The 112,488-nt window shown below is 69.3% G+C and carries 97 protein-coding genes and 3 tRNA genes (1 of these 100 only partly in view); 31 read left to right on the top strand and 69 right to left on the bottom strand.

The window, feature by feature from the left end:
- From BM345_RS16400 to BM345_RS16425, 6 genes are all read right to left on the bottom strand, one after another.
- On the bottom strand, window positions 1-164 hold a 164-nt coding region (locus BM345_RS16400), incomplete at its 3' end, for a GTP-binding protein (RefSeq protein WP_254789784.1).
- 80 nt (window positions 165-244) lie between these two features.
- Window positions 245-319: transfer RNA gene (locus tag BM345_RS16405), tRNA-Thr, on the bottom strand.
- Window positions 320-370: 51 nt separating this feature from the next.
- Window positions 371-444: transfer RNA gene (locus tag BM345_RS16410), tRNA-Gly, on the bottom strand.
- Window positions 445-551: 107 nt separating this feature from the next.
- Window positions 552-637: transfer RNA gene (locus BM345_RS16415), tRNA-Tyr, on the bottom strand.
- 112 nt (window positions 638-749) lie between these two features.
- Window positions 750-1,742 (bottom strand): Bug family tripartite tricarboxylate transporter substrate binding protein, encoded by a 993-nt coding sequence (locus BM345_RS16420; RefSeq protein WP_254789770.1) that lies wholly within the window; start codon window positions 1,740-1,742, stop codon window positions 750-752.
- A 36-nt stretch (window positions 1,743-1,778) separates the two neighbouring features.
- Window positions 1,779-3,191 (bottom strand): SDR family oxidoreductase, encoded by a 1,413-nt coding sequence (locus BM345_RS16425; RefSeq protein WP_254789771.1) that lies wholly within the window; start codon window positions 3,189-3,191, stop codon window positions 1,779-1,781.
- A gap of 118 nt (window positions 3,192-3,309) precedes the next feature.
- Between BM345_RS16425 and BM345_RS16430 the strand changes: the two genes are divergently transcribed.
- Window positions 3,310-4,326, top strand: coding sequence for a LacI family DNA-binding transcriptional regulator (locus BM345_RS16430; RefSeq protein ID WP_093381188.1), 1,017 nt, complete (start codon window positions 3,310-3,312; stop codon window positions 4,324-4,326).
- 13 nt (window positions 4,327-4,339) lie between these two features.
- Here BM345_RS16430 and BM345_RS16435 read toward each other — a convergent pair whose 3' ends face one another.
- From BM345_RS16435 to trpE, 8 genes are read right to left on the bottom strand one after another with little or no spacing between them, the layout of a single operon-like run.
- Window positions 4,340-5,053, bottom strand: a complete 714-nt coding sequence (locus tag BM345_RS16435) for a uracil-DNA glycosylase (protein ID WP_093381190.1) — start codon at window positions 5,051-5,053, stop codon at window positions 4,340-4,342.
- A complete protein-coding gene (gene trpC, locus BM345_RS16440; RefSeq protein ID WP_093381191.1) occupies window positions 5,050-5,850 on the bottom strand; it encodes an indole-3-glycerol phosphate synthase TrpC in 801 nt (266 codons plus the stop codon). The genes BM345_RS16435 and trpC overlap by 4 nt, the downstream gene beginning before the upstream one ends.
- A 2-nt stretch (window positions 5,851-5,852) precedes the next feature.
- Window positions 5,853-6,893, bottom strand: coding sequence for an anthranilate phosphoribosyltransferase (trpD, locus tag BM345_RS16445; RefSeq protein ID WP_093381193.1), 1,041 nt, complete (start codon window positions 6,891-6,893; stop codon window positions 5,853-5,855).
- A gap of 23 nt (window positions 6,894-6,916) precedes the next feature.
- Complete coding sequence (locus tag BM345_RS16450) at window positions 6,917-7,564, bottom strand: LysE family translocator (protein WP_093381194.1); 648 nt, start codon at window positions 7,562-7,564, stop codon at window positions 6,917-6,919.
- Window positions 7,565-7,575: 11 nt separating this feature from the next.
- Window positions 7,576-8,628, bottom strand: coding sequence for a low-specificity L-threonine aldolase (ltaE, locus tag BM345_RS16455; RefSeq protein WP_093381196.1), 1,053 nt, complete (start codon window positions 8,626-8,628; stop codon window positions 7,576-7,578).
- Between the two features lie 11 nt (window positions 8,629-8,639).
- Window positions 8,640-9,224 (bottom strand): aminodeoxychorismate/anthranilate synthase component II, encoded by a 585-nt coding sequence (locus BM345_RS16460; protein ID WP_093381197.1) that lies wholly within the window; start codon window positions 9,222-9,224, stop codon window positions 8,640-8,642.
- Window positions 9,221-9,613 (bottom strand): GxxExxY protein, encoded by a 393-nt coding sequence (locus BM345_RS16465; protein WP_093381199.1) that lies wholly within the window; start codon window positions 9,611-9,613, stop codon window positions 9,221-9,223. The genes BM345_RS16460 and BM345_RS16465 overlap by 4 nt, the downstream gene beginning before the upstream one ends.
- Window positions 9,610-11,112 (bottom strand): anthranilate synthase component I, encoded by a 1,503-nt coding sequence (trpE, locus tag BM345_RS16470; protein ID WP_093381200.1) that lies wholly within the window; start codon window positions 11,110-11,112, stop codon window positions 9,610-9,612. Before trpE ends, BM345_RS16465 begins: the two co-directional genes overlap by 4 nt.
- 270 nt (window positions 11,113-11,382) lie before the next feature.
- Here trpE and BM345_RS16475 point away from each other — a divergent pair, with 270 nt between their 5' ends.
- Entirely contained in the window at window positions 11,383-11,970 is a 588-nt protein-coding gene (locus BM345_RS16475; protein WP_093381202.1) for a chalcone isomerase family protein, read from the top strand.
- Here the strand turns inward: BM345_RS16475 and BM345_RS16480 are convergent.
- Complete coding sequence (locus BM345_RS16480; protein ID WP_254789785.1) at window positions 11,967-12,614, bottom strand: phosphoglycolate phosphatase; 648 nt, start codon at window positions 12,612-12,614, stop codon at window positions 11,967-11,969. The genes BM345_RS16475 and BM345_RS16480 overlap by 4 nt on opposite strands.
- 307 nt (window positions 12,615-12,921) lie before the next feature.
- On the opposite strand from BM345_RS16480, the gene BM345_RS16485 reads away from it, so the two are divergent.
- Window positions 12,922-14,394 (top strand): hypothetical protein, encoded by a 1,473-nt coding sequence (locus tag BM345_RS16485; RefSeq protein ID WP_139237537.1) that lies wholly within the window; start codon window positions 12,922-12,924, stop codon window positions 14,392-14,394.
- Window positions 14,395-14,566: 172 nt separating this feature from the next.
- Window positions 14,567-15,175, top strand: a complete 609-nt coding sequence (locus BM345_RS16490; RefSeq protein ID WP_093381206.1) for a hypothetical protein — start codon at window positions 14,567-14,569, stop codon at window positions 15,173-15,175.
- A 115-nt stretch (window positions 15,176-15,290) separates the two neighbouring features.
- Here the strand turns inward: BM345_RS16490 and BM345_RS16495 are convergent, their stop codons facing one another.
- On the bottom strand, window positions 15,291-15,983 hold the full coding sequence (locus BM345_RS16495) for a response regulator transcription factor (protein WP_093381208.1): 693 nt from the start codon (window positions 15,981-15,983) through the stop codon (window positions 15,291-15,293).
- Window positions 15,984-16,229: 246 nt separating this feature from the next.
- On the opposite strand from BM345_RS16495, the gene BM345_RS16500 reads away from it, so the two are divergent.
- Both BM345_RS16500 and BM345_RS16505 read left to right on the top strand, forming a co-directional pair.
- On the top strand, window positions 16,230-17,540 hold the full coding sequence (locus BM345_RS16500) for a DotU family type IV/VI secretion system protein (RefSeq protein WP_093381209.1): 1,311 nt from the start codon (window positions 16,230-16,232) through the stop codon (window positions 17,538-17,540).
- Between the two features lie 4 nt (window positions 17,541-17,544).
- Complete coding sequence (locus BM345_RS16505) at window positions 17,545-18,615, top strand: type VI secretion system protein (RefSeq protein WP_093381211.1); 1,071 nt, start codon at window positions 17,545-17,547, stop codon at window positions 18,613-18,615.
- Between the two features lie 9 nt (window positions 18,616-18,624).
- On the opposite strand, the gene tssJ is transcribed toward BM345_RS16505, so the two are convergent.
- Entirely contained in the window at window positions 18,625-19,140 is a 516-nt protein-coding gene (gene tssJ / locus BM345_RS16510) for a type VI secretion system lipoprotein TssJ (RefSeq protein WP_093381212.1), read from the bottom strand.
- A gap of 71 nt (window positions 19,141-19,211) precedes the next feature.
- Here tssJ and tssA point away from each other — a divergent pair, with 71 nt between their 5' ends.
- The 6 genes from tssA (at window position 19,212) to yiaA (ending at window position 24,153) form a co-directional block, all read left to right on the top strand.
- Window positions 19,212-20,252, top strand: a complete 1,041-nt coding sequence (gene tssA, locus BM345_RS16515) for a type VI secretion system protein TssA (RefSeq protein ID WP_093381214.1) — start codon at window positions 19,212-19,214, stop codon at window positions 20,250-20,252.
- Between the two features lie 39 nt (window positions 20,253-20,291).
- On the top strand, window positions 20,292-20,801 hold the full coding sequence (tssB, locus tag BM345_RS16520; protein WP_093381215.1) for a type VI secretion system contractile sheath small subunit: 510 nt from the start codon (window positions 20,292-20,294) through the stop codon (window positions 20,799-20,801).
- Window positions 20,802-20,841: 40 nt separating this feature from the next.
- Window positions 20,842-22,341: a type VI secretion system contractile sheath large subunit gene (gene tssC, locus BM345_RS16525; RefSeq protein ID WP_093381217.1), complete on the top strand. Its 1,500-nt coding sequence runs from the start codon at window positions 20,842-20,844 to the stop codon at window positions 22,339-22,341.
- Between the two features lie 139 nt (window positions 22,342-22,480).
- Window positions 22,481-22,963 (top strand): Hcp family type VI secretion system effector, encoded by a 483-nt coding sequence (locus tag BM345_RS16530; RefSeq protein WP_093381441.1) that lies wholly within the window; start codon window positions 22,481-22,483, stop codon window positions 22,961-22,963.
- Between the two features lie 36 nt (window positions 22,964-22,999).
- Window positions 23,000-23,563: a hypothetical protein gene (locus BM345_RS16535; protein ID WP_093381218.1), complete on the top strand. Its 564-nt coding sequence runs from the start codon at window positions 23,000-23,002 to the stop codon at window positions 23,561-23,563.
- Window positions 23,564-23,715: 152 nt separating this feature from the next.
- On the top strand, window positions 23,716-24,153 hold the full coding sequence (yiaA, locus tag BM345_RS16540) for an inner membrane protein YiaA (RefSeq protein ID WP_093381220.1): 438 nt from the start codon (window positions 23,716-23,718) through the stop codon (window positions 24,151-24,153).
- Here yiaA and BM345_RS16545 read toward each other — a convergent pair.
- The 29 genes from BM345_RS16545 to BM345_RS16675 form a co-directional block, all read right to left on the bottom strand.
- Window positions 24,150-26,582, bottom strand: coding sequence for a CHAT domain-containing protein (locus tag BM345_RS16545; RefSeq protein ID WP_093381221.1), 2,433 nt, complete (start codon window positions 26,580-26,582; stop codon window positions 24,150-24,152). The genes yiaA and BM345_RS16545 overlap by 4 nt on opposite strands.
- A gap of 30 nt (window positions 26,583-26,612) precedes the next feature.
- Window positions 26,613-27,383, bottom strand: coding sequence for a PP2C family protein-serine/threonine phosphatase (locus BM345_RS16550; RefSeq protein WP_093381223.1), 771 nt, complete (start codon window positions 27,381-27,383; stop codon window positions 26,613-26,615).
- Between the two features lie 43 nt (window positions 27,384-27,426).
- Window positions 27,427-29,193 (bottom strand): type VI secretion system-associated FHA domain protein TagH, encoded by a 1,767-nt coding sequence (gene tagH / locus BM345_RS16555; protein WP_093381224.1) that lies wholly within the window; start codon window positions 29,191-29,193, stop codon window positions 27,427-27,429.
- A gap of 19 nt (window positions 29,194-29,212) precedes the next feature.
- The gene (locus BM345_RS30160; RefSeq protein WP_175545036.1) at window positions 29,213-29,389 is read right to left on the bottom strand and encodes a hypothetical protein; all 177 of its coding nucleotides are present in this window, start codon (window positions 29,387-29,389) and stop codon (window positions 29,213-29,215) included.
- Window position 29,390: 1 nt separating this feature from the next.
- Window positions 29,391-30,671 (bottom strand): TIGR02270 family protein, encoded by a 1,281-nt coding sequence (locus BM345_RS16560; protein ID WP_254789786.1) that lies wholly within the window; start codon window positions 30,669-30,671, stop codon window positions 29,391-29,393.
- A 5-nt stretch (window positions 30,672-30,676) separates the two neighbouring features.
- A complete protein-coding gene (locus tag BM345_RS29730; RefSeq protein WP_139237538.1) occupies window positions 30,677-31,444 on the bottom strand; it encodes a hypothetical protein in 768 nt (255 codons plus the stop codon).
- A gap of 13 nt (window positions 31,445-31,457) precedes the next feature.
- Window positions 31,458-32,378, bottom strand: coding sequence for a type VI immunity family protein (locus tag BM345_RS16565; protein WP_093381227.1), 921 nt, complete (start codon window positions 32,376-32,378; stop codon window positions 31,458-31,460).
- 13 nt (window positions 32,379-32,391) lie between these two features.
- Entirely contained in the window at window positions 32,392-33,261 is an 870-nt protein-coding gene (locus BM345_RS16570) for a DUF4150 domain-containing protein (RefSeq protein ID WP_093381229.1), read from the bottom strand.
- A gap of 2 nt (window positions 33,262-33,263) precedes the next feature.
- Window positions 33,264-34,322: a beta-ketoacyl synthase N-terminal-like domain-containing protein gene (locus BM345_RS16575; protein ID WP_093381230.1), complete on the bottom strand. Its 1,059-nt coding sequence runs from the start codon at window positions 34,320-34,322 to the stop codon at window positions 33,264-33,266.
- Window positions 34,322-35,374 carry a DUF2169 family type VI secretion system accessory protein gene (locus BM345_RS16580; RefSeq protein WP_093381231.1) on the bottom strand — a complete coding sequence of 351 codons (1,053 nt, stop codon included), beginning with the start codon at window positions 35,372-35,374 and terminating at the stop codon, window positions 34,322-34,324. Before BM345_RS16580 ends, BM345_RS16575 begins: the two co-directional genes overlap by 1 nt.
- An 8-nt stretch (window positions 35,375-35,382) precedes the next feature.
- Window positions 35,383-35,940: a DUF6484 domain-containing protein gene (locus BM345_RS16585; protein ID WP_093381233.1), complete on the bottom strand. Its 558-nt coding sequence runs from the start codon at window positions 35,938-35,940 to the stop codon at window positions 35,383-35,385.
- Between the two features lie 11 nt (window positions 35,941-35,951).
- A complete protein-coding gene (locus BM345_RS16590; protein ID WP_093381234.1) occupies window positions 35,952-38,363 on the bottom strand; it encodes a type VI secretion system Vgr family protein in 2,412 nt (803 codons plus the stop codon).
- A 32-nt stretch (window positions 38,364-38,395) separates the two neighbouring features.
- Window positions 38,396-39,733 carry a tetratricopeptide repeat protein gene (locus BM345_RS16595; RefSeq protein ID WP_093381236.1) on the bottom strand — a complete coding sequence of 446 codons (1,338 nt, stop codon included), beginning with the start codon at window positions 39,731-39,733 and terminating at the stop codon, window positions 38,396-38,398.
- A complete protein-coding gene (locus tag BM345_RS16600; protein ID WP_093381237.1) occupies window positions 39,730-40,905 on the bottom strand; it encodes a PI-PLC domain-containing protein in 1,176 nt (391 codons plus the stop codon). The genes BM345_RS16595 and BM345_RS16600 overlap by 4 nt, the downstream gene beginning before the upstream one ends.
- Window positions 40,906-40,922: 17 nt before the next feature.
- Complete coding sequence (gene tssH / locus BM345_RS16605; RefSeq protein ID WP_093381238.1) at window positions 40,923-43,649, bottom strand: type VI secretion system ATPase TssH; 2,727 nt, start codon at window positions 43,647-43,649, stop codon at window positions 40,923-40,925.
- A complete protein-coding gene (gene tssG, locus BM345_RS16610) occupies window positions 43,646-44,743 on the bottom strand; it encodes a type VI secretion system baseplate subunit TssG (RefSeq protein ID WP_093381443.1) in 1,098 nt (365 codons plus the stop codon). Before tssG ends, tssH begins: the two co-directional genes overlap by 4 nt.
- A gap of 14 nt (window positions 44,744-44,757) precedes the next feature.
- The gene (gene tssF, locus BM345_RS16615) at window positions 44,758-46,659 is read right to left on the bottom strand and encodes a type VI secretion system baseplate subunit TssF (RefSeq protein WP_093381240.1); all 1,902 of its coding nucleotides are present in this window, start codon (window positions 46,657-46,659) and stop codon (window positions 44,758-44,760) included.
- A 13-nt stretch (window positions 46,660-46,672) separates the two neighbouring features.
- Entirely contained in the window at window positions 46,673-47,179 is a 507-nt protein-coding gene (gene tssE / locus BM345_RS16620) for a type VI secretion system baseplate subunit TssE (RefSeq protein ID WP_093381241.1), read from the bottom strand.
- Window positions 47,172-48,026: a type VI secretion system accessory protein TagJ gene (locus tag BM345_RS16625; RefSeq protein WP_093381242.1), complete on the bottom strand. Its 855-nt coding sequence runs from the start codon at window positions 48,024-48,026 to the stop codon at window positions 47,172-47,174. Before BM345_RS16625 ends, tssE begins: the two co-directional genes overlap by 8 nt.
- A 127-nt stretch (window positions 48,027-48,153) precedes the next feature.
- Window positions 48,154-48,738, bottom strand: a complete 585-nt coding sequence (locus BM345_RS16630; protein ID WP_093381244.1) for a flavin reductase family protein — start codon at window positions 48,736-48,738, stop codon at window positions 48,154-48,156.
- Window positions 48,739-48,887: 149 nt separating this feature from the next.
- A complete protein-coding gene (locus BM345_RS16635; RefSeq protein ID WP_093381245.1) occupies window positions 48,888-49,445 on the bottom strand; it encodes a type VI secretion system tube protein Hcp in 558 nt (185 codons plus the stop codon).
- Between the two features lie 36 nt (window positions 49,446-49,481).
- Window positions 49,482-51,461, bottom strand: a complete 1,980-nt coding sequence (locus BM345_RS16640; RefSeq protein WP_093381247.1) for a caspase family protein — start codon at window positions 51,459-51,461, stop codon at window positions 49,482-49,484.
- Between the two features lie 16 nt (window positions 51,462-51,477).
- Window positions 51,478-52,635: a hypothetical protein gene (locus BM345_RS16645; RefSeq protein WP_093381248.1), complete on the bottom strand. Its 1,158-nt coding sequence runs from the start codon at window positions 52,633-52,635 to the stop codon at window positions 51,478-51,480.
- A gap of 17 nt (window positions 52,636-52,652) precedes the next feature.
- On the bottom strand, window positions 52,653-53,420 hold the full coding sequence (locus tag BM345_RS16650; RefSeq protein WP_093381250.1) for a hypothetical protein: 768 nt from the start codon (window positions 53,418-53,420) through the stop codon (window positions 52,653-52,655).
- 24 nt (window positions 53,421-53,444) lie between these two features.
- Window positions 53,445-55,115, bottom strand: coding sequence for a murein transglycosylase A (locus tag BM345_RS16655; RefSeq protein WP_093381251.1), 1,671 nt, complete (start codon window positions 55,113-55,115; stop codon window positions 53,445-53,447).
- Window positions 55,116-55,182: 67 nt separating this feature from the next.
- Window positions 55,183-57,075: a serine/threonine protein kinase gene (locus BM345_RS16660; RefSeq protein WP_093381445.1), complete on the bottom strand. Its 1,893-nt coding sequence runs from the start codon at window positions 57,073-57,075 to the stop codon at window positions 55,183-55,185.
- A 61-nt stretch (window positions 57,076-57,136) separates the two neighbouring features.
- A complete protein-coding gene (tagF, locus tag BM345_RS16665; RefSeq protein WP_254789772.1) occupies window positions 57,137-57,817 on the bottom strand; it encodes a type VI secretion system-associated protein TagF in 681 nt (226 codons plus the stop codon).
- Window positions 57,814-61,416, bottom strand: coding sequence for a type VI secretion system membrane subunit TssM (gene tssM / locus BM345_RS16670; RefSeq protein WP_093381253.1), 3,603 nt, complete (start codon window positions 61,414-61,416; stop codon window positions 57,814-57,816). The genes tagF and tssM overlap by 4 nt, the downstream gene beginning before the upstream one ends.
- Complete coding sequence (locus BM345_RS16675; protein WP_093381254.1) at window positions 61,413-62,744, bottom strand: DotU family type VI secretion system protein; 1,332 nt, start codon at window positions 62,742-62,744, stop codon at window positions 61,413-61,415. Before BM345_RS16675 ends, tssM begins: the two co-directional genes overlap by 4 nt.
- Window positions 62,745-63,176: 432 nt before the next feature.
- Between BM345_RS16675 and BM345_RS16680 the strand changes: the two genes are divergently transcribed.
- A complete protein-coding gene (locus tag BM345_RS16680) occupies window positions 63,177-63,488 on the top strand; it encodes a hypothetical protein (protein ID WP_093381256.1) in 312 nt (103 codons plus the stop codon).
- 25 nt (window positions 63,489-63,513) lie between these two features.
- On the opposite strand, the gene tssK is transcribed toward BM345_RS16680, so the two are convergent.
- The 3 genes from tssK to phnD form a co-directional block, all read right to left on the bottom strand.
- Window positions 63,514-64,848, bottom strand: coding sequence for a type VI secretion system baseplate subunit TssK (gene tssK / locus BM345_RS16685; protein WP_093381257.1), 1,335 nt, complete (start codon window positions 64,846-64,848; stop codon window positions 63,514-63,516).
- Window positions 64,849-64,976: 128 nt separating this feature from the next.
- A complete protein-coding gene (locus BM345_RS16690) occupies window positions 64,977-65,216 on the bottom strand; it encodes a hypothetical protein (RefSeq protein WP_254789773.1) in 240 nt (79 codons plus the stop codon).
- A gap of 201 nt (window positions 65,217-65,417) precedes the next feature.
- Entirely contained in the window at window positions 65,418-66,488 is a 1,071-nt protein-coding gene (gene phnD / locus BM345_RS16695) for a phosphate/phosphite/phosphonate ABC transporter substrate-binding protein (RefSeq protein ID WP_175545038.1), read from the bottom strand.
- A gap of 116 nt (window positions 66,489-66,604) precedes the next feature.
- Here phnD and BM345_RS16700 point away from each other — a divergent pair, with 116 nt between their 5' ends.
- From BM345_RS16700 to BM345_RS16715, 4 genes are all read left to right on the top strand, one after another.
- Window positions 66,605-68,506, top strand: a complete 1,902-nt coding sequence (locus BM345_RS16700) for an ATP-binding response regulator (RefSeq protein ID WP_093381259.1) — start codon at window positions 66,605-66,607, stop codon at window positions 68,504-68,506.
- Window positions 68,507-68,720: 214 nt separating this feature from the next.
- Entirely contained in the window at window positions 68,721-69,686 is a 966-nt protein-coding gene (locus BM345_RS16705; RefSeq protein ID WP_254789774.1) for an ABC transporter substrate binding protein, read from the top strand.
- Window positions 69,683-71,689 carry an ATP-binding response regulator gene (locus BM345_RS16710; protein WP_093381260.1) on the top strand — a complete coding sequence of 669 codons (2,007 nt, stop codon included), beginning with the start codon at window positions 69,683-69,685 and terminating at the stop codon, window positions 71,687-71,689. Before BM345_RS16705 ends, BM345_RS16710 begins: the two co-directional genes overlap by 4 nt.
- Window positions 71,682-72,476, top strand: coding sequence for a hypothetical protein (locus BM345_RS16715; protein WP_093381262.1), 795 nt, complete (start codon window positions 71,682-71,684; stop codon window positions 72,474-72,476). The genes BM345_RS16710 and BM345_RS16715 overlap by 8 nt, the downstream gene beginning before the upstream one ends.
- Here BM345_RS16715 and BM345_RS16720 read toward each other — a convergent pair.
- The 7 genes from BM345_RS16720 to BM345_RS16750 all read right to left on the bottom strand — a co-directional run bounded on the left by BM345_RS16720 (window position 72,431) and on the right by BM345_RS16750 (window position 87,561).
- Window positions 72,431-72,814, bottom strand: a complete 384-nt coding sequence (locus tag BM345_RS16720; RefSeq protein WP_093381263.1) for a hypothetical protein — start codon at window positions 72,812-72,814, stop codon at window positions 72,431-72,433. The genes BM345_RS16715 and BM345_RS16720 overlap by 46 nt on opposite strands.
- 232 nt (window positions 72,815-73,046) lie before the next feature.
- A complete protein-coding gene (locus BM345_RS16725) occupies window positions 73,047-78,314 on the bottom strand; it encodes a two-partner secretion domain-containing protein (protein WP_093381265.1) in 5,268 nt (1,755 codons plus the stop codon).
- Window positions 78,315-78,323: 9 nt separating this feature from the next.
- Window positions 78,324-80,114, bottom strand: a complete 1,791-nt coding sequence (locus BM345_RS16730) for a ShlB/FhaC/HecB family hemolysin secretion/activation protein (protein ID WP_254789775.1) — start codon at window positions 80,112-80,114, stop codon at window positions 78,324-78,326.
- On the bottom strand, window positions 80,111-82,330 hold the full coding sequence (locus BM345_RS16735; RefSeq protein ID WP_093381266.1) for a CHAT domain-containing protein: 2,220 nt from the start codon (window positions 82,328-82,330) through the stop codon (window positions 80,111-80,113). Before BM345_RS16735 ends, BM345_RS16730 begins: the two co-directional genes overlap by 4 nt.
- A 376-nt stretch (window positions 82,331-82,706) precedes the next feature.
- Window positions 82,707-85,295, bottom strand: a complete 2,589-nt coding sequence (gene ligD, locus BM345_RS16740; RefSeq protein WP_093381267.1) for a DNA ligase D — start codon at window positions 85,293-85,295, stop codon at window positions 82,707-82,709.
- 48 nt (window positions 85,296-85,343) lie between these two features.
- On the bottom strand, window positions 85,344-86,333 hold the full coding sequence (locus BM345_RS16745) for a non-homologous end joining protein Ku (RefSeq protein WP_093381456.1): 990 nt from the start codon (window positions 86,331-86,333) through the stop codon (window positions 85,344-85,346).
- A 217-nt stretch (window positions 86,334-86,550) separates the two neighbouring features.
- A complete protein-coding gene (locus BM345_RS16750) occupies window positions 86,551-87,561 on the bottom strand; it encodes a M14 family metallopeptidase (protein WP_093381269.1) in 1,011 nt (336 codons plus the stop codon).
- Between the two features lie 99 nt (window positions 87,562-87,660).
- Between BM345_RS16750 and BM345_RS16755 the strand changes: the two genes are divergently transcribed.
- Entirely contained in the window at window positions 87,661-87,912 is a 252-nt protein-coding gene (locus BM345_RS16755) for a hypothetical protein (RefSeq protein WP_093381270.1), read from the top strand.
- Between the two features lie 8 nt (window positions 87,913-87,920).
- Here BM345_RS16755 and rpe read toward each other — a convergent pair whose 3' ends face one another.
- Window positions 87,921-88,607, bottom strand: a complete 687-nt coding sequence (rpe, locus tag BM345_RS16760) for a ribulose-phosphate 3-epimerase (protein WP_093381272.1) — start codon at window positions 88,605-88,607, stop codon at window positions 87,921-87,923.
- Between the two features lie 52 nt (window positions 88,608-88,659).
- Here rpe and apaG point away from each other — a divergent pair, with 52 nt between their 5' ends.
- The 3 genes from apaG to BM345_RS16775 all read left to right on the top strand — a co-directional run bounded on the left by apaG (window position 88,660) and on the right by BM345_RS16775 (window position 91,571).
- The gene (gene apaG / locus BM345_RS16765) at window positions 88,660-89,073 is read left to right on the top strand and encodes a Co2+/Mg2+ efflux protein ApaG (protein WP_093381273.1); all 414 of its coding nucleotides are present in this window, start codon (window positions 88,660-88,662) and stop codon (window positions 89,071-89,073) included.
- An 81-nt stretch (window positions 89,074-89,154) separates the two neighbouring features.
- Window positions 89,155-90,420 (top strand): cation:proton antiporter, encoded by a 1,266-nt coding sequence (locus tag BM345_RS16770; protein WP_093381275.1) that lies wholly within the window; start codon window positions 89,155-89,157, stop codon window positions 90,418-90,420.
- Window positions 90,417-91,571 (top strand): YbdK family carboxylate-amine ligase, encoded by a 1,155-nt coding sequence (locus BM345_RS16775; RefSeq protein WP_093381276.1) that lies wholly within the window; start codon window positions 90,417-90,419, stop codon window positions 91,569-91,571. The genes BM345_RS16770 and BM345_RS16775 overlap by 4 nt, the downstream gene beginning before the upstream one ends.
- 28 nt (window positions 91,572-91,599) lie before the next feature.
- On the opposite strand, the gene BM345_RS16780 is transcribed toward BM345_RS16775, so the two are convergent.
- Both BM345_RS16780 and BM345_RS16785 read right to left on the bottom strand, forming a co-directional pair.
- Window positions 91,600-92,640: a T6SS immunity protein Tli4 family protein gene (locus tag BM345_RS16780; protein ID WP_139237539.1), complete on the bottom strand. Its 1,041-nt coding sequence runs from the start codon at window positions 92,638-92,640 to the stop codon at window positions 91,600-91,602.
- 149 nt (window positions 92,641-92,789) lie between these two features.
- Window positions 92,790-94,514 (bottom strand): esterase/lipase family protein, encoded by a 1,725-nt coding sequence (locus BM345_RS16785; protein WP_175545039.1) that lies wholly within the window; start codon window positions 94,512-94,514, stop codon window positions 92,790-92,792.
- Between the two features lie 477 nt (window positions 94,515-94,991).
- On the opposite strand from BM345_RS16785, the gene thiL reads away from it, so the two are divergent.
- The 5 genes from thiL (at window position 94,992) to BM345_RS16810 (ending at window position 98,036) form a co-directional block, all read left to right on the top strand.
- Entirely contained in the window at window positions 94,992-95,969 is a 978-nt protein-coding gene (gene thiL / locus BM345_RS16790) for a thiamine-phosphate kinase (protein ID WP_093381280.1), read from the top strand.
- A gap of 124 nt (window positions 95,970-96,093) precedes the next feature.
- A complete protein-coding gene (locus BM345_RS16795; RefSeq protein ID WP_093381282.1) occupies window positions 96,094-96,516 on the top strand; it encodes a YciI family protein in 423 nt (140 codons plus the stop codon).
- 104 nt (window positions 96,517-96,620) lie between these two features.
- Window positions 96,621-97,181, top strand: a complete 561-nt coding sequence (locus BM345_RS16800) for a phosphatidylglycerophosphatase A family protein (protein WP_093381283.1) — start codon at window positions 96,621-96,623, stop codon at window positions 97,179-97,181.
- Between the two features lie 26 nt (window positions 97,182-97,207).
- Complete coding sequence (locus tag BM345_RS16805; protein WP_093381457.1) at window positions 97,208-97,708, top strand: CinA family protein; 501 nt, start codon at window positions 97,208-97,210, stop codon at window positions 97,706-97,708.
- Window positions 97,698-98,036 carry a GNAT family N-acetyltransferase gene (locus tag BM345_RS16810; RefSeq protein ID WP_093381285.1) on the top strand — a complete coding sequence of 113 codons (339 nt, stop codon included), beginning with the start codon at window positions 97,698-97,700 and terminating at the stop codon, window positions 98,034-98,036. The genes BM345_RS16805 and BM345_RS16810 overlap by 11 nt, the downstream gene beginning before the upstream one ends.
- A 13-nt stretch (window positions 98,037-98,049) precedes the next feature.
- Here the strand turns inward: BM345_RS16810 and BM345_RS16815 are convergent, their stop codons facing one another.
- Window positions 98,050-98,445, bottom strand: a complete 396-nt coding sequence (locus BM345_RS16815; protein WP_093381286.1) for a YciI family protein — start codon at window positions 98,443-98,445, stop codon at window positions 98,050-98,052.
- Window positions 98,446-98,567: 122 nt separating this feature from the next.
- Window positions 98,568-99,362: a UPF0149 family protein gene (locus tag BM345_RS16820; RefSeq protein ID WP_093381288.1), complete on the bottom strand. Its 795-nt coding sequence runs from the start codon at window positions 99,360-99,362 to the stop codon at window positions 98,568-98,570.
- A gap of 122 nt (window positions 99,363-99,484) precedes the next feature.
- Between BM345_RS16820 and BM345_RS16825 the strand changes: the two genes are divergently transcribed.
- Both BM345_RS16825 and BM345_RS16830 read left to right on the top strand, forming a co-directional pair.
- The gene (locus BM345_RS16825) at window positions 99,485-100,411 is read left to right on the top strand and encodes a BUD32 family EKC/KEOPS complex subunit (RefSeq protein ID WP_093381289.1); all 927 of its coding nucleotides are present in this window, start codon (window positions 99,485-99,487) and stop codon (window positions 100,409-100,411) included.
- 108 nt (window positions 100,412-100,519) lie between these two features.
- The gene (locus BM345_RS16830) at window positions 100,520-100,945 is read left to right on the top strand and encodes an FHA domain-containing protein (protein WP_093381291.1); all 426 of its coding nucleotides are present in this window, start codon (window positions 100,520-100,522) and stop codon (window positions 100,943-100,945) included.
- A 14-nt stretch (window positions 100,946-100,959) separates the two neighbouring features.
- Here BM345_RS16830 and BM345_RS16835 read toward each other — a convergent pair whose 3' ends face one another.
- Entirely contained in the window at window positions 100,960-101,415 is a 456-nt protein-coding gene (locus BM345_RS16835) for a PIN domain-containing protein (protein ID WP_093381293.1), read from the bottom strand.
- Window positions 101,416-101,517: 102 nt separating this feature from the next.
- Here BM345_RS16835 and BM345_RS16840 point away from each other — a divergent pair, with 102 nt between their 5' ends.
- On the top strand, window positions 101,518-102,531 hold the full coding sequence (locus BM345_RS16840) for a glycosyltransferase (RefSeq protein ID WP_093381295.1): 1,014 nt from the start codon (window positions 101,518-101,520) through the stop codon (window positions 102,529-102,531).
- 11 nt (window positions 102,532-102,542) lie between these two features.
- Here BM345_RS16840 and BM345_RS16845 read toward each other — a convergent pair whose 3' ends face one another.
- A complete protein-coding gene (locus BM345_RS16845; RefSeq protein ID WP_093381296.1) occupies window positions 102,543-103,814 on the bottom strand; it encodes a THUMP domain-containing class I SAM-dependent RNA methyltransferase in 1,272 nt (423 codons plus the stop codon).
- 39 nt (window positions 103,815-103,853) lie between these two features.
- Between BM345_RS16845 and BM345_RS16850 the strand changes: the two genes are divergently transcribed.
- A complete protein-coding gene (locus BM345_RS16850; protein ID WP_093381298.1) occupies window positions 103,854-105,710 on the top strand; it encodes a hybrid sensor histidine kinase/response regulator in 1,857 nt (618 codons plus the stop codon).
- 76 nt (window positions 105,711-105,786) lie between these two features.
- Window positions 105,787-106,929, top strand: coding sequence for a protein adenylyltransferase Fic (fic, locus tag BM345_RS16855; RefSeq protein WP_093381299.1), 1,143 nt, complete (start codon window positions 105,787-105,789; stop codon window positions 106,927-106,929).
- A 9-nt stretch (window positions 106,930-106,938) separates the two neighbouring features.
- Here the strand turns inward: fic and BM345_RS16860 are convergent, their stop codons facing one another.
- From BM345_RS16860 to argS, 6 genes are all read right to left on the bottom strand, one after another.
- Window positions 106,939-108,525, bottom strand: a complete 1,587-nt coding sequence (locus BM345_RS16860; RefSeq protein ID WP_093381300.1) for an RNA polymerase factor sigma-54 — start codon at window positions 108,523-108,525, stop codon at window positions 106,939-106,941.
- Between the two features lie 19 nt (window positions 108,526-108,544).
- On the bottom strand, window positions 108,545-109,354 hold the full coding sequence (lptB, locus tag BM345_RS16865; RefSeq protein ID WP_093381302.1) for an LPS export ABC transporter ATP-binding protein: 810 nt from the start codon (window positions 109,352-109,354) through the stop codon (window positions 108,545-108,547).
- Window positions 109,351-110,016 carry a lipopolysaccharide transport periplasmic protein LptA gene (gene lptA, locus BM345_RS16870; RefSeq protein WP_254789776.1) on the bottom strand — a complete coding sequence of 222 codons (666 nt, stop codon included), beginning with the start codon at window positions 110,014-110,016 and terminating at the stop codon, window positions 109,351-109,353. The genes lptB and lptA overlap by 4 nt, the downstream gene beginning before the upstream one ends.
- A 143-nt stretch (window positions 110,017-110,159) precedes the next feature.
- Window positions 110,160-110,813 carry a thiol:disulfide interchange protein DsbA/DsbL gene (locus BM345_RS16875; protein WP_093381305.1) on the bottom strand — a complete coding sequence of 218 codons (654 nt, stop codon included), beginning with the start codon at window positions 110,811-110,813 and terminating at the stop codon, window positions 110,160-110,162.
- 76 nt (window positions 110,814-110,889) lie between these two features.
- Window positions 110,890-111,609: an SPOR domain-containing protein gene (locus BM345_RS16880; RefSeq protein ID WP_093381306.1), complete on the bottom strand. Its 720-nt coding sequence runs from the start codon at window positions 111,607-111,609 to the stop codon at window positions 110,890-110,892.
- A gap of 11 nt (window positions 111,610-111,620) precedes the next feature.
- On the bottom strand, window positions 111,621-112,488 hold the 3' portion of the coding sequence (gene argS / locus BM345_RS16885) for an arginine--tRNA ligase (RefSeq protein ID WP_093381308.1). 815 nt of this gene lie beyond the right edge of the window; the window shows 868 of its 1,683 coding nt (coding positions 816-1,683); its start codon lies beyond the right edge, outside the window — the gene reads right to left on this strand; it ends in the stop codon at window positions 111,621-111,623.

Raw genomic sequence — 112,488 nt, forward strand, 5'->3', positions numbered from 1 at the left:
TCGGGAGCCGCGTCGATCTGGTCGTAGGCCTTGGCTTCGCCGCCGAACTTGGCCGACAGCACCGTGGCGATGGCCGCCGTCAGCGTGGTCTTGCCGTGGTCGACGTGACCGATCGTGCCCACGTTCACGTGGGGCTTGGTGCGCTCAAACTTACCTTTTGCCATTTTCTCGACTCCGAAAAAAACTGGTTCAGTACAACTACAGCGGGCCGGCCGCCCGGACGTTGGACGGCGCGACCCGAAAATGGTGCCCTTTGCGGGAATCGGACCCGCGACCTCTCCCTTACCAAGGGAGTGCTCTACCACTGAGCCAAAAGGGCAATAAACCTGTCAAAAACCAAGCAGCACGCCGGACGACCAAGAACCTCTCATGGAGCGGGAGACGGGAATCGAACCCGCGTCATCAGCTTGGAAGGCTGGGGTTCTACCATTGAACTACTCCCGCATCGCAGGCAAACCCTCAAAGGCCACCTGCACAAGCCGGGTTCAAGCCCCGAGATTCGCCGTCCGTCCGTTATCTAAAAGCGTCCTGCAGAAATCCTTGTTGTTCGCTGGTGGAGAGGGCTGGATTCGAACCAGCGTAGGTATAAACCGGCAGATTTACAGTCTGCTGCCATTAACCACTCGGCCACCTCTCCGGCGAGCCTCAGAGTATAGCATGCGCAGGACCGGCCGCTCAAGGCCACCCCGATCCCCAGCGCAACGCCGCGGCGGAGTGCCCCGCCGGACTCCGTGCAGCAAAGCCTTCGATTATCCCTCGATCCGGATGCCGTTCTCCCGGACGATGGCCTGCCAGACCTTGAGGTCCTGGCGCACCACCTGGGCGAACTCCTCGGGCGAGCGCTGGGGCGTGTCCTGGCTCAGGTTCAGCTGGAAACGGCGGCTCTCCAGCGCGGGCGCCAGCAGCGCCGCACGGATGTGGCGGTTGACCGCCGCCACGACGGGTGCAGGCGTGCCCTTGGGAGCGAAGACGCCGTACCAGGCGTCGGCCTCGAATCGATAGCCCTGCTCGGTCAGCGTGGGGAGGTCGGGCAGTTGCGGCCCGCGCCGGCTGGCGCTCATGGCGATGCCGCGCAGCTTGCCCGCCTTGATCAGGGGCACCGATGAGCTGGCGTCCACCCAGGCGATCTGGATGTTGCCGCCCTGCAGGTCCTGGTAGATCTGGGGCACGGTCTTGTAGGGAACGTGGCGAATTTGCAACCCCGCCTTCGCCTTGAGCCACTCCATCATCAGGTGGCCGGTGGAGCCGATTCCCCAGCTGCCGTAATCGTAGGTATCGGCCGGCCTGGCCTTCACGACCGCGACGAACTCCGCCAGGTTCTTCGCCGGGAAATCCGGCGCCACCACCAGGTGGATGCCGCCAGCGCCCACCTGCACCACCGGCACCAGGTCGGTGGTCACGTCGAAGGGCAGCTTGGGCTGGAGCGCCTGGTTGATGACGGTGGAAGAGGAACTCAGCCAGCCCAGCGTGTAGCCGTCGCCCGGCTGGTGCACCAGCAGGTCGGCGGCCAGGATGCCGTTGGCCCCGGGCTTGTTGTCCACCACGACCGGCTGACCCAGGGCCTGGCTCAGCTGGTCGCTGAACAAGCGGCACATCAGGTCGGCGCCACTGCCGCCCGCACTGGGCACCAGCATGCGGATCGGCCGGCTGGGCCAGGGGGATTCGGCAGCCGCCAGCACCCGCCCTTGCAGGGCAGCCCCACCCAATGCGGCCAGGATCTGCCGACGCGAAATCTCTGCCATTTGCATGTCTGCCTCCGTGAATTTGAATCGTGCGGCTCAGGCCGCCGGCTGCCGGACCACGCTGACGGACAGCCCGCCATCAGCTACCAGCACCTGGCCGTTGACGTAGGACGCCTCGGAGGAAAGCAGGAACAGCGTCGCATGCGCCACCTCCCAACCTGTTCCCTGACGCCCGAACGGCAGCGGCCGGGCCGCGCGCGCCGGCCGGTTGCGCGAAGCGTCGCGGCCCAGCGGCGTGTCGATCAACCCCGGCGCGATCACATTCGCGCGAAGGCCGCGGCCATGGGTGGCGTAGGCGGCAGCGCGTCCCAGTGCCGCCAGCGCCGCCTTCGAACACTCGTAGGCCGGAATGCCGGTGAGCGGCGACAGCGACGCGGTGGAGGACACGAACACCATGGAGCCGCCCTCCTCCATGACCTCGGCCGCCGCCTGCGCGCAGAGCATGTGGGCGCGCAAGTTCACGTCCATCACGGCATCCCAGGCCTGCGCCGTCTCGGTGCCGAAGCGGCTGGTGTTGCCGATGCCCACGTTGAGCACCAGCCCGTCCAGGCCGCCCAGGACCTGTACCGCCTCGCGGACCATGCGGGTGATCTCCTCGGGGCGCGACACGTCGGCCTGCAGGGCGTGGACCCTGCCGCCCTCGCGGCGGGCACGCGCGGCGCTCTCCTCGGCGCTGGCGAGGTCCATGTCGGCGCAGGCCACGGCCGCGCCTTCCCGGGCGAAGAGCAGCGTCATCGCACGCCCGTTGCCGACCGGCGGCTGCTCGTCGACGGTCGGCCGCTGGCCGCCCCCGACGACGAGTACCCGGCGGCCGGCCATCCGGCCCGCGGGTCGCGCGCGGCCCAAGGCGGGGGCGAAGAGCTGGCGGACCGGGTCGGCCGGCACCGGAGCCGGCGTCGGGGCCTGGGCCACATGGGCGGCGATGGCCGCCGCCGCATCTTCGTCCTCCACCTCCAATTCCAGGTTCTCCAGCAGGCGGCTGACCAGCATGTAGAAGCCGATGGTCACGACCAGCTCCATCTGCTCCTGGGCCGAGCAGTGGGCGGCGAGCGTTGCATAGAGCGGCTCGGGCGCCTTCACCTGCCGCACCACGGCGTCGGTGAAGGCGAGGACGGCGCGTTCGCGGGCATCGAACAGCGGGCTGGCGGGGTCGGCCAGCGCGGCTTCGATCTTCTCGTCCGGCACGCCGGCGCTGCGGGCCACGCGGCGGTGCTGGTGGATCTCGTACGAGGCGTCGCACAGGGCGCCCACGCGCAGGATGGCCAGCTCGCGCAGCGCGGGCGACAGCGAGGACTTGCGCAGGATGGCGCCGCCCAGCGCGAGGAAGCCCTCGGCCACCTCGGGCGCGTGGGGCAGCACCTTGTAGAGGTTCAGGGGCGGGCGGGCCCGCAGGGTGTCGCCGAGGGTGCCGGGCACGGCGTCGAGGTCGAAGAAGGGCAGGCGGGCCATGGGTCTCCAATGCAGTTGAAATCGATTTCCGAATGCTCTCGTTTTCCTTGATTTCAACCAATCAGGCCAACCCTAAAATCGTTTTCCGAAATCCTAAAAACTTTGCAGCCTCCAGCCCATGAAGCGCATCTCGGTCCTGGACGTGGCGCGCGAGGCCGGCGTGGCGCCGGGCTCGGTGTCGCGTGCCCTGAACAACGGCAAGCACGTCAGCGCAGACCTGCGCAGCCGCGTGCACGACGCCGCCCGGCGCCTGGGCTACCAGCCCAATGCCCAGGCGCGCGGACTGCGTCTGGGCCGCAGCAACACTGTCGGGATGCTCATCAACGACATGCGCCACCCGATGTATGCGCGGGTGGTGGCGGCGGTCGAGCGCGAGCTGTCGCTGCGGGGCCGGATGATGCTGCTGGCCGATGCGCAGAACGAGATCCAGCGCGAGCAGGCGGTGATCCAGACTTTCCAGCGCTGCGCCCTGGACGGCGCCATCGTCGGCGCCTCCTTCCACCCGGTCGCTGCGACGGCGGCGCACTACGAGGGCAACCGGCTGCCGCTGGTGCTCATCGACCGAGACGTGCCCAGCATGGACCGGGTCTGCATGGAGCGGCGCAACGGCATGCGCACGGCGGTGCGCCACCTGTTGGCACTGGGGCATCGCCGCATCGCCCTGTTCACGCCGGCGCTGGACCGGGTGCCCGGCGGCGAACGCGTGGCAGGCTACATGGACGCGTTCCGGCAGGCTGGCCTGAACGCGGACATGCGCCACGTGCCCACCCTGGCCTCGCCGCTGGACGACGGCCGCGATCCCCTGCTGCGCCTGTTGGACCAGCCCGGGCCTCCCACCGCGCTGATCTGCCTGGGCACGCGCCTGCTCTCCGGCGCGCTGCATGCGCTGCGCCAGCGCTCGCTGCGCATCCCGGAGGACTTTTCGGTCATTGCCATCGGATCGACCGAGATGATGGAACTGGCCAATCCACCACTGACCTGCCTGCGCATGGACCTGGACGGAGTCGGCCGCTCGGCCGCGCGACTGCTGCTGCGCCGCCTGGACGAGCCCGGCGTCCACGCGCCCGAACGCGTGGAGGTGGAGACCGAACTGGTGGTGCGCGATTCCTGCGGCCCGGCGCCGGGCCGGCGCTGAGCGCGCGCCGCTCCTAGGCGGCGGAACCCGGCGCGGCCTGTGCCTCGCGCCAGGCCTTGGCCTGCCCGAAATGCCCGCAACCGATGAAGGGGATGGGCGGGCGCAGCGCCGACAACGGCGACGGGTGGTTGGCCAGCAGGATCTTGTGCCGCGAGGCGTCGATCAGCGCCCGCTTGCCCTGTGCATGCGCGCCCCAGAGCATGAACATCACCGGCCGCTCGCCCTGCGACACGTGGCGGATCACGGCGTCGGTCAGCACCTCCCAGCCGCGGCCGGCGTGGCTGGCCGGCTGGCCCTCCTCCACCGTCAGGCAGGTGTTGAGCAGCAGCACACCGTGCGTCGCCCACTTCACCAGGCTGCCGCCCGGATCGGGAAAGGCCGGCGGTGCCACGCCCAGGTCGCGCTGCATCTCCTTGAAGATGTTGCGCAGAGAAGGCGGCAGCGCCACGCCAGGCGCCACGGAGAAAGCCAGGCCCTCGGCCTGGCCGCGGCCGTGGTACGGGTCCTGGCCCAGGATCACGATGCGCACCGACTCCGGCGGCGTCAGCTCCAGCGCACGCAGCGGCCGGGGCGGGAAGATCACCGCGCCCTCGTCCAGGCGCTGCTGCAGGAAGCCCTGCAGGCGCTGGCCCACGGCATTCGCGAAGAACTCGCCGACCAGCGGCTGCCAGCCGGGCGCGACGGGCCACTGCGCCGGATCGGCGCTGGCCAGCTGCGTGGGGTTCATCGGAAGAGGGCGGCCAGCGCGTGGCCGGGTTCCTCGGCGCGCATGAAGGCCTCGCCCACCAGGAAGGCGTTGACGCCCGCCTCGCGCAGCTTCGTCACGTCGGCCCGGGTGGTGACGCCGGATTCGGTGACCAGCAGTCGGTCGGCCGGCACCTTGGCCTGGAGCGCCAGCGTGTTGTCGATCGAGACCTCGAAGGTGCGCAGGTTGCGGTTGTTCACGCCGATGAGCGGCGTCTTGAGCTTGAGCGAGCGTTCCAGCTCGGCCTCGTCGTGCACCTCCACCAGCACCGCCATGTCCAGACCGAGCGCGATGGCCTCGAAGTCGCGCATCTGCGCGTCGTCCAGCGAGGCGGCGATGAGCAGCACCGCGTCGGCGCCGATCACCCGCGACTCGTAGATCTGGTAGGCGTCGACCATGAAGTCCTTGCGCAGCACCGGCAGGTCGCAGGAGGCGCGCGCCTGCTTGAGGTAGTCGATGCCGCCCTGGAAGAACTGCTTGTCGGTCAGCACCGAGAGGCAGGCCGCGCTCACCGTGCCATCGCCCTCGGCGTAGCTCTGCGCGATGTCGGCCGGGATGAAGTCTTCGCGCAGCACGCCCTTGCTGGGGCTGGCCTTCTTCACCTCGGCGATCACGCCGGCCTGGCCGGCGGCAATCTTGCTGCGCAGCGCGCCCACGAAGTCGCGCGTGAGCACGCGGCTCTCGGCGTCGAATCGGATGCTCTCCAGCGAGGTGCGCTTCTTCGCCGCCGCCACTTCCTCGTGCTTGACGGCAACGATCTTGTTCAGGATGTCCGACATGTTCAGTTTCCCTTTGCGGCTGCGCCGGTGGTGAAGGCCACCAGTTGCGCCAGCTTGGCCTTGGCCGCGCCGGAGTCGATGGCCGAGCGGGCGCGCTCGATGCCGGCGGCAATGCTGTCCACCACGTTGCCTGCATAGAGAGCGGCACCGGCATTGAGCAGCACGATGTCGCGCGCCGGGCCGGCGTCGCCGTTCAGCACCCCGGTCAACATGGCCTTGGACTGCTCGGGGGTCTCCACGCGCAGCGAGCGGTTGCTGGACATGGCGAAGCCGAAGTCCTCAGGGTGCAGTTCGTACTCGCGGATCTCGCCGTTGTGCAGCTCGCCGATCATGGTGGCGGCGCCCAGCGAGATCTCGTCCATGCCGTCGCGGCCGTAGACCACCAGCGCATGCTCGGCGCCCAGGCGCTGCAGGGCACGCACCTGGATACCCACCAGGTCGGGGTGGAACACGCCCATCAGGATGTTGGGCGCGCCGGCCGGGTTGGTGAGGGGACCCAGGATGTTGAAGATGGTCTTGATGCCCAGCTCCTTGCGCACCGGCGCCACGTTCTTCATGGCCGGGTGATGGTTGGGCGCGAACATGAAGCCGATGCCGACTTCGGCGATGCTGGCGGCGATCTGCTCGGGCTTGAGATTGATGTTGATGCCCAGCGACTCCAGCACGTCGGCGCTGCCCGACTTGCTGCTCACGCTGCGCCCGCCGTGCTTGCTCACCTTGGCGCCCGCCGCGGCCGCCACGAACATGGAGCAGGTGGAGATGTTGAAGGTGTGCGAGCCGTCGCCGCCGGTTCCCACGATGTCCACGAGGTTCGTGGTGTCGGCCACCGGCACCTTGGTCGCCACCTCGCGCATCACCTGCGCGGCGGCCGTGATCTCGCCGATGGTTTCCTTCTTCACGCGCAGGCCCGTGATGAGCGCGGCCATCATGACGGGCGAGCATTCGCCGCTCATGATCAGCCGCACGATGTGCAGCATCTCGTCGTGGAACACCTCGCGGTGCTCGATGGTGCGCTGTAGCGCTTCCTGGGGTGTGATGGACATGAGAGTGTCTCCGCGAAAATCGGTCAATGTCTTGGGGCGTCGGCCAGCGCGAGCTGGATGCCGAAGCCGATGAAGATGGCGCCGGCCACGCGCTCGAGCCAGCGAACGCCGCGGGCCACCAGGCCCACGCGCCGTGCCATCCAGGCAGCAGCGCCGGCCCAGCCGAAGTTGACCCACATGCCGTTGAAGTTGAACAGCAGGCCCAGCAGCAGGAAGCTCAGCGAGGGATGCGGCGCGCCATGCGGGATGAACTGCGGCACGAAGGCCAGGAAGAACAGCGCCACCTTGGGATTGAGCGTGTTGGTCAGGAAGCCCCGGCTGAACACCGCCCAGAGCGAGGCGGTGGCCGGCGCCGCAGCAGCCACCGGCAATGAAGCCGGCTTGCCGCGCGACAGCAGCATCGTCGCGCCCACGTACACCAGGTAGGCCGCGCCCACCCACTTGAGCACGGTGAAGGCGGTGGCCGATGCCGCCACCAGCGCGCTCACGCCGATGGCCGCCGCCGCGATGTGTACGCAGCAGCCAGCCGTGATGCCCAGGGCAGCCACCAGTCCGGCCCGCACGCCGCTGCGCAGCGCATGATTGACGATGTAGAACACGTCCGGCCCCGGCGTCAGGTTGAGCAGCAGGCCGGCCGCGATGAAGGCCAGCAGTGCGGGCGTGTCCGGCATGGCGCTGTTGCTCAGGCGCGGAAGAACTGCCGGATGGCCGCGACGGCGCGCTCCACGCCCGCCTCGTCCACGTCCAGGTGCGTGACGAAGCGCAGCTTGTACAGCCCCGTTGCCAGGATGTTCTGCGACTTCAGGTGCGCCAGCAACTCGTTCATGCGCGGCTTCAGCTCGTCGCTCATGTCCACGAAGATGATGTTGCTGTGCGGCGCCTCGACCGTGAGGCCGGGGATGCCTTCCAGGCCTTCGCCCAGCCGGCGCGCCAGTGCATGGTCCTGCGCCAGCCGCTCCACATGGTGGTCCAGCGCATGCGATGCCGCTGCCGCCAGCAGGCCCGACTGGCGCATGCCGCCGCCGGCCATCTTGCGGATGCGGTGCGCGCGGGCGATGAACTCGCGCGTGCCGCACAGCGCCGAGCCGACCGGCGCGCCCAGCCCCTTGCTGAAGCACACCGAGACGCTGTCGAAGCACCCCGCGATGCGTTTCGCCTCGTCGTGAACCGTGCGCCCCGTCTGTGCTGCCTGCGCCGTCGCTGCGTTGAAGAGGCGCGCGCCGTCCAGGTGCCGCTGCAGGCCCTTGTCCTTGGCCAGCTTCGTGGCGGCCTGCACGAACTCGAAGGGCAGCAGCTTGCCGCCCAGCGTGTTTTCCAGTGCCAGCACGCGGGTGCGCGCGAAGTGCGCATCGTCGGGCTTGATCGCACCCTCGATGTCGAAAAGCTTGAAGCTGCCGTCGGCCTGGTGCTCCAGCGGTTGCGGCTGCACGCTGCCGAAGACCGCGGCGCCGCCACCTTCCCAGCGGTAGCAATGCGCCTGCTGGCCCACGATGTATTCCTCGCCACGCTGGCAGTGCGACAGGATGCCGCACAGGTTGCTCTGCGTGCCGGTAGGCACGAAGAGGGCCGCCTCGAAGCCAAGCAGGCCGGCGATCTTCTCCTGCAGCGCGTTGGTGCTGGGGTCGGTGCCGAACACGTCGTCGCCCAGCTGCGCCGCCATCATGGCGGCCCGCATCGCGGCCGTGGGTTGCGTGACGGTGTCGCTGCGCAGGTCGACCAGCTGGGGCGTGCTCATGTTCGTTGCTCCTACGACAGGAAGTTCTTCAGCATGGCATGGCCATGCTCGGTGAGGATGGATTCGGGATGGAACTGCACGCCTTCGATGCGCACCTCGTGCGCGAAGCCGGTGTGGCGCACGCCCATGATCTCGCCATCGTCGGTCCAGGCGGTGATGGCCAGGTCCTGGGGGCAGGTGGCGCGCTCGATGGAAAGCGAGTGGTAGCGGTTGACCGTGAAGCGCTCCGGCAGGCCGGCGAACACGCCCTCGCGGGTGGTCGTGATCTCGCTGGTCTTGCCGTGCATGAGCTGCTGCGCGCGAATGATGTTGCCGCCGAAGGCCGCACCGATGGATTGATGCCCCAGGCACACGCCCAGGATCGGCAGCCTGCCCGCGAAGGCCTTGATCGCTGCCACAGAGACGCCCGCTTCCGCCGGCGAACAGGGCCCCGGCGACACCACCAGGCGCGCCACGCCGGAGGCGATCAGCTCGCCGATCTGCTCCACCGTGATCTCGTCGTTGCGGTGCACCTGAACGTCCGCACCGAGCTCGCCGAAGTACTGGACGATGTTGTAGGTGAAGCTGTCGTAGTTGTCGATCATCAGCAGTTTCATGGCTTGCTCACAATCCGGTGCACGCCCTTGACGACGGGGAACACGTTGAAGTTGATCAGAAGCCCCAGCTTGAGGCCCGAGAGACGCAGCGCGGCCTGGGCCTGCGTGCGATGCAGGTCGGTCAGCACGTCGACTGCCTTGACTTCGACGATGACCGACTGCTCGACCACGAAGCCCGCGTTGCAGACCTCGCCGAGCGGACGGCCCTTGTAGCTGGCCGACAGCGCCACGTCGCGCGTGAAGCCGATCTCGCGCTCGGCGAGCTCGATGGCCAGCGCGGCGGCATAGGCGCCTTCGTCCAGCCCGGTGCCGAGCACGCGCTGAACCTCGACCGCCGCGCCGATGATCTCGTGCGAGAAGTCGCCCTGGGTATCGGTTGGCGCGCTCATTCCAGCCCCTCCTCGACCAGTTCGGCCGCACGCAGCAGCGCACGCGCCTTGGCCTCGGTTTCTTTCCATTCCAGCTCGGGCACCGAGTCGGCCACCACGCCGGCCGCCGCCTGCACGTGCAGGGTCTGGTCCTTGATGATGCCGGTGCGGATGGCGATGGCCACGTCCATGTCGCCTGCGTAGCTGATGTAGCCGCAGGCGCCGCCGTACAGGCCGCGCTTGGTGGGCTCCAGCTGGTCGATGAGCTCCATGGCATGCACCTTGGGCGCGCCGGTGAGCGTGCCGGCCGGAAAGGTGGCCTTGAGCACATCGATGGCGGCCATGCCGTCCTTGAGCGTGCCCTCGACGTTGCTCACGATGTGCATCACGTGGCTGTAGCGCTCCACCGCGAAGGCCTCGGTCACCTTCACCGTGCCGGTCTTGGCGATGCGGCCGATGTCGTTGCGCGCCAGGTCGATGAGCATCACGTGCTCGGCGCGCTCCTTGGGGTCGTTCACCAGTTCCTGCTCGGCGGCCTTGTCCAGCTCGATGGAGGCGCCGCGCGGGCGGGTGCCGGCCAGCGGCCGGATGGTGATCTTCTGCTCGCCCTCGCCGGTGTTCTCCTGGCGCACCAGGATCTCGGGCGATGCGCCCACCACGTGGAAATCGCCCAGGTGGTAGTAGTACATGTAGGGGCTGGGGTTGAGCGAGCGCAGCGCGCGGTACAGCGACAGCGGCGACTCGGTGTAGCGCTTGCTGATGCGCTGGCCCACCTGCACCTGCATGAAGTCGCCCGCGGCGATGAGTTCCTTGGCCCGCTCCACCGCCGCCAGGTAGTCGGCCTTGGCGAAGCTGCGTTCGGCCGGATGCGCCTGCGTGGGCTTGACCACCGGCGCGCTCACCGAGTACTTGAGCTGCTCGCGCAGCGCCCGCAGGCGCCGCTTGGCATTGGCGTAGGCCTCGGGCTGAGAGGGGTCGGCGTAGACGATCAGGTAGAGCTTGCCCGAGAGGTTGTCGATGACGGCCAGTTCCTCGCACTGCAGCAGCAGGATGTCAGGGCAGTGCAGCGTGTCGGGCGGGCAGCTCTTCTCGAGCTTCTTCTCGATGTAGCGCACCGTGTCGTAGCCGAAGTAGCCGGCCAGGCCGCCGCAGAAACGCGGCAGGCCGGGGCGCAGCGCCACCTTGAAACGCTTCTGGTAGGCGGCGACGAAGTCCAGCGGATTGCCGCGGGCGCTTTCCACCACCTTGCCGTCGGTCACGACCTCGGTGAGCGCTTCATCGCCGAAGCCGCTGGCGCGCAGCAGCGTGCGCGCAGGCAGGCCGATGAAGCTGTAGCGGCCGAAGCGCTCGCCGCCGACGACGGATTCGAGCAGGAAGCTGTACTTGCCACCCTCCTTCGAGTTGGCCAGCTTGAGGTAGAGGGACAGCGGGGTCTCGAGGTCGGCAAAGGCCTCGGCCATCAGCGGAATGCGGTTGTAGCCCTGGGCGCTGAGGCTCTTGAATTCGAGTTCGGTGATCACGGGGAGGTCTCCATGTCCGCACGGCGCAACAGGCTCGGGCGGCAATCATTCACGAAAACTGGCCCTTTTATGAACAGGGCCACGGGCGCGCGGCATGGCGCCGCGCAGGTCAAACAGACTGCGACTTTGGCGTACGCCAGGGCCAGGCTCCCCGGCCTTGACCTGTCTGGATGACGTGATGAATGAACATGGACGAGAGAGTTTATACGAGTGGCAAGGCGAGTACAAATTGATACATTGTTCGGATCAAGCAATGACTGGAGACAGAAGATGAGTCGACTCACGCGCTGGATTGCCCTCGGCGCACTGGCCACCGCCCTGGCCGGCGCCCACGCCGCGCCCCTGGACCTGGCCGGCGTCAAGATCGACGACGCGATCGAGCTGGGCGGCAGCAAGCTGCAGCTCAACGGGGCGGGCATCCGCTTCAAGGCGGTGTTCAAGGTCTACACGGCAAGCCTCTACCTGGGCAAGAAATCCGGCACCACCGACGAGGTGCTGGCCGCGCCGGGCGCCAAGCGCATGTCCATCACGATGCTGCGCGACATCGACGCCAACGAACTGGGCAAGCTCTTCACCCGCGGCGTGGAAGACAACTCGCCCAAGAGCGAGATGGCACAGCTCATTCCGGGCCTGCTGCGCATGAGCCAGGTGTTCTCGGACCAGAAGAACCTGAAGGCCGGCGACACCTTCAACGTGGACTGGGTACCCGGCAAGGGCACGGTCATCAGCGTCAAAGGCGTGCCCCAGGGCGAGCCGGTGAAGGAGCAGGCCTTCTTCAACGCGCTGATGCGCATCTGGCTGGGCCCCTCGCCCGCCGACTACAAGCTCAAGGACGCCCTCCTGGGCAACGCTTCCTAGCGCGCAAGTCCGGCCAGGTCGGCGAGCGAATCGATCACGCCGTCGGCATCGACGTCGTGCACCGGCTCGCCGTGGTTGTAGCCGTAGCTCACCAGCAGCACCGGGCAGCGCGCAGCACGCGCGGCCTGGGCGTCGTTGCTGGAGTCGCCGATCATCAGCGTGCGCTGGGGCCGGGTGCCCAGCGCCTCGCAGCTCTTGAGGAGCGGCAGCGGGTCGGGCTTCTTGCGGTCGAAGGCGTCGCCGCCGAAGACGAAGTCGAAATAGCCGGTCAGTCCCTTGGCCGCCAGCAGCGGCTTGGCGAACTCGCCGGGCTTGTTCGTCAGGCAGGCCAGGCGCAGGCCCCGCGCACGCAACTCGCGCAGGCCCTCCACCACGCCGGGATACACCCGTGAGTGCTGCCCGTTGATCTGCAGGTAGTGGCGCGAATAGCGCTGCCAGGCCGCATCGAAGAGCGCGGCGTCGGCTTCCCGGCCTTCGCGCACATGGCGCAGCACCGAACGGATCAGGTGCTCCGAGCCCTTGCCCACCATCGATTCCACCGCCGCCGGTTCCACCCGCGGCAGTTGCAACTCGTCCAGCATCAGGTTCAAGGCCACGGCGAAGTCGCCCAGCGTGTCAACCATCGTGCCGTCCAGATCGACCATGGCTGCTTCCAGCGCGCCACCGGAGCGAAGACGGGTGAACAGGTCCGCAATGCGGGCGTCGGGCTGGATCTCCTGGGGGTGCATCGGCGCCGATTCTAGGGGGCGCGTGTGCAGGATTCCGGGACGGCGCTACCTCGGCGTCCCGGCATTCAAATGAGCGATGTGAAGGGGAAACAACGCTCAATTCAATGCTTGTTGACGATTGCGCGAAATATTCACGCTCGCGTACGACGCCGCTGCGAACAAGCCGGCAGTTCTAGTTACACATGGAAGCCAATCCGGCAGTAACTATTTCCGACTAAAAAAAATGAGACGAACTCTCACGCGTTCCCTCCTCGCCTCGGCCGCCTTGATGGCCATTGCCGCCTGTGGCGGCGGAGGCGGCGGCAGCAGCGCCCCTGCGCCAGCCGGCCCATCGGGCAACCAGACCCCGGGCGTCACCCAGTCCTACCTGAGCGGCATGGCCGCCGTCGGCTCGCCCGTGGCTTTCGCATCCGTGACGGCGCAATGCGCGTCGGGTGCCACGCTCAACGGCGCCACCGATGCCAACGGCAACTGGCGCCTGGAGCTGTCCAACCAGGCCTTCCCCTGCCTGGTCACGGTGTCCGGCGCCACGCTGCCTGCCGGCCAGTCGCTCTACTCGGTGGCCCTGGACAAGGCCAGCGCGCTGAACGTCACGCCGCTGACCACACTGGTGACCGCCAGCGCGGCGCAGGCGCTGCCTTCGGCCCTGGCCGGCAATGCCACTGCACTGTCGGCCGCGGCCAAGGCGCTGGACACCGGCCTGGCCAGCGTCAACGCCAGCCTGAAGTCCGCGGGCTACACCACGGTGGACGGCAACCCGCTGACCTCGGCCTTCAAGCCGCAGGCGGGTGACGCCCACGACGACCTGATCGCGGGCCTGATGCGCTCGCTGAAGGACGAGAGCCAATCGCTGGCCGACCTGGCCACGGCCTTCGCGGGCAGCGCCGGCGCCGAGGTGCCGGTGCCGCACACGCATGTGTTCAGCGCCGCCGAACTGACGGCCTCGGCCATGCCGCAGCTCAACCACGCCTCGCTGTCCGTCGATGCCGGCGTTCTGAACATGACGCTTGCCGCAGGGACCAGCGCCGCCGGCAGCTTCGTCGGCGGCGGCAACGGCAACAAGGCGGTGCTGCAGCTGCCGGGCCTGGCGGGGACGAAGCTGAAGGACCTGCAGGACATCTCGCTCCAGCTGAGCGGGCCGTCAACAGCCGGTGGCAAGAACGTGTACGCCTATATGAACTTCACTGTGGACCTGAACTGCGACGCGACGCCGCTGTCGGCCAGCGCCACGCTGGACGATGTGCGCAAGCGCCACCGCATCTTCATCTACGACCCGTTCGTCAACTTCATCCAGAAAGCCCCGTCCGCGATCTCCGCGACCGAGCTGTCGACCATCAACTTCACCCGCTCCACGCCCGGCTGGCGCGTGTCGGGAGGCACGTCGGTCGGCTCCGTGGCGATCAATCCGACCTACGACGGCAGCGAGACGCTCGACGGCTTCGACTTCAGCACCTACCCCAACGCCTGCATCGTCGACGGCGTGACGGGCGACGGCGGCATGTTCCGCGACAAGACTGCGGACTCGGCCTGCGACACCGCCGCCGGCCTGGCGACCGGCGCACCCGCCACCTGCGGCAAGCCCTACCGCGGCGCCATCGTGGTCCTCGGCGACAGCGCCACCACCGCCGCCGTGCAATGGAAGCTGAAGAAGGTCCGCGTCAAGACCACTGCAGCGCGCAACTTCGCCTTCGAGTGAAGGCAAGGAAAGGCCGCCGAGCCTTTTCTTCTTGAGCGAACCCGGGCCGGCGTGCCCGGGTTTTTCGCTTCTGGTGCGCCGGCTTGCGCGGCCGCCGGTGATCTTCACCACCTTTCATCCCGCCCCGCTGCTACGATGCCGGCGCCACAACAACCTAGTATGGAGTTCGAGGATGAAGCGAGTGATTTCTTTCAAGCCTTCGCTGGTTGCACTGTCCGCCGCCATGGCACTGGGCATCGGCTTGCTCTCACCGGCGCAAGCCCAGGACGCGGCCAAGCCCGTGAAGGTGGTCGACGCGGCGGGCGAGGGCGTGGTGGTTTCGGTGGTGGGCGAGATCACCGCCGTGGACGTGGCCAACCGCATCGTCACGATCAAGGGCCCCAAGGGCAACCAGTCCGACATGCGGGTGGATGAGCGCGTGCGCAACCTCGACCAGGTCAAGGTCGGCGACCGCGTGCGCCTGACCTACCGCGTCGGTGTGGCGCTCGCCCTGCTCAAGGGCGGCGACGGCATCCGCGAGAAGGTCGAGAGCGTGGACGCCGCCCGTTCCGCCCCTGGCGCGAAGCCCGGCGGCGTCGTGGTCAAGACCACCACCGTGGTGGCCAACGTCGAGGCGGTCAACCTCAAGCGCAAGATCGTCACGCTGCGCGGCCCCGAGGGCAAGGTGGTGGACGTGAGCGTGAAGGACCCGGCCGTGCTCAAGGAAGTGAAGGTGGGCGACCAGGTGGGTGCCCGCATCACCGAATCGGTGGCCGTGCGCGTTCGCCCCGCCAAGACCTGAGCACGCCTTTCCAGGCACAAGGCGCGAAGGCCTGCCCTCGTCCTCGCGGACGGCGGCAGGCCTGATTGTTTCGGGAGAAAGTCCGCGGCGCCGCGAAAGGGAGCGGGCGCGGACTTCAGCCGTGCGCGGAGGCCTCGGTCAGCGACTGTGCAGCCACCACCGCCTCGGTGCGGTTGCGCACGTTCAGCGCGCGGAAGATGGCCGCCAGGTGGATCTTCACCGTGCCTTCGCTGATGCCCAGGCTGCGGCCGATGAGCTTGTTGGGCTTGCCCTGCGACAAGAGCTGCAGCACCTCGACCTGGCGTTCGGTAAGCACGTTGCGCAGGCTCTCCAGGGTCGCCGAGCCCCCTGCGGATCGCGCCCCGCCAGCAGCCGGCTGTGCTTCGCCGGAGCCGCCGGCCACCACGCCCGGCGGCACGGCCGACAGCATCATGGGCGGTACGTAGACGCCACCGGCCAGCACCAGCCGCACGGCGGACAGCATGACCTCGGGCGAATACGCCTTGGGAATGAAGCCCAGCGCCCCGCGCTCCAGCGCGCCGCGCATCAGTGCCGGGTCCTCGTAGCCCGACAGCACGATCACCGGCACGCTGGGATGGCGCCGGCGCAGTTCGTCGATGTGCGAATAGCCTTCGGCACCCGGCATGCTGAGGTCCACGACGGCGAGATCCACGTCGTCGGAAACGGTGCGCATCAGCTCGTCGGCGCTCGCGGCCACGCAGAACTCGATGCCCGGCTCTATTTCCGACAACTTGGTCTTGACCGCCTCGGTGACGAGCCGATGGTCGTCGGCGATCAGAATTTTCATGGTGTTCCTGGGCCTCCGAATACTTGACAGGAACCCCCATCAGGGGGTTGGCTAACGATAACGGCGATTGTCGCTTGCAGCAAGGCGGCCCGCCCGTCGAACGACATAGCTCCCACGCGATATGGTGCCTGCGCCTGCGGCGCCCCAACAATGGCCGCCACAACATCAACGCGGTGGGGACGATGAGCGTCTGCCTGAGCTGCCGGCGCAAAGCCATTGCCATCGCTGCCCGAGGGGGCGAGCGTCATGACTCGCCTGATTGACTGCTTTTCCTCCCTGGTCTCCTTCGGGCTCTCGATCGATGCGGGGTCCGGGCCCGTGCTCGCTCAGCGCGTGGAGGCCCTGCGCCTGATCGAGGCCGCGCGAGCCCGGGCCGCCGGGGCGGACTATCCGGCGACCACGGTGGAGTCGGCCGCATTCGCCATGGTGGCCTGGATCGACGAGCGGCTGGCGCACCGGGCCAGCGAGAGCGGCGAAGCCTACGAGCCGCTGCAGCTGCAGCTGTTCAACTCGCGAAACGCGCACACCGAGTTCTTCCATCACCTCTCGGCGCTGCAGCCGCAGGACGACGAGCTGCGCGAGGTCTACTGGCACGCCATGACCCTGGGCTTTGCCGGCCAGTACTACTTCGAGACCAGCGACGCGGGCGAGCTGGGCAAGCTCAAGGCGCTGCACGGGCGCCAGCTCACCCACCCGCCCCTGGACCTGCAGGCGCTGGCGCGAGAGCACATCACGCCCCAACCCTACGCGGTGGCCGATCCGCCGATGCCCGCCAACCCGCTGGCGCGCGAGCGCGCCGTGCTGTGGGGCGGCGGCCTGCTCGCCCTTTTGGCACCGGTGCTGCTGCTGGCCTGGCTGAACCTGGCGACCCCGCGCGAGGCGCCGCCGCCGCTGGCACAGCGCATCGACGAGCACCTGCAGCGCTACGCCTGTGCCGATCTCAGCGCGCAGGTGGAATCCGACGGCATGGTGAAGGTGCGGGGCTACGTCTCCAAGCGTGAGGACCTCGAGGCGGTGCGGCGCGACGTCGCCGCCATCGCGGGCGTGCGCTCGCCGCAGTTCCAACTGGGCGTTCGCATCTGGCCGCACTGCGAGGTCTACGCCATTCTCAAGCCCTACCAGATGCGCAACCGCGAAAAGGAATACGGCTTGCGCATCCGCGCGCCCAGCGCGCTGGAAGGGCGGCTGCGGGAAGGCGACGCCGTGGTGCTGCGCCTGACGCAGGCCAGCTTCGATGCCAACATCTGGGTCGACTACTACACCGCCGACGGCTCGGTGCTGCACTTCCAGGCCGGGCGCGGACAACTGCGGCTGCCGGCCGACACGCAGATCGACCTGGGCCGCGACATTCCGGCGAGCTGGCTGGTGAGCCCACCCTTCGGCACGGTCATGATCGCGGCCATCGCCTCCCCGGCGCCGTTCTCGGAGACGGCCGACCGACCGCCCTTCGAACTCGCCTCGGCCTACCTGCTGCGCCTGCGCGAGATGCTGGCGGCCAACCGCGGTGCCGACCGTCTGCTGGCGGAGTTCCTGTTCCTCGAGACCGTGGAGCGCTGAGGCCGTGAGCGAAGCGCAGTTCCATCTCCTGTGGCAGGTGAGCGCCGCCAGCCTGCTGGCCCTCGCATTGCTGTGGTGGGTGGCACGCGGTGCTCGGCGATGGGCGCGCCAGCGCAGCCTTCGCGCGGCGCACGCGCGCAGCGGTGGGGTCGTCCATCCGGCCCTGGAGCAGGCCTTCGGCCAGGCGCGCGAGGCCCTGCAGCCCGGCGCGGCGCGCCTGCGGCCGCAGGCGCTCTATGCGCGACCCTGGATGCTCTTTCTGGGCGACCGCGCAAGCCGCGTGTCCGACCTGCTGGCCGCGGCGGCGAGCAACCGGGAAGGCCGCGCACCCCATGGCGATGCGTCGATCAGCTTCTGGCGCTGGTGGCTCATGCCGCAGGTGGTGGCGATCGAGACCGACCCGCGACTGATCGAGCCCGCGCCGGCGCAGGACACGCCCGGCTCGCGCGCGCTCATGTCCGCCTGGTACCAGGGCCTGCTCCTGCTGGCCGAGCGCCGCGGCACCTTGCCGCTGGACGGCATCGCCTTGTGCGTGGACGCGAGCAGCCTGCTGGCCGGGCCGGAGGTCGCCTCCGATCTGGCCGCCCGGTTGCGCGAGCGGGCCGACGATGCGTCGCACCAGTTGCGCATGCGCCTGCCCACGCAGGTGCTGATCACCGGCCTGGACCGGTTGCCCGGCTACGCCGCGGTGCGCGACGCGCTGCCCGAAGACGTGCTCGCGCAGGCGGTGGGCTTTCGCGTGCCGGCGGGCACGCTGGTGGTCATCGACGATGTGCTGGGCGAGTTGTCGCAGCGGCTGCGCGCGTTGCGCATGACACTGCTGTGCCAGCAGACCGATGCGGCGGGCCGGCTCGCGGTGCACGAGTTCTTCGTCCAGTGGCTTGCGCTGCAGGCAGGGCTCGGCAGCTTTCTCAAGCGCCTGTTCGCACCCGGCGGCGCGCCCTACCGGCTGCGCGGACGTGCCCTTTACTTCGTCGCGGCGCCCGAAGGGCAGAGCCGTGCTCCCGCCTTCGTGACCGAACTGTTCACGCGCTTCTTTCCGCTGGAGCGCGCATTCCCGACCCTCCGCAAGTAAGGCGGGGTGCTACTTGCCGGATTCGATGCGCACCTGGCGCGCAGCGAGATCGACGGTGAAGTTGTTGGGCTTGCCCACCTCGAGCGGCTTGAGGTCGCGCCAGCGCGCGCGCTCCAGGTCGCGGTAGGCCGCGAGCACCGCGATGTTCTTCGCATCGGGCTCCAGCGTGAATTCCAGCTTCCTGCTTTCGCCCGGATTGATGAGCAGCTCCTCGCGCTTGACCATCTCGGCGCCCAGCGTGGCCTGGTCCTTGTCATAGAGCGAGAAGAAGTCGGCGCCTTCGAAAGGCCCGGGCGCCTTGAGCACATACACGCGCACCGTGAGCGGCGAGGCACGCCCGCGTGCATCCGGATTGGCGTCCTTGGCGGCCACCAGGTTCAGCGAGACCGGCGTGACCACGGGCTTGGGCGGCGGCGCACCGCACGATGCCGCGACCAGCGCCAGCCCCATCAGCAGCGCGACCCGGCGGCCGCTGCGGGAAAGGGAGCGTCCATAGGGCGAATGGCTTGTTCCGGTGTCTTGCATGCTATTGCCTTCGTTGCATTGACCGTGCTGGGTGCATCTTTGATTATCCCTGGCGAACGCGAAGCGACAACATGCTCACACCCGAACTCGTCGACGCCTTGCAGGCGCCCATCAGCGAGGCATCGCCAGCGGGGGACAACCTCGAGTACGACCCTGCATTCACCGCGCTCGAATCGGCTTCGCAGGGCAAGCCCGAGCAGCAGTTCGGCGACACGGTGATTGCCGCGGTGGAGCCCGAGTGGCGGCAGGTGTCGGAGCAGGCGCAGGAACTGCTCGCACGAACCAAGGACGCGCGGCCCGCCATCCTGCTCATGCGTGCGAGCACGCGCATGCAGGGCGTCGAGGGCTTCGGCCATGGCCTGGCCCTGCTCACCGCACTGCTCGAGCGCTACTGGGACGACCTGCATCCGCAACTGGACGCCGACGACGACAACGACCCCACCATGCGCCTGAACGCACTGGCGCCGCTGGCCGACGAGAGCACGGTGCTGCGCGACCTGTACGACGCACGCGTGGGCGTGGCACGCGGCATCGGCCCGATCCATGTGCGCGACATCGCGATCGCACACGGCACTTTGGCCGCGGTGGGTGGCGATGCCGGGTTCTCGCTGTCGCAGGTCGACGGCGCGCTCGAATCCATCCACGCCGAATCACCGCAGGCCGTCCAGACGCTCGCCGGCCTGGGGGCCCAAGTGAAGAAGTTGCAGGAACTGCTGTCCGAACGCACCGGCCGCAGCGACGCGGTCGACCTGGCACCGCTGCGCGGCATCTGCGGGATGCTGGCCAAGGCCTGCGCCCACCTGGGCGGCGCGGTCGCGGCAGAAGACGCCGCCGAATCGGACGATGCATCGGGCGCTGACGCCGGCAGCGCCGGCACCGCACCGGCCGCAGCGCGCGGCGAGATCCGCAGCCGGCAGGACGCGCTGCAGACCCTGGACCGCGTGATCCGCTACCTGGAGCAGGCCGAGCCCGGCAACCCGGCGCCGCTGCTGATCTCGCGCGCCAAGAAGCTCATCGGCGTGAGCTTCCTCGAAATCATGGCCGACCTGGCCCCCAACGCGCTCGACACCATCGAGATGGTCACGGGCAAGCAGGCTTCCGAATCCGAGTAAGCGCACCGCTCTCCCCCCTTTCACCCGCAAGGAGCACACATGGCCACCAGCAGTCAGAAGTTCATCGCCCGGAACCGGGCACCCCGGGTCCAGATCGAATACGACGTGGAGCTCTACGGGGCCGAGAAGAAGGTGCAGCTGCCCTTCGTGATGGGTGTGCTGGCCGACCTCTCGGGCAAGCCGGTGGACCCCGACAAGGTGCAGCCGGTGGCGGACCGCAAGTTCCTCGAGATCGACGTGGACAACTTCGATTCGCGCATGAAGGCCATGAAGCCGCATGCCGCCTTCGAGGTGCCCAACACCCTCACCGGCGAGGGCAACCTGAAGGTGGACCTGACCTTCGAGAACATGGACGACTTCTCGCCCGCGGCCGTGGCGCGCAAGGTCGATGCGCTGAACAAGCTGCTGGAGGCGCGCAACCAGCTGTCGAACCTGGTCACCTACATGGACGGCAAGGGCGGTGCCGAGGAGCTGCTGGCCAAGGTGCTGGACAACCCCGAGCTGCTCAACACGCTGGCCTCCACCGCCAAGCCGGCCGACGCTGCCTGAGCGCCCCCCGCCTCATCCACCGAACTCGAGGAGTACCACCATGGCAGATGCCGCCACCCAGCAGGAAAGCGCGCTGAAAGACGTCGCGTACGAAGGAAGCGACTTCTCGTCGCTGCTGCAGAAGGAATTCAAGCCGCGCAGCGACGAGGCGCGCAGCGCCGTCGAGGCAGCCGTGCAGACGCTGGCGCAGCAGGCGCTGGCCAATACGCAGGTCCTGGGCAAGGACGTGACCAAGTCGATCCAGGCCATGATCGCCGCGATCGACGCCAAGCTCACCGAGCAGGTCAACCGCATCATCCACCACGAGGACTACCAGAAGCTCGAGAGCGCCTGGCGCGGCCTGCACTACATGGTGAACAACACCGAGACGGACGAGAACCTGAAGATCCGGGTGATGGACATCAGCAAGAAGGAGCTGCACAAGACGCTCAAGAAGTTCAAGGGCACGGCGTGGGACCAGAGCCCGCTGTTCAAGAAGGTCTACGAGCAGGAGTACGGCCAGTTCGGCGGCGAGCCCTTCGGCGCCATCGTGGGCGACTACCACTTCGACCAGAGCCCGCCCGACGTGGAGCTGCTGGGCGAGATGGCCAAGATCGCCGCCTCGGCACATGCGCCCTTCATCACCGGCGCAAGCCCGAACCTGATGCAGATGGAGTCCTGGCAGGAGCTGGCCAACCCGCGCGACCTGACCAAGATCTTCTCCACGCCCGAGTACGCCGCGTGGCGGTCCTTGCGCGAGTCGGACGACTCGAAATACATCGGCCTGTGCATGCCGCGCTTCCTGGCGCGCGCGCCCTATGGTGCCAAGACCAACCCGATCGACGACTTCGACTTCGAGGAAGACACGACCGGCGCCGACCACAGCCGCTATTCGTGGGCCAACGCGGCCTATGCCATGGCCACCAACATCAACCGCTCCTACAAGATGTACGGCTGGGGCTCGCGCATCCGCGGCATCGAGTCGGGCGGCGCGGTGGAGAACCTGCCGCTGCACACTTTCCCGAGCGACGACGGCGGCGTGGACCAGAAGTGCCCCACCGAGATCGCCATCAGCGACCGGCGCGAGGCGGAGCTGTCGAAGGCAGGCCTTCTTTCGCTGATCCACCGCAAGAACTCGGACTTCGCGGCCTTCATCGGCGCGCAGTCGCTGAACAAGCCGGCCGAGTACGACGACCCCGACGCCACCGCCAATGCCAACCTGGCGGCGCGCCTGCCCTACCTGTTTGCCTGCAACCGCTTCGCGCACTACCTCAAGTGCATCGTGCGCGACAAGGTGGGCAGCTTCAAGGAGCGCGCCGAGATGGAGCGCTGGCTCAACAAATGGATCATGAACTACGTGGATGGCGACCCCGCCAACTCCTCGGAAGAGACCAAGGCGCGCCGTCCGCTGGCGGCTGCCGAGGTGGTGGTGGAAGAGGTCGAGGGCAACCCCGGCTACTACACCTCCAAGTTCTTCCTGCGCCCGCACTACCAGCTGGAAGGGCTGACGGTGTCGCTGCGGCTGGTGTCCAAGCTGCCTTCCGCCAAGGGCGGCAAGTAGGCGCCTCGTTTTTTTGGCCGATGTCCTTGAATTCGGCCGCCCCGCTTTCGTTCTCCAGGTAGCTCCGGGGCGCTGTGCAAGGTGCGCCGCGGCCCGGCAGCCAGCTTCGACTTATTCATACATCCGAAAGGTGCGCATCATGGCCGTAGACATGTTTATCAGGATCAAGGACGTCGAAGGCGAGTCGTCCGACGACAAGCACAAGAAAGAGATCGACGTGCTGGCCTGGAGCTGGGGGGTGTCCCAATCGGGCAGCGCGCATGTAGGCGGTGGCGCCGGTGCCGGCAAGGTCAACGTGCAGGACATGAGCTTCACGAAGTACATCGACTCGGCCTCCAACGCCCTGCTGCTGGCCTGCTGCAATGGCAAGCACATCGAGGAGGCAGTGCTGGTGGTTCGCAAGGCTGGCGAGAACCCGCTGGAGTACCTGAAGATCACGCTGAGCGACCTGATCGTGTCATCGGTGAGCACAGGCGGCAGCGGCGGCGAGGACCGCCTGACCGAGAACGTGTCGCTCAACTTCGCCAAGTTCAAGTACGAGTACAGCCCGCAGGACGCCAAGGGCGCCGGCGGCGCGGCCAAGACGGCGGGATGGGACATTCCGGCGAACAAGAAGATGTAAGGCGGCGGGCGACAGCCGTACAGGAAGCCCGCAGCGATGTCCACCCTCAACCAGAAGGTCGTCGTGTGGGCCAGCGGCCAGGTCGGCAAGCAGATCGGCGCGGGCGAATGCTGGGACCTGGCCAACAGCGCACTCAAGCAGGCCGGGGCCCAGACCTCGTCCGACCTCGGCCCGACCGGCGCGGACGACGACTATGTGTGGGGCACCGTGGTCGAGCCGAAGGACGCCCTGCCCGGCGACATCATCCAGTACCGCGACTGGGAGATGACGACCACCACCACCACGGACGTGAGCTTCTCCGATGACTACGGCTGGTGGGACGCGCCTACCAGCACCGTGGGCCACCCGCACCACACCTCCGTCGTCACCACCAATCCGGGCAACGGCGTGCTGACGGTGCTGGAGCAGAACCACCGGGGCAACAAGGAGAAGGTGCGCAACGGCAGCATCCGCTGGAAGGACGCTGCGCCCACCACCTCCATCAGCAAGAAGCTGATGAAGCGGCGCGACAACGGCAAGACCGAGATCGCCACCATCACGATCAAGGTGGAAGTGACCGTGACGGGCACGCTCACCATCTACCGGCCGGTGGCAAAGTAGCCTTCCGCGCCCTCGCGGGTAGCTCCCCGACAGCCTGGCGGCAATCCCTGGCCGGGTGCCATGCTTTCCCCCCAGAATCCGCCTGCGGCCCGGCCGCACCGGCGCCACGCAGGCGAACGGGTACAACAACCGAAGATCTGGAGAAGAGAAGCATGCAGACCTTGCAACGCCCCCACCGTCCCACCGGCGCTTTCATCGGCGCCTCCTGGGCCGCCCTCTTTGTAGGCGCCATCGCCTTCCTGGTGGGGCTGTGGAACGCGCAGATGCAGCTCAACGAGAAGGGCTACTACTTCGCCGTGCTGATGTACGGCCTGTTCGCAGCCGTGTCGCTGCAGAAGTCGGTGCGCGACCGGCTGGAGGGCATCCAGGTCACCGGCATCTACTACGGCCTGTGCTGGCTGTCCTTGCTGATCGCCGTGCTGCTGCTGTGCGTCGGCCTGTGGAACGCCACGCTGGCGTCCAGCGAGAAGGGCTTCTATGCCATGGCCTTCCTGCTGAGCCTGTTCGCAGCGGTGGCGGTGCAGAAGAACGTGCGTGACGTGGCGCTGCTCAAGCCGGCGGCCACCGACGCGCAGGACGACGACGCCTAGTCCGGTTCGCCCATGAGCACGAAGGCGGCCCAGTAGGCCGTCTTCGGGTACTTGGCGCGGGTGGCCTGCATGGCTTCGCGCAGCGCCTCGGACTTGCCGGCGCCGGCCTGCAGGCGGCGGTAGAAGGTCTCCATCAGATCGCGCGTGGGTTCGTCCGGAATGGACCACAGCGACACCACCACGCTGGGCACCCCGGCGGACATCCAGGCGCGCGACAGGCCGATCACGCCCTCGTCGTTGATGGCGCCGCGGCCGGTGTCGCAGGCGCTCATCACCACCAGTTCGGCCTGCGTGCGCGCCTGGGCGATCTCGTCGGCCGTGAGCATGCCGCCGTCCGAGGCGCTGGGCGCCAGCGCCAGCAAGCCCGGCGTGCGCGAGTGGTTGCCGCCGCCGCTGTCCTCCAGCAGCGTGAGCCTGCGCACATAGGGGTTGGCTTCGCCTTGCGCGCGGTCGGTGAAGTCGTCCAGGAAGCCGTGCGTGGCCAGGTGGATGTAGCGCGCATCCTGCGCGGCCTGCAGCACCGCCGGCTTGGTGGCGGCGGCCCCGGTGAGCGGGCTGGCATGCAGCAACTCGGCCACCGCGCGGGCCTCCTCCTCTGCGCCGGGCAGCGAGGGCACCTCCAGCGGCGCCGCTCCCGGCGTGGGCACGTAGCGCGGCATGACCGGGTTGCCCACGACCAGCGCAGCACCATCGGCACGAACGGCACGCTTGCGTGCGCCAGTCAGCGCCAATGTCTGCATCGAGGGCGTGAGCGACAGCGCGTAGCGCGCCACCAAAGGCGTGCCGTTCGTATCTTCAAGCGCCGCAAAGGGCACGAGGAAAAGCGCGCCTTGCGGCACCACGACCAGGCGCGCACCCGGCTCGGGCGGCAGCAGTTCGGCCACCGGCTCGACCAGCAGGCGGTGCAGCCGGCGCAGCTCGTTGCCCGATCGGCTCACGCGCTGCGGACGCGCATTGGCCACCGCGACCGGCCCGCGGCCGGCGACACCGAAGACCTCGCGCGCATGGACGATGGTGCTGGTCAACGCAAAGCTCTCGTCCTGGTTCGCCAGCACACCCTCGAAGCCGCGCTCGCGCAGGCTCACCCGGCCGTCGGAGCCGATCACCCAGATGCGGATGCCCACCTCGCGCTCGGGCATGCGGCTGGGCAGACGCCCCGGCTCGGTCGCGATGGAATAAGCGACGACGGTGGCGCGGCGCTGCTGCGCCATGGCGCGCATCTCGGCCAGGCTCGCCGGCCGGGCCGCGGCCCCGGCAGCCGGGTTGGCCATCGGGTCGTCGTTGTCGGGCGACTCCTGCGCTTCGCCCCGGCGCGCGCCGGCCATCATCTCCTGTATCGACGGCACGTTCTTCCGGAAGGCGCGGTGCGCCAGTTGCTGCGTCAGCGCGCGGCCCCGGCATCGCTCCGCGGATTCGAGCGAGCGCTCGGGCGACGGCGCCCTGGCATCGATGGTCTCCAGCAGCGGGCAGGCGAAGCTGGGCAGGAAGAGTTCGCCGCTGGTGGAGGCCACCGCCGCCATGTTGCGCTCCAGCCCTTCGGTGAGGCGGCTCATGCCCATTCCCTGCATCATCTGCGCGATCTGCGGCGCCGCCGCGAACATCCCCAGTGATTCCTCGCGGCTGGCCAGCGCGTCCAGCAGCAGTGCGCGCGCTTCCTCGTTGCGGCCTGCACGGTACAGGGCGAGCGCCAGGTAGGGCGGGATGATGCCCCGGTCCATGGACGCGTTGTCGCCGCGCCGCCGCATGCCGGCGTGCGCCTGGGCCAGGCGGTCGACGGCGCCCGCCACGTCGTCGGCCTGCAGCTGGGCCAGGCCCATGAGCACCTGCAGCTCGCTCTGGATCTGAAGGCGGCGCACCATCACCTGCTCGACCTCGCCCGCGCGCTGCGCCTGCGCCATGATCGCCTGCATGTCCATGGCGCCGCTGCCCAGGCGCTGCAGCGGCACCGGCCGCGGCGCTTGCGGAACGACCTCCTTGTCGAAGAGGGCCATGGCCCGCTCGATCGCCGCACGTGCATCGGCGGTGCGGCCACCGGCGAGCAGGCTCTTGCCGGCCTCGGCCAGCAGGCGGATGCGCATCGCGTCGCTGTCGGCCAGCGCCACGCCTTCACGCAGCGAAGCGGCCGATTCGTCGAAGCGCCCGGAGCCGAAGCGCACCAGCCCGTCCTGAAGCTTTCGTTGCGCGGGCGAAGCGTCCGCCCGCGCGTCGGGGCAGCGCTGTGCCTGCTCGCGGGCGAACACCACCGGGGCGGGCCCGAGCCAGAAGCCGGTGAACTGCGGGTTGGTGCCTTCCAGCGCCTGGGCGACGTCGCTGCAGGTGCGGTTGGGTTGCTGTTGCTGCTGTTGTGGCGCTTCCTGCTGCGCCCCCGCAGGCGCGGTCCAGAACAGCGCGAAGGCGCAGCAGGTGGCCATCATCGGAAGCGCGTTCATCGGACTGCCTCCTCATGCGCATGCGGGCGGCTAGAGCATCAGCCGCGTGGTCTCGTCGTCCTCGTGCGCCCACAGCGCGAGGGCGGTGTAGTTGTCGTGGCCCGGCTTGGCATGGGCCTTGACCTGCGCATCCAGCTTCTCGATCCATTGGCTGGCATCGCGCGAGGCCCTGAGCGTGTCCAGCAGGCAGTCGTCGCCCAGCGGCTCCCACAGGCCGTCCGTGCAAAGCAGCAGCACGTCGCCCACCTGCAGCTCCAGCGGGTCGGACACGACGATCTCGGGCGGAATCTCCACCGACCCCAGCGCCGACAGCAGCATGTTGCGCTGCGGATGCTGCCGCGCGCCCTCGTCGTCGATGAGGCCGCCGGCCACCATCTGCTGCACCAGGCTGTGGTCCACGGTGCGCTTGACGATCTCGCCGTGGCGGATGAGATAGGCGCGGCTGTCGCCGCTGTGGGCCAACGCGATCTGCCGGGCCTGCAGGTCGATCGCCGCCAGCACCACCGTGGAACGCATGGCGGACAGCTTGCCGCCCTCGGCCTGCCGGGCCACCACGTCGAGGTTGGCGCGATCCAGCAGGCGGCGCAGCGATGGCGCATCGATGCCCGGCCGCTCGGCGAAGCCGCTGAGCACGCTGCCGCGCACCACCGCCGCGGCCACGTCGCCGCCGCCATGGCCGCCGGCGCCATCGGCCACCACGCACAGCACGTGGCGATCGTCGCTCCAGTGGCCGTAGGTGTCCTCGTTGTAGTCGCGGCCGCCCTGTTTGGACAGGGTCACGATCTCGATCTCGAAGTTCAAGGCGCCCTCCCTTGTTGTTCTTGCGTTGCTTGCCCCGTGGCCGCTAGCCAGGTCCGCCGCGGGACTTCAGCCGCGCCATCTGCTCTTCGTAGGCCTTGACGAAGGCCTTGCCGAACAAGGTGTTGAAGTCGTCCTCGGCCTCGGCTGCGATGCCGCCGTAGAGGATCACGAACTGGTCCCACAGCCTGGCCTTGCGATTGGCGGAGAAGAGCGAGTCGAGCGCGGATTTCGCGGCGATCTTCTTCTCGAGTTCCTCGGGCGTGAAGCGGGCCAGCACATGCGCCAGCGCGGCGCGCATGCCCACCATGACGCCGAACTCGTGGGCGCGCAGGTCGTCGTAGGCATCGCGCATCGCCTCCTGCGCCGGCATGAAGCCACGCATGCCGGGGCCCAGCAGGTGACCCAGCGCCACCTCGACCGTCGGCGAGAACTTGAGCGGGTTGTTGGCGTTGGCCGCGATCATCGTGAGCTCGGCATGCATGCCCTTCTTCACCTCCTGGCGGGCGAGCAGCAACTGCAGCGTGCCTTCGGTGGCGCTGCGCAGCAACACGCCGATGCGCTCCATCAACTCGGGCGTGAGCGCGGCGGGCATCTGGTGGGTGCTGTCCAGGCCGCGCAGGAAGGCGGCGAGCAACTCGGACGGGTCGCCGACGGCTGCAGCGGCGGCCCGCGACACCGGCGCCACAGGCGCAGGCGCAGAAGCGGGAGCAGCGGTCGCGCGTGGCGCAGGTGCCGGCGCCTGGACGAGTGCCGGCGGCGGCGCGGCTCGCGGCGGTTGCGGGGGCAGCACCGCGGGGGCCGCCGACGGCATCAGGTCGGCAAAGGGATCGTCCTCCTGCTGCGCGATGGCGGGCGCCAGGGGCCGCCCCGTCAGGTCGTCGAAGCGGGCTGCAACCGGCGGCGAGGGCGGCGCGCCAAGGTCGTCGAGAAGGCTCCCGCCGCCTTGTGCGGGTGCCGTTGGGGGCACCACGCCCTTGGGCGGCGCGAAGCCAAGGCGGTCGATGGCCACATGGTCGGCCTTGGGCGCGGGCGCCGCCTTGGGCGCACCCAGTCCCAGCGCCGCGAAGGGATCGGCGTCGGCGGCGGTGTTGGGTTGCAGCAGCGGATCGGCCAGCGGTGACAGCGCCAGCGGGTCGGCGCCGGGCCTGGCTGGAGCGCCGCCGAAGAGATGGTCGATGCCCGCTGCGGCATCGGGCGAGCGCAGGCCCAGGTCCGAGAAGTCCTCGATGGCGCCCGGCCTGGGCGCGGCCGAACCCGTGCCGAGCAGGTCGGCGAAGGGATCGCCGTCGGACATCGGCGCCGGGACCGCACGCGCAGCGCCCATGGCCATGGGATCGGGGAAGAGAAGGGAGGCGGCCGAGGCTGGCTCCGCGCTCGGCGGGCGCGCCGGCGCTGGTGCAGGGGGCGAGCCGATGCCCGAGAGGAGGTCAGCGAAGGGGTCCTCAGGCGTGGGCCGCGGTGCGCCGGCCGCGGGCGTCGCAAGTGCCTGCGGCGGCGATGCAGCCGCGTCGCCGCGCACCGTGAGCTCGAAGCAGCCGACCATCAGCCGGTCGCCGTCGCCGAGCTCCACTTCGTTGCCGCTGCCCAGCGGCCGCCCGTTGTGCTGCAGCGGGTTGCTGCCCTGGTCGACGATGAAGTAGCGATCGCCGCGGCACTGCACCACGGCATGCGTGCGCGACACGGTGCGATCGTCGAGCACCAGCGTGTTGGTGTTGGAGCGGCCGATGGTGCCGCCGGCCGGGCCGAACTGCGCGGAACGCGGCTGGCCGCCCTGTGCCGCTTGCGCCCCGACGACCACGAGATGGATCACTGTCCTTGCCTCCTGCGGTTCATGGCCTGCCCCCGCCCGACCACCAGAGCCAGGCCGAGACGGCGCCGAAGATCAGCGCGACCACCAGCCAGGTCCGGCTGGCAGATGCCAGTTTGAAACCATCGCGCGCCAGGCGCCAGAGGGCGGCGGCGAAAAAGACCAGGGCGAGCGCGGCCAGGATGTACTTCGCAGCCATCTCATCGCCCGCCTTGCCGGGCCGCGCCCATGGCATCCAGCCAGCGCACCTGCCGCCATGCGGGCGCCGCCGTATTGAAGACCGGCGTGCCCGGCTGCAGCATGCACAGCCACTCGGACGCCGCGATGCGCCGGCGCTGCGTGCCCTCGCGAAGCACGCGCAGGCAGTGCGCCGGCGTCGGCGGCGCACCGGCGAAGAAGCGCATCCCGGCCGCGAAGCGGTGCACGCTGGCAGCCCACCAGGCCCGTACGCCGTCGACCTGCGGCCAGGGCAGGCCTTCGTCCTCGTCGAGTGCCACCGCATCGTCGTGCGCGTCCTCGCCGGCGCCGGGCCCTTCGGGCGCGCTGCGGTGCAGGCCTTCGCCGAACAGGTCCAGCCCCGTGATCATCGAGAAGGACTCGCCGGCCAGCCGCGCCCAGGGCTCTTCCTCCATCCGGTCGATCAGCCAGGGCACGAAGTGCGGGTCGCCGGCGATGCCCGTGCCGCGCAGCAGCAGCCGGCGGTCGGCGGCCTCGCGCGACAGGGGCTGCAAACTCGCCAGCGCCTGTGCAGGCGTCTGCAATCGCAGCAGCCAGCGCAAGGCGTCGGCGCGGCGCGGTCCGGGCTCTGCCGCCACCACCTGGAGCGCAGCAGCAGCCGGCGCGTGATGACCGAGCAGCGCGAGCGACGTGGCGGCAGCCAGGCGGCAATCCTCGTTCACTTCTTGCAGCGCCGCCTCGCAATGCCCCGCCAGGTCAAGCCGGCCGCCCTGTCCCGCGGCCCGCAGCCCCTGCGCGCGCAGGGCCGCATCGGGCTCCTGCATGGCAGCGACCAGCGCGCCCCCCGGGTCGACGCGATGCGCCACGCAAGCTGCGATGGCCCACGAACGGCGTACCGCCTCCGGCGACGAGATCAGCGCACGCACCGGCTCGCGAAGGCTTGGCGCAGACACCCAGCCCAGTGCGCGCACCACGCCGGGCCACATCGCAGGCTGCGCCTGGACATGCGCCAGCACTCGATCGACCCGCCGCGCGTCACCGTCCTCCATGGCCCGCGCAGCGGCCACGAAGGCCGCCGAGGCGTCGCCTTCATCGAGCGCCTGCTCGCACAGCGACCAGCCCAGCGCGCCGGCGACGGCCACGCCATCGAGATGGGCGGCCAGGCGCTCGTCATGCCGGTGCAGGGCATGCAGCCGCACGTGCGGCGCCGCGACCAGGAACTGCCGGCTGGCGCACAGGCTGGCACTCTCTTCCACGTGCTGCATCACGATGTCGGGCAGGGCGTGCGTGGAGATGCCGGACATGGCCTTCACCCGATCTCCACCATGCTGAGCGGCTGGCAGCGGGCGTGAAAGCAGGCCAGCAGGTTGACCAGGCCGGCAAGCGCGGCCACCGGATCGGCCTGCAGCTTGAACACCGCCCATTCGATGACGTGGCCGTAGCTGACCACGCCCTTGCCGTCCGGCTCCACGTAGCAGCGCGCCGGGTCGCCAGGGGCCATGGCATAGGCGCCCAGCAGCACCGCCCGCACCCAGACCTCCAGCGCCTGGTTCAGCCGCAGTTCGCTGTCTGGCGCGAGCGGCGACTCCAGGCGCAGGTAGAAGCTGTAGCCGCCGCCCTCGGGTTTCCGGTCTTCGAGCGCGAAAGGCAGCCGGCCGTAGACGCCCGGGAAGGTGGACTCGGCCGCGTCGGTCACGAGCACGCGCGGCGACGCATCACCCGGCGCGAGCACGTCCACCGAGCGGATCGGCAGCCGCTGGTGCAGGCGCAGCAGCAGGTGGCACAACACCACCCAGGCCTCGTCGGCCAGGCGGCAGGGCTGCGCGCGAAAGACGGACTCGCCCGGATCGCGCCCCGGCAGGACGCTCAATGCCAGCGTGCAGTCCCAGGGCGCCACGCTGCCGCCACCCAGCGCGCCCGACAGCGCCATCTGGCCGAACAGGCGCAGGGTGAGCGCCACGAGCCCATCGGGGTCGGGCTGCGCCACGCGCACCCGGATGGCCAGCGGCTGCCCCGCCATCGCCCCAAGCGCGGAGTACCTGAACTGGAAGGGAAGGCTGAAGCCGGTGGCGATCATGGGCGGCGGTGCGTCAGTCGAGGAACCTGCGCTCCCAGCGATCCAGCAGGTCTTCGTCGAAGTTGGCCAGGTACAGCAGCATCTTCGCCTCGCGGAACAGCGTGATGGGCTCCAGCACCTTGGCAACGGCGCGCAGCAGCGGCGTGTCGATGCGGCGATTCCTGTCGCCCATCTCGGGCGTGCGGCCCCCGCGGATGACGGTCGTGCTGCCGGCCTGGCCCACCTCGATGCCAGCGGGCAGCGCCTGGTGCAGCGCCTGCGTGCCGCCCACGGCCTGCACCAGCGGCGCGTCCAGGAAGGTGATCCAGCGCGCACCGCGCACCTGCCGTCCCAGGCGCAGCCGCGTCAGGTCGTTCATCGCGACGTCATAGCCGGGGTGGCGCAGTGCCAGGCCGCGGATGCGTTCGAAGGCGTCCGTCTGCTGGGCGTCCGCCTGCAGCAGGGCGGGCGCACAGTAGCCCGAGACCGGGGCCAGCAGCGCCGCCATGTGGCCGGCCAGCTCGCACGTGGCATCGGCCTGCGCTTCATCCGCCGCCTCGATGGGAAAGGTCATCTGCACCAGCGTCATGGAGTCCGGCTTGTCCCTGTAGCGGCCGGCCAGGAGGAATCCGTATTGCGGCGCCGAACCGGCGGCGTCGTTGACGCGAAAGGCCGTGAGCTTGCGCTTGCGCGCGCCCGCCGGCTCCATCGACTCACGGATGCGCTGCATCGCCGAAGCGTCCAGCTCGCGCCACTCCTCGGAGGTGGCGCTGACCACCGCCCACTGCAGCGCATCCGGTGGAACGCTGGCCAGGTACAGGTCGAGGGCCTGCATCAGCGCGTCGCTGCATTCATGCACCTCGCGGTCCAGGAACAGCGCCAGCGTGACGCCGTTGCGCACCAGCACGCGGCCGGTACCCGGGTCGGTGATTTCGAGGGGGACGATTGCTTCCATGTGCCTGCTCCTGCTAGCAGCTGCTGCGGGGTTGCGCCCCGGCGCAGTGCTTGGTCTTGGCCGCCTTCGATGCGCCCTTGGGAAGGCCCTTGGAGCCCACGATGTCCACCTTGGCTGCCGGGAAGCGGTCCTCGTACTTGTCCCGCTGGGACTGCGACATGTACGGGTCCCGGCTGCAGTTGAACTTGAAGTCCCAGATGTGCGTGATGGCGCCCTTGCCGTCGGCGCCGCCGCGGATCTGCACGTCCAGGCGGCTGGGGTCCATGGTCTTGGTCTCCGGGTGGTAGGCCTCGGGGGTCACGTTCTTCCAGTCGCCCTTGTCCTTGCGCCGGTTGATGGCGTCCTGGCAGCACGAGTGCTTGTGCACGCCGCGCGAACGGCAGCCCTTGCCGCTGTCGGGCGGCTTGCAGTCGACCGCCTTGTTGCAGCAGTCGGCGATGGCCTGCAGCTCCGGCGGGGCGCCGCTCACCGGCATCTGCAGGTTGCCGGCCAGGTCCGCGGTGTTCTCGTGGTTCTGGAACTTCTTGTCGGTCAGGCGGCAGGCGTTCTTGCCATCCATCTTCACGTCGAAGGAATAGAGGATCCAGGTCGACTCCTTCATGAAGGTGCTCGACTTCACGCCCCCGGCCACGCCCGCGTTGTCCCCGTTGGACAGCGAGTACTCCGAGCCCTTGACGGCGATCATCATGCCGCCGTCGGCCTTGACGGTACTGGTGCCCTTGTCGAGCGTGGCCGACTGCGAGATGTTGGGATAGGGAATGGGCACCGGGCCGCCGGGCGACGGCGTCTTGCACACGTCGGGAATGGTGGCCATCGAGATGCCGTTGCTCCCCTTGTGGACCAGGGAGTTGGCAACGCCGTTGACCTTGACCGTGACCGGCATGGCTAGCTCCCCGCCCCCACCGCCAGCAGCGCCGCGGCGCGCTCGCCGCCTTCGGCGCTGCCCCAGACGAAGGCCAGGGGCCCGTTCGCGTAGCTCTTGTGGCCGGCGGCCACCGCCAGCGCCAGGTGCAGCGGTCCGCCCGCCGCCGCCAGATCGCCCCAGCAGTCGGCCGGCGCGATGAAATCGGACGCGGACTCGAAGGCCTCCTTGGTGCGCAGCACCGCGAAGCCGAACTCGTCGGCGCGGTAGGGCTCGCCATTCATGTCGCAGTACACGTCGCTGACACGATGGCTGCCCGGCAAGCCGGCGAGCGCGGACCTGAAGGCCTGCGTCAGGCCCTCGCCCACGCAGATGGTCTCGGTCTTGATGCGCTTGGGCTCGAAGGCGCTTCCCACACCCAGCAGCCGCGCGAGCGCCGGCAACTGCAGGCGCTCGACCAGCGAGCGGCGCATGAGCAGCACGGCCCCCGCACCCTCGCCCGGCACGAAGCCCCAGGCATTGTTGAGCGGCCCGGCGCCGTGCAACTGCTCGCCCTGCTCGAGCCATTCCAGGGCGTCGGCGTCGATGTAGGAATCCACGCCCGCCACCACGCACGCATCGAGCGCGCCCTGGGCGAGGCGTGTCCAGGCCGCCTCCAGCGCGAACAGTCCCGCGGCATGGCCGGCCGCGAAGCGGGCGACCGCCGAGACCTGGCCGCGCCAGCGTTGCGCCGCTGCGCTGGCCAACAGCTGCGGTAGATCGGCCGCCACGCCCGGGCGCACAGCCGGCAGGCCAAGCGACAAGGCCACGCGAAGGCCGGCCGCCGGCATGCCGGCCAGCGGCACGAGCGCCTGGTCGACCGCCGGCTGCAGCATCGCCAGCATCCGGTCTGCAGCGGGAAGCTCCGGCTCGAGCCAGGGGGCCCGCGCCACGCGGACCGGCTCGCCGGCCGCGTCGATGATGAAGGGATGCTCGCCGAAGCCGCTGATGCCCGCGCGCACCGCCGCCGCGCTGGCCCACGCGTCCCGGCCGACCGGCGTGCTGGCGCCCAGGGCCACGATGAACACCGGCTCGAAGTCCATCAGCCCACCTCGAACTCGAAGTCGTCTTCGACCGGGTCGCCGGGATACAGCGGCGTCTTGCGCGTGACCACGGTGCGCTCGAGCTTCTGCACCTTGTGGTGGCAGGGCAGCGCGCTGTGCCACACGAGCGAGACGCGCGGAAAGTCCGGCTCCAGGATCACGCTGTGGAGCTTGCGCTGCTTGTGGATCTCGTGGCTGCCGTCGTAGAAGCGCGTCTCGAAGCCCAGGTAGAGCTTGGGCAGGACGAAACGCAGGTTTCCCAGCGGACACAGGTTGTGCAGCGCCACCGGCTCGCCGCCGAGCAGGAACTGCGGCGCCTGCTGGTCGGTGGGCGCGCACTGGAAGAACTGCTCGTCGAAGTCTTCGGGCAGGAGCGGCTGGCGCGTCTTCATCCAGCGCTCGCCGTAGGTGCCGGCATGCGACGCGCGCGGTTGCCAGTGCGCGCCGATGGGCCCCAGGCCGGCCGGCGCCGGGCGGTCGCCGGCGGACTGGATGAGGCGGTCCGGCGCCTCCAGGTTGGGCAGCGCCTGGCCGTCGAGATGGCCGGAGCTGGCGGCAAAGCCGCATCCGACCGGGTTGCGCCAGTCCCAGTCGCGCTCGGGCTGCTCCGAGCGGGCATCCACGCCCCCGAAGGCGCGCTCGTAGACCAGCGGCATTCTCAGGAATGGGGCGGGTTCCGAGGGGCCGAGCGCGCCCCAGTGGCGGTCACCGAACACCCGGACCAGCTTTTGCACGGGCCCGACGCGGAATCCCGCGTCCAGCGCCGTCACCGGCTGCTCGCCGGGCGCGTGGGCGTGACCCACCACGGTGATGTCGGTGGTTCGCTTGCACAGCACCAGGTCGGCCTCGTAGCGCAGGCTGCTGTGTCCGGGCTCGCCGTTGTAGACGGGCGCGCGCAGCACGGGCGGCTGCTCGTCCGCGACCTCGGTCGAGCCGTCAGCGCGGATGTCAAAGGTCGCCTTGACGGCCACGAGCCAGATCTCCTGGCCGTCGCGATCACGGACCCAGGCACGCTCGGCGGCAAAGGGGGTGCGGTTGTCGACTTGCCACATCGCGGGGACTAGTTGATGTCGATCGCCGCGCCCTTGAGCTTGTTGTAGCCGCTGGAGCGGCTGAGGATGTAGCTGCCGCGGATGAGCACCTTGCCCGCGCGCGTCAGGACGATGCTGGCCTCGCCGCAGCGCAGCACGATCTCCCGCTCGGCGGTGAAGACCAGGCGCTCGCCGTCCGAGCTCACCTCCATGCCGTGCGCGCCGCCCGGCTGCGCCGCCTCCACTTCGCCGGGCGCCTCCTGCAGGACGCCGATCACGATCGGCCGCACCGGGTCGGCGTTCTCGAAGAGCACGAGCACCTGCGCGCCTGCCGTGGCCCGCCGCAGGGTCACCGTCGAGCGCGCCGGCACCAGCTCGCCCGCGCACCCGGGCAAGCCGGCGAGCAGCGGCTCACCCTGCAGGCCGAATCCGTGCAGGCGCGCCGTGACGGGCGCCATGCCGGGCAAGGCCGCGGCAGGCGCAGGCACCGCATGCGTCGGCGTGCGTTCACGCGCAAGCAGCTGGCGCAGCTCGCCGCCCGGCTCGGCCGGCGGCAAGGTCTTAAACGGATGCTCGTTGGCGCCCATGAAGCTGCTCCTCAATTCAGCCCGATCTTGCTGCCCTTGACCACGACGTCGCTGCTGGCCTTGACGTTGATCTTGCCGGAGCCCTCGATCGTGATGTCCTTGCCCTTGAGCACGATGGTCCCGTCCTTCTTCATGGTGAGGCTGGCGCTTCCCGTGACGATGGAGACCGAGTCGCCCGCGTTGATCTTCAGGTTCTTCGAGACGTCGAGGGCGTCGTCCTTGCCGACGCTGGTGGTGCGCCCGCCGCCGACCGAGCGCGACTCGTCGGCGCCCACGTCAGTCGAGAGATTGCTGCCCACGCTTGTCGACTGGTCCGCGCCCACGTTCACCGTCTGCGCGGCGCCCACCGTGACGGCCTGCGCCGCACCCACGGTGATCTCCTGCGCCGCGCCAACCGTGATCGTCTCGTTGGCACCCACCGTGTGCGTGCGCTGCGCCGCCACCGTCGCGGTCTCGTTGGCGCCCACGGTGATGCTGCGGTTCGACCCGATGGAAATGCTCTCGTTGCTGCCCACCGACTCGGTGCGGTTCGAGCCGATCGTGATGGTCTCGTTGCTCCCCACGCTCTCGGTCCGGTTCGAGCCGATGGTGATGCTCTCGTTGCTTCCCACCTTCTCCGTGCGGTCCACCCCGATGGTGATGGTCTCGTTGTTGTCCACCGTCTCCGTCCGGTCGTGCTTGACGTGCGTGGTCTCGTCGTGGTCGATGGTCTTGGTGCGGTCGTGCCCCACCCAGTGGGTCTCGTCGTTCTCGACCTCGATGTCCTGGTTCTTCTCCGCATGCAGGTAGACCTGCTCGCTGCCCTTCTTGTCGTCGAAGCGGAACTCGTTGCAATTCGCGGCGCTGCCTTTGGGCGTCGACCGGGTGCGGAAGCCGCTCTGCGTGTGGCTGTCGAAGGGCTTGGGCTGGTCGTCGTTGTAGACGCGGCCGATGATGATGGGGCGGTCGGGGTCGCCGTTGAGGAAGTCGACGATCACCTCCTGCCCGATGCGCGGGATGAAGTAGCCGCCCCAGCCCTTGCCGGCCCAGGGCTGCGACACGCGCACCCAGCAGGTGGACTTCTCGTTGCTCTCGTCGTAGCGGTCCCAGTGGAAGTGCACCTTCACGCGGCCGAATTCGTCCGCATGGATCTCCTCGCCGGCCGGACCGACCACGATGGCGCTCTGCGGGCCCGGCATGGTCACGCGCGGCGTCAGGCGCGGCGGCCTGAAGGGCGTGTCGGCCGGCAGCAGCGTGAGCAGGAAAGTGCCGTTACCGCGCATCGGCGCGATCAGGTCGGGCGTGCCCATCAGGATGTCGTGCACCGCCTGCGTCCAGTCGCCGTTGATCGGGTCCTCGGCCAGCATCTCCTCCAGCACCCGGCCGTTGCGCTGCACGTTGCCGGCATTGGCTTCCAGCCCCTCGTAGCCCGGGTGCGTCAGGATGAAGGCGCAGCCGGCCACCAGGTAGTCGGTGTCCTTCTCTCCCATGGGGTGACCATGGAAGGTGAAGGTGCGGCCCACCGCCACGTCGGGCCAGCGGGTGATGGCCCAGTTGATGCGCCGGCGCGCCGCCAGCTCTTCCATGCGGACCTTGGCTGCGTCGTCGGTGTCGTCGGCGCGCAGGTAGCCGCCCGGGAACTCGAAGGCCTCCAGGTCGGCCAGCTCGTGGGTGTCGGGGTCGCCCTTGTCGGCGCTGAGCTTCTTCTTCACCGCCTTGAAGTCGCTGTCGCGCGAGGCGTACTTGCCGGTGTGGAAGCGCCGCGAATCGATCCACCAGCTGATCTCGTTGAACCGGGCCTCGGTGGCGCCGAAGGGGATGTAGTTCATCGTGCCTTCCACCGGCAGCTTCTTGTGCGCCACGTCGCTGGCGTCGGCCATGTACATGGTGCCGGGCGCCTTGTGCGCATCGAACCAGTAGTACATGCCCTCGTCCTCCATCAGGCGCGACAGGTAGTTGTAGTCGCTCTCCTGGTGCTGCACCGAGTAGCGCAGCGGCTCGTGGGTGCCGATGACCTTGTCGGCCTTGGTCTTCTTGAAGCGCTTGATGGGGCTGTCTTCCACCACGGCGTCGAAGATCTCCAGCACCTTCTTGTCCTGCAGGATGCGCGAGTTGCTGCGCTTGGTGAGCAGCCAGAACCACGAACGCAGGCTGATGCGGTACTCGAAGTAGCGGCCCACGTGGCCGCGGCGCATGAAGCGCATCGCATGACCCTGGCAGTGCCGCTCGTGCTTGGCCTGCCCCTCGTCCTGGAACTCCACCACGATGTCGAAGGCATAGCCCAGGATGTCCTTGGCGTCGATCTTCTCGTTGGTCGACAGCACGCTCAGCTCGTACTGGGCCGGACGCGAGAGCGATTCCTGGCCGACGAGGGTCCAGAACATCAGGTCCTTGCCCACCGGCGACTCGCTCTTGATGACGAACTGGTGCTGCTGCTCGGCCATGCGGGTTCTTTCGGTCTCCGTTGCTGTGTTCTTCAGGACGAACGAGCCGCCGCCGGTTCGCAGCCCGCCGCCACCAGGAAGCCGCCGACCGGCTTGCCGCCCTCGGTGCGCAGGTGCGCGGGCTCCAGGCTGCGCAGCGCCAGGCCCGCCTGCGCAAGCACGCGCCGCAGGTAGGGCTCGGCGTGGGTGTAGCGGCCGTGGGGGTTCAGGTGGAAGTCCTCGGCCGAATCCTCCGCCAGGCCTTCCACGGTGAAGACCAGCCAGCCGCCCGGCGCCAGCGCCCGCGCGCTGGCCCGCGTCACAGCGGCCAGGTCACCGAAGTAGCACAGCGTGTCGGCCGAGACGATCAGGTCGTAGCGACCGGCCGGCTCGCCCTCGATGAAGGCGGTGAGCTCGGCCTTGGCCAGGCCGTCGTAGACCTGCCGCGGCTCGGCCTTGGCCAGCATGCCTGCCGACAGGTCCACGCCGATCAGCTGGCGCGCATGGGGCTTGAGCAGCGGGCCGCACAGGCCGGTGCCGCAGCCGGCATCGAGCACCACGCGGTCGGCCCTCGCCTCGCCCAGCAGTTCGTCGACCAGTTGCGCGACCAGTTCCGGCGCCCGGTAGTGCAGGTGGGCCAGCTTGGCATCGAAGCTGTTGGCGAAGCCGTCGAAGACCTTCTCCACGTAGTCGTCCGGCGCGCGGCCGGGCACGTCGTCGCCGGAGCAGGCGGCCAGGTGGTGGCGGGCCTCGGGGCTGTCGGGCTCGTCGCGCAGCCACTCGGCGTAGACGCGCGACGCCTCCTCGAAGCGCCCCAGCGTGTAGTAGGCCATGCCCAGCGCCTGGCGGGCGCGCACGTTGGCGGGCTTGAGCGCCAGCGCCTCGCAGTAGCTGACCATGGCCGCCTCGTCGCGGCTGGTGGCGTGCAGCAGGTTGCCCAGGTTGGTGTGGGCGTCGACGAACTCCGGGTCCAGCGCGATGGCGCGGCGATAGGCTGCTTCGGAATCCGCGAAGCGCTTCTGCTCGCGCCGCAGCACACCCAGGTTGTTCTGGATGTCGGCGCGTTCGGGCGCGAGGCGGGTGGCCTCCTCGTAGGCATCGGCCGCCTCTTCCACGCGGCCGGCCTCCAGCAGCACGTTGCCCAGGTTGCTGTGCCAGTCGGGCACCTCGGGGTCCATGGCGACGGACTCGCGCATCAACGCCAGCCCGTCCTCGGTGCGGCCGCGCGACTGTTGCAGCACGCCCAGGAAGTGCACCGGGTTCGGGTCCTTCGGGTCCATGCGCCGCAGCGTGTCGTAGAGCTTGGCGGCCGCCTCCAGCCGGCCCTCGCGGTGCAGCTTCATGGCCAGGGCCATGGCTTCCTCGTAGCTGACTTCGGCGGTTGCGCTCATCGGGCGGCTCCGACCAGGTCGAGCTTCTGGCAGATCTTGACCAGTTCCGCCGCGGCGATCACGTTCAGGCCGTAGATGTGCTCGCACTTGTCCGGATCGGCGAAGTCGATCATCACGATGTTGGGCATGAAGAGCTTGAGCATCCCGCCCGAGGAAAAGGCGCAGGCGTCGACGTTGGCCGGCAGCGCGTTGTCGATGTAGTCCTGGAAGCCGGCGCGCCAGATCGTGTCCATGCCGCCCAGGTTCTGCTTCTCCCACATCTGGTCGTTGCGGTCCTTGATGTTCTTGAACACGCCGGTGGTGGTCCAGTACATCATTCCCACGGCATTGGGGTCGGCCGCCGAGCAGCCCGGCGTCTTCACCTTCCTGCGAAAGCGCGTCTTCTTGTCCGCGATGCCCAGGGCCGCCTTCTTCAGGATGCCCTTCTGCGTGGCGATGTTCTCCTGGATCTTGGAATCGAAGCCCGAGTTGTTGAGCGCGGTGCCGCCGGCCCCCCAGTACTGCAGCCCGTCGAAGCTGCCGTCGTAGCCGGCAGGCGGCTTGTACAGGTTCTTGATGTGGGTGATGCCCACGCGCTGGGCCGGTTGCTTCAGCTCGCTGTAGCCGCCGGTCATGAAGCCCACGACCACCGTGCCGGCCAGGTCCGACAGCGCCTTGGTGTTGAGGTTGCCCCCGCCGCCGTAGATCTTCTTGCCCAGCACACTGCGGCAGGTGTCGGCGATCAGGCCCCAGTTGGTGCACTTGTCGAACTTGAGGATGAGGAATTCGCCGGCGAACTCCGCACTCTCCACGAACTTCTTCGCGTCCTCCAGGATCTTCGTGAGGCCCATGCCCCAGGCCGCGCCCATGCCTTCGCCCTTGAGCTTGCTGCGCTCCAGCGCCACGGTCTGGCCCAGGTCCTTGAGCTGGCGCGTCTTGGTGTCGGTGTTCAGGCCCGGCGCATGGAAGGCGCGCAGCTGCGCCTCCTTCGCACCGGAGGCACCACCGGGCACGGTCTGCGCCGCCACCCGGACGTCGAAGAAGCGCACCCCCGCGCGCGCCTGCCCCAGGATGTCCAGCGACTGGGTCTGCGCGTTGGCCGGGCCGCTGGTGATGGCCGCGTCGTGGCTGCCCGCCATGACGATCTCGTTGAGCTGCCGGTCGCTTCCCAGGTCCGAGTACTTGATGGGCATCGCGCGGGCCTTCTTGTTCAGAACTCGTAGCTGAAGTCGTTCTCGCCCACGCCCACGCGCACCCGCTCGATCGGCTTGCCTTCCATCATCCGGTTGAGGAACTCGCGGCTGATGTCGGGCAGCATTGTGTTCGTGAGGATGGCGTCGATCATCCGCCCGCCCGATTCGCTCTCGGTGCAGCGGCTCACGACCAGCTTGACCACGTCGTCGCCGTACTCGAAGGGGATCTGGTAGCGCGACTCCACCCGCTTCTTGATGCGGCCCAGCTGCAGCTTCACGATCTGCCCCAGCATCACGTCGCTCAGCGGGTAGTAGGGAATGGTCACCAGCCGCCCCAGCAGCGCCGGCGGGAAGATCTTGAGCAGCGGCTCGCGCAGCGCCTTGGCCATGCCCTCGGGCTCGGGCATCAGCTCCGGGTCCTTGCACATGCTGGCGATCAGGTCGGTGCCGGCGTTGGTGGTCAAGAGGATCAGCGTGTTCTTGAAGTCGATGCTGCGTCCCTCGCCGTCTTCCATGAATCCCTTGTCGAAGACCTGGAAGAAGAGCTCGTGCACGTCGGGGTGCGCCTTCTCCACCTCGTCGAGCAGCACCACGCTGTAGGGCCGGCGCCGCACCGCCTCGGTCAGCACCCCGCCCTCGCCGTAGCCCACGTAGCCCGGCGGCGCGCCCTTGAGCGAGGAGACGGTGTGCGCCTCCTGGTATTCGCTCATGTTGATGACGATCATGTTCTGCTCGCCGCCGTACAGCGCCTCGGCCAGCGCGATGGCGGTCTCGGTCTTGCCCACGCCCGAGGTGCCGGCCAGCATGAACACGCCGATGGGTTTCTGCGGGTTGTCCAGCCCGGCGCGCGAGGTCTGGATGCGCTTGGCGATCATCTCCATCGCATGGTCCTGGCCGATCACGCGCTGGGCCAGCAGCTTCGGCAGGTTCAGCACCGTCTCGATCTCGTTGCGCTGCATGCGGCCCACGGGGATGCCGGTCCAGTCCGCCACCACCGAAGACACGGCCTGCGCGTCCACCGAAGGGAGGATCAAGGGCGACTCGCCCTGCACCGCGCTGATCTTTCCCTGCAGTTCGTTCAACTCGGCCAGCATCGCGGCACGGTCGGGCGCAACGGCGCCGTTGCTGACCAGGTCACCACCCTCTGCGGCCGCCGCCGCAGACGCCGCCGCTGCCGGCGCGTCCACCGGCTTGTTGCCGTCACGCAGCTTGCCGCGCAGTTCCAGCAGGCGGTCGACCAGACCCTTCTCCTCCTTCCACCTCGCATTCAGTTTTTCCAGCTCGGCCTGCGCCTCGCCCAGCGCGGACTGCACCTGCGCGGAGCGCTTGCCCACGTCGATTCCGATGGCTTCCTCGCGGCCGATGATCTCGCTCTCGACCGTCAGCGCCTCGATGCGGCGGGTGCAGTCTTCCACCTCGGGCGGCATCGCGTGCTGGCTGACGGCCACGCGGGCGCAGGCGGTGTCCAGCAGGCTCACGGCCTTGTCGGGCAACTGCCGCGCGGGAATGTAGCGGTGGCTCAGCTTCACCGCGGCCTCGATGGCCTCGTCGAGCAGTTGCACGCGGTGGTGCTTCTCCAGCACGCTGGCCACGCCGCGCAGCATCAGGATGGCCTTCACCTCGTCGGGCTCGGGCACCTGCACCACCTGGAAGCGCCGCGTCAGCGCCGGGTCCTTCTCGATGTACTTCTTGTACTCGGCCCAGGTGGTGGCGCCGATGGTGCGCAGGTTGCCGCGCGCCAGGGCGGGCTTCAGCAGGTTGGCCGCGTCGCCGGTGCCGGCCGCGCCGCCCGCGCCCACCAGCGTGTGGATCTCGTCGATGAACAGGATGATGGGCGTGGGCGAGGCCTGCACCTCGTCGATGACCTGGCGCAGGCGCTGCTCGAACTCGCCCTTCATGCTGGCACCGGCCTGCAAGAGGCCGATGTCCAGCGTGAGCAGCTTCACGTCCTTCAATTGCGGTGGCACGTCGCCGCGCGCCAGGCGCTGCGCGAAACCTTCCACCACCGCGGTCTTGCCGACGCCCGCCTCACCCGTCAAAAGCGGGTTGTTCTGGCGGCGCCGCATCAGGATGTCGACGATCTGGCGGATTTCCTCGTCCCGCCCGGTCACCGGATCCATCTCCCCCTTCTTCGCCTTCTCCGTGAGGTCGACAGCAAACTTCTTGAGCGCATCGCCCTTGCCCATGGCGGCCGGCGCGATGGCGCCCGTGTCTTCGCCGGGCGCTCCGCTTCCCATGCCGGTGCCGTCCTGGGCGCGCATCTTTCCTTCGGGCGACACATCGCAGATCTTCGCGAAGTTGTCCGCCAGGTCTTCCACCTTGACCTTCTCGAACTGCTTGGAGAGGCCCATGAGCGGGTTGCGCAGCGAGGGCGTCTTCAGCATGCCCACCAGCAGGTAGCCGGTGCGCACCTGCGCCTCGCCGAACTGCAGCGTGGCGTAGGTCCACGCACGTTCGACGGCGTTCTCGATGTGCGGCGAGAAGTCGCTGATGGCGGTGGCGCCGCGCGGCAGGCGGTCCAGCGCGGCCGTCATGTCCTTGGCGATCACGGAGATGTCCAGTCCGTAGTGCTGGATGACGCGGTGCAGGTCGCTGTCGGGCGACTGCAGCAGCTGGGCGAACCAGTGCTCCAGCTCCACGTAAGGATTGCCCCGCATCTTGCAGAACACGGTGGCGCCTTCGATGGCCTTGTAGGCCAGCGGATTGAGCTTGCCGAACAGGGCGGTGCGGCTGATTTCACTCATGGTGCGACTCCCTGATGGGCGGCCATCCCGTCCGCCGCGATTGAATGTGAAGAGGTGGGAAGCGGCGCGTCGCCATCGATGCGCACGTCGGCCGCATCGCGCTGCCGAGGCCGTGTGCCGAGCCAGGAGACCCAGCCGAGGCGCGGCCCGTTGCCGCGATGCCCGCCCAACCGGGTGGGCGGCACGTCTTGTTTTTCCAGGATCAGTTGCGCATCCCAATGCAGCTCGTCGCCGAGCAGTTGCTGCATCCAGCGCGAGAGCTCCGGCCGCGCCGCGCCGATGGGCAGGAAGGCCTGGTACTGCGCCATGGTCAGCGGCCCGGCGTGCAGCCGCACGCGGTGCTGCCGGTCCCAGGCGCGGCGGCCCAGCATGGCGCCGCCGCCCAGCATGCGCGATGCGCTGCCGCGGCCCAGCCGGCTCAACTCCGCATCAGGCAGCTTCATCCAGTGGCCCACCCAGGGCTCCAGCAGGAAGGGCACGCCGAAGTAGCGCGTCAGCACTTTCTCCACACCTTCGCCGTTGCGCACGCTGCGCGACAGCCAGCCGGAGAAGTAGAGGCGCGCGTCGTCCGGGATCTCGTCGCGCTGCTGCCGCGCCGGCGTGGCCATGCCCACCAGCGCGCCGATGCGGCGGCGGAAGCCGTCGTCTAGCGGCCGGTCCAGCCCCACCGTGGGCTGCGCCTGCGCCCAGGCCCGGTAGAAGTAGAGCGAGAAGCGGTGCGAGAAGGTGTCGAGAAAGGCGAGCCAGGTCGGGTCGCCATGGTTGATGCTGCGCTCGCGGATGTAGTCCGACAGGTGGATGGGCAGCGGGCCATTGGGCCCGAGGTAGCCGAAGAAGGGCTGGCGGATGCGCGCCGGCCCATGCGCATCGGCCGCCTCGAATCGCGCCAGGCTGGCGGGCGCGAACGAAAGCGAGGGCTCCTGACCGATGCGCAGCGGCTCGGCGCCGGGCAGCAGCGCATGGCCCCACCGCGGCGCGGGCTGCGCCATGGCTTCGAGCCGGCGCATCAGCGCGAAGTAGTCGAAGGCCCAAGGCGAGTCGGCCCGCTCGTGCAGGTACGCCGCCACGCGGCCGCGCGCGCCGCCAGCCTGCATGGCGTGATCCACCGCTACAGGATCGGGCGTGTCCCGCACAGCGGCCTCCAGCGCATGACTTCGCCGCGGCCGGCCATGGTGAGCACGGTCTCGACGAAGTGGTTCACCTCCACATGGCGCGACAGGAAGCGTGCCAGCACCGAGCCGAAGAGAAAGGCGCTGTGGCCGTGGAAGGCCGTGCGCTCCACGTCCAGCGTCACTTCCAGCCCGCGGCCGAAGGCGATCGGCCCGGGCAGCGGCAGGCGCCGCGCCACCGGCTTGCTGCGCACCGACAAAAGCCCGCGCACCTGCGACTGCCGCACCTCGTCGCCGTGCACTGCATAGAGCATCAACATCTCGCGCAGGGCGGCCGCGCCCTGCTGCGGCGTGCCGTCGGCCAGCGACAGGTAGTTGAGCGCCAGGTGGTCCACCACCCGCCAGCCCAGGCCCTGGCTCACCACCGGCGAGACCGGCCGCGAAGGGCCGCGCACCATGCGCACCTTCTGCACCGGCGCCGAGTCGACACAGTCGAAGTCGTTGTCGCGGCCCGCCGGCATCAGCAGGGGCAGGTCGCGGTTGGTGACCAGCGCCGTCACCGCCAATTGGCGCAGCGAGCCGGAGTACGGTGCCTCCTTCGGGTCCACGATCTGCATGTACAGCTCCGAGCCGATGTGGCTGCTGCGATGCCCGTCGCTCTTCTGCCGCTGCGAGAGCATGCGCGGCTCGCGGCTGGTGGTGTAGTAGGCCGGGTGCGCGTGGCGGCTGCCGTGGAAGGCGGCGTAGAAGGGCAGGAAGCTTTGCTCCGACACGTCGCTCTCGCCCGGGCTGCCATGGCCGACCACCTCGGTGACGGTGTGCACCTCGAAGTCCTGCGGCCGGGTGCGGTCGGCCAGCAGGTGGAACTGGCTCACGCCTTCGTTCACCGCCACGCGGTCCAGGCGCTTGCTGAACAGGTTGATGGCCGGCACGCAGTGCAGCTGGATGTTGTCCGCGCTCACCAGCTTTTCCAGCGAAGCCTCGCCGCGCGAGAACAGCACCACGATCTCCACGTCGGGCACCGCCATCTTCGCCAGCACCTTGTGAAGCTCCGTGATGCGTACGAACTGGAAGCGCTGCTCGAAAGCGAAGTACTCCTGCACCAGCCGGTGGCCCGAGAAGCCGGTGACGGTCACGGGCAGCAGCGCCTCGTCGTCCTCGAAGCCCACGGGCTGCACGCTGGTGGCGGGCAGGTGCTTCACCGCGCCGGCGCCGGCGGCGGTGGGCTGGCCGTTGGCACCCAGCGGCTGCACCAGCACGCCGATGGGCTTGGCCAACAGGCATTCGTAGAGCTGCCAGGCCACGTCTTCCGCGCCACCCAGGTGAAACACCAGTTCGTCGAGCGCCAGCTGGCTGAAGTTCAGGCCAGCGCTGGCATGCAGCGCGATGCGCAGTCCGCCGCGGATCTCGCGCGATTTCGGATGCTGGTTCAGCGGCAGGTCCGGCGCGTAGGTGAAGTACTGTGCGCGCCGCACCTGCAGCGGCCACAGCCGCAGCGCGCGAGACGTGCGGAACTCGCAATGCGTGTTCTGCCCCACCGCCTGCCGCGCCCGCAAGCCGCTGCCGCGCGGCATGGCGGGCCCGTTGGCGAGGCTGTCGTCGTCCGCGTCGATGCCCATCTGCACCACCGCCATCGACGGCGTGGGCGCGAGGAACTGCGGATAGACGATGTCCAGCAGGTGGCCGGTGAAGCGCGGGTATTCGGCGTCGAGCTTGAGGCCCACGCGGGCCGAGAGGAAGGCAGTGGCCTCGATCAGGCGCTCGACATACGGGTCGGCCACTTCCTGGCCATCGATGCCCAGGCGGTGCGCGATCTTCGGGAAGGCCTGCGCGAACTCCGCACTGCTCTCGCGGAAGTAGCGCAGTTCCTGCTCGTAGAGGTTCAGCAGGCGCGGGTCCATGTGGCTGTGGCCCTCAGGGCTGGCTTTCGACCTCGATGCGGCCTTCTTCCAGGTCGATCCGGCTGCGCATCAGGAATTCGAGAGGCACCGGCTGCGCCCACAGCATGCCGCGGATGGTGAGGCCGATGCGGTTGTGCGATTCAAGTGCCGAGCCTTCCATGACGAGTTCGACTGCAAGGGTGCGGGGCAGGATGCGCGGCTCGAACTGCACGATGGCATTCTTCAAAGCCTGTTCCATGCTGACACGCTGCACCGAGGAGGTGAACTGGCCGGACAGCATAGGCAATCCGTAGTTGAGCACCGAGCGCGTTGCATGCGGATGGCGATGCTCGTCGAGCACGGCCGGCCCGAGCGCCGTGGCGTTGAACAGCCACGCAAGATCGCGCAGCACCGCCTGGCGCAGCGCCTGTCGCGTCAGCACGCGCTTGTCGTCGCTCTCGCGCTGCTCGGTGGGCGCGAGGTCGGTGAGCCGGTCCAGCAGCGAAGGCTGCAGGCGCTCCTGCGCGGTGAGCTCAGCCACCCGCGGCCTCGCTGCCGGCGGCGGCGGTGGCATCCGCCTGCTGCGCTGGTTCGAAGTCGATCTGCCGGACGTCGAGCATCGCGTGCTCGCCGCTGCCCTCGTCGATGCTGCTGCTCCACATGCGCTGGCCCCAGCCGGCCCACACCTGGGGACGCAGCTCGCGCCATTCGGTCCTGCGCGCCAGGCGCAGCGCGCCGTCCTCGCACTGCTCGCTGCCGGGGTAGCGCGTGGGCACCAGGGCCAGGGTCTCGCCGCCGTTCTCGAATTGCAGGTGCGCGGGCAGCCACACGCAGTCGCGCAGGTCCTCGGGCTCCTCGAAGCGCACCTGCGCCAGGCGCTCGAAGGGCACCCAGTAGTAGCGGCCGTTGACGTAGGCCTCCAGCACCGGGCCGATGCGCATGTCGGCGTCGGCCAGCCATTCGAAGGGCTTGCCGTCGATGCTGCCGGGGCTGGCGGGCGCGGCCTCGAAGGCGCGGGCGCGCAGGTCCTCGGCCATCGCGTCCTCGCCGGCACCCTGGCGCAGCATCGATTCGAGCAGCAGCGCCAGCCACTGGTCGGGCTGGCCGAAGATCATGGGCGTGCGCTTGCCGGCGAAGACCTCGGCGCGCAGGCCTTCGCAGCGGATCGCCTCGCCGTAGACCTGCTTCATCGGAATGGCCAGCGCATCGAGCTCTGCCGCCACGGTGAGCTGGTTGAGCGCCCGTTCCCACTGGCCCAGCACGCACAGCAGCTGGGCCATGAAGACACGCAGCTTGCTGTCCGCGGGCCTGGCCTTGATCTCGTCGGTGAGGGCCTTGAGCGCGCCGGCCGGGTCGGCCGCCTGGAGCAGTTCTGCGGAGCGTGTCATGGCAGGCCTTTCGGGGAGCGCAGCACCCATCCGTGTGCTGCAAGTCGCCGCGCAGCATATCGCCGCGGCCTGCACGCCGCATCCACCGACCGGCGTATGTCGCAAGGGCGCGCTGCGCCCTTGCGCTTCAGCCCGGCGCGCGCGCGTGGATCACCTCGCCCCCGCACACGAAGTTGCCGGCCCCGAGGTGGTGCAGCGTCTGCAGCGCGCGGTTGTCGTCGCGGAAGGACCAGCGGCCGCGCACGAAGATGCGCTCGTCGGCCGCGGCGGCGACCACTTCGCCGAAGCAGGTGTCGTAGGCCTCTTCGGTGTGCGCCTCGGGAATCCAGCGGCATTCGAGCCAGGCCGAGCAGCCGGCCTCGAGCAGCGGCACGCCCAGCACCGGCCCGGCCACTGCCTTGATGCCCAGTCGGGCGAACTTGTCGTCTTCGAAGCCGGTGCTGCTGCCCACCGAATACGTCAGGTTGGCCAGCGCTGCGCCGGGAATGCAGATGCCGAAGCTGCCGCTGTCCTTGAGCAGCTCGCGCGTGAAGGTCTTCTTGTCGATCACGATGGCGATGCGCGGCGGCGTGAACTCCACCGGCATGGACCAGGCGGCCGCCATGATGTTGCGGCGCGTGCCGTCCCTGCTGCGGCTGGTGACCAGCACCGTGGGGCCGTGGTTGATGAGGCGGCTGGCGTGCTCGAGGGCGACGGGTTGGAAGTGGCTCATGCTGTTCGGCCTTCTCTGGCTGGCAAAAGGGCGCAGCGTATCCGGATGGCCGACGGACGTCGTTGCGCGCAGGCAGAGTCACGCGTCAAGTCGAGGGCAATCAAACGCTACCGAATTCAATGCCGCATGGCTCCCGCTCGCCGGCGCCGCTAAGCATTCGTCATCGTGCAGGTCCGCACCGCCCCCCGCAAGCCGCTCTCCTGCTGCGGCGCCGACTTCAGCTCCAGCTTGCGCGGCATGAAGTAGATGATCTCGCAGGGCCGCCGGGGGTTGCCGCCGGTGAGCATGCAGTGCGTGGTGATGCGCGCGCCTTCCAACAGCAGTTCCAGCGTGGGCTGCTGTTCCTTGGAGCTGTCGCCGCTGGCCTTGAAGACCGCCAGCTGCACCTTCAGGTCGTTCTCCTGGTTCTTCAGCAGGCTGGCGATGGACGCCGTGGCTGCATCGCACTCGCGCACCACGATCAGCGAACTCAGGCGCACCTGGCCCTTGCTGGCGCCCGGCGGCGTCTGCACCCCCGCGAGGTAGGAGTAGCCGGCGATGTGCATGCGCTGCTTTCCATCATCGAAGGCGCGCTTCGATTCGCCTTCCACGGCGTTGCCCTTGCTCTCGATCAGCATCAGGAAGTCGTTGGCGGAATCGCCCGACATGTGGTCCAGCAGGCGCAGCGCCTCGTCGGGGTCCAGGGTGCCATCCAGTCTCCAGCTCATGGGCTTCTCCTCGTCGACTCGATAAATAGGAAAGGACTACCTCGTCGCTGCGGGCCAGGCCAGCAGCGCGCTGAACACCTGCCGCTGCCGCTCGGGCTGCAGCGCGCCGCGCACGCGCAGCTCGGCCACCGATGCCTCCGGCGGCGCGGCACCGAAGAGGCGCGGCGCACTGAAGGGCGCGGCCGGCGCGGCCAGCACCAGCAGGCGGCCGCCGCGCTGTGCATCCAGCCACGGCAGTTCGAAGCGCTGCTGCGCCGGCTGCTCGCGGGTGCCGCGCTCGAATCTGTTGGTCTCGCTCAAGGCCTGCGGATAGACCTGCCGGATGGCGCCGCCGGCCTCCACGCCGACCACCACCAGGTCCAGCGATTGGCCGCTTGCGTTGCGCACCACCAGCACCTGCCGTTCGCCGGGCGCCATCGGGCCGGGCGGTGGCGTAGCGGCAGGCGCGCTGCGCAGCATCTGCTCGCCCTGCCAGGTCTCCAGCGTGGCCTCGAAGCCGTCGAGCCGGCCGCCCTGTGCGAGCTGGTTCAGGCGCGCGAGCCACTTGAGTTGCGCCAGCGACGTGAGCTGTTGCCTGTAGGCCTGCGCATCCGGCGCCAGGTAGGGCTTGCTGCCATCGTTCACCCATGCCGCGAGCTCGGGCGACAGGATCTCCACCGCGGCGCCGCCGCCGCGCTGCTGCACGCGCACATCCGCATCGCCGCCGCGCAGCACGCGGATGGCCGCCGGGTACGCGAGGCTGAGCCCCGCCGGCACGCTCGCGCCCGGCGCAGGCTGCACGCGCAGCACCACCGACGGCGGATCGTCCACCGGCGTGACGGTCCACAAGGTGGCGCTGTCCTGCTCGGCCAGCGCGGCGGGCACCGCCGTGCGTGCGCTCGCCAGCTCCACCTGCTCCAGGCGCGTGGTGCCGGCGCGCTGGGTGCCGTCGGCCAGGGTGGCGACCACGCGCACTTCCTGCTGGGGTTCCAGGCCGTCGAGCTGCCCCACGCTCAGCGTGAGCTGCGAGCCCGCGCGCCGCGCCGGCCAGGCCGGCCGCGTGGTCTGCGGCGCGCCGTTGCCGGCGAACAGCGGCAGGTCGAGGTTGCCCTCGGCCACCGGCGAGGGCAGCTCGCGCTGCGGAAAGCGCGACTCCAGTTCAGAGATGACCGGCGCATACAGCGACACCACCTGGTTGAACAGGTCGCGAAAGCTTGCAGGCCTGCGGCCCAGCGACTCGGCCACGGCCCAGGTCAGCAGGCCCTGCGGCTTCGCTGCGCGGTCGTTGCGCGGCAGGCGCAGCTCGGGCGTGACCTGGTGGCTCTCCGACGCGAAGAAGGCCACGTAGCGGGCGCGCGGCACGGGCGGCTCGGGTGGTGGCGCGATCTCGACCGCAGGTGCCGCGTCGGCGCCGCCACGCGCCAGCTCGTCGGCCTGGATGCCGCGAAAACGCACCTCGTCGTCCGCCGGTTCGGCCGCGGTGCTGCGCGGCACGCCGCGCGTCATCGAGGCGGCCGAGCAGGTGTCGAACACCGACCACACGAACACGCCGCGCGCCATGAAGGCGCGGATCCAGCCGTCGAAGTCCACGTCGCGCAGGCCGCCGGCCAGCGGCATGGCGTTGCCGGGTGCGAGCCGCGCATCGCGCGCGAGGAAGTTCTCGGCCAGGCCGTCGGGCTCGGCATAGCGCTTGGTGGCGTCGCGCACGCGCGTGCCGTGGCCGGAGAAGTAGAGCAGCACGAAGTCGCCGCTCTGCGAGCGCGCGAGCAGGCGCTGCAAGGCATCGCGGATCTGGCGCGAATCGGGCAGCGCGGCGCCGCTCACGCCGTCGGCCAGCACGGTGATCTCGTCGCTGGCGAAGCCGTGCTGCTGCAGCACCTGCCGCATCAGAATCACGTCGTTGCGCGGCGCCGACAGCCACAGCGAAGTGGGCTGGCTGGCCAGTTCCGACACGCCCACCAGCAGCGCGCGCTGCGCTGCCTGCGCCATCGCGCCTTGCACGAGCAGCAGCACCAGCAGGATCAGTGCGCGACGCATGGCCAATCGATTCCCGCTACGGCGGCCCGACCGCCGCCACCAGTGGAGAGGCCGAGAGCGCGGTGGTGCTTTCCTTCACGTCGGGCACGCGCAGGTACCAGATGCCGCGCTCGTCGGGCCCGGCGACCACGTCGGCATCGATGGCGCGCAGCAGGCGGATGGAGTCCTGCACGGTCACCCCCGGCCTCCAGACCACGCCCAGGTCCGCCGAGGCGCCGGCGGGCGCCACCGGCACGGCGCGGAAACGCACCTCGTCCTCACTGGACTGCGCGGCATCGCGGCCGCCCCACAGGGCCACGTTCTGCACGACGACCACCAGCGCCAGCACGGCCAGCGCAGGCCGCGCCCAGGCATCGGCGCCGAACCAGCGGCGCAGGCGCCCGCCCAGGCTGCCGCCCTGCGCCGCGCCATCGTCCGCGCGCGGCACGGCCGCGGAGGATGCGGCCGGTGGCAGCGGCGCCCAGAGCGCGGCCGGCGGCGTCGCCGGCACGCTGGCGCTCAGGCGCGCCGCCGCATCGCGGTAGAGCTGCTGGTAGGGCGCGCGCACATCGTCCGGGCCCAGCGGCGTGCCCGACAGCACGGAGAAATTCCCGCCGCCCACGCTGCGCAGCGCGATGTGGCCGGGCTCGGGATCGATGGGCAGCGGCGTGCCATTCACATGCTCGTCGTGCACCGCGCGGATGGCCGCCATGCGGGTGGCCGAGACCTCGCCCTGCACGCGCGCCACCTGCTGGGGCAGCGGCGACAGGCTGATGGGGTTCCAGGCCTGGATCAGGCCGAAGAGCGGCTCGAAGGGCTCGTCGGTGGGCTCCAGCAGCACGTCGTGCGCGCCGGCCCAGTCGGCCTCGCTGGCGGCCATGAAGCCCTGCCAGCGCTCGCTGCCGGGCAGCTTCTTGTCCAGCAGCACGCCCAGCAACCGGCCTTCGTGCAGCACGCTGACGATGCGCCCCGGCTCCCAGCGGGCGTTGAAGTTGCGCGCCGCCAGCACCTGGCGGCGGCGCGCGAGTTCTGCCAGGGGCATCTGCAGGTCGATGAGCGAGCCGCCTTCCGGCAGCGCCGTCGGCATGCCCTGGCGGCTCGCCGCGTCGTCGGCGGGGTCCGGCGCGCCCGGCTGCGCGCCCGGCTCGAGGTGGCTGCGGATGACGCTGAGCGGCGGCCATAGTTCAATGGGCATAAGCAATCCTGAGGCTGTCAGGCGTAAGACGCTTCAGCCCCGAGGATTTTGAAGACCTGCAGGATCGCCGGCATGTTGTCGGGCGAGATGGCGATGCCCAGGGTGCCCTGGATCCACCCGCCCAGCAGGGTCCTGGCGTAGTCGGCCGGCAGCCCGGTGCGCTTGTGCACCAGGCCCAGCCGCCCGGCCCGGTAGTGGTAGGAGGCGATGGCGTGGCGCGAGGCGATGCCCGACAGGCCCCCGGCCGCTTCCTTGCCGAAGCCTTCGCACAGCAGCAGCCGCTCGGGCTCGGGCAGGCCGGCGATGAAGGCGCGCGCCAGCCCCTGCACCCTGGATTCGCTCAGGCCGTGCTCGGCCAGGCAGTCGTCGTCGGGCGCCCCCTGGCTGCCCAGTTGCGCGTCCAGCTGCGCCTCGCTCACCTGGTCGCCGATGGAGAGCTTGCGCCTGAAGCTGCTGGCCCGCGTGCAGTCGATCAGGTAGCGGCGGAAGTACGCGCACAGCGCGAAGGCGGTGGACGGTGCGCTGTGGCCGTCGGTGGCCGGGCCCGCGCCGTCGTCGCTGTCGTCCGGGTCCGCATCCAGCCGCAGCACCTTCACGTAGATGAACTGCGCCACCAGTTCCTGCCGGCTCTCGCCCAGCACCTTGAGCTCGGGCGGGCTGCAGCTGCGCAGCGCGCCGCCCACGATGGCGTACATGCGTCCCATCTCGTCGGGCGAAAGCTGCTGCCGACGCCGCCACAGGCCGACGAGTTCGGTGCTTTCGCCGGAGGACAGGGTGTCCTGCATGTCCGCTTCCTCCTTCGTTCTTCCTCAGTCGTCTACGCACGAACCTTCTTCGGGGACCAGGCAGTTGGGCAGGTCCGCGCCCACTGCGGCGCCGCGCGTCCGCACGGTGCTCGCCTGCGCCGCCGCCACCGGCAGGCCGCGCGGCAGCAGGATCCACAGCTGGCCGCGCTCCTTCATGCGCCGCGCCTGCGTTGCGGCCTGCTGGCCGTTGCCGAAGAAATAGTCGGCCCGCACCGCGCCGCGGATGGCGCCGCCCGTGTCCTGTGCCACTGTCAGGCGCTGCAGCGGCGTGCCGGTGCCGGGCTGGCGGGTGGAGACGTACACCGGGTAGCCCAGCGGCGTGCTGCGCGGGTCGACCGCGATCGAGCGGCCGGGCTGCAGCGGCACGCCGAAGGCACCCACGGGTCCGCCGGCATCCGAGGGCGCTTCCTTGAAGAACACGTAGCTGGGGTCCTTGATGCCGGTGCCGGTGACGGCCCCCGTCGGCTTGCGGCCGGGCACCACCACCGCGCCGCTGTTCTCGGGCCGGGCCAGTGTGAAGCCACGCACGCGGATGGCGCCCGTGTCCAGCGCATCGTCGTCGTCGAAGGCATCGTCCGGGTCCAGCTCGACGGCGCCGCCGCGCGTGCGAACCGAGGTCTCGGGCTTGCCCTGCTTGTTCTGCGCGATGGTGGGGCGGAAAGGCTGGCCGTTCTGCTCCGCATAGGCCACGCGCACCACCTCGCCGTTGGGCAGGCGGATGCGGCCCGAACCCTGGATCTGCATCTCGTACAGCGCGGTGGCGCTGCTCACGAAGGCCAGCACCTTGGCGTTGGGCGCGCCGCGGGTCTCGATCTCCTCGCGCGTGTAGTAGGGCAGCAGGCGCCGGCCCTCGGTGCGAAGGCGGATCTTGCGGTCCAGCGTGTCGCGGGTGAGCGTGGAGGTGTCCAGCGCGTACAGGCCCGGCGCGCCCATGTCGCGCGTGGACAGGCCCGCCTGCGGCACCACCTGCCGCCCCTGCACGCGCGCGGCCACCGTGCCGCCGCCGGGCGGCAGCTTGCGTGCGTCGAGAAAGAGCATGTCCTCCGGCTGGCCGTACACCGGGTAGATGTAGGGCGGCGCGTAGTTGCGGTTGCCCTGGATCTCGGGCTCGAAGTAGCCGGTGACCACGCCCTCGGCGCGGCGGTCGTCGTCGCGGATCTGGTAGGCCGAGAACTCCGTCTCGAAGAAGTTGCGGATGGCGGGGTTGCTCTTCGCGTCCACGCCGCGGGCGCGGTCGCAGACCTGCTTCCATTCGCTGCCGCGGCCGGTGAGCACCTTGCAACTGCCCAGGAAGGCAGGCCAGGTCTCGGAGAAATCGTCGCGCACCCAGCCGGGCACCGAGTCGAAGCCGACCGAGGTGTAGGTGGCCAGCTGCGTGGAAAACGTGCGCGACTGTCCCGCGACGCTGCTGCCCGGCGCGGGTGCCGCGCTGCTGCTGCTGTTGGTGGCCGGGCGGGCGCTGCCGCCCAGCTGGATGGGGGCTGCTGCAGGCGCGGCACCTGGCGCAGGCGCCGATGGCGCCGGCGAAGGCGTGGCGCCCGCCGTGCTCACCACCGGCCGCGACGAAGAGGAAGACGAGGGCGAAGGCGGTGCCCCCGCACAACCCGCCAGCGCCGCGGCGGCGGCCAGCACAAGCGCGGGTTCGAGGAAGTGATCTCTGCGGCTGGTGTTCATGACTGGCTCCTGGGCGAGAGGCAAGCAGGCGGTGCGGGGCGCGCGGGGTGCCTCAGCAAGCAAACGATCACTTCTCGACGATTCTGAATAGCCCGACGCCATAGGCATCCTGGCAGGGGGTGTCGGGCGGGCACTGCGGCCGCCCGAGCAATGGCGCGGGCCCGGTGCCCCGCGCGGCCTCCAGCGCGGCCAGCGCCGGCAGCGGGAACTGCGGGAACACGCCGTCGTTCTGCATGCCGGTGCTGGCGAAGTCGCGCTCGTGTTCGCTCACCAGCACCGCGAACTCGTTGCGGCCCGGCGGCCCGCCGGAGTCCATGGGCCAGGCCGGGCGCGGCAGCGACAGCGTCTCGTTGGCGTTGATGCGGTTGCGCTTGTCCAGCAGGTTGGGAAAGAGCAGGAACATCTCGTTGCCCGACGAGAGCAGGAACACGTAGACGAAGCCCGCCTTGCTGCTGCGCACGTCGAAGGCCAGCCTGTCCTTGCCGATCTGCACCTCGGCCTTGCGCGGCGTGCCGCTCACGCTGAAGCCCGGCGTGGCGCCGCGCTGCAGTGCCTGCAGCGATTCGAGCGGTGTCACGGGCTTGAGGGTGGGCGCACCGGTGTTCGCTGCGGGCGTGACGGCAGCGCTCGCGGCCGGCTCGGTGCTGGCCGATGCCGATGCCGCGGCCGGCGGTGCGGCTGTCACGGCAGGTGCCGGCTCGACCTTGGCCACTGGCGCGAGGTCGCTCTTGCCCTGCTTCGACCACCACCAGCCTCCGCCCGCCAGCAGGGCCAGCAGCACGACACCGGCCAGCGCCAGCGAGCGGCCCTTGCCAGCGTTGCCACCATGGCCACTGTTGCCCGCGACCGTGCGGCCTGCCGAAGTCTTCGCGCCGCCCCCCGCGACGGGCAGGATCACCGTGCGATCGTCGTCCCGCATCACGGTGCGCTGCGCGGTCGCGGCGGCCGCATCGCCCAGCCCCAGCAGCGCACGCAGTTCGGCCATGGACTGCGGCCGCGAATCCGGCCGCACGCCCAGGCCGGCATCCACCGCCGACAGCAGCCGCGCGCTGTAGCGCCCGGCCAGTTGCGCGTCGCCAGCCAGTGGCACATAGCTGTCGTTCAGCAGGCGCGCCACCGACGGCGGTGGTGGGCGGCCGGTGATGGCCACGTGCATCACCGCGGCCAGCGCATACACGTCGGTCCAGGCGCCCTGCGACATGTCGGGCATTTCGGCGTACTGCTCCACCGGCGCATAGCCGGGCTTGAGGATGACGGTGATGGCCTGCGTCTTGTCGGTGATCACGCGGCGCGCCGCGCCGAAATCCAGCAGCACCGGCCGGCCCGAGTCTTCCAGCAGGATGATGTTGTCGGGCGCGATGTCGCGGTGGTAGCAGTTGGCGGCGTGCATCACCGCCAGCGCCTGCGTCACGCCGTCGAGGATGTCCATCAGCCAGGCTTCGTCCGCGCCGCCCTTGCTGCCGAGCGCCTGGCGCAGCGTCTGGCCGCGGTAGAAAGGCATGGCCATGTAGGCGGTGCCCTTCTCCTGCCAGAAGCGCAGCACCTTGAGCAGCGAGGGATGGTCGAACTGCGCCAGCAGACGCGCCTCGTTGATGAAGCTGCGCAGACCCAGCTCGAAGGTCTCGCGGGTGCGCTCGGACAGCGGCGCGACGGTTCCGTCGAAAGCGCGGGTGGACAGCGATACCGGCAGGTATTCCTTCACCGCCACCACGCGCTCCAGGTCGGTGTCCCAGGCCTCGTAGACCACGCCGAAGCCGCCCTGGCCCACTACGCGGGTCAACTCGAACTCGGCCAGCCGGCTGCCCAGGGGCAGCAGGCCCGCCTCGGCCTTTTCGCGCTCGACGCCCGCGCCGGGCCGTGAGCTGGGGCCACCCGAGGCGATGACGGTGGCGTCATCGCCTTGCGCTGCGGCGCCGCCGATGACCTGCGTGGGCGCGAGCGGATCGTCGTCGGGCGTCATCGCAACACCTCTGCGCGCCACGCGGCCGCGCTGGTCCGCGCGCATCCGGGTGCTCGCGGGCTCATGGCAACTCCTCCGAGGACGTCGCGCCGGCCCAGAAGCCGAAGAGCGCATCGAACTGCTCGTCCTGCGGCAGGCCGTGTGCAACCATGCCCTGCCCGCCTTCGGCCTCGGGGTCGGTGAACCACAGCGAGAAGCCCATCTCCGGCAGCGCCAGCATCGCGGTCTCGCTGGGATCGGGCGGACCGTCCTCCTCGCCCAGCGATGCCTGCGGCTCCGGCGAGGGCTGGCCGAAGGCCTTGAACAGCAGCGCGTCGAAGCGCACCGCGTCCAGGTCCTGCTCCAGCCCGTCGATGGCGGCCTGCGCGGCCTGCCGCAGCCACAGCTGTGCGCGCGCCAGCACCTGGCCGTGGATCTCGGTCGGCGCCCAGTCCAGCGGCACCGCCACGGTGAAAGGAAAGTAGCGGCCCACCGAATCCACCGAGGGCATGATCACGCCGATCCAGGCCGAGTCGCCGATCACGTCGTCGCCCAAGAGGAAGCACCACAGCGGCGCCTGCAGGTAGCGCTCGGTCCAGTTCTCGTGCCGCGCGCGCAGCTGCGCGAGGCCGGCCTGCAGCCAGCGGTCCCAGGCATGGCGGAACTCGTCGGGCAGGCGCCGATGCGCGAAGTCGCCCATGCCGGGGAGCTTGCCGTACCAGCCGGGCAGCGAGTCTTCGACGTCCGTGGCGCTGGTGCTCACAGTCCCTCCGGGCAGGCGAATTCCTGCAGCTCTTTCAGGCGGATCGGATGCTGCACGCTGTTGGTCGTGACCTCGAAGCGTGCGCGGCGCGCACCCACCTGGAAGGTGATGAAGAATTTCTCGGGCGCATCGCCGGCTTCGAGCTGGCCTTCGTCCAGCACGCGGAACAGCGCCCAGGGCCCGTCGGCCGTGCTGCCCGAGGGGCCGCTGGCTGAAGGCGGGCTCACCTGCAGCCGCACCTGGTTGCTGCCCTTGGGGCCGGGCCATTGCACCGCCATCGGCACCACCGGGCCGTGCGAGTACTTCACCAGCTGCCCGTCCACGTCGAGGATGAACTGCGAGATGCTCGCGTCCATCTCTACAGGCCTGAAGTCCAGCCGCATGGCCGGGCCACGGCCGCCGCCGCGGAAGAAGATGTCCTTGATGCGCGCCGCGCGCTCGAACTGCACCAGCGCTTGCGTGGTGATGGCGGGCCGCTCGGCCACCGGCTTGTATTTCCACGGGCGGGTGCTGGTGTCCACCAGCGCGGCCAGGCGCTTCTGGAAGAACTCGTCCATCAGCCCGCCGGGGCCGAAGAACTGGCCGAAGTCCTCGGGCAGCACGTCGCGCTTGGAGGCCATCACGAAGGGATAGCGGCCCGCGATGGCGCGCTGGCAGAACTCGGTGACGGGCTTGAGGTCCAGATTGAGGTTGCCGCGCTCGGCCACGCTGGCCTGCGCCGCGCCGGCCTGGCTGAGGTTCTCGACCATGGAGCGCACCGGCTCGGGCAGGCGGCCCGCGTCGGACTTGAGCTTGCCCGCCACGTCGCCGGGCGGCGGCGAGGAGCGCGACTTCACCGCCGTGTCCACCGCAGTGAGGTAGACGTAGACCTCGTTGAAGAGCTTGAGCGCATCGTCCAGCGGCGCCGGCGCGCCGGGCGCGGGCGCGTTCACCAGCCGCCGAAGCGGCTCGAAGCGGTCGTCCACGATGCTCTCGATGCGCTTGCCCGGCGCCACCGTCAGCGCATTGGCATTGCCGGTGCCGGTGACGCTGCCCAGCAGTTCCTCCAGCCCCTTGCGCGTGTTGCGCACGGTGTCGGTGGCCTTGCTCACCACGTCCTTGCCCTCGGGCGGGATCAGCGTGGTCTCCTTCACCGCGGCGCGCAGGAACAAGGCCAGCGGCGAGGCGGCGCCCGAGAGGATGCGCGCCATCTCGATGTTCTTGTCCAGCCCCTGCACGCGCATCAGCCGCACGTCGCCCAGCAGTGCCTCCCACTGCTTGACGTACTCCTGCAGGTACAGGCGCCGCACGCGGTCGGTGAGCGCGTCCATGGTCGCCACGTCCTTCAGGCGGTCGCCCAGGTTGCGGTCCTGGCCCAGCACCCACGGGTCTTCCTGTGCGAGCAGCGCCGTCACCACCACCACCTCGCGCTGGAAGCGCTTGTGGTAGCCGTCGTAGGTGAACAGACCGGGAATGCCCTCGGTCAGCGGCTTGCCGCTGACCCGCTCGAACACCAGCGGGCCCGAGGGGCCGGCGGCGTTGGCCACGGTGAAGGGCGGGACGTCCTTGCCCACGTTCTGTCGCTTGAGGCGGCTGAACACGCGCTGCTCCAGCGGATAGCTCGCCAAGAGGGCGCGCACGCTGCGCACCAGGTTCTCGTCCATCTTCATGGTCACGCGCGGCGGGCCCTGGGCGATGAGCACGTCCAGCTGCTCTTCCAGCAATCCCCGCTTGTCCTCGGGCACGCCGCGGTCCAGCGTGCGGGCCCAGTCCAGCGTGATCCAGGCTTTCAGCGCATCGGCATCGAAATGCTCGGGCTGGTTGAGCATCAGGTAGGTCTTGAGCGCCTCGTAGGTGTATTCGAGGTTGTCCTTCTGCGCGGTGCGCAGCTGGTCCTCGATGCGCTTGGCCACCTGCGGCAGGAAGGCCTCGTTCAGCGCACGCTGGTGGGCCAGCATGGCCGCGGCGTCGAGCTTGTCGCCCTGGTAGAGGCCCAGCGTCATCGCCAGCGGCGGGTCACCTTCGTCGTTCTTGGGCGTGCGCCAGATGTTGCGCAGGCCCGCGAGGATGGGCGCCACGTCCACCAGCTGCGTGCTGCGCGAGTTGAGCGCGCCCAGCGTCTCCTTGGCCGGCGCGGTGCGCGCCTCCACCGACTTGAGGTAGTCCAGGTTGCGCCAGGCGCTCCAGCCCCAGGCCGCGAGCAGCGCGCAGGTCAGCAGCAGCATGCCCGTCACCGCGGCGAAGCGCAGCGCATGGCGGCGGCGCTCCAGCTTGACGTCGGCGCCGGCCAGGCGCTGCTCGGGGAACACCACCTCGCGCAGCAGCTTCGTGAGGAAGTAGCTGCGGCCGGTGCCCCGCTGCGCAGGCAGCATCGCGCGCTCCAGGCCGAAGCTGCGGGCCATGCTGCCCATCACGCGGTCGATGGGGCTGCCTTCCTGCGTGCCGCTGGTGAAGTACACGCCCCGCACCCACGGCGGCTGCGCGAAGCGCGAGCCGGTGAAGACCTGCTCGAGCACGTCGGCCACCAGCGGACCGATGGCGCCGAACTGCGCCGGGAAGCCGAAGATGGCGGCGCGCCGCCCGCCGTCGGTCTCGCGCTGCATGCGGGCGACAAGCCCGTCGTTCAGGCGCTGGTGAAGCAGCGCGAACTCGCGCCCGAAGGCGCCGGCGACGCCCTCCTGCGCCACCTTGGCGCCCTCTTCCATCGGCAGCGTGAAGCCGAAGACCTGCGCGCGCTGCTCCTTGCCCAGGTCCTCGAAGTAGTCGGTGAAGCCGTAGAGCAGGTCGGCCTTGGTGACCAGCACGTACACCGGCAGCCGCGTGGCCAGCTTCTCGTCCAGCTCCTGCAGGCGCGCGCGGATGGAGGCGGCCAGCGTGGCCCGCGCCTCGGGGCCCTGCGTGAGCAGGTCGCCCACGCTGATGCTGAGGAACACGCCGTTGAGCGGGCGGCGCGGCCGCACCTTCTTGAGCAGGCCCAGGAAGGCATCCCAGGCGCCCTTGTCCTCGCTCTGGTGGCTGTCCTGCGTCGTGTAGCGGCCGGCGGTGTCGATGAGCACCGCGTCGTCGGTGAACCACCAGTCGCAGTTGCGCGTGCCGCCCACGCCGCGGATGGCGCCGGGGCCGAACTTCTCGGCCAGCGGGAAGGAGAGGCCCGAGTTCACCAGCGCTGTCGTCTTGCCTGCGCCGGGCGCGCCGATGAAAACGTACCAGGGCAGGTCGTACAGATAGTTGCCGCCCGAGAGCGACAGCCAGTCGCGCCATCCCGGCTTCTTGCCGGCCGCCGAGAGGCGCATCTGCTTGAGCGTGGCCACCGCCTCGGTGAAGCGCGTGTCCAGCACCTTCTGCTCGGCGCTCTCCGGCACCGAGGCGGGCCGCGCGGCAGGCGCCTGCATCAGCGTGTCGTTGAGCTGCCTGCTGGCCTTGCGCGTGCGCAGCCGCCGCCAGATGGCGCGGCCCACGACGAGCAGCACGATCAGGCCGATGAGCACCGCGCGCACCGTCTCGCTGGCCAGCGGCGCGAGTTCGCCGATCTTGACCAGCGGACCCACCCACCAGATCACGATGCCCAGCGCCAGCAGCGCCAGCGCGACGAGCAGGAAGACGATGAGCTTGCGGATCATCGCTTGCCCTCCGCCAGCTCGGCGGCCACCTTGTCGGGCGGCGCCAGCAGCACGATGTCGACGCGGCGGTTTCGCGCGCGGTTGGCCGGCGTGTCGTTGGGCGCGACCGGCTCGGCGTCGGCCTTGCCGTCGGCGCGCATGCGGGCCGGCTCCACCTGCGTCGACAGCGCGCCGCGCACCGACTTGGCCCGCGCGGCCGAGAGGTGCCAATTGGAGGGATAGCGCATCGAGCGGATCGGCACGTTGTCCGAGTGGCCGGTGATGAGCACCTCGCCCTTGACCTCGGCCAGCGCCTCGCCGATGCGCTTGAGCACCGGCAGCGACTGCGGCATGGGCTCGGCACTGCCGGAAGCGAAGAAGCTGTCGCCGCGCAGGCGCACCGTGCTGCGGTCGGCCTCGTCGGTGACGGTCACCAGGCCCTGCCTCACCTCGGGCTCCAGGAACTTGGCCAGGCGCGGGGCCTTGGCCGGCACCACCGCCGGCGGCGCGATGTTGAGCTGCGGCACGCGCAGCGCGGACAGCTGCGCGTAGGTCTCGTCGGAGCGGTTGTTGAGCCACAGCCGCAGCCCGAACCAGGCCAGCGCCAGCAGCAGCAGGAAGAGCGCGCCCACCACCCACAGCGGCAGCGCGTCGCGCAGCCGCACATTGCCCGCGCCCTGGCCGCGCCAGTGCGGCGACAGCTCGGCCTCGGCCGGCGGCCGGTCCTTGCCAATGAGGTCGGCCAGGCGCTGGCGCACGCTGTCCAGCTGCGAGCGGCCGTTGTCGATCACGCGGTAGCGGCCCTCGAAGCCCAGGGCGAGCACGCTGTAGATCAGCTCCAGCAGTTGCCGGTGCGCAGGCACGTCCTGCGCCAGCTTGGCCAGCAGCTGGAACACCTTCTCGCCGCCCCAGGTCTCGTTGTGGAACTGCACCAGCAGGCTCTGCTTGTTCCATCCGGCCTGCGCGCCCCAGGGCGTGTTGGACACCGCCTCGTCCAGCGCGGTGCACAGCACGTAGCGCGCGGCCAGCACCGTCTCGTTGCCGATGCCCGCGCGCCGGGCCTGCGCGTCGAACTGGTTCACCGCTTCGGCGGTGGAGGCGCGCAGCGCCGCCACGTCGCGCGGCTGCACCATGTTGCGCAGCTTGCCGATGAGCACCAGCAGCTTGCCCGCGGCCGACACCAGCGGATTGAGCAGGCCCATCTCGCCGATGTCCGCGCCCGGTGCATCACCGCCGCCCGCGAAGCCGGTGGGCGGTGGCATCGAGCCGCCGCCGCCACCTCCGCGCGGCTTGGGCTTGATGACGGTGCGCTCGGACTCGTAGCCGGCGAAGGGGTCCGGTGTGCTCATGGTGGTCGAGGGCCGTTCATTGGCGCCGGGAAACAAGCGTTGGCACCATCGCAACAGGAGCGAAGCCGCACTCAGGATGCGTCGATCGCGTCCGCCGCCCCATGCCGATTCTGTCCGCCCGCTTCATCCGCATCCCGTCCTTCGGCAAGTACCGAGGGCGCAAGTGTCCAGCCCTTCCTCGTGCCGGAAAATCCGTCTAACGGAGTACCGGACCTGCCATGCCTAGGGCGAAGGCACTAGGATTGCGAACGAGCATTGCGGTCACCTGGACCTCCAGGTCCGCAGAGGCTCGTTGGATTCAACAGGGAGAAGAAAATGAAAGAAGACAAGCGCCCGCATGGGCTTGCGGGGCTGCGCCATGATGCGCCGCGCTGGATGTGTGGGTGACGAGCTCGATGGCGGCGGAAAGGTCCTTCCGTACGACGGCATGCCGTGATCAGAAAGCTTGTGTTCGTTGCCGTCGGCTTGTCGTGCGGCTACGCCTTCATCGTTCTCCCGAGCTTTGTTCTGGCAACTGCCCAACTTCCGATGTGCGTCGAATCATGTCCGGGCTGGTTGCGGGCCGCCTCGTGGGGCATCTACCTTCTCTTGCCCTTGTTCTGGAGCATCCTTCTGCTGCGCACTTGCGGCCACGCCGGGGCGATGCCTCGGGCCAGGACGATGGTTCATGCAGCACTTGGATCGTTGGTGCTCGTGTCTGCGTTCGGATGGCTGCTGTACGCATTCCAGGTGCGCGCCATCTGACCTGAGCGCCTGCAGGAGTGGCGCCTCAGGGGCTTTTGATCGCCCAGAAGGCGAGCTCCAGTCCAGGAAAGTCGCCGGCGATGTGCATCGCGATGCCGCCGGACTGCTCCAGCTGCCGCCACAGGTCGCTGCTGCGGGTCTCCAGCTCGAAATAGCTGGCGCCGGCATGGAAGGGAATCTGCCGCGGCGCCACCGGCATGGCGTTGAGCGCCACGCCCGGCAGGGCCAGCGTGACCAGGTCGCGGATGCGCTCCACCGGCCCGATGGTGACCTGCGTGGGGAAGCGTGCGCGCAGCGACTCGCCCGGCATCTGCGCCGTGGCCGCCAGCACGAAGGTGGCCTTGCGCTGCAGGTCCGTGTCCTTCACCACCGCCACGTGCACGTTGTTCTTGCGCTCGTGCAGTTCGATGCGGATGGCGGCGCGGTCGATCACCATCGAGAAGCTGCGGCGCAGGTCGTCCATCACCGGCTTGAAGCTCAGCGCCAGGTCGTCGTGAACGTAGGGCCCGAAGCGCGTGGTGCGACGCGAATCGCGGAAGGTGACCAGGTCGCCCGCCAGCGACAGCGCATGCTCGAAGAAATGCTGCGGATGCAGGTTGGCGCTCTTCGCCAGGTGCGCGAACACGGCCTCGTTGCGGTTCACCGTCTGCAGCATCAGGAAGTCGGCGATCTCGGCCACGCCGCCGGTGCCGCCCGCGGTGAGCGAGCCGGCCAGTTCGTCGCCGCGCTGGCGCAGGAGGCCCAGTAGTTCGTCCAGCCAGCTGCGCGGCAGCGGGTGCGCCGCCACGTCCAGCAGCGGCGGCACGGCCTGCCGGTCGAGCAGCACCTGGTTGTCCACGCGCCGCTCGGTGACGCGCGCCACGCGCAGCGTGGTCCAGGCATCGGTGGCGTCGTTGGCACGCATCAGCCGCGTGTGCAGTGCGCCCAGCTGCAGCACGGCGCTGCGGTCGCCGGCGGTGTTGGAGTCGGGCACCTCCACTTCCAGCACGCGGTGGCGCACCAGGTCCTCGTAGCCTTCGGCATCGGCCTCGCGCGCGCCCGAGCGGCGCAGCGGCAGCGCAAGCATGATGGCCTCGTCGCGCAGGCCTTCTGGAATGTCCAGGGCTTCGGGCAGCGGGTCCACCGCAGGCATGTCGAAGGGGGTGCCGTCGCCGAACACGCCCACGGCCCGCGTCAGCGCGAGCTTGCCCAGCGCGAGGGCCGCGCTGTCGATCTCCACGTCGGCGAAGCCCCACGCATAAGGTCGGGTGCTTCGCAGCAACAGGTGGCGTGCATGGTCCGCGTGGCGTTCGCTTTGCTGCAGGTGCTGGGGCTGCAAAAGCATACCCTCGCTCCAAACCACTTTAGTTCGCCAGCTCATCCGCGCTCCGTCCTCCGGCAAGGTGCCAGAGACACGGAGTTTCGGGTTCAGTCCACGGCGGGAAAATCCGCCGGACGGCCTAGCGCGCGCGCAATTCCTAGTGCGAAGAGACTAGGGCCGCGCGAGGGTTACGCGCCGGGCGGGGCGTCGGAAGGGCCGTCGATGCGACCCTCCTCCACATGCTCAAGATAGTCCGCGAGCGGAATCGCGGCATTCAGCGCCGCGTTGCCATCGTGCCAGTGGATCACGGCACTGTCGGCGGCCAGCACGATCTGAACCGGCCCTTGCGGGATGCTGACCAGCGGCCCATCGCCGGCGCGAAACTCCACCGGGCCGCGGATGTGTGCATTGGGTTCCAGCTTCTGCATGCGCTCGTTGTCAGAACACGCCGAAGACCTTCAGCAGGATGATCACGCCGATCGGCACGCCGCACAGCCACAGAATGATGCTCTTCATTTCGGTCTCCTGAAAATTGCTCCGATGCCACGCAGTGTGGCCACGCGCTGGGCGCGCCGGTGCAGGAGACCGCGGCAAACGTCGGTGAGTGCAGGCCTACATGTGCCGTGGGTTCATGGCGGGCTCGCGGCCCCGCGCAGCACGGCGGCCTGCTGCGCGTATTCCGCGTCCACCTTGGCGAGGCGGCTGGCGCGCGCCTCCTCGTTCACCCACTGCGAATTCATCGCGCTCTGGTGCGCCAGCTGGTGCGCGAGCCGGGCCGCGGGCAGCAGCGAACTGTTGTCGGCCGGCAGGAAGCCGGCCAGGTCGTGCAGCGATCTCAGCACCGCGCGCTCGGGGTCGCCGCGCGGGCCGGGCGTCCTGCCGTAGTTGGCGAGGAAGGCCTGCACCTTCTTCTGGAACTCGGGCGGGTACTCGCGGCGCATGACGATCTGCGCGTGCGGGATGAGGTCGGACTGCCAGACGATGATCAGCCGCTCGAACTCCGAGGGGAACTGCAGCTTGAAGCGCTCGAGGTCGGCGGTGTTGTTGGTTGCCACGTCGGCCTCGCCGTTGGCGACCGCCAGCGCCGTGGCCTGGTGGGTGCCGATGAACTCGCTCTTGAAGCGCGTCTCCATCGCGATGTGGTTGGGCAAAAAGAGCTGCAGCTGCGGCACGATGAAGCCCGACACCGACTTGCTTTCGCCGCGCGCCAGCCGCAGGCGCTCCGGCTGGCCCAGCACGCTTTCCAGCGTGGTCACCTGCCCGCCCTTGCGCACCAGCAGCAGCGAGCGGTAACCGGGCAGGCCGTCGTGGCGAGTGACCTGGGCCACCACGGTCATGCCGTGCTGCGTCACGGCGTCCAGCGCCATCCTGCCGGACAGGAAGGCCATGTCCACCTGGTTCTTCCGGATCGCCTGGTCCAGCGCGTCGTAGGAGCTGACCGAGAGCACGCTCACCGGCCGGTTGATGGTGCGGGCCAGGTCGGCCAGCAGCGGCTCCCAGTCGTTGCGCGACTCGAACACGCCCCCCAGCGGCAGGATGCCGAAGCGGATCGGCCCCTCCTGCACCCCCGCCGGCGGCTGGTGCGACTGCGCGGCCGCCAGCAGGTGCACGCCCGCCAGCAGCAACAGCGCGGCACCGCAACGGCGCAGCCAGCCCGGCCGCGAACGGGTAAAGGGAACCAGAACGAACCGCAGATGCATCGTCACTCCCGGTGGCGCCGCGCCTTCCACGAAAGTCAGGTGGTCAAATGAAGGCTGGCGAGTTCACAATTAGAAACCAAAGTTCAGGATTCCCTGCACAGACGATGCCACCACTCATGCCGGCGCGACAACTCCAGGGCAGACCCCAGCGCGTGCTGGACCGGCTGCCCCGGCTGTCGCTGGCCCAGCAGCTGGTTCTGCTGGCGGTGCTGCCGGCGGCGCTGGCCACTGCGGGCGCCATCCTGGTGCTGACGCGCCAGCATTTGTCCAACGTGACGGAACTGATGCGCGCCAGCGGCAAGACCGTGGCCCTTCAGGTGGCCACGCTGGCGCAGACGCCCCTGATGCAGATGGACCGCCGCGCCCTGCAGCGCACGGCATTGGCCGGCACCTCGCAGCCGCACGTGCAGCAGGTGCAGATCCGCACCGACGACGGCGAGATCCTCGCCAATGCAGAGACCTCCGACCGCCGCCGCACCGAGGGCCTGCGCGTGCTCTCGCCGGTGATGGGCGAGGACGGCCGGCGCGCCGGCGAGGTGATGGTGGAGATCAGCCTGGACGCGGTGGCCGACGCGCGCAAGGCGGTGTATTTCAACGTGCTGCTGGTGCTGGGCGCGAGTGTGGTCGGCGTGGGGCTGGCCGGCTGGTGGGCGGCACGCCGCATCAGCGCGCCCATCCGCAGCCTGGGCGAGGCGGTGGACCGGCTGGGCGCCGGCGAGAACGCCAGCGTCGAGGTGGGCGGCACGGCCGAGGTGCGGCGCCTGCAGTCCGGCTTCAACCAGGCGGCCGGCGCGCTGGCCGAGAGCCGCCGCCTGCTGCAAAGCCGCATCGGCGAGGCCACCGCCGAGCTCGCGCGCAAGAACGAGCAGCTGGAACTGGCCAGCCAGGCCAAGACGCGCCTGCTGGCCGCGGCCAGCCACGACCTGCGCCAGCCGCTGCATGCGCTGACCCTCTTTTCAGACGGCCTGGCCAACGGCGAGACCGACCCGGTGCGCCTGACCCGCATCGGCCACATCCGCGAGTGCGTGGATTCGCTGGACCGCCTGTTCTCCGAACTGCTGAACCTGTCGCAGCTCGATGCCGGCGTGCTGCAGCCGCAGTGGACGGACTTCCCGCTGGACCGCCTGTTCGACGAGATCAGCCGCAACTTCCGCGCGGTGGCCGAGCAGCAGGGCCTGCGCCTGGTGGCGCGCAAGACCGACGCCTGGGTGCGCTGCGACTACGTGATGCTCTCGCGCATCCTCAACAACCTGGTCTCCAACTCGCTGCGCCACACGGCCGAGGGCGGGGTGCTGGTGGGCGCGCGCCGGCGCGGCCGCGCCATCCGCATCGACGTGTGGGACACCGGCGTGGGCATCGCGCCGCAGCACCAGGAGCGGGTGTTCGAGGAGTTCTTCCAGGTCGACCCGCAGCGCAGGCAGGGGATGTCGCGCGGCATGGGCCTGGGGCTGTCCACCGTGCAGCGGCTGGCGGCCCTGTTGAACACGCGGGTCGAGCTGCGCTCGGTGCCCGGCCGGGGCACGGGGGTGCGCCTGCTGGTGCGTGCGGCCGAGACGCTGGCGACCGGCACGGCCGCCGATGCCGTCAGCATGCCGGCGCCGCTGGAGATCCCGCCCAGCCTCGAGGGCGTGCGAGTGCTGGTGATCGACGACGAGCGCACCATCCTGGAGGGCCTGCAGGTGGTGCTGTCCAGCTGGGGCGCGAAGGTAAGCGCGGCGCAGACGCGCGCCGAGGCCCTGGCCCTGGCCGACGCCTGGGACGAGCCGCCCGAGGTGGTGCTCAGCGACCTGCTGCTGCAGGGCGGCGACAACGGCCTGGACGTGCTGGCCGCGCTGGAGCGCCATCCGCGCGGCATCGGCCCGGGCACCGCCCGCCTGCTGGTCACCGGCGAGACCAAGCCCGACCGGCTGCGCGAGGTGGCGCAGGCCGGGATCATGGTGCTTTACAAGCCGGTGTCGCCGCGCGCGTTGCGCCAGGCCATCGCCACGCAGTTGGCCGCGATGCGCGTCAGCGCTTGAAAGCGTCCGCATCCATCCCTCCCGAGAGCTAGGCCATTCGGCCTAGGGAGGGGCGCGCCGGCAGGTTGTAGGACAAGGCATAAGCCCTCTGCCTAGTCGCGCGAACACAGGCGTCTCCCTACAGTGACAGCACCCTCGACTTGGGGTTGCTTTACTTATGTTCCTGAACTTTTCCGGGGTGGCGTTGAGCGCTCTGCGGGCAATGGTGCCCGCAGTGCTCCTGCTCGTCATGCCGCCCGGACTGGCGCAGGCCGCGCTCACCCGCATGACCGTGCTCACCGGCGACAACGGGGCCGCCAGTGCCGAGTTCGTGCGCCAGCTGCGCGAGACGCAGGCTCCCGGTTCGCAGATGCAGGTGTTTCGCCTGCCTGCCGACGGCACGGCAGTGGCGGCTGCGCCTGCCGCCCCGGCCCAGGAAGAGCAGGCCGCCAACGCGGGCGTGCGCACCCGCGGCCTTCGCAGCGGCGGCAGCTCCGGTGATGCGCTGACCGTGGCGGTCGGCCCCGATGCTGCGCGCTCGGCCATCGACAGCGACAGCCGCGAGCCGCTGCTGCTGGCCATGCTCAGCCGGCTGGAGTTCGAGAGCCTCAGGGCCAGCCCCGGCATGCGCCGCGAGGGCCGCCGGGTGGCCGTGCTGCTGCGCGACCCGTCCATGGCCGACCAGCTTGCCCTGATCGACGCGGCGCTGCCGCAGCGCCGGCGCCTGGGGGTGGTGGCCACGCCCGAGTCCGAGCCGCTGCTGGCCGAGCTGGAGCGCGCTGCCGGCAAGCAATGGACGCTGCAGGTGTCCACCGCGCCAGACACCAAGTCCATCGCACCCGCGCTGCGCGGCGTGATCTCCGGCAGCGACGCGCTCATGGTGCTGCCCGACTCCATCGGCGACGACCAGGCCGCCACGCTCGCCGTGCTGCATGCCGCAGCCGGCGCAGGGCTGCCGGTGTTCGGCGCGAGCGAAGGCATGGTGCGCTCGGGCGGCCTGGCCGCCGCCGTCTCCACCCCGGCGCAGCTGGCACTGCAGGCGCAGGCCCTGGGGCAGAAACTGGCCGCCGGGCCGGCTGGCGTGATGGTGGAAGCCGCCCATCCGGCCTCGGTGCGGGTGAACCAGAACGTGGCACGTGGCCTGGGCCTTCGCTTGCCGGACGAGCGCGAGCTCAGCGACCGGGTGGCCGCGCCGCGATGACCCCGCCCGCCACCGGATTCGCGGTGCCGCCCACCGCCACGCAGATCGACGCCATGCCGCCGGAGCCGGAGGCGCCCAGCACGATCGTCATCAGCGGCAGCCTGCAGCGCGACCTGCTGCGCCTGGGCGTGGTGCCCTGCGCGGCGGCGGCGCTGGCGCTCACCGCCTGGTTCACGCACAGCCGCCTCGACACGCTGGAAAGCGCCTTCAACGCCGAGGGGCAGGCCATCGCACTGCAGGTGGCATCACTGTCGGACCTGAGCCTGTATGCCGGCGACCTGTCGGCCCTGCAGAACGTGACCAACGCCGCGCTGCGCGGCAACAGCCAGGTCACGCGCATCGAGATCAGCAACAGCGCCGGCGTGTTCGTCAGCAGCGGGCCCAGTCCGGCCAGCATGGAGAACCTGCGCGTGTTCACCGCGCCGGTGCAGCTGCGCGAGGCCTCGCGGGCCAGCGCCTTCTCGCCGGCCGGCAGCACCGCCGCGGGCGACACGCCCATCGGCCTGGTGCAGGCCTTCCGCGACACCACCAGCTATGCGCGCGAGCGCACCCGCTCGCTGGTGGCGGGCATCGGCATCGCGCTCATCGCCATCCTGGTGGCCTGGGCCTCGGTGCGGCACATGGCGCGCACCGTGGCGCGGCCGCTGCGGCGCGTGTCGCGCACCGTGGCGGCGCTGGAGGCCGGCCATTTCGATGCGCGCTGCGATGTGCAGGCCGCGCCTTCCTCGCACCGCGGCAGGCCGGGACGGCCGCACGAGCTCGCCAGCCTGGCGCACGACGTCAACCGCCTGGCCGAGCAGCTGGAGCACAACCAGCAGGTGAGCGAGGAACGCGTGCGCCAGGCCACCGCCGTGGCGCTGCAGCGCATGGCCGAGGCCGAGCAGGCCGCACTCTCGCGCGCCCGCTTCCTGGCCGCCGCCAGCCACGACCTGCGCCAGCCGCTGCATGCCATGGGCCTGTTCATCGACGGCCTGCTGCCCAGCGCCACGCCGGCGCAGCGCCCGGCGGTGCTGCGGCTACAGGAGAGCACCCAGTTCATGAGCATGCTGCTGGACGACCTGCTGGAGATCTCCCGGCTGGATGCCCAGGTGCTCACGCCCTCGGTGGCCACGGTGTCGCTGGAAGGGCTGTTCGACCACCTGGCGGGCCAGCATGCCGCGCAGGCCGCGGAGGCGCGGGTGCGCATGATCTTCAAGGCCCAGGGCCGCGCGGTGCGCAGCGATGCGGCCATGCTGGTGCGCATCATCGGCAACCTGATCGGCAACGCGATCCGCCATGCGCCGCCCGAGGGCACGGTGATGGTGGCGGCGCGGCGCGGCAGCACGCCGGGCACGGTGCGCATCGAGGTGCGCGACAACGGCATCGGCATTGCGCCCATCCACCAGCAGCGCATCTTCGAGGAGTTCTACCAGGTGGCCAACACCGAGCGCGACCGGCGCCAGGGCTTCGGACTGGGGCTGGCCATCTGCGCCCGCGTGGCCACGCTGCTGGGCACCCACATCGAGTTGCGCTCCGCATTGCTGCTGGGCAGCACCTTCTCGCTCACGCTGCCTGTGGCCAGCGCGGTGGGGGCGCCGAGGCCGGTGGCACCGCCGCCGCCGATGGCACCGCTGGCCGGCTTGCGCTGCCTGGTGGTGGACGACGACGACGTCATCCTGCACGGCACCGAGCAGCTGTTGCAGCAGTGGGGCTGCGAAGTGGTCTGCACCGTCTCGGGCACCGCCGCCATCCAGCTCATGGGCGAGGAGGACGCGCAGTTCGACGTGGTGCTGTGCGACCTGCAGCTGGCCCGCGACGAGGATGGCATGGCGGTGATCGAGGCCGCGCGGCGCCTGCATCCGCAGGCCCTGGCGGTGCTGGTGACCGGCGCCACCGGGCCGGACGCGCTGCAGCGCCTGCGCCAGCAGGGCGCCACCTTCCTCACCAAGCCGGTCGCGCCGGCCAAGCTGCGCGCCCTGCTCTCCACGCGCCGCCACGCGCAGCAGCAGCCGGCCCATGCTTGAGATCGGCGCGCTCCAGGACATCCGCCCCTTCGTCGCCACGCCCAACTACGGCGGCGTGCTCACCAGCAGCTATGTGCGCAGCCTGCTGGGGCTGGTCAACCTGGCCTACCGGCACGGCTTCGCCATGCAGAGCCGCTTCATGGACGGCGACAGCCTGGTCACGCGCGCACGCAACCGCCTGGTGGCCGAGTTCATGGCCGACACGCGCTGGACACACCTGTTCTGGATCGACGCCGACATCGGCTTCGAGCCCGAGGCGGCCCTGCGCCTGCTGCTGGCAGGGCGCGATGTGGTGGCCGGCGTCTACCCGCACAAGATCGACGCCTGGCCCGCGCACGGCCTGTCGCAGCCGCTGCCCGTGGGCGCCACGCGCGAGGACTTCGAGGCGCGCTACCCGAGCTTCCCGGCCAACCTGCTGGGCGACCGGCCGGTGGACGCAGACGGCTTCATGGAGGTGCTGGACGCGCCCACCGGCTTCATGCTGATCGCGCGCGGCGTGTTCGAGCGCCTGGCCACCGCCATGCCCGAGTTGCGCTACACGCCCGACCAGGCCGGCCACCCCGAAGTGCGCCGCGGCGAGCCGGTGCCGCCGCCGCACTACCGCTTCTTCGACGTGATGGCCGAGCCGGACAACGGCCGCTACCTCAGCGAGGACTACGCCTTCTGCCGGCGCTGGCAGTCCATCGGCGGGCAGGTCTTCGTGGATGCGCGCTCGAAGCTCACGCACCAGGGCCACAAGACCTACAGCGGCGACTTCGGCCGCGCGCTGGCGGACTCGCGCCGCTGAGGCGCGGGGCGCCAGGCAAGGGCCGCGCGCCGGCGGCAGCGCCGCCCCTCGTTGCGCTGCATGCCGGCGAACACCAGCAGCAGCCCCACGCCGAGGACCGCCGGCGAGGCCAGGATCAGCAGCGAGGGAACGCCGGCATGGTCCAGCAGGTAGGTGAGGCTGCCCGCCGACTGGTCCAGCAGCACGATCAGCAGGCGCAGTCCCAGGGCGCCACTGGTGGCCACCAGCACGCCGGCCAGTTGCCGGCCCAGGCGCGGGCTCACGCGCCCGTGCCAGAGCAGCAGCAGGCCGACGGCCAGCACCGATGCGGGCACGGCCAGGTCCAGCTGCGCGTACACGGAAAAATCCGTGCGCAAGCAGACCTTCACGATGTGGACGACACCGGTGAGGCCCAGCGCAGACAGGATCCCGCCTGTCCCACAGGACCAGCGCGTGGCGCCGACGGCGAACGCGACGCGCGCAGGCGCGTGGCGCGTCTGCCATGTTCTTTCTTCTCCCTGATCCTTGTCGCCCGCACCGGAAGGTGGCAGGTGCGACGGAAGATTATGGGAGGGCGGGCCAGCGGCTCCCTTAGAAATCCGCACAGCCGTTGTTACGCTCTGTATCAACGCAACTGGTGAGGTTGGGCCGTGTGCGCACGCGCGACCATTCGCGCGCCAGCAGGTCGTTGCCCTGCTGCGCCCGGTCGCCCTCCAGCGGTCCGGTGGCCAGGCAGATGGGCGCCTGGCCGATGTTGCGGTCGTACACGTAGGTGGTCGGTTCCTCGCGCAGCACGTCGACGAAGCGCGCGGGCTGCGGCAGCACGTTGCCCACCAGCAGCGTGCCCGGCACCACGTTGATGGCATAGCCCTCGGCCGAGGTGAAGGTACCGAAGACAGGGTAGGCGCCCGATGGGCTCTGCAGGCCTGCCGAAGTGCCCATGGTGCCGGTGATGCCCGCGCCGGTGTCGCCCAGGATCAGGCCGGCCAGCGTGTAGGTGAAGTTCGGATTGGGCTGCCCCACGTTGCGCGCGAAGCTGCCGATGTTCACCGTCACCGAGGGCTGCTGCGCGTAGACGAAGTGGTTGTCGCCCGGCGTGATGCTCACCGTGCACAGCCCCAGGTAGGCGCAGTGGTAGTAGTTGGGCAGCGGACCCGAGCCCGCCAGGCCGCCGCGCGTCTCGCCCACCCAGGTGTCGGCCCACACGCGCCAGGGCGCGCCGCCGATGCTGCCGCCACCGGCGTTCTGGAAGGTGGTGGCGGCCACCAGGTCGGCGCCATTGACCGTGCCGACGCTGGTGTCCAGGAAGAGCGAACCCGACAGGGTGCGAATGAGCAGGGTGTCCGCCAGCATGGAAGTGGCGGCCTGCACCTGCGGCAGGTTGCCGGCGGCGTCGAAGGCCGTGACCGACACCGGCCCCACCCGCAGTGGCCCGCTGTTGACGAATTCGAAGCGTCCCGCTGCGCTGCCGCCCAGCGTGTTCGCGCTGACGTTGTTGCCCGGGTCGTTGAGGATGACGCTGCCGCCGGTGGACTGCGCGAGCAGCGTGCCGGCCGTGATGGTCGCGCCGGCGCTCTGCGTGATGTTGCCGCCGCTGATGAGGCCCAGCTGCGGCGCCGACACCGGCGACGCCAGGTTGATGTTGCCGCCACCGCCGTTCTGCAGCGTGAGGGGCACGGTGCTGGCCATGGGCGCCAGCACGTCGATATTGCCCGCATGCGTGTTGCTGCCTACCACCACCGTGCCGGCCGTCAGCCGCGACATCTCGGTGGCCGAGATCGCGAAGCCGAGTGCGCCGGCGCCCAGCAGGGCGATCGGGTCGGTGGTGCGGTCTGCACCTTGCGCGTTGGCGGCGTTCACGCCGCCGGGACGCAGGTTGAGTACCTGGCTGGCACTTACCAGGCCGCCCAGCACGATGGCGTCGGCGCTGCCGTCGTTGCTGGCGCGCAAGACCACGTTGCGGTTGCCGGCGACGATCGTGTCGGGAAAGGTCTGCCCCTGGCCGTTGGTGCTGGAGGCGGTCGTCAGCAGTCCGGCAGCGCCGCCCTGCGACTCGCCCGTGAGCTCGATGTCCCCCGTTCCGCTGGCCAGGACCTGGGCGCCGTTCTGCAGCGTGACGCCCGTGCCCGCCGTGCCGCCGGCCTGCCGCAGGCCGCGCACCGCGATGTTCCCATTCACCGACGCGACCCGCGCGTTGTCGATGATGACACCGTGTCCGGGCGCGTTGGCGCTGTTGTTCGAGAAGGCGCCGATGCCGCTGATGGTGATGTTTCCGGTGCTGGTCCGGACGACACCGATCTGCCCTTCGCTGAGGAAGAGCGCGCCATCCAGCCGCACCCCCGTGCCATTTTGCGAATAGCCGGTGATGTCGACGTTGCCGGTGGAACTGAGGATGTCGGTGGTGTTGAGCGCGATCGCCGCCGTCGTGAAGTTGCCGGCAGCCACGTTGCTGCCCGGCGCCGGCACGGTGAGGCTGACATTGCCGCCGGGGTTCGTGTCCAGGCTGCCCACCCGCGTGTCGATGGTGGCGGTGTTCAGGCAGATCGCGCAGGACGAGGTGCCGTTGCCGAGCGCCGTCATCGCCACGTTGCCGCCGTTGCTGAGGATCTGTCCGTTGAAGTTGATCGAGCCGGTGACGCCCGACTGCCCGGCATTGAACACCACGTCCAGCGGCACCGTGCTGGACTGGATCTGCACGAAGCCGGTATTGATGTCGCGCGAGGCGTCGAGCTGGAAGCTCACTGCCTTGCTGCCCTTGTCGACGTTGATGTTCACGCCGCCGTTGATCGTGATGGTCCCCAGCGGGGAAGTGGCGTCGATGACGCCCGTGCCGATGGCCACGCTGGTGCCCCCATTGAGGGCCGCGTTGATGTCGCCGTCCTGGATCACCGAGTTGGCCAGGGCAACAAAGGGCAGGGTGGGCAGGCTGCCCGATGCCGCGCCCGCCTGGATGGTGATGTCGAAGGGATCGACCAGCCACGTGCCCGCCATGCCGGCCGGCGCCGCCGCATCCACGCGGATGCCGCTCAGGTCGATGTTGTGGCCCGAGGTTTCGACGAAGCCGCCGTTGCCGCCCTGCGCGCCGCCGCGCGCGCTGTAGCTGTTGTAGCTGCGCAGGTCACCGTCGGCCACCACTCGGATGCTCCCGCCGTTGCCCGAGACGCCGGTGGTATCGGCCCGCATGCCGGCGTTCTGGTTGATGGCGATGCCGCTTCCCAGCACCGAGATCGTGCCACCGCCGGTGGCGCCGCTCACGTCGATGAAGTCGGGCGTGGGCTCGTCGAAGTTGCTGGCGATCAGGATGTTGCGGCCGCCGATGCCGATGGTGCCGCCGCGCCCCGTGCCGGAGGCCGTGCTCAGCAGCGTCATCGGCCCGCCTTCGGAATCGTCGGTGTAGCTCAGCGACACGTCGCTGCCGCTGCGGCCCTGGATGCTGATGCGGCCGCCTTCGGTGGAGATCGCGCCCTGGCCGAACTGGCCGGCGATCTGCACGCCCGCAGCGGCCGCGGTGCCGAGTTCGACCACGGGTTCCTCGGTCGGCGAAAGGGACACGGTGAAGCCGCTGCTGCCCGCCTTGCCCGAAATGCCGATCTGGCGGCCCGCACCCCCGGTGATGTCGGTGCTGTTGATCAGCACGCCCATCGATGCGCCGACCGAGGCACTGTTGCCCGAGGCCGCGCCGATCACCCCCGACTGGAAAGCCGTGTTGTTCGCCAGCGCGGTGAGGTCCGCGCCGGTGCCCTCCAGCATCACGCCGCCGCCGGTCGTGATGCGGGTGTTGAGCAGGGTCACGCCACTGCCGCCGCCAAAGGAGTTGAAGCCACCGCCGCCGTCGTCGCTGCTGAACACCACCACCGGGTCGCTCCCGCTCCAGCCGCGGGTGCTGCCGGTGATGCGGACGTCGCCCGTGCCCGACTCGATGACACTTCGCTGACCCGCCTGGCCGAACTCCACCGTGCGCACGCCCGAGGCGCCCAGTCCGCCTCGCCCGTCAAGGGTGATGGCGCCGCTGCCGCTGCGCAAGGTGGTGCCGTAGATGCCCACGCCGACACCGCCTTGCACCTCGACGCTTTGCAGGCCCCCGGTGGCCCCCTGCCCTCGCAGGCTGATCTGGCCGCCACCGCTGCACGCCGCCACGCCCTGTGCGCAGGCCGACACCAGGCTGTTGTTGAGCTGGATGCCATTGGCGAAGAAGCCGTCTCCGTTGGACTGCACGCCCCCGACCGCGCGGCCGTTGACCGCGTCGCTCTGCCCGAAGAAGCGGATGTCGCCGCCGTTGCTCTCGATGCTGGCCTGCTGCATGAGGATCGACGCGGCCCGGGGCCCTTGCCCGTTGAGGGTGATCGGCAGTTCGGCCGGCAGCGCGCTGCCCTTCGCGTCGGCGTTGAAGTCGACGTTGATCGCGCCACTGCTCGAGCGCACTCCCGAGCCGGTGGCCATGATGATGTTGCGCGCGGAGTCCACCGCGAAGCCCGCATCGCGGCCTTCGGTCTTGGTCACCTGTGCGCCGAAATCGAAGACCACGCCGTTGCCGGCGGAATAGCCGTTGACGTCGTCGAAGGCCGTGCGTGTCGCATTGCTCTGCAGCGTCAGGCTGGTCGATCGGTCCAGCGTGCGGCCCAGCGCGCCGGCGTTGATGGTGCTGCCGCCATCCGCCGGCGCCGTGGGCGTGAGCGCGCCCTGTGCATAGGCCGGGTTGCTGCTGACCGTGATGTCCTGGTCGGAGGCGATGGTCCAGCGGCCATCGGTCGTGCCTGCCTGCCCGCTGCCACTGGCGCCAACATTCGTATTCGCATCCACCACCATCCGGTGCGCCGACATGAGCACCTGGCCGCCGCTGCGGCCACTCGCGTCGATGGCCGCGCCCTCGATCCGCAACTGGCCCGCGCTCGCCTCCACCCGCCCGCCGTTGCCCGAAGCCCCCCCGCTGGCGTCGACCGTGCCGGACACGCGCATGCCGTTGAGGTTGTCGGCGGCCGTGCCCAGGCCCGCGCCCAGCACGATCTCGCCGTCGTGCGATTCGAGCGAGCGCGCCCGCAGCACGCCGCTCTGGTTCACCACCTGCGCCTTCGCGGTGGAGGCGGCCAGCATGGCGATGCGTCCGCCGTCGGCCGTGACGCTGCCGCTCGCCGCGTTTTCCACCAGCGCCGTCGTGGCCTTCGAATCGGCCGGAATGGTGTAGCGCATCAGGCCGTCACCGTCGAAGTCCACCGTGACCTTGCGCGCCGACACCAGGCCCGCCGAGCCGCGCGCCACGTTGATGCTGCCCTCGTTGATGACCTGCGCACCCATCAGCGCCACGCTGCCGCCTGAGGCGTTGGTGCTGATGCTGCCGCGGTTGATGACCGTGGCAGTGTTGCCGTCGTCGCGCTCGAAGACCAGCTGGCCGCCTGCCATGAAGGAGGCATCGGTGTTGCTCAGCTTCAGCGTGGAAGCCACCAGGCCGCCAACACTCACCGCCGAGCCCGAGCTGAACAACACGCCGTTCGGATTGACCAGGTAGACGTTGCCGTTAGCATTGAGCTTGCCCGCGATGGTGGAGAGCTCGTTGCCCATCACGCGGTTCAGCAGGACGCTGGCTCGGCTGGGCTGCGCCACGTTCACCGTGCCGCCGGCCCCGATGGAAAACGTCTGCCATTGCGCGATGGCGCGCTCGGAGCCCTGGTTGATGTTCATCGTGCCGGCGGGGGGATTGGCAGCCAGCGACACGTTGCCCGCCACCGGTGCGAAGCCGGTGGGCAGCTGCTGCGCCAGGGCCGGCGTCATGCCCAGGCAGACCATGCTGAGCATCAGGGGCGTGAGGCGCAGACCTCGCGCGCAACGCTTTGCAGCGCGGGCGTGGTGATGGAGATGGTTCATGGCCCCGCCCTAGAAGAATTTCTGGAACTGCACGAACAGCCGCGGGTTGTGGCCGCCGCCATCGGTGACCGCCTCGCGCGTGCCGGCGCGCCACGCCAGCGAGGCGTTGAGCGCGAAGTTGCCCGAGCGCGCCCACGACACGCCGAAGCCCGCGCCGCGCAGGCTCTGCGTGTTGTCGGTGAGGGTGGTGATCGGGTCCCTGGAGATCTTCCCGCGCGCCGCGTCGTAGAACAGGAAGGGCGTGACTTCGTCGTTGAAGGACCAGCGCCACTCCACCGTGCCCAGGTAGCCTTCGTCCACCAGCAGTTCGCCCGAGGGATAGGCCCGCACGGCGCGCGGGCCGCCCAGCGACAGCTTCTGCGAGGGGTCCAGGTTCTTGTCGGCCCATTGCCCGCCCAGGCTCACATAGAGCGAGTGCTGCGGCAGCAGGTACTGCAGGCGGGAGAAACGGAAGGTGAGCTTGTTGAAGCCGCCCTCGGTGTCCAGGCCGTTGGGCGCCTGGTCCAGCGCCTCGCTCACCGGGTCGCGAATGTCCAGGCGGCCATGATAGAAATTGCCGGAACTGGCCCAGTAGCCGCCGCCCAGCAGGTCGTCGCGCAGTTCCCAGGCCCAGCCCAGGCCCAGGCCGTGCACGCGCTTCTTGGCGTCGAAGGAAATCGCGTCGTAGTGGTCCGACAGGTCCTGGATGTCGGCACCGGCGCGCAGGAACAGGTTCTGCCGGCGCGAGCGGATCAGCGGGTAGTTGAGCGACGCATCCAGGATGTCCGCCGTGCCGTGCGCATCCAGGTCGGCGAAGCTGCCGCCGAGTTCGTAGCGCACATGCGCGATGCCCACGCCCGCGCGCAGGCCACTGGCGCCGATGGGCGCCTCGTAGGACGCGCGCCCGAACACCAGCCCTTCGTCCGAGCCCATCAGGCGCAGGTCGATGTTGTCGCCGATGCCGAAGGGACTGAGCCAGCGTGCCGTGCCGCCCAGGCGGTAGCGGCCCGATTCCTCGGTGCCGTGATTGTCGGCATCCACCGAGAACTCCCAGCGCGGCGCGGCCACCACATCCACCGTGAGGTCGGTGGTGCCGGGCTGCGCGCCTTCCTGCAGGGCCGAGGTGACGCGGATGCCGGGCTGGTCCGACAGCAGCAGCATGGCGCGCTCGTAGCTGGGCGAATCCACCGCGCTGCCCGCCTGCAGACGCGCCAGGGAGGCGCGCACGCGCGCCTCGCCGATGGGCGCGTCGGGCGCCACGTTGACCAGCACGCGGCCCAGGCGGCCTTCGATGACGCTGATCTCCACCACGCCGTCCTGCACCTTCTGCACCGGCACCACCGCCTGCGCGAGGAAGTAGCCACGGTCGCGGTAAAGCTGGGTGATGGCACCAGCCAGCTGCTCCAGGTCCGACAGCGTGACGTCGCGGCCGATGTAGGGCCGGGTCACCGCATCCAGCGCCTCGGCCGGCAGGGCCTGCGCGCCGTTGAGGCGCAGGTCGTTGAGCCGGAAGGAAGTCTGCGGCGCCGGCGCGGCCGGCAGGGACTGCGTGGGCGCGCCGGGCGGCGGCGCCGCCTGCGTGAGCTGCGCCGCGTTGGCCGCGCAGCTCGTGCAGGGGTTCTGCGTGGGCGTGAGCGTGGTGCTGTCGATCTGCTGCGACTGCGCCTGTGCGCGCTGCGACGCCAGCATCAGCCCGGCCACCAGCAGCGCGCCCGAGGCGAGCGCGAAGCGATGGACCGTGCCTGCATGCCGATGCGGGTGCTGCTGCTGTGCGCGAGACATGGCGGCCGCGAGGTGTTTGTTCTTGTTCTTGTTCTTCATGCCGGGCTCCCCACCGTCATCCGCCAGTTGCCGATGAGGTTGAAGGGCGCCCAGAAAAAGGGATGCGCCAACTTGGGCTGCTTGAGCACCGCCAGCTGCCCGGCCTGCATGGCGCGCTGCACGTCGTTGCCCTTGGCGAGTTCGGAATACACGGTGCTCATCAGCACCTCGGTGGCGTCGTCGGACACCGGCCACAGCGAGGCGATCAGCGCCGAGGTGCCGGCCGACAGGAAGGAGCGGGTGAAGCCCAGCACCTCGTCGCCCTTGGCGATGCGGCCCAGCCCGGACTCGCAGGCCGAGAGCGTGACCAGCGCGGTGCCGCGCATCGGGATGTCCAGGATCTCGTGCGCCTCGAGGAAATTCTGCTTGCCGTTCTCGTTGGCCAGCAGGATGCGCGAATAGAGCGGATCGACCTGGTCGGCCTCGGCATGCGCAGCCACGTGCACGATGGGCGCGCGGTTCACCGCCTCGCGGAACTGGGTCTTGGTCGCGGCAGTGCCGAGGTACAGGTTGTTGCGCGGGAAGAGCTGCGCCAGTTGCTTGACCTCCACCTCGGCGCCGGGCAGGTCGTATTTTTCCTCGATGCGCGGATTGCCGAAGGCCACCAGTTGCGGCGTGGCGCGCGAGCCGCGCTGCGCGAGCTGCGTGGCGATGGTCATCGAGGGCGCGACCGAGACCGGGTGCGTCTCGATGAGGTAGCGGCCATCCACGCGCAGCGCCTGGAAGGGCAGGTAGTGCAGCGGCCCATGCGGAATAAACACCAGCCGCTGGCCCGGCGCGATGCCCAGCGGGCCGATCAGCGCGGCACCGAGCTTGTCGGCGTTGGCGATCGCGTTGCGCCGCCCGCGCACCACCGAATTGCGGAAGCCCTCGACCAGTTCCACCAGTTCGTCGCGCTTGATGGGAATGGCGCTGGTGCGGATCTCGTTCGGGCCCACCACCCACACCTGCAGCCGGTCGGGCAGCGAGTGGAATTGCACCACGCGTTCGTCGCTCTTGAGCACGCCTTGCAGCGTGGCGAGGCCGGCACTGTTGACGCTGGCTGTCTCCACGCCGCCCAGGGCCGCGCGGCCGCGCACCGCATCGAGCAGGGCGCGCGAGCGGCTGCGCTCGCTCACCTCCAGCGCCTGGCCGGCGTTGCCCGTGTCGCTGTACAGGCCGACGGCGCGGTCGAACACGGCCTGCAGGTCGGAGAACAGGCCCATCTTGAATTCTTCGCTGCGGAACTTGGCGCGCACCACGTCCACGTCCTGAAGCGCTCGGGTCGAGGCCTGCGCGGCCGCCTGCTTGTCGCCCAGCGCGATGTCGCTGCGCGCGACGCCGTCCCAGGCCCACATGCGGGTGTACTGCGCGTCGGCGCCGGCCTTGTAGGTGGTGAGCTTCGTGAAGGCGTCGCGCGCCTCGGCCGGCTTGTTCTCGGCCAGCAGCAGGCGCGCCTTGGTGCGCTCGAACTGCGCGGCCAGCGAGGCGTCCTTGGGGGTCTCCATGGTGGAGAGGAGCTGGCGGGCGCGCTCGGTGTTGCCCGACTCGATGAGCGCATTGACCAGCGAGGCCTGCACCAGCGGCGTGTAGCGCGGCGAGCTGTTGGCCAGCGCGGTGTCATAGCTGAGCACGGCGCCGGCGTAGTCGCCGCGGCGCGTCTGCACATCACCCACGACCTTGTACGCGGGGCCTACGACGAGCTTGGGGTCCTTGGCCTCGTGGCGAATGGCTTCGCGCGCGAACTCCTCGGCTTTTTCGAGCTGGCCGGAGTAGCTGTAGACGATGGCGAGGTCGCGGTTGGCGTACGCGACCAGGGTGGGGTCGCGCGTGGTGTTGGCCAGGTGCAGGGCCTTGCTGGCGGCGCGCACGCTCTGTCGGAAGTCGCCGGCCTCGGCGAGCGCGACGGCCTGGCTGCAGTACTGGTAGCCGGAGAGCTTGATGGCGTCCTGCGAATAGAGGATGGCGCCGTCCTGCGTGAGGGCGAAGACGGTGTCGGCATCGGCGAGGCGCGCCTTCTCCTGGCGCGAGGCGGCAGCTTCGGCATCGGGCGCCTGGGTTTGCGCGTGGACGGTGCGAGGCGCCGTGACGAGTGCTGCGGCGAGCGCGAGCGCGAGCGCAAGCAGCAGGAAGGTGGTCGGGGAAGCGAGTGACTGGAGGCGACGCCAGGATGGCGACGGGGCTTGTTCGTGAAGGAACAGGAAGCGACTTCTGGCAGATGTCCGGCACCGTTGCATTCGACCCTCCGCACGCCGTCTGTGAAGCCCTGCGCGCGAAAGCGCGCTTGTCCCTCCGACGCTGCGAAAGTGAGCGCCTGCCCCAGACAACTTGCGGCGCAGTCTAGAAGTGCCTCGTGGATGTGACCATTCTCAAGACGGTCTAGCGCTTACGGCTTAACTCTTGTGCGTGTTCTCTTGCAGTCTGTGTTCTTGATGCGTTGATGTTCGGGGCGGGTCAAAAGGACTGGACACGGCGGTGGCGATTCAAGCGTTGGCACCACGGTCGTCCCCCATTGCTTGCGGCGGGTTGTTCGGCCGTCCTCGAAACCGTCACACCGTTTCCCACGGGGCGCCCCCAACCGTTGAACAAACGAATGAACGAACGAACAACTTCTCAGGCAGAAGGATCAAACCCGAGCTTGCGCATAGCCGCGGCCAATCCCACGCGCATCTTCTCCATCTCGTTCCACGGCGAATTCCCAACAGCGATGCGCTCCTCGAAGTTCGACAAGGTCCAATGCGCCCCGCTCTTGAGCTGCGGCAGCTCGTCCCACTCCACCGGCACCGACACGCCCATGCCAGGACGCGAGCGCACCGACCAGGCCGACACCGTCGTCGCCCCGAAACCGTTGCGCAGGTAGTCGACGAAGATCTTGCCCACCCGATTCTTCGGCCCGCTCTTGGCCACGAAGCGCGAAGGAATCGTCTGCGCCAGGTGTTCCACCACCGCACGCGAAAAATCCTTAACCGGGTCCCACTCGTAGTACCGCTTGATCGGCACCACCACGTGCAGCCCCTTGCCGCCGCTGGTCTTGAGCAAGGACGGCAGGCCCAGTTCCTCCAGCAGCGCGCGCACCAGCATCGCGGCCTCCTGCACGTGCGGCCAACCCACGCCCTCGCCGGGGTCCAGGTCGAAGCAGATGCGCTCTGGCTTGGCGATGTTGTTCGAGGTCGCATTCCACGTGTGCAGCTCCACGGTGTTCATCTGCGCCGCCGATACCAGCGCCGCATCGGTGTCGATCTGCAGCAGCGGCTCGTGGTCGCGGTCCAGCTCGGGAGGAAGCAGCGTCACACCGGGCATCTCGCGCTTCTGCGCATGCTTCTGAAAGAACAGCTCGCCATCGATGCCCGAGGGCGCGCGCAGCAACGACACCGGCCGGCCCTGCAGGTGCGGCAGCATCAGCGGCGCGATGCGCTGGTAGTAGGCCACCAGCTCGCCCTTGGTGATGCCTGTCGACTTGTCGATCACGCGGTCTGCGTTCGTGACCCGCACGCGCGCCGGTGCAGCGCCGCCGGCGGGCGCTCCGCGCGCGGCGGAAGCCTCGCTTCGCTTCCCCGGCACGGCCTTCCTGCTTGCCTTGGGCCTGCCACTGTCCTCGACCTCGTCCGGCGCCAGGGCCTGCTCGCGCCCGATCTGCCGCGCCGGCTTGTCCTCGCGCAGGCCCTGGAACACCGAGTGCCGGATGCGACCATCGCGGGTCCATTCACCGAACGACACCTCGGCCACCAATTGCGGCTTCACCCACTGCGCCACCTTCACGGTCGAAGGCACCGGTCCCGCAAAAGGCGAGGACTTCGCCGCCACCGCGTCCATCCGCGCCTTGATGTCCGCCAGCCGCGCCTCGTCGAATCCCGTGCCCACGTTGCCGCAGTATTGCAGCGCGCCCTTCTCGTCGTGCACGCCCAGCAGCAGCGAGCCGAAGCCGTTGCGCGCGCCGGCGGGCGCCGTGTAGCCGCCGATGACGAACTCCTGCCGCAGCGTGGCCTTGAGCTTGATCCAGCTCGGCGAGCGGCGCGACACATAGGCCGCGTCACGCCGCTTCCCCACGATGCCTTCGAAGCCCAGCTTGGAGGCAGCCGCAAGCAAGCCCCGCGGATCGGCATCGAAGGCCTCGCTCACGCGCAGTTGCGGCGCCGTCTTCTCGCCGATCAGGCCGCGCAGCAGCACCGAGCGCTGCTCGAAGGGAACATCGCGCAGGTCGTGTCCGTCGAGGTAGGGCACGTCGAACATCCAGTACACGATCCTGGAGGTGGAACTGCGCTCGAAGGCGTTCTGCAGCGCCTGGAAGTCCGGCGTGCCATTCTCGCCCTCCACCACGATCTCGCCGTCGATCCAGCCCGACTTGAGCTCCAGCGTGCGCAGGGCCTTCACCAGTTCGGGCAGGCGCTCGCTCCAGTCGTGCCCGTTGCGCGTGAAGCAGCGCACCTCCTTGCCTTCGATGCGTGCCAGCAGGCGGTAGCCGTCGAACTTGAGCTCGTACAGCCAGTCCTCCGGATCGCGCGGCGGTCCTTCTGCCAGCGTGGCGAGCTGCGGCACCAGGTTCGCGGGCAGCGCGGCCTTGGGTGGCGGCTTGGGCTCCACCACCTCCCCGGCGGCAGCGGACTTCCTTGCCTTGCCCGGCTTGGCGGCAGGTGCGTCGCCCAGTCCCAGCACGCTGTCGGGCATGGCCTCGGTCACGTCGTAGTCCGACAGTGGCCGCACCTCGCCGTCGCGCTCCTTGATGAGCAGCCAGGCGGGCTTCTTCTCCTGCTCGCCCTTTCGATGCATGCGCACCAGCACCCAGCGGCCGCGCAGCTTGTGGCCGAACAGGTTGAACTTGAGATCTCCCTTTGCCAGGCCCTGGCGCGGGTCGCCCACCGGCTCCCACTCGCCGCGGTCCCAGACGATGACGCGGCCCGCTCCGTAGTTGCCGGCGGGGATGGTGCCCTCGAAGTCTGCGTAGGAGATGGGATGGTCTTCCACCTCCACCGCCATGCGCTTGACCGTCGGGTCCAGGCAGGGGCCCTTGGGCACGGCCCAGCTCTTGAGCGTGCCATCGAGTTCCAGGCGGAAGTCGTAGTGCAGGTGGCTCGCATGGTGCTTCTGCACCACGAAGGAAAGCCGCGTGGCACCGGTTGCCGCGCCGCCTTCACTGGGTTCGGGGGTCTTGGCGAAATCGCGCTTGCGCTGGTAGGTAGCGAGGGCGTCGCGGGTCTTGTCCATGGGCGCTGCGTCCGTGGATGGTTGGCGATGGTGGCGCTTCGCCGCGCCTCAGGCGCGCTTGCGCGCCGCCGGTGCGGTCTTGCGGGTGGACGCGCGGCGCGTCTTCGTCGCGGCCTTCGGTTCGGCCTTGGCTTCGCGCGTCGATTCGTCGCCGGACCCGCGCTTCGTCTGCGCCTTGTGCGCACCGGAGCCGCCCCGCCCGCCCTGGCGCAGGCTGCGCTGCAGCAGTTCGGTCAGGTCCACCACCTTGGCGCTGGCGCCCGGCCCCTCTTCTTCCATCGGCCCAGGCTGGCTCACCGACTCGGTCTTGCCGGCCTCCGCCTTGCGCTTGACCAGCGCCATGATCTGCTCGGTGAAGGAATCGTGGAAGGCCTCGGGATCGAAGTCGGCGCTCATATCCTTGATGAGCTCGGTTGCCATCTTCAGCTCGCGGTCGGTGACGCCGGCGGCCTTCATGCTTTCCGGCGGCAGGGGCAGCGCTTTCCAGGGCCGCAGGTCCTCGCTCCAACGCAATAGGTTGAGCACCATGCCCGGACCCGAGGGCACCAGCATCGCCAGGTGCTGGCGGCTGGAAATCACCACCCGCGCCAAGCCCACACGGCCGCTGCGCTGCAGGGTTTCGCGCAAAAGGGCATAGACCTTGCCGCCGCGGTTGATGGGCGCCAGGTAGTAGGGCCGCTCCAGGAAAACGAAGGGCACGCTCTCCGCGGGCACGAAGCTCTCGATCTCGATGGTCTGCGTGCTGCGGGGATAGGCGTCGGCAATCTCCTTGTCGGAGAGCACCACGTATTGGCCGTCCTCGTACTCCACGCCCTTCACGATCTGCTCGCGCTCGATCTCGCGGCCGGTGCGCTTGTTGATGCGCTTGTAGCCCACCGGATCCATGGAGCGCTTGTCCAGCCAGTCGAAGTCGATGCCGTGGTTCACGGTAGCGGCATAGAGCGCCACCGGGATGTGGACCAGGCCGAAGCTGATGGCGCCCTTCCAGAGCACGCGCGGCGTGCCCTTGCCGGAGCCGGCGGGGGCTGCGCGGCTCATCTTCTTGCCACTGCTCTTGCCGCTGCTGCCGGTGCGCGCAGACTTGCGCGCGGTCGCCGGTTTGTTCTTCGATGCTGCCTTTGCCGAAGCCGCCATGAAAGCACCTCCAACCCGCACTCTAAGCGCAAGGCCGCGCGGACGCCTGTAGGAGCGGCGCGGCGCAGCACGTGCGCAGGCGGCGCATCCACCATCGCCCGAACGGGCGGTGGTGCTGGGTTCAGGCCAGCCGCCGCTCGCTTTCGCGGGCGAAATAGAACCACTCGGTGCCGGGCAGGGCCTCGTCGTTGGGAAAGACGATGAAGCCGTCGGCCTCGGCGCGCACCAGGGTGCCGTCGGCCCGCTGGCCGATGGGCTCACCCTGCGCCACCGCGTCGAAGGTGGCCCAGTCGCGCACGAACTGGTCGTCCGCATGCAGGCGATCGGCGACGCTCACCAGGCGCAGCAGCTGGGGTTGCGGCAGCGGCGCCTCGTTCGGATCAGGGGCGATCATCCGCAGCAGGCGCAAGGTGGAGAGGATGGCCCGGTAGCCCACCTCGGGCGCGGCCGGGTCCTCGTGCTGGCCGCATTCCAGCGTCACGCCGTAGCCGCCGCGGCTGCGCATGTACTCGTTGGTGCCGCGGCCGAAGTCCACCGCGCTCTCATCGACCGCAACGCCGGCGCGCTGGCGTTGCGCCAGGCCCGCGGCGTAGACGTCCAGCCAGCCCTCGACGACGCGTGGCGTGCGCAGGTGCAGGGCCAGCAGGCCTTCCTCGCCCGCCCGCGCAAAGGGCTCCAGCGTGCCGGTGTTGTCGCGCGGGCCGATCATGGCGAAGGCCTCGCCCACGCTCTGGAAAGAATGCAGGTCCAGCAGCACCTCGTGCCGATCGAGCAGCGGGCACAGCAGGTCGGTGAGGCGGGCCTCGTAGTCAGCGGGCTCCTTGCCTTGCGGCGTGGGCACGAACAGGCGGTTGAGGTTGCGCTCGCCTTCGCGCGCCATGCGCCGGCGCGCCAGCGGGTTGGCCACCGGCACCAGCGTGAGCTGGCCGCGCAGCAGGGTCAGTTCGCCCGCATCGAGTTGCGCGACCACGCGCTCGATGGCGCGGCTGCCGCAGGTCTCGTTGCCGTGCACGCCGCCCAGCACCATGACGCGCGGCCCGGGCTGCAGCGCGGCATAGCCATGCGTGCGCAGCACGTCGGGCAGGTGGCTCCAGGGAGAGGCGAAGACATCGGCATCGGAAGTGGCGGGCATAGGCGGGCGATCCTACAGCCGCCCGCAGCAGGCTCCTACCCCTTGCGCAGCCCCGCCGTGAGACAACCTCTGGCACATGCAAGAGAAGGAAGGAGCGCCATGGCCACGGAACGCAGCAAGCCCGACGACCTGAAGGATGCAGGCGGCGGCAAGACCAAGGTGCAGCAGGACGGCGAAGGCAAGCCGCGCCTGCCGCACGAGCGCGACGAGTCTTCCGACAGCCAGGAGACCCAGGGCGGCGAGCCCCCTGAAATCGGCAAGAAGGCCCACGACGACGTGGAGCGCGGCGTGGTCGATACCGACCGCGGCCCGGTGGTGGACCGCGTCTATCGAGAAAAAGTGAAACGTTGAGCGCGCGCTCAGCGCGCCAGGTTGGTCCGCATCTGGCCGATCACGGCCTTGTAATCCGGCGCATTGAAGATGGCGCTGCCGGCGACGAAGGTGTCTGCGCCGGCGCTGGCGACGCGGGCGATGTTGTCCGCCTTGATGCCGCCATCGACTTCCAGGCGGATATCGCGGCCGCTCAGTTCGATGCGCTTGCGTGCCTGCTCGATCTTGCGCAGCGCGGAATCGATGAAGCTCTGGCCGCCGAAGCCCGGGTTGACGCTCATGATGAGGATCAGGTCGATGTCGTCGATGGCCCAGTCCAGCGCCTCCAGGCCCAGGCCCGGGTTGAACACCAGCCCCGGCTTTGCGCCGGCAGCGCGGATGGCCTGGATGCTGCGGTGCACGTGCGGCGAGGCGTCCGGGTGGAAGCTGATGTAGTCCGCGCCAGCCTGCGCGAAGGCAGCGGCCAGGGCGTCCACCGGCTGGATCATCAGGTGCACGTCGATGGGCACGGCCTGGCCATCGGGCGTCTTGGCGTGAGGTTTGAGCGCCTGGCACACCATGGGGCCGAAGGTGAGGTTGGGCACGTAATGGTTGTCCATCACGTCGAAATGGATCCAGTCGGCGCCGGCGGCGATGACGTCGGAGACCTCCGCGCCCAGGCGCGCGAAGTCGGCCGAGAGGATGGAAGGGGCGATACGGTAGGTGGGGCTCGTCATGACCCGGGATTGTCGCAGGCCCGGGGCCCGAGGTGTCCGCTACCATGGGGGGATGTCCACCAGCAGCACGATCGGCGTCCTGGTCGAACCGCGATACCTGCACGAGCAGTCTTCGCCGGGCGATCGCATCTACACCTTCGCCTACACCATCACCGTCACGAACAACGGCCGGGTGCCGGTGCAGCTCATCTCGCGCCACTGGGTCATCGACGATGCAGCGGGCCAGCGCCAGGAGGTCAAGGGGCTGGGCGTCATCGGCCAGCAGCCGCTGATTCCGCCTGGCGAATCGTTTCGTTACACCAGTGGCTGCCGGCTTCACGCGGGCACCGGGACGATGCAGGGAAGTTACTTCTTCGTGACCGAGCAGGGCGAGCGTTTCGACGTGCCCATCCCGATGTTCGTGCTGGACGCGAGCGCGGACGACAGCAGTGCGGGCGGCATTCCGTCCTCGCGCGTCCTCCACTGACTTCAACAGAGCCCGGCGCGCGCGCCGGATGAATTACGCACGGCGCGCCGCCCTCGCGGGCGCGCCGCAAGAACAACTCGCATGAACGCTTTTCTCAATGATCTGCTGGGCTTCTGGTCCGAGTGGGTGCGCCCCTCGGCTGGATTCCCCACGGTGGTGTGGTCGCTGCTGCTGGCCGCCGCCGCGGCCGCGGGCCACCTGGTGCAGCGCTACACCGGCATGCCCAAGCTGGTGGGCTACACAGTCGTCGGCACCATCGCGGGCTTCTCCGGCTTCGAGGGCCCGATGTGGCCGCTGCAGGGCACCGGCCTCTTCCTGCTCGAACTGGGCGTGGCCATCGTGCTCTTCGAAGCCGGCGGGCGGCTGCCGCTGCGCTGGTTCCGCTACAACCCGATGGTGCTGGTGCAGAGCATTCTCGAAGCCACGCTGACCTACTTCGCCGTCTTCTGGACCCTGAGTTGGCTGGGCATGGCCGACGTGGTGGCCGGCCCGCTGGCGCTGATCGCGGTGGTGGCCTCGCCCGCGGTGCTCAGCCGCGTGGCGCTGGATGCCAGCGCCACCGGCCCGGTGATCGAACGCGCGCTGGCGTTGGCCACGCTCAACACCCTTTACGCGCTCACCCTGGGCTATGCGCATGCCGGCATGCTGGAGCGCGCGCCGGCCACGCTGATGCAGAAGCTCTACCCGGTCGCGGTGGTGCTGGGCCTGTCCTTCGTGGTGGGCGCGCTGATGGCGCTGGCGCTGCGCTCGGCGCTGCGCGTGATGAGCCCGAGCAGCGAGAACACCTCGATCCTGCTGCTGGCCATCATCGCCGCGGGCGCCGCGGTGGCGGCGCACCTGGGCGGCTCGGCTGCGCTGGCCGCGCTCATCGGCGGCGTGCTGCTCAAGCAGCTCAACCCCAAGCCCTGGACCTGGCCGCGGCAGCTGGGCACGGCGTCCTCGCTACTGACCATGCTGATGTTCGTGCTGGTCTCCATGGTGGCCGCGCAGGCCGACTGGAGCCTGCCGGTGGCCAGCACGGTGCTGATCCTGCTGGGCGTGCGGCTGGTGGCCAAGGTGGCCGGCGTGGCCATTGCCAACCCGGGCAGCGGCGCCAGCTGGACCCAGGCGCTGTGGCTGGGCGTGGCGATGTCGCCGCTGTCGGCTGTGGCGCTGCTCATCGCTTCCAACTTCGTGACCGCCTCGCCCCTGCTGGGCAACATGATCACGCAGATCGCCCTGCCCGCCATCCTGCTGATGGAAGTGCTGGGCGCGGTGCTGGCCACGGTGGCGATCCACGCGGCCGGCGAGAGCTCACAACCCTGGCTGGCGCAGGCCTTCAGCCGCAGCGAGGAGACCACCCGATGAAGGCCGCACATTCCGAACGCGTGCTTGCGCTGGAGCCCTTTGCGCATTCCGAGGCCCTGTCGCTGGGCGTGGAGCTGGAGCTGCAGCTGGTCAACACGCACGACTACGACCTCACGCCCTATGCCGAGGACATGCTGCGCCTGATGGCGCAGACGCCGCTGCCCGGCAGCGTGGTGCCGGAGATGACCTCCAGCATGATCGAGATCTCCACCGGCGTGTGCCATTCGGCCAAGGACGTGCTGGAGCAGCTCACGCCCATCCGCGATGCGCTGGTCAAGAACGCCGACAAGCTCAACATCGCGGTGCTGGGCGGCGGCACGCATGCCTTCCAGCAGTGGCACGAGCAGCGCATCTACGACAAGCCGCGCTTCCGGCAGCTGTCGGAGCTGTACGGCTACCTCTCCAAGCAGTTCACCATCTTCGGGCAACACGTGCACATCGGCTGCCCTGACGCGGACGCGGCCCTGCTGATGCTGCACCGCATGTCGCGCTACATCCCGCACTTCATCGCGCTGTCGGCCTCCAGCCCGTACGTGCAGGGGCAGGACACGCAGTTCGACTCGGCGCGGCTGAACTCGGTGTTCGCCTTTCCGCTCTCGGGCCGCGCGCCCTTCGCGCTGACCTGGAAGGAGTTCGAGGCCTACTTCGCCCGCATGACCCGCACCGGCGTGGTCAGCAGCATGAAGGACTTCTACTGGGACATCCGGCCCAAGCCGGAGTTCGGCACCATCGAGATCCGCGTCTTCGACACGCCGCTGACGGTGGAGCGCGCCGCGGCCCTTGCCGGCTACGTGCAGTCGCTGGCCGCGTGGTTCCTGCAGGAGCAGCCCTTCACGCCCAGCGAGGACGACTACCTGGTCTACACCTACAACCGCTTCCAGGCCTGCCGCTTCGGGCTGGACGCGGTGTACGTGGACCCGGCCACCGGCGACCACATGCCGCTGCGCGAGCACATCCTCATGACGATGACGCAGCTCGAGTGGCACAGCGAGGCGCTCAACGCCACCGAAGGCCTGGCGCAGCTGCGCTCGGGCGTGGAGGCCAGCCAGAACGATGCGCGCTGGCTGCGCGAGCGCCAGAGCCGCGAGCGGATGCTGGGCGAGGTGGTGCGGCAGGCTGCGCTGCGTTTCCGGGGTATGGCTGCGGCGTAGTGCGGCGTGGCGAGGGCTAGGGCTAGGGCTAGCGCTTGCGCACCGAAGCCACGACCTCATCCCACAACTTCAACGCCTGTTCGTCAGACAGGCTGGAGTCGCTCTCCGGATGCACGATGGCATGGTCTTGCGGATGGTAGTAGGCATTGCCCTCCGTGGGCGGTGGCTCCTGTCCAGGTCGAATGGATACCTGGTACATCATTCCCGTCTTCAGCGTGATGCCGAAGTAGGGCCGATCGAGCGTGCGCGGCTGGTCATCGCGCCGTTCGATGTAGAAAAACTGATGGATCGGTGAACGAGTCGTCTTGAGAAGCACTTCTTCAGCAGAGGCTCCTCCGAGAGACGTCCTCCGTTCACGCAAGGTCGCGGCCAGTGATCGGATTTGCGCGTAGCGTGCAAAACCCTGCTGCTTTCGCTCCAAAGGACCCAGTCTGGGCTGTCCAGTGACAGCGTGGTAAGAGACATTGAGAACGAGATCCCCCATGTCTTTGGTACGGAACCTGAAGGATGCCGACTCATCGTCCTGCCCCACGTCGAACAGCACGCCCTGCATGCAAAAGCCGGGCTTGGCACGCTCTGCGTTCTGGTAGGGCAGCAGCTTGGATGCAATCATCTTCAGGCGCGCCTCGGCGGGCGCCGGATCGGCGTTCCTGAAGCTGATGTTGTTTTCGTCCTTGCTGTATGACTCTTGCTCCAGCGTCACGTAGCGCGAGCCCACCAGCACATGCACTTCGCTCTTGATCGACAAGGCGTGAAGCTCGTCACTCAGGCGTCGCAGCAGAGCCGAAGTCGCGTCGATCTGCTCCCCGTGCAACAGCATCGAACCCTTGGTTTGGTCGTTCGTCTTGTCCCTCAGGGCAAAGCGGCGCTTGTTCACTTCGTCCCAGAACTGCTCGTTCGTGTAGTGTCCCGGCTTGACCGTGGCGTAAACGCGTTCAAAGTCCTTGTCCAGCCCGTAATACAGCTCGATGTCGCCCCACCCCCCAGTGGACAGCTCGAAATTCGAAGGCAGCGTGATGAGGTAGCGGCCGATGCAGTGGGTGGTGCGCTGCGAGGTGATCGTGGTCATGGTCTGGGGGGTGTAGCCAGGGACAAAGAAGAAGGGCAGCCAGCCAAGCAGCGCCGCGCATGCGAGGACTGCGAAAAGCGTGGCCAGGGCGACCCATGCCAAGCGGTGAAGCCGGCGGCCCGCCCCAGTGGGCGGACGAAACGGCCCCGTCATGCTTGGCCCTTGGGTTTCAATGGCGGGCCAGGCGGCAATCTGGCCTCCAGCGCGATCTTGCTGATGGCGTAGAGCGCCACTTGCCGGGCGATGGGGCTCTCGTTCCTGTATGCCGGCTCATGCTCCACCCCGCTGAGGCGGAATACCTCTCGCACCTTGGCGCAGTTCACAGGGCTGCGCCCAGATTGGGCGGGGACGGTGCCATCGCCTGTTCCGTCCGCCATGTCGGCGCGCAGTTCCCATTGGACGGCTTCAACGGCGTGTTGCGCTGTGCCTTTTCCAGCGACCTTGATTTGCTGCCGACTCTTGACGTACTCGGGGTTCTCTCCGTCCATGTCCACCTGCTGCGGCGTCATGACGTAGACGTCGTCTGGCGTCGGGCCGGTGTCGGAGAGTCCCGCGCCGCGCTTCATTCGCCAAACGACACGCTCGAAGCTTCGGGTCTTGCCCTTGGTGTCGGCACCGTAGAAGGCGTAGGTGTTGGGGTGGTAGCTCTTTTCCGTCACCACCTGTTTGTGAAAGTCCTCTGCCAGCGTCAGGAACTTCAGATAGTCGACCCACTTGATAGGGACTCCATCCTTTGGCGCAAGCCACTCCTCCTTGACAAGGGCCCACCAACGGTCGCGACGCCTGTAGATCTCTGTGTAGGGATCCGACTCATGCAAGGTCTTTTGCACCGTCTTCTCATCTGCGCGCACCTCGATCCAGTTCCTTGAATAGCGGTGCGTTGGCAGAAGTTCGAGCGGACCAGGCGCTTGCGCAAAGATCGCCGTCACTTCCTGCCCGGTGCTGCCGATGACCTGTCCGACAGCCCAGTTCTCCTCGGCAAGGCCCAACTTGCAGCGGCGGTACGCGATAGGAGCGCCATCCACCGGCATCACCCCATGCACGATTCCGGCAATCTTCGACTCCATGCCGTCCAACTGCTGGCAGGCGCGGGCAACCAGTCCTCCCATGCTGTGGGTGACCAGGATGACCTGCTGGCAACGCGAGTTGGCGTTGTTCCTTTCGGCGATCACCTGTTCGATCCGCTGCTTGAGCCGCTGCGCGCTCTTGGCGTTGTCGTCCAGCCAGTTGTAGCCGCAGGCGTAGACCGGGAAGAACCATTCGCGCAGCTTCTCGAAGTCGCGCGTCTCGATGTGGGCCTCGCCTTTTTGCGGCCGCCAGTGCTGGTCGGCCGGGTCCTTGGCCTTCAGTTCCATGAGCTCGGCTATCTTGGCGGCGACGTCGTTTTGATCGGGCTGACCCGTGCGATGGCCGTTGAGCGTTTTCTCCAGCATCATCAGAAAATCCTGGTAGCTGCCCTTGCCGATTTCGCCCCAGCCGCGCTGGCGATAGCTGGCCTCTGGCGTCTTGTCTTTCCCCACGATGATGCTGCCGACTTGTTCTGAAGGAACCTGCCCGCGGTCGTCGACGAGGGTCCGATCAGGATGCAAGAGTTTCTGACGATCCCCAGCGCTTTCCATGACCTTGTCGGCAAGCAGCCCTGCAGGTGAATCGAGGTTCCAAACCTTCGTCATTTCACTGTCCATGGCACGCAAGTTGGACCCCATGACCCCCGGTACGAATACGATGGGCAGCGTATTCACGACGAGCACGCGAATCTCGACCAGATCGCTGCGCTCCTTGCGCGTCAGGTTGTGGCGGTATAGCGGAGGACCGTCGGGTTGTGGCATTGGCAGCCGCACCCGCGGACCCGCGGGACTGGTGGTGTCGCTCATATCTGTTCCATGGTTGTTGCCGGACAGGGCCGGCCTTCGATCGGCACGCCCTGCATGCCGTGGCGCGGCCATTGGTCTGGCCGCGTTGGCGGTTCTTGCGCAGAGGCGCAAAGATGGGTCGTACGAGGCGGGCGCCTGCTTAACGAAACGGGGCTGGCAGGCGACGCCTACGCGGCCCGCCAACAAAGGGGCGCGAGTGCCGATCGGCGCAACGAATGGGAACGGATGAATTGCGGACGCCCGACGTCCGCGCGATATGCGCTTGCATTGCTTCTGACTCCCTGGTTTATTGTGTTGAAGCGGTCCGGTTGTCGCGGGCGTTGCGCCTGTGGCTCCACGGACTCGCAGCAGCTTAGTGCTGCAAGCACGCAGCCGTCTCACTCACTTGAACGAGACGACACCGAGTTTCCCCGGATTTTTTCTTCACGCTTCACCAGAAAAGGCTCTGCCCTGGTCGGCCGCGTATGCTCGGCAGGCATGGGTGAATTCGATCTGATCGCACGCTACTTCACGCGCCCGGCGCAGCGCTCGCCGCTGGGCGTGGGCGACGACTGCGCCTTGCTCGCGCCGGCGCCGGGCATGCAGCTGGCCGTATCCACCGACATGCTGGTGGAGGGGCGGCACTTCCTATCGACCGTCGATCCGGCGCGCCTGGGCCACAAGTCGCTGGCCGTGAACCTCAGCGACCTGGCCGCCTGCGGCGCGAAGCCGCTGGCCTTCACGCTGGCCCTGTCGCTGCCCGGCGTGGACGAGCGCTGGCTGCAGGGTTTCGCGCATGGCCTGTTCGCGCTGGCCGATGCGCACGGCTGCGAGCTGGTGGGCGGCGACACCACGCGCGGCCCGCTCAACATCTGCATCACGGTGTTCGGCGAGGTGCCGGCCGGCAGCGTTCTGCTTCGCTCGGGCGCCAAGGTGGGCGACGACATCTGGGTCAGCGGCACCCTGGGCGACGCGCGGCTGGCGCTGGAGGTGTTCCGCGGCAAGCTCTCGCTGCCCGGCGGCCTCATGCAGCTCGCGCGCGAGCGCATGGAGATGCCCACGCCCCGCGTGGCCCTGGGCCAGCAGCTGCGCGGCATCGCAAGCAGCGCGGTGGACCTGAGCGACGGCCTCGCCGGAGACCTTGCGCACATCCTCAAGCAAAGCGGCGTGGGCGCCACGCTGGACGCCGACGCGGTGGCAAGCCGCCTGGCCGCGGCCCGGCACCCGGACGGCCACGCACTTGCATTGGCCGCCGAGGCCCGCCATGCCTTCACGCTGGCCGGCGGCGACGACTACGAGCTGGCTTTCACCGCGCCGCAGGCTTCACGCGAGGCGGTGGAACACGCCGGCCGCGCGGCCGCCACCCAGGTCACCCGCATCGGCCGGATCGAGGCCGAAGCCGGCCTGCGGCTGGTCGACGGAAAAGGCCAGCCGCTGGCACGCCAGCAATACGCATCCTTCGATCACTTCGGCTGAGCCTGTTACAAAAAAGCGGCTCGCCATCTGTCGATCCGCCGCCGCCTCGTTCGACGTGCTTGTGAAGACCGGAAAAGTCTCCGGCTTCTTTTTTCTTCGATCTCAACCATCCAAGGAGCAAACGATGCAAGTCATGGTCATTGTCAAAGCCAACGAGGCGAGCGAAGCCGGCCAGATGCCCGACGAGAAGCTGATGGCCGCCATGGGCCAGTACAACGAGGAGCTGGCGAAGGCCGGCATCATCAAGGCGGCCGAAGGGCTGCACCCCAGTTCGAAGGGCGCGCGGGTGAAGTTCTCGGGCACCCGCCGCACGGTGGTGGACGGCCCCTTCGCCGAGGCCAAGGAGCTGATCGCCGGCTTCTGGCTGTGGGAAGTGGCTTCCATGGAGGAAGCCATCGAGTGGGTCAAGCGCTGCCCGAACCCGCATGTGGGCGATTCGGAGATCGAGATCCGCCCCATCTTCTCGGCCGCGGAGTTCGAGGCGCTGACCACGCCCGAGTTGGGCGAGCAGGAACGCCGGCTGCGCGAGCGCATCGCCGGCGCCTGAGGCACCCCCGGCGAAAGGCGCACCGGCGCCTCGGCATGCGGCCCCGTGCGGCCCCGGGGGCAGGCCGGCTACCATCGGAACCGATGCCTGATCCCGTTCCCGCCATGCCTGCGCCTCCTGCGACCGATGCCGGCGCGCCCATCGCGCGGCCCACGGTGCGCTTCCTGCTCGCGCATCCGGCGCACTTCATCGCCCTGGGCTGCGGCTCCGGGCTGTCGCGCCTCGCGCCCGGCACCGTCGGCACCTTGTGGGCCTGGGTGGCCTTCCTCGCGATGCAGCGCTGGATGTCCGCCGCCACCATCGGCTGGGTCATCCTGGCCTCGCTGCCCATCGGCTGGTGGGCCTGCACCCTCACGGCGCGCCACATGCGCATCGCCGACCCGGGCAGCATCGTGTGGGACGAGGTGGTGGCCTTCTGGATCGTGCTGTGGCTGATCGCGCCCGCCGGGCTGCTGGCGCAGCTCATCGCCTTCGGCCTGTTCCGATACTTCGACGCGGCCAAGCCGGGCCCGGTGCGCTGGGCCGATGCCCTGTTCAAGCAGCGCGACGCCGCACCCGGCCGCGTGCGCTGGGCCGCAGCCGGCTTCGGCATCCTCTTCGACGACATCGTGGCCGCCTTCTGCACGCTGCTGGTGATTGCGCTGTGGCGCTTCTTCTTCGCGTGAATCCAGCCATGATCGACACCACCTCGATGAACACCCCCGCCCTCGTGGCCCTGCTGGCCCAGCTGCTGCGCGAGCGGCAATGGATGATGGCCACCGCCGAGAGCTGCACCGGCGGCCTGATCGCCGGCGCCTGCACCGACCTGGCCGGCTCCAGCGAATGGTTCGAGCGCGGCTTCGTCAGCTATTCGAACGAGGCCAAGAACGAACTGCTGGGCGTGGACGCCCAGCTCATCGCCACGCACGGCGCGGTGAGCGAACCGGTGGCGCGGGCCATGGCCGAAGGCGCGCTGGCGCATTCGAAGACCCAGGCGGCCGTGGCCGTCACCGGCGTGGCCGGCCCCACCGGTGGCAGCGCCGAGAAGCCCGTGGGCACGGTCTGGTTCGGCTGGTCGGTGAAGGGCCAGCCCACGCGCACGGAACGCCGCCGCTTCGACGGCGACCGCGCCGCGGTGCGCGCCGCCACCGTCCACTACGCCCTTCAAACCCTTGTCCAATCGATTTCAGGAACACGTCCCGATGAGCGATAGCAACACCACCCAGTCCGGCGACGCGCTGGTCATCCAGGAAAACACCGCGCAGCACCGCTTCGAGGCCACGAAGAACGGCCAGCTGGCCGGCTATGTCGAATACAACGTGCTGAGCGAGGCGCTGATGTTCACCCACACCGAGGTGCTCGAGGCCTTCGAAGGCCAGGGCGTGGGCTCGGCACTGGCCAAGCATGTGCTGGCCGAGGTGCGCAGTCAGGGCAAGCAGGTGATTCCGGTTTGCCAGTTCATCGCCGGCTACATCCGCAAGCACCGCGAGCAGTACGTGGACCTGGTGCGACCCGACGTGCAGCGGGCCTTCAAGATCTAGTCGTCGCGCTGCTTCAGGACGCGGACGGGCGCAGCGCGTCCTGCACGTCCGGCGGGAAGTCGTCCCACTCCTGCACCTGGCGCACCTCGATCACCTCGTTCTCGCCGCCTGGGCAGCGCGAGGCCCAGGCGATGGCCTCTTCCCGCGACTTCACCTGGATCATCCAGTAGCCGCCCAGCACTTCCTTGGCCTCGCTGAAGGGGCCGTCGGTCACCTTGGGCTTGCCGCCGGCAAAGCTCACGCGCGCGCCCATCGAGGGCGGGTGCAGGCCGTCGAGCGCCAGCAGCACGCCGGCCTTCTGCAGGGTTTCGTTGTAGCGGCTCATCGCGGCCACGGCGTCGGCGCTGGGCATGGTGCCGGGCGCGGCGCTTTCGTAGCCCTTGGGGATCATCAGCATCATGAATCGCATGGTTCTTCCTTTGGAGAGTGGGATGAAGGGAAGGGCACGCGACGCATGCAACAGCCGGTGATTTCGCGCGTCCCACCCCCACGTCGAACGGGCGGGCGCGAAATCGACAGGCTGCCGGTGATTTATTCAGCCTCGGGCGCACCGGCCCCGTGGCACTTCTTGTACTTCTTGCCGCTGCCGCAGGGGCAGGGGTCGTTGCGGCCGGGCGTGGGCTCCTTGCGCACCGTCTCCACCTTCGGGCCCAGGCTGCGCCACAGCTGGCGCAGGTCGTACACCGCCCAGATGGCGGCGCCCAGGTCGTCCAGGCGCTCCTGGCTCACGGTGGGCGGGCCGTCCTCGGCGTACATGGAGAAGGCGGGCTGGCCCTTGTCGTCCTCGGTGAGGGCCACGATGTCGTCGAGCGCGGCGTCGAGCATGTCGGCCGCCTCCCTGTCGCGCGGCGCCGCCCAGTCGTCGGGCCAGTTCTCCACCGCGTACATGAAGCCCAGCGCCCACACCTGTGCGTACGAGGGAATGGCGTCGCCGGGCACGTCTTCCTGCTCTTCGGGCGGCAGGGCGGCGATGGCGCCGCGGGTGTCGAGCACCTCGGGCTGGAAGCACTGCTCGTCGTCCAGCGCCTGCACGTCGGCGTCCAGGCTGTGCTCGATCTCGGCCCAGCGGCGCTTCCAGCGCCAGATGAATTCCATGTGCCGGGCGGGCACGAAGTCGTTGAAGAGCACCGGCCAGTACTCGGCGGGCGGAATTTCGCGGCGGGTGCAGATCAGCGCCGCCATGAAGCCTTCGCAGAATTCCCACTGGGGGACTTCCTCGTCCTGCTCGCGCATGGCGTCGAGTTCGGCATCGAGGGCGTCGAAGTCTTCGGGGCCCAGGAGGCCGGTGTCGGGGGAAGAGGAGGGGCTGGGGGCAGGGGTCGTCATCTTGGGTCGCGCGGGCAGAGCCCTCTATGATGCAGCAGGGCGAGGCCCTCCAACGTGACCAACCGATTCCTTCCCTTATTCCACCGCGGACGACGACTGCGCACCGCGCCACGCCTGCGCGTATGAGCAGCCTGAGACCCGGCGCGACCCGCTATTCGTCGCGCAAAGGCCTGGCCTCCGCGCCGGCTCCCCTGGAGGCGGAAGTGCCCCTGCCCGGCCCGGCGGACTACGCCGGCTTCCTGCAGGTGACCCTGCCTCAGCAGGACAAGGCGGTGGCCAGCCACCGCCTTTCCGGAGAGCGGGTCTGGCTCAAGAAGGCGGGTCCGCGCCACGGCATGGCCCGCTATCGGGCCATGGCCGTACTGGCCGGCCTGTTCCGGCTGGAAGTGCTCAAGCCCGTGCCCAACCCCGGCGGCGAGGCCGCCATCGCCATCGAGGCGCGCCGCCTACGCCAATTGGCCGAGGCCGGCTTGCGGGTGCCCAAGGTGCTGGCGCAGCAGGCCGACGGCCTGCTGATCTCCGACCTGGGCGAGAGTGGACGCAGCACGGTGGTGGTGCAGGAGCGCCTGGAGCTGGCCGCCGCTGCCGGCCCGGCCGCCCTGATGAGCGCATGGCGAGAGGGGCTGGACGCCATCGCGCGGGTGCATGCCAGCGGCTGCTACCTGAGCCAGGCCTTCGACCGCAACCTGGTGATGTGCCCCGACGGCGTGATCGGCTACATCGACTTCGAGGACGATCCGGGCGAAGCCCTGGGAATCGACGAATGCCAGGCGCGCGACTGGCTCAGCTACCTGCATTCCACCGCCATGCTGGTGCATGCGGCCGCGCCGCAGCAGGCCGGCGCCCACTGGCACGCGGTGCAGGCCGACGCCAGCGACGCGGTGCGCGAGCGCTTGCTCCAGGCCGCGCGTCGCATGCGCTGGCTGCGCCGCCTGCCCAAGAGCCGGCGCTGGGGCCGCGACACCCAGCGGGTGCGCACCGCAGCCAGCCTGCTGGCACGCTGGTACAGCCTGAACGGGCAGCTTTTCGTTGCACCAACCCGTTACTAATTGATCGCGTGCTTACCCAATAAGGTGGATTGAATTGCGGCGCCGCGGCAAGGAAGATGCCACGTCTGTCCACAGCAATTCGCGTGTGCCAGGGAGGCCACCACCACCATGCCCCAACTCATTCTCATGGACGCCCGAGGCCAGGTCCGGCAGATTCCGATCGCCCTGCCCTCCGTCTCGCTTGGCCGCAGCCCCAGCAGCGACGTCGTGCTCGACTCCAAGCGCGCCAGCCGTGCGCATGCCGTCATCGAAGTGGACGGCCCCAAGGTCTTCATCATCGACATGCACAGCCTCAATGGCACCCTGGTCAACGGCGAGCTGATCGACCGCCACCAGCTGGCGCACGGCGACTCCATCGAAATCGGTACGGTGGAGCTGCGCTACGTGGCGCAGGACCAGGTGCTGAGCGAGGACGAGGCCATGCGACTGCTGACCGCGCCCACGCTGGACACCAGCGCGCCCGGCTGGGACGACTGGGACTACGAGACGGAGCGCGCGGACGTGCGCGGCAGCCTCCTGCAGCGCAGCCACTAGGCCCGCCACCCCACTCAGGCGTTATCGCCCTCTTCGGCGAAGTGCGCCGACACCTTCACGCCCAGATCCACCAGGGGTTTGCGCAAGACAAGCACCGCGCGGTCCTTGCTGAGCAGCCGCGCGCCGTGTGCCACCGCCAGGTCGATGAAGACCTGGTCGTCCGGGTCGTCGCAACGGCAGGGGGCCGCGGGCGGTAACGGCAGTGCGTGCGCCTGTGCGTCGAACGCCGCCAGCACCCCGGCGGCCGTGCGGCCCGTGCGCTCCAGCCGCGTGACGATGAGCGGGTAGCCGAGCACGCGCGCCAGTTCCTCGCGCATCGCGGCGGTGGCGATCCAGCGCAGCTGCGAACGCGCCAGGGCCTCGCGCAGGGGCACACAGGCAGAGTCGTCGAACACCAGCAGGTCCAGGACCAGGTTGGTGTCCAGCACCACGAGCGACGCCATGGGCGGAATCTGAAGAGGGTCTTTCATTCTGCGGTTACCACTCGAAGTAAACATCCCGGGCCGGTGGACGGCCTGGCACCGAACTTGCCACTACGCTGGCTGCTCGATAGACCCACCCCTGGGACAGCGATGCCCACATCATCCCCCACCCTTTCGGTTGTGCTCGCCACCTTCAACGGCGAGGCGTTCCTGGAAAAGCAGCTTGAAAGCCTGGCGCAGCAGACCCGCGCGCCGGACGAACTGATCGTCTCCGACGACGGCTCGACCGACCGCACCAACGAGATCGTCGAAGCATTTGCGGCGCGCGTCCCCTTACCGGTCCGCCACTTCAGGAACCCCAGCGCAAAGGGCTTTCGCGACAACTTCCTGGGCGCGGTCCGGGAGGCGCGCGGCGACTGGATCGCCTTTTGCGACCAGGACGATATCTGGCGGCAGGACAAGCTGGAGCGCTGCGCCGTCCACATGGCAACGCCCGGCGTGACGCAGATCGTGCACCAGGCCACGCTGATCGACAGCAACGACGCGCCCATCGGTCCCTTCCACCAGGGCATCTTGCGGACCTGCACGAAGGATCCTCTGGCCTACGACCTGTGGAGCACCTTCTGGGGCTTCTCGATGCTGGTGGACCGGCGGGTGCTGGGGCTGGTGGGTCCCGAGCAGCGATTCGTCGACTACATCGCGCCCCGCCACCTGATCGCGCACGACCGGTGGGCCTTCTTTCTGGCGCAAGTGCTGGGCCGCACGGTGGAAATCGCCGAGCCGCTGGTGGCCTATCGCCAGCACGGGCGCAACCTCTACGGCAAATCCGCCGGAGGTCTGAAGGGCAAGCCGACATCGACGCTGCAAGCGGAGAACACCGTCTACATCACGGCAACCCAAGCCATGGTGCAGATCGTCAAGTCGCTGCCCATCCAGTGCGAGAGGGACTTTCCGGCCTTCGAGCGCGCCAGGGCCATCGCGACCTGCGAGCGGGCACTGGCCCAGTTGCGCCGGCGGGGCGCCATCTATGAAGGCAGCCGCGGCCTGGCACCCCTGCGCAGCCTGGCCATGTTCGCAAGCGGCGGCTACCGCAACGTGCACGATGGCTCGCAGCGATGGCGCTCGCTGCTCAGGGACATGGCCGTGTCGGTGTCGGCGCGCTAGCGTCCCGCTCCTCAGTTGAAGCGGCCCGCCTTGAGATCAAAGCGGAACAGCCGGCACTCGATCGGGCCGTTCCACATCGGCACGCGTCGCGACTCCTTCAGGCGCATCTTCGATGGCAGCTTGAGGTCGGGCGTGAGCACCCAGCCGGTCCAGCCCGCGTAATTCTTCTTCCAGTGCGCCGAAAGCTGCGCGAAGAACTCGCCGCCGTCCTCGGTCTGCGCGGCTTCGCGGCCGCCAGGTGCCGCGGGCGCAGCGGGCGCGCCACGGTCGCGCGCGCCGGCGCCGCCCCCGGCACGCGCCACGCCGCCCACCTCGATGCGCTCGCCGTACGGCGGGTTGAGCATGATCACGCCCGCCTCCGCCGGCGGCATGCGCTGCAGCGCATCGCCGCCGCGCAGCTGTACCAGGGCTGAGACACCGGCGCGCTCGGCATTGCGCTGCGCGAAATCCACCATGCGGTGCGAGACGTCGGAGCCGAACACTGGCACGGCCTGCGCCACGGCGGCCGTCCTCTCCTGCGCCTCCTGCTTGATGCCCTGCCACACATGCGCCTGGAAGGGCAGCAGCTTCTCGAAGCCGAAGCGCCGCTGGCCCCCGGCGGGCATGCCGGCGGCAATCTGCGCCGCCTCGATGGGAATGGTGCCGCTGCCGCAGCAGGGGTCGTACAGCGGCTGGGGCGACACCTCGCCGGTCTCCGGGTTCCACCAGCCGCTGGCCGCGAGCATGGCGGCAGCCAGCGTCTCCTTCAGCGGCGCGTCGCCCTTGTCGGTGCGCCAGCCGCGCTTGAAGAGCGGCTCGCCGCTGGTGTCAATGTACAGCGTGAGCTGGTCGGTGGCCAGGTGGGCGAACACGCGCACGTCGGGCCACTGCGTCTCGATGCTGGGCCGCACGCCGCCGGCCTTGGCGCGGAAACGGTCGGCGATCGCGTCCTTGATGCGCAGCGTGGCGAAGTTCAGGCTGGTCAGCGGGCTGTGCTGCGACGTGGTCTCGATCTTGAAGGTCTGGCGCGCCGTGAACCAGTTCTCCCAGGCCACCGCGCTGGCGGCCTGGTAGAGATCGTTCTCGTTGCGGTAGAGCGATTGCGAGAGCTGCACCAGCACGCGCTGCGCCAGGCGCACATGCAGGTTCAACTGCATCGCGTCTCGCCAGCTGGCGCGTGCGAAGACGCCGGCGCGCGCGACCATCAGGTCGTCGCCCGCCAGGCCGGTGAGCCGGTGCACTTCCTGCGCCAGCAGGTCTTCGACGCCGGCGGCGCAAGGCAGGAACAGTTGCAGCGAATTCATCTCCCGATTGTCGCCGCGTCCTCTATAGTGAAGTCGCCGATGACCCAATCGACCGTCCCCGTCACCTCAGCCGCCGAGGGGCAGGCGTTGGCGCATTCTGCAACGGCAGCCTCGACGACAACGACGACGGACGACGACCGCCTCGCCATCCAGGCCGAGCTGCTGCGCCTGAGCACGCAGCCCAGCACCACCGTCCTGGGCATCCAGTTCCTGCTCGACTGCGGCGTGGCCGCCCTCTTCGCCTGGCAGTACTCGGCGCTGATGGCAGGGCTGTGGCTGGCCCTTATCGCGCTCACCACCAGCTGGCGGGCGCTGTTTCCGCAGCGGCTGCCGGAAGTGCTCAGCCCTGCCGAGGTGCCCGGCCAGCTGCGCACCCACACGATTCGCATCGGCATCTACGAGGGCACGCAAGGGCTGGCCGGCATCCTGCTGTTCCACCCGAGCGATCCGCAGGCGCAGTTGCTGCTCGGGCTGGTGATGCTGGGCATGACGCTTTCCTCGGTCTTCTCGGTGTCATACGTGGCCCGCACCATGCAGATGGGCATCTGCCTGCTGCTGACGCCAGTCATCCTGATGGGCCTGGCCTTCGGCACGCCGCCCATGAAAGTGGTGGCCGCGCTCGGGGTGGCGATGCTGGTGATGATGGGGCGGCTGGTGGCCGAGCGCTCGCGCAAGCTGGAGGACTCCATCGCCCAGCGCCACAACGAGAGCACCCTGCGCGCCCAGGCGCTGGCCGGCCTTCAGGCGGCCCAGCAGGCCCAGGCCGAGCGGCTGCGCTTCTTCTCCGCGGCCAACCACGACCTGCGCCAGCCGGTGATGGCCATCGGGCTGCAGGCCGAGGTGCTGCAGCAGCAGCTGCGCGAGGGCGCGGGCGCGGCGCAGCTGCAGTCCACCCTGGCCGCCCTGGGACGTGCGCAGGCGGCGCTCGAGGGCCTGACCCAGCAGCTGCTGGAAATCGGCCGCATCGAGGCCGCGGCCGACCCGCTCACGCCGGGCCCGCTCGCGCTGTCGCCGCTGCTGGCCGAGTTCGCACGGCCCGCGGGCAACGGCCAGCGCGTGATGGTGCGCTGCCCGGCCCAAGCCGTGGCCTGGGGCGACCCGGTGGCGCTGCGCCGCATGGTCGGCAACCTGGTCGACAACGCGCTCAAGTTCTCGCCGCAGCTGCGCGGCCGCGTGCTGGTCGCCGTGCGGCGGCGCGGGGCACTCTGGCGCATCGAGGTGCGCGACAACGGCATCGGCATCGCGGCCGAGGACCAGGAGCGCGTGTTCGAGGACTTCGAGCAGGTGGGCAACCTGGAGCGCAACCTGCGGCGCGGCCACGGGCTGGGACTGGCCATCGTGCGCCGGCTGGCGCAGCGCCTGGACACGCAGATCGACCTGCGCTCCGCGCCGGGCCGGGGTTCGGTCTTTGCCTTCACCCTGCCCGCGGCGCCGCAGGACGCGCCGGGGTCGCGGGCGGCCCCGGCATCGGCGCCTGCGCCCCTGGGCCGGCTGCAGGCAACGGCACCCGTTTCACACCTGCGCCCCGGGCTGTCGGTGCTGGTGGTGGAAGACAACGCGGTGGTGGCCGAGGGCCTGGCCGCTATCCTGCGCCAGTGGAGCGCCCGGCCGCGCGTCTATGCCAGCGCGGACGAGTTGCTCAAGAACGGCGCAGACGACCTGCACGGCGTGGACCTCGCCCTGTGCGACATCCGCCTGCCCGGCCACACCGACGGCGTCACCCTGGCCAAGCGCCTGCAGCACCAGATGCCGGGACTGTCCATCGCGCTGGTGTCGGCCGACATCGACGAGGCCACCAGCGCCCTGGCGCGCGAGCGCGGCTGGCATGCCCTGCGCAAGCCGGTGCAGCCGGGGGCGCTGCGGGCGGTGCTGGCGGCGGCCTCGGCGACGGGTTGAGGCGATATGTCGCAGAAAACGGGTTTTGAGAACAGATTATCTTGATCTGTTCTCGGCAGCGACATATGCTGAGAATATGTCGCCAAAACACAAAAATTCGAACATATTGCCTACCGCATGGCAGCCTCAGCGCCCGTACAACGCCTTGCCGACTTTGCCTCCGGGCGTCGATCTCGAGAGCAAAGCCATCCTCAAGCAGTGCATCGCCGCACGCGCCGCGTTGGCCGAACTGAAACAGGCCACCCTCCTGATTCCCAATCCCTCGGTACTGATCAACACCATCCCGCTGCTGGAGGCCAAGGACAGTTCGGAGATCGAGAACATCGTCACGACGACCGACCAGCTGTTCCGCTATGCCGACGACGGAGAAGGCCAGGCCGACCCTGCCACCAAGGAAGCGCTTCGCTACCGCACCGCGCTTTATCAGGGCTTCCAGTCGCTCAGCGAACGGCCGCTGACCACCCGCACTGCCGTAGACATCTGCAGCGCCATCAAGGGCGTGGAGATGGAAGTACGGCGCACGCCGGGCACGCAGTTGATCAACGACCGAAGCAAGCAGGCGATCTATACGCCGCCCGAAGGTGAATCCCTGCTGCGCAATCTGCTGGCCAACTGGGAGCGCTTCATCCACGAGCAACCGCAGCTGGACCCGCTGGTCCGCATGGCAGTCGCGCACTATCAGTTCGAGGCCATCCACCCCTTCACCGACGGGAACGGGCGCACCGGGCGCGTGCTGAACATCCTCATGCTCATCCAGGAGAGGCTGCTGACGCTTCCGGTGCTTTATCTGAGCCGCTACATCATCCACCACAAAGCCGACTACTACCGGCTGCTGGCGGAAGTGACCAGTGCTTCGGCCTGGGAAGAGTGGGTGATCTACATGCTGCGCGCTGTCGAAGAAACCGCGTACTGGACCACGGCGAAGATCGCCGCGCTGCGCCAACTTCAAGCGCAGACCGCCGACCATCTCAGGCGGCGCCTGCCCAAGATCTACAGCCACGAACTGGTCGAAGTGCTTTTCGAGCAGCCCTACTGCCGCATTGGCAACCTCGTCGACAAAGGCATCGGGCGGCGGCAGGCCGCATCACGCTACCTTCAAGACCTCGTCGGCGTAGGCATTCTCAGCGAGCAGATCGCCGGGCGAGAAAAACTGTTCATCCACCCCAAGCTGATGCAGCTCCTGAAGCAGGACGACAACCACGTCAGTGCCTACGCCTGAGCCCGCCCGTCAAAGCGCCTTGCGCAGGTTCGCCGGCGCGATGCGCAGCGCCTCGCGGTACTTGGCCACGGTGCGCCGGGCGCACTCGATGCCCTGTTCCTTGAGCATGTCCGACAGCTGGCTGTCCGACAGCGGCTTCTTCAGGTCTTCCGAGCCCACGAACTGCTTGATGAGCGCCCGCACCGCGGTGCTGGAGGCATTGCCGCCCGTCTCGGTGCCCAGGGCGGAGCCGAAGAAGTACTTGAGCTCCACCGTGCCGTAGGGCGTGGCCATGTACTTGGCGGTGGTCACGCGGCTGATGGTGGATTCGTGCAGGCCCAGCTCGTCGGCGATCTCGCGCAGCACCAGCGGGCGCATGGCCAGCTCGCCGTGGACGAAGAAGCTCTTCTGCCGCTCCACGATGGCGTTGGAGACGCGCAGGATGGTGTCGAAGCGCTGCTGGATATTCTTGATGAACCAGCGCGCCTCCTGCAGTCGCTGGCTCAGCGCCTGGCTGCCCTCGCCCTTGTGCGCCTTCAGCGCGCCGGCATAGATGTCGTGCACCCGCAGGCGCGGCATCACGTCGGGATTGAGCTGCACGCGGAACTTCACGTTGGCGCCGCCGCCCACGCGCGAGACGATCACGTCGGGCACCACGATGTTGCGCTCCACGTTCACGAAGCGCCGGCCCGGCTTGGGCTCCAGCCTGGCGATGAGCTGCATGCCCGAGCGCACCTTGTCCTCATTGCTCTTCGTCAACGTGGCCAGGCGCTTGAAGTCGCGCCGCGCCAGCAGGGTGAGCGGCTGCTTGCAGATGGCCAGCGCGACCTTGCGCACCTCGGCCTCGTCGTCTTCCTCGTCCTCGTGCGCCAGGGCACGCAGCTGGATGGCCAGGCACTCGCCCAGCTCGCGCGCGCCCACGCCGGCGGGCTCCAGGCTCTGGAGCAGGCCCAGGGCCACCTGGAAGCGGTGCACCAGCTCGTCGAACTGGTCGTTGTCGTCGCCCGCCAGGCCGGAGGCCAGGGCGGGCAGCGAATCTTCCAGGTAGCCATCCTCGTTGAGCGACTCGATCAAAAAGCGCAGCGCCGCCCGGTCGGTCTCGGACAGGCGCAGGCCCAGGGCCTGGCGGTGCAGGAAGTCCTGCAGCGACTCCTGGCTGCGCGCCAGCTCGGTGGCATCGGCACGGTCGTCGTCGATGTTGTTGGTGCGCGCAGGCGCGTCGCCGCCCCACTCGCTGTCGTCGGGCGAGACGTCGATGGTGCCGTCGCCTTCCCAGTCGGGCTCGGCATCCGCCGATTCCGGCGGCGCCTCGGCCGTGGTGACCTCGGCGTCCTGCGCGGCGATGGTGCTCACGCCATCGGCGCCGTTCATGGCCGAGAGGCCGGCGGCCTCCTCGTCGCGCACGTCGCGCGCGCCGGTGGCGTCCGCGCTGTCCAGGCCGAATTCCTCGCGGGCGGCTTCGTCGCCGGTGCGCTCCAGGAAAGGGTTCTCGTCGAGCATCTGCTCGACTTCCTGAGACAGCTCCAGCGTGGACAGCTGGAGCAGCCGGATCGACTGCTGCAGCTGCGGTGTGAGTGCGAGATGCTGCGATACACGCAGCGACAGGCCTTGCTTCATGGATGTCTTCGCGCCGCCCTTACATCCGGAAGTGCTCGCCCAGGTAGACCCGGCGAACGTCGGCGTTGTCCACGATCTCCGTGGGCGTGCCCTGCGCCAGCACGTGGCCGTCGCTGATGATGTAGGCGTGGTCGCAGATGCCCAGCGTCTCGCGCACGTTGTGGTCGGTGATGAGCACGCCGATGCCGCGCTCCTTCAGGTAGCTGATGATCCGCTGGATCTCGATCACCGCGATCGGGTCGATGCCGGCGAAGGGCTCGTCCAGCAGGATGAAGCGCGGCTGCGTGGCCAGGGCCCGGGCGATTTCCACCCGGCGCCGCTCGCCACCCGACAGGGCCAGCGCGGGCGAGTCGCGCAGGTGGTCCACACGCAGGTCGGCCAGCAGCTCGTCCAGGCGCTCCTCGATGCGCGCCTTGGAAAGCGGCTGAAGCGTGCCCTTCGCATCGGGCTCGCGTTGCAGTTCGAGCACGGCGCGCACGTTGTCGGCCACGTTGAGCTTGCGGAAGATGGACGCTTCCTGCGGCAGGTAGCTCAGGCCCATGCGCGAGCGGCGGTGGATGGGCATGTGCTCGATGGGCTCGCCGTCGATGCTGATGAGCCCGTCGTCGGCGCGCACCAGGCCCACGATCATGTAGAAGGAGGTGGTCTTGCCGGCGCCGTTGGGCCCCAGCAGGCCCACCACTTCGCCCTTCTGCACGTCCAGCGAAACGTCCTTGACCACCGTGCGGCTGCCATAGGTCTTCTTCAGGCCACGGGCCTGGAGGCGGCTGGCGGTGCCGTTGCGGCCGTTGCCTGTGGGTTCGAAATCGGTGCCTGCGCGATCGATCATTTGCCGCCCTCGCCACCCAGCGTGGTGCTCGGCCGCAGTCCCTTGCCGGGCGCCGGCGCGGGCGCCGCGGGCTTCTGCCCGGGCGCATTGGCGCCCGGCTGGGGCGTGAGGATGGCGCGCACGCGGCCACCGCCGGCAGCGGTGCTGCCGGGAGCGGGCGGGGCGCCCTCCACGCTGAAGGTGTCCTTGCTCTGGTCGTAGACGATCAGCGGGCCGGTGGTCTGGTCGTTGATCTTGCCGCTCACCAGCCGGCGCATCACCGCGTTGCGGATGAACTTCACGTTGTCGGCGCGGCTGTCGTACTCGATCACGTCCGACTCGCCCTCGACCCATTCGTCGCTGCCGGGCGGGCCGTCGCGCTTCTGCTTGTAGTAGGCCAGCTTGCCCGGCGCAGCCGTGACGACGCCGTACTGGTAGCCCTCGGGGTCCTGGCGCACGTCGATGCGGGCACCACGGATGACGATGGTGCCCTTGTTGACCACCACGTTGCCGGTGAAGACGCTTTCCTGCTTGAGGTCGTCATAGCGCATCGAATCGGCTTCGATGTTCATGGGCTTGTCGCGGTCGGCCTTTTCGGCCTGGGCCAGGCCGGCGGCACCCAGTGCCAGGAAGGCGGCGAGGGCCGCGCAGGCGAGCCGGCGAAGGGGCCGGACCGAGGGCATAGAAACAGGGGGAAATGTCATAGGGCACGAAACTTGCTGCACCCATTGTAGGGTGCAATTGTCAAAGACCCCGATGAAAAAAGCCCGCCGGAGCGGGCTCTTCGTCGAAGCCGGCGCGCGCAGGCGCCGGCCCGGGTCCCGCATCAGCCCTTGCGGGCCTCGCCGATCAGGTAGTCGGTGATCTGCAGGGCGCGGTCCATGCTGCGCGACAGCTCGCCGTCGATGTAGTAGCGGCCGGCCACGCCCAGGGCCGGGACGCCGCCGACCTGGTAGTCGTTCTGCAGCTGGGTGGCGCGCTTGACCTTGCCCGAGACGGTGAAGGACTTGTACATCTCGGCAAACTTCTGGCCGTCCAGGCCGGGCTGCTTCGTGGCCCAGTCCAGGATGGCGGCATCGCCGAACAGCGGCTGGCGCTGCTTGTGGATGGCCTGGAAGATCTTGTTCTGGAACTCGTCGACCTTGCCCATGGCCTCGAGCGTGTAGTACAGGCGCTGCTTGCTTTCCACGTCGTTGCCGACGAAGGCCACCGGGATGCGGCGGAAGGCCACGTGCGGGGGCAGCTTCTTGATCCAGGCTTCGAGCTGGGGCTCGAACTCGGCGCAGTGCGGGCAGTTGTACGAGAAGAACTCGACCACCTCGACCTTGCCGGCGGGGGCATCGACCGGCGCGGGCTTGCGCAGCGCGATGTAGTCGGTGCCGGCCTTGAATGCGGCGGCCTGGGCGTGGGCGGCGGTGCTGGCGACGAAAGGCGCCAGTCCGGCGGACGCGGCGGCCAGCGAAAAATCACGACGTTTCATTTGGATTGTTTCTCCTGTGCGGCTGACAGAGCCCGCCGGGAGCGCGAAGTTCCGCGCCCCCCGCAGTCATGTGGGTTTAGCGTTGGACGCGGACCAGGGCGGTTTCGAGGCCGCCGCTGTCCAGCCGTTCCTTCAGGCGGTCGGCATCGTCCTTCTTGGAGAAGGGACCCGCGCGCACCCGGTAGACGGTGCGGCCGGCCTGCTCGCGCTCGGTGACCTTGGCCTCCACGCCCATCAGCGAGAGCTTGGCGCGCTGGGCCTCGGCGTCGTCGGTGCTGCGGTAGGCGCCGGCCTGAACGAAGTAGATGAAGGGGTCGGCCGCGTTCGGGGCCGCAGGCGCCGCCGACGCCACGTTGGTGCCGCCGCCGCCGGAGCGGGCACGCGCGAGGTCGCCGATGGGGTCGGTCGAATCGGGGCTGACGCCGGCGGGCGACGCCGGCTTGCCCTTGGGCGGTACGACCACCGGCACCGGCGGGCTGGTGGAGGGGGTGACGCCGGCGATGCTGCCGCCGGCGGCGGGGGCATTGCTGCTGGCCGCGGGAGCAGCGGGCGGTGCCGGCGGCCTGGCCGCGCCGGCCTTGCCTGCCAGGGGCGCGTTCGGGTCCCAGTCCTTGTTGCGGCGGGCCTCGGCCTCGTCCTGCTCGGCCGTGTTGCGGTTCGTCTTGGAGACGAAGGGAATGGGCACCTTGGTCACGTACACGGCAATGCCGAGCGCAGCGCCCAGGCCGATCACGATACCGATGATCAGGCCGATGAAGGTGTTGCCACCTTGTCTGGATTTCTTGGTCTTCGCCATCTACTTTTCGCTTACATCTTGCGTGGTGCGCTCACACCGAGCACCGCCAGGCCATTGTGCAGCACCTGTGCGGTGGCGGCGACCAGCGCGAGGCGCGCCAGCTTCACTTTCTCGTCGTCCACCAGGATGCGCTCGCTGTCGTAGTAGCTGTGGTAGCTGGCGGCCAGCTCGCGCAGGTAGAAGGTGACGTCGTGCGGCGCGAAGTCGGCGGCCGCGCCGGTGAGCATGGCCGGGTACTTGGCCAGCATCAGCATCAGGGCCTGCGCGGCGGGGCTTTCCAGCGCCGAGAGGTCGACGCCCTCGAGCACGGCGGTGTCGCCGCCCCAGGCCGTCAGCACCGAGCAGATGCGCGCATGCGCGTACTGCACGTAGTACACCGGGTTGTCGTTGTTCTGCGCCAGCGCCAGGTCGATGTCGAAGGTGTATTCGGTGTCGGGCTTGCGGCTGAGCAGGAAGAAGCGCACCGCGTCGGTGCTGGTCCATTCGATCAGGTCGCGCAGCGTGACGTAGCTGCCGGCGCGCTTGCTGATCTTCACTTCCTCGCCGCCGCGCACCACGCGCACCATGGTGTGCAGCACGTAGTCGGGGTAGCCGGCGGGAATGCCCACGCCCGCGGCCTGCAGGCCGGCGCGCACGCGGGCGATGGTGCCGTGGTGGTCCGTGCCCTGGATGTTCACCACCTTGTGGAAGCCGCGCTCCCACTTGGCGATGTGGTAGGCCACGTCGGGCACGAAGTAGGTGAAGCTGCCGTCGGACTTGCGCATCACGCGGTCCTTGTCGTCGCCGTAGTCGGTCGACTTCAACCACAGCGCGCCGTCCTGCTCGTAGGTCTTGCCGGCGTCCACCAGCCTTTTCACCGCGTCCGCGACCCGGCCGCTG

The sequence above is a fragment of the Variovorax sp. OV329 genome, assembly GCF_900114785.1.
In the GTDB taxonomy this organism is placed as follows: Bacteria; Pseudomonadota; Gammaproteobacteria; order Burkholderiales; family Burkholderiaceae_C; genus Variovorax.

What these genes read in the sequence shown, in the direction of transcription:
- BM345_RS16420 (WP_254789770.1), bottom strand. Translation starts at nt 1,742, where the DNA reads ATGGCAGAGATTTCGCGTCGGCAGATCCTGGCCGCATTGGGTGGGGCT.
- BM345_RS16425 (WP_254789771.1), bottom strand. Translation starts at nt 3,191, where the DNA reads ATGGCCCGCCTGCCCTTCTTCGACCTCGACGCCGTGCCCGGCACCCTC.
- BM345_RS16430 (WP_093381188.1), top strand. Translation starts at nt 3,310, where the DNA reads ATGAAGCGCATCTCGGTCCTGGACGTGGCGCGCGAGGCCGGCGTGGCG.
- BM345_RS16435 (WP_093381190.1), bottom strand. Translation starts at nt 5,053, where the DNA reads ATGAACCCCACGCAGCTGGCCAGCGCCGATCCGGCGCAGTGGCCCGTC.
- trpC (WP_093381191.1), bottom strand. Translation starts at nt 5,850, where the DNA reads ATGTCGGACATCCTGAACAAGATCGTTGCCGTCAAGCACGAGGAAGTG.
- trpD (WP_093381193.1), bottom strand. Translation starts at nt 6,893, where the DNA reads ATGTCCATCACACCCCAGGAAGCGCTACAGCGCACCATCGAGCACCGC.
- BM345_RS16450 (WP_093381194.1), bottom strand. Translation starts at nt 7,564, where the DNA reads ATGCCGGACACGCCCGCACTGCTGGCCTTCATCGCGGCCGGCCTGCTG.
- ltaE (WP_093381196.1), bottom strand. Translation starts at nt 8,628, where the DNA reads ATGAGCACGCCCCAGCTGGTCGACCTGCGCAGCGACACCGTCACGCAA.
- BM345_RS16460 (WP_093381197.1), bottom strand. Translation starts at nt 9,224, where the DNA reads ATGAAACTGCTGATGATCGACAACTACGACAGCTTCACCTACAACATC.
- BM345_RS16465 (WP_093381199.1), bottom strand. Translation starts at nt 9,613, where the DNA reads ATGAGCGCGCCAACCGATACCCAGGGCGACTTCTCGCACGAGATCATC.
- BM345_RS16475 (WP_093381202.1), top strand. Translation starts at nt 11,383, where the DNA reads ATGAGTCGACTCACGCGCTGGATTGCCCTCGGCGCACTGGCCACCGCC.
- BM345_RS16480 (WP_254789785.1), bottom strand. Translation starts at nt 12,614, where the DNA reads ATGGTCGATCTGGACGGCACGATGGTTGACACGCTGGGCGACTTCGCC.
- BM345_RS16485 (WP_139237537.1), top strand. Translation starts at nt 12,922, where the DNA reads ATGAGACGAACTCTCACGCGTTCCCTCCTCGCCTCGGCCGCCTTGATG.
- BM345_RS16490 (WP_093381206.1), top strand. Translation starts at nt 14,567, where the DNA reads ATGAAGCGAGTGATTTCTTTCAAGCCTTCGCTGGTTGCACTGTCCGCC.
- BM345_RS16495 (WP_093381208.1), bottom strand. Translation starts at nt 15,983, where the DNA reads ATGAAAATTCTGATCGCCGACGACCATCGGCTCGTCACCGAGGCGGTC.
- BM345_RS16500 (WP_093381209.1), top strand. Translation starts at nt 16,230, where the DNA reads ATGACTCGCCTGATTGACTGCTTTTCCTCCCTGGTCTCCTTCGGGCTC.
- tssJ (WP_093381212.1), bottom strand. Translation starts at nt 19,140, where the DNA reads ATGCAAGACACCGGAACAAGCCATTCGCCCTATGGACGCTCCCTTTCC.
- tssA (WP_093381214.1), top strand. Translation starts at nt 19,212, where the DNA reads ATGCTCACACCCGAACTCGTCGACGCCTTGCAGGCGCCCATCAGCGAG.
- tssB (WP_093381215.1), top strand. Translation starts at nt 20,292, where the DNA reads ATGGCCACCAGCAGTCAGAAGTTCATCGCCCGGAACCGGGCACCCCGG.
- tssC (WP_093381217.1), top strand. Translation starts at nt 20,842, where the DNA reads ATGGCAGATGCCGCCACCCAGCAGGAAAGCGCGCTGAAAGACGTCGCG.
- BM345_RS16530 (WP_093381441.1), top strand. Translation starts at nt 22,481, where the DNA reads ATGGCCGTAGACATGTTTATCAGGATCAAGGACGTCGAAGGCGAGTCG.
- BM345_RS16535 (WP_093381218.1), top strand. Translation starts at nt 23,000, where the DNA reads ATGTCCACCCTCAACCAGAAGGTCGTCGTGTGGGCCAGCGGCCAGGTC.
- yiaA (WP_093381220.1), top strand. Translation starts at nt 23,716, where the DNA reads ATGCAGACCTTGCAACGCCCCCACCGTCCCACCGGCGCTTTCATCGGC.
- BM345_RS16545 (WP_093381221.1), bottom strand. Translation starts at nt 26,582, where the DNA reads ATGAACGCGCTTCCGATGATGGCCACCTGCTGCGCCTTCGCGCTGTTC.
- BM345_RS30160 (WP_175545036.1), bottom strand. Translation starts at nt 29,389, where the DNA reads ATGGCTGCGAAGTACATCCTGGCCGCGCTCGCCCTGGTCTTTTTCGCC.
- BM345_RS16560 (WP_254789786.1), bottom strand. Translation starts at nt 30,671, where the DNA reads ATGTCCGGCATCTCCACGCACGCCCTGCCCGACATCGTGATGCAGCAC.
- BM345_RS29730 (WP_139237538.1), bottom strand. Translation starts at nt 31,444, where the DNA reads ATGATCGCCACCGGCTTCAGCCTTCCCTTCCAGTTCAGGTACTCCGCG.
- BM345_RS16565 (WP_093381227.1), bottom strand. Translation starts at nt 32,378, where the DNA reads ATGGAAGCAATCGTCCCCCTCGAAATCACCGACCCGGGTACCGGCCGC.
- BM345_RS16570 (WP_093381229.1), bottom strand. Translation starts at nt 33,261, where the DNA reads ATGCCGGTCACGGTCAAGGTCAACGGCGTTGCCAACTCCCTGGTCCAC.
- BM345_RS16575 (WP_093381230.1), bottom strand. Translation starts at nt 34,322, where the DNA reads ATGGACTTCGAGCCGGTGTTCATCGTGGCCCTGGGCGCCAGCACGCCG.
- BM345_RS16580 (WP_093381231.1), bottom strand. Translation starts at nt 35,374, where the DNA reads ATGTGGCAAGTCGACAACCGCACCCCCTTTGCCGCCGAGCGTGCCTGG.
- BM345_RS16585 (WP_093381233.1), bottom strand. Translation starts at nt 35,940, where the DNA reads ATGGGCGCCAACGAGCATCCGTTTAAGACCTTGCCGCCGGCCGAGCCG.
- BM345_RS16590 (WP_093381234.1), bottom strand. Translation starts at nt 38,363, where the DNA reads ATGGCCGAGCAGCAGCACCAGTTCGTCATCAAGAGCGAGTCGCCGGTG.
- BM345_RS16595 (WP_093381236.1), bottom strand. Translation starts at nt 39,733, where the DNA reads ATGAGCGCAACCGCCGAAGTCAGCTACGAGGAAGCCATGGCCCTGGCC.
- BM345_RS16600 (WP_093381237.1), bottom strand. Translation starts at nt 40,905, where the DNA reads ATGCCCATCAAGTACTCGGACCTGGGAAGCGACCGGCAGCTCAACGAG.
- tssH (WP_093381238.1), bottom strand. Translation starts at nt 43,649, where the DNA reads ATGAGTGAAATCAGCCGCACCGCCCTGTTCGGCAAGCTCAATCCGCTG.
- tssG (WP_093381443.1), bottom strand. Translation starts at nt 44,743, where the DNA reads ATGCAGGCTGGCGGCGCGCGCGGCCGCGTGGCGGCGTACCTGCACGAG.
- tssF (WP_093381240.1), bottom strand. Translation starts at nt 46,659, where the DNA reads ATGGACCCGCGCCTGCTGAACCTCTACGAGCAGGAACTGCGCTACTTC.
- BM345_RS16625 (WP_093381242.1), bottom strand. Translation starts at nt 48,026, where the DNA reads ATGACACGCTCCGCAGAACTGCTCCAGGCGGCCGACCCGGCCGGCGCG.
- BM345_RS16630 (WP_093381244.1), bottom strand. Translation starts at nt 48,738, where the DNA reads ATGAGCCACTTCCAACCCGTCGCCCTCGAGCACGCCAGCCGCCTCATC.
- BM345_RS16635 (WP_093381245.1), bottom strand. Translation starts at nt 49,445, where the DNA reads ATGAGCTGGAGACTGGATGGCACCCTGGACCCCGACGAGGCGCTGCGC.
- BM345_RS16640 (WP_093381247.1), bottom strand. Translation starts at nt 51,461, where the DNA reads ATGCGTCGCGCACTGATCCTGCTGGTGCTGCTGCTCGTGCAAGGCGCG.
- BM345_RS16645 (WP_093381248.1), bottom strand. Translation starts at nt 52,635, where the DNA reads ATGCCCATTGAACTATGGCCGCCGCTCAGCGTCATCCGCAGCCACCTC.
- BM345_RS16650 (WP_093381250.1), bottom strand. Translation starts at nt 53,420, where the DNA reads ATGCAGGACACCCTGTCCTCCGGCGAAAGCACCGAACTCGTCGGCCTG.
- BM345_RS16655 (WP_093381251.1), bottom strand. Translation starts at nt 55,115, where the DNA reads ATGAACACCAGCCGCAGAGATCACTTCCTCGAACCCGCGCTTGTGCTG.
- BM345_RS16660 (WP_093381445.1), bottom strand. Translation starts at nt 57,075, where the DNA reads ATGACGCCCGACGACGATCCGCTCGCGCCCACGCAGGTCATCGGCGGC.
- tssM (WP_093381253.1), bottom strand. Translation starts at nt 61,416, where the DNA reads ATGATCCGCAAGCTCATCGTCTTCCTGCTCGTCGCGCTGGCGCTGCTG.
- BM345_RS16675 (WP_093381254.1), bottom strand. Translation starts at nt 62,744, where the DNA reads ATGAGCACACCGGACCCCTTCGCCGGCTACGAGTCCGAGCGCACCGTC.
- tssK (WP_093381257.1), bottom strand. Translation starts at nt 64,848, where the DNA reads ATGAGCTGGCGAACTAAAGTGGTTTGGAGCGAGGGTATGCTTTTGCAG.
- BM345_RS16690 (WP_254789773.1), bottom strand. Translation starts at nt 65,216, where the DNA reads ATGCAGAAGCTGGAACCCAATGCACACATCCGCGGCCCGGTGGAGTTT.
- phnD (WP_175545038.1), bottom strand. Translation starts at nt 66,488, where the DNA reads ATGCATCTGCGGTTCGTTCTGGTTCCCTTTACCCGTTCGCGGCCGGGC.
- BM345_RS16700 (WP_093381259.1), top strand. Translation starts at nt 66,605, where the DNA reads ATGCCGGCGCGACAACTCCAGGGCAGACCCCAGCGCGTGCTGGACCGG.
- BM345_RS16710 (WP_093381260.1), top strand. Translation starts at nt 69,683, where the DNA reads ATGACCCCGCCCGCCACCGGATTCGCGGTGCCGCCCACCGCCACGCAG.
- BM345_RS16715 (WP_093381262.1), top strand. Translation starts at nt 71,682, where the DNA reads ATGCTTGAGATCGGCGCGCTCCAGGACATCCGCCCCTTCGTCGCCACG.
- BM345_RS16725 (WP_093381265.1), bottom strand. Translation starts at nt 78,314, where the DNA reads ATGAACCATCTCCATCACCACGCCCGCGCTGCAAAGCGTTGCGCGCGA.
- BM345_RS16730 (WP_254789775.1), bottom strand. Translation starts at nt 80,114, where the DNA reads ATGAAGAACAAGAACAAGAACAAACACCTCGCGGCCGCCATGTCTCGC.
- BM345_RS16735 (WP_093381266.1), bottom strand. Translation starts at nt 82,330, where the DNA reads ATGCAACGGTGCCGGACATCTGCCAGAAGTCGCTTCCTGTTCCTTCAC.
- ligD (WP_093381267.1), bottom strand. Translation starts at nt 85,295, where the DNA reads ATGGACAAGACCCGCGACGCCCTCGCTACCTACCAGCGCAAGCGCGAT.
- BM345_RS16745 (WP_093381456.1), bottom strand. Translation starts at nt 86,333, where the DNA reads ATGAGCCGCGCAGCCCCCGCCGGCTCCGGCAAGGGCACGCCGCGCGTG.
- BM345_RS16750 (WP_093381269.1), bottom strand. Translation starts at nt 87,561, where the DNA reads ATGCCCGCCACTTCCGATGCCGATGTCTTCGCCTCTCCCTGGAGCCAC.
- BM345_RS16755 (WP_093381270.1), top strand. Translation starts at nt 87,661, where the DNA reads ATGGCCACGGAACGCAGCAAGCCCGACGACCTGAAGGATGCAGGCGGC.
- rpe (WP_093381272.1), bottom strand. Translation starts at nt 88,607, where the DNA reads ATGACGAGCCCCACCTACCGTATCGCCCCTTCCATCCTCTCGGCCGAC.
- apaG (WP_093381273.1), top strand. Translation starts at nt 88,660, where the DNA reads ATGTCCACCAGCAGCACGATCGGCGTCCTGGTCGAACCGCGATACCTG.
- BM345_RS16770 (WP_093381275.1), top strand. Translation starts at nt 89,155, where the DNA reads ATGAACGCTTTTCTCAATGATCTGCTGGGCTTCTGGTCCGAGTGGGTG.
- BM345_RS16775 (WP_093381276.1), top strand. Translation starts at nt 90,417, where the DNA reads ATGAAGGCCGCACATTCCGAACGCGTGCTTGCGCTGGAGCCCTTTGCG.
- BM345_RS16780 (WP_139237539.1), bottom strand. Translation starts at nt 92,640, where the DNA reads ATGACCACGATCACCTCGCAGCGCACCACCCACTGCATCGGCCGCTAC.
- BM345_RS16785 (WP_175545039.1), bottom strand. Translation starts at nt 94,514, where the DNA reads ATGAGCGACACCACCAGTCCCGCGGGTCCGCGGGTGCGGCTGCCAATG.
- thiL (WP_093381280.1), top strand. Translation starts at nt 94,992, where the DNA reads ATGGGTGAATTCGATCTGATCGCACGCTACTTCACGCGCCCGGCGCAG.
- BM345_RS16795 (WP_093381282.1), top strand. Translation starts at nt 96,094, where the DNA reads ATGCAAGTCATGGTCATTGTCAAAGCCAACGAGGCGAGCGAAGCCGGC.
- BM345_RS16800 (WP_093381283.1), top strand. Translation starts at nt 96,621, where the DNA reads ATGCCTGCGCCTCCTGCGACCGATGCCGGCGCGCCCATCGCGCGGCCC.
- BM345_RS16805 (WP_093381457.1), top strand. Translation starts at nt 97,208, where the DNA reads ATGAACACCCCCGCCCTCGTGGCCCTGCTGGCCCAGCTGCTGCGCGAG.
- BM345_RS16810 (WP_093381285.1), top strand. Translation starts at nt 97,698, where the DNA reads ATGAGCGATAGCAACACCACCCAGTCCGGCGACGCGCTGGTCATCCAG.
- BM345_RS16815 (WP_093381286.1), bottom strand. Translation starts at nt 98,445, where the DNA reads ATGCGATTCATGATGCTGATGATCCCCAAGGGCTACGAAAGCGCCGCG.
- BM345_RS16820 (WP_093381288.1), bottom strand. Translation starts at nt 99,362, where the DNA reads ATGACGACCCCTGCCCCCAGCCCCTCCTCTTCCCCCGACACCGGCCTC.
- BM345_RS16825 (WP_093381289.1), top strand. Translation starts at nt 99,485, where the DNA reads ATGAGCAGCCTGAGACCCGGCGCGACCCGCTATTCGTCGCGCAAAGGC.
- BM345_RS16830 (WP_093381291.1), top strand. Translation starts at nt 100,520, where the DNA reads ATGCCCCAACTCATTCTCATGGACGCCCGAGGCCAGGTCCGGCAGATT.
- BM345_RS16835 (WP_093381293.1), bottom strand. Translation starts at nt 101,415, where the DNA reads ATGAAAGACCCTCTTCAGATTCCGCCCATGGCGTCGCTCGTGGTGCTG.
- BM345_RS16840 (WP_093381295.1), top strand. Translation starts at nt 101,518, where the DNA reads ATGCCCACATCATCCCCCACCCTTTCGGTTGTGCTCGCCACCTTCAAC.
- BM345_RS16845 (WP_093381296.1), bottom strand. Translation starts at nt 103,814, where the DNA reads ATGAATTCGCTGCAACTGTTCCTGCCTTGCGCCGCCGGCGTCGAAGAC.
- BM345_RS16850 (WP_093381298.1), top strand. Translation starts at nt 103,854, where the DNA reads ATGACCCAATCGACCGTCCCCGTCACCTCAGCCGCCGAGGGGCAGGCG.
- fic (WP_093381299.1), top strand. Translation starts at nt 105,787, where the DNA reads ATGTCGCCAAAACACAAAAATTCGAACATATTGCCTACCGCATGGCAG.
- BM345_RS16860 (WP_093381300.1), bottom strand. Translation starts at nt 108,525, where the DNA reads ATGAAGCAAGGCCTGTCGCTGCGTGTATCGCAGCATCTCGCACTCACA.
- lptB (WP_093381302.1), bottom strand. Translation starts at nt 109,354, where the DNA reads ATGATCGATCGCGCAGGCACCGATTTCGAACCCACAGGCAACGGCCGC.
- lptA (WP_254789776.1), bottom strand. Translation starts at nt 110,016, where the DNA reads ATGCCCTCGGTCCGGCCCCTTCGCCGGCTCGCCTGCGCGGCCCTCGCC.
- BM345_RS16875 (WP_093381305.1), bottom strand. Translation starts at nt 110,813, where the DNA reads ATGAAACGTCGTGATTTTTCGCTGGCCGCCGCGTCCGCCGGACTGGCG.
- BM345_RS16880 (WP_093381306.1), bottom strand. Translation starts at nt 111,609, where the DNA reads ATGGCGAAGACCAAGAAATCCAGACAAGGTGGCAACACCTTCATCGGC.